The organism is Streptomyces sp. NRRL WC-3605 (assembly GCF_001509795.1).
Taxonomy (GTDB): domain Bacteria; phylum Actinomycetota; class Actinomycetes; order Streptomycetales; family Streptomycetaceae; genus Streptomyces; species Streptomyces viridochromogenes.
Genome location: NZ_LLZN01000050.1, coordinates 56,667 through 170,005 on the forward strand (window position 1 = coordinate 56,667; position 113,339 = coordinate 170,005).

Sequence of the window (113,339 nt, forward strand, 5' to 3'; positions counted from 1 at the left end):
TAGTTGATGTACACGCTCTGGTTGACGTGACCCTGCACGTCGGTCTCGTATCCGCGGACGGTGATCCGGACGGAGAACGGCTCGCTCACTGCTACCCCTTCGACGGTCGATGCCTGTTGCAGCGATCCTGGCACGCCGCTCACGCCCTGCGCGGGGACGCCAGCAGATAACGCGCCCGGGTGCGCGGCTCGGTGTGCTCCCCGACCTGCCAGCCCGCCCCTTCCAGTGTGGCCGCGCAGGCCCGCAGCCGCGCGCCGTCCGGCGCGCGCACGGCGACCGCGTCCGGCTGGGGCGTGGCCCGCACCCGGTAGCCGTCCTCGCCGTCCCCCTCGGCGGGCCGGTGCCCGGCGGCCTCCAGGGCGAGCGCTGCGGCCTGCACGAGATGGCCGCGCTCCCAGGCGCACGGCCGGTCCACCACTCCGTCCGGGTTGGTCATCCGGCGCAGCTCCATCAGGCCCTGCCAGGCGCTGTGCACCTCACGGGCGCGGGCGGGGCCGCCCTCCGGCCGCTCCTCCCCGCCGATCCGCGCGGCGAAGACCCGCCCGCCCCCGGGCGCTTCCGCCTGCCCGGCCCCGGGCGGGGTCGCACCCTCGGCCTCCGCCTGCTCCGGTGTCCGCAGCCGGTGTCCCGCCGGGGTCAGGAAGTGGTCGTGCGGCGGGCGCGGGTGCCGGAAGGCCAGACCTCGCCCCACCAGCGCCGCGAGCTGGGCCGGGGTGCCCCTGAGCCGCCCCGTGACGGGGTCGGCGGAGTCGATGAGCCGCCGCTGGGCGGCGGTCGGCGGTCGTGTCACGGCGTGCTCCTCCCCGGGCGTCCGGCACGGCGCCCGCCCGCGCGGGACGCCGCACCCCTTCGCCCGGAAGGCTACGACCCGGGTCTGACATTCCAGCCGGTGATCACCGGGCGGCCGTGTTCGGTGCCGAGCCGGCACAGCGCCCCGGTGGCCAGCTGGAACAGCGCCCCGTCGCCGGGCGGCAGGCCGAGATAGCGGGCGGTGAGCACCCGCAGGAAGTGCCCGTGGGCCACGAGGACCACACAGCCCTCCGTGTTGGCGAGCGCCGCGTCGACCTTGCCGAGCATCCGGTCGGCGCGCTCCCCGACCTCCTCGGGGCTCTCGCCGGGGTGGTCCGGCGGGCCGGGCGCGACCCCGTCCGTGAACAGGAACCAGCCCGGCCGCTCCCGCTGGATCTCGACGGTCGTCACACCCTCGTAGCCGCCGTAGTCCCACTCGCGCAGGTCGACGTCGACGCGCACGTCGTGCAGCCCGATCAGCTCGGCCGTCTCCCGGGCCCGCTGCGCCGGACTGGCGAACGCGGCCCCGATCCGGTGCGAGCGGACCAGGGGGACCAGCCGGCGGGCCTCCTCGCGGCCGCGCTCGGTCAGCGGCACGTCCGTCGAACCGGTGTGCCGCCCGGACCGCGACCACTCGGTCTCGCCGTGCCGGACCAGAAAGACCTCACCCACCGCGCACCCTTCCCGCTCGCCTGCCTGAACCCTGCCACACGGCGGCCGGGGCCCGCGCAGCGGACTGGGCCGGACGGTCGTCCCGGGCGGACGGGACGACGGGGCTCAGGGCCCGGGAAGGGCCTGCACCGACTCCGCGAGCCGGCCGACCGCCGTGACGAGCGGCGCCACCGGTTCGACGAACGCGGTGAGCCGGTCCAGGGCGCGCCGCAGCACCGACGGCTCCGGTGCCTCCTCCTCCAGCTCCTCCCGCAGGCGCCGCAGTTCCCGGTCGGTGGCGTCGGGGTCGGCCAGCGCCTCCCGGTGCTCGCGCAGCAACCGCTCGACCTGCGCGAGAAGTTCGGCCGTACGGGCCGTCTGAGCGGGGTCCTGGGCCGGGAAGGACACCGAACCGGAGAACGCCTGCGCCCGGTGCCCGACGGCCTGGTTGCCCACGTAGTGGGTGCCGCCGCTGATGACGATGCCGTTGTTGACGGGTGGGTCCTGGGGTCCGTCCTCGTGACGCATGCCGTCGCTCTCCTATTTCTCGGTACCGCCGCCGCTCACGGCGGCCGGGCCGGTCTGCCGCGGGACGGTCTGGGTGGCGCTGGCGCCCGCCCCGACCGCCTGGTTGCCGACGAAGCTCATGCCGCCCTGCTGGATGACGCCCTGGTTGAGGATCGTCTGCTGCTGGGCGCGGAAGTCGGTGATGTCGTAGCCGCGCGAGTCCAGGAACTCCCGCAGCGCGGCGAGCGTGTGACGCTCCACCAGGGCGATGATCCGCGCGGAGTCCACCACCTGGAAGTAGTTGTGGTAGTCGGGGCTGAGGGCCATCTCGCGCACGCTCACCCGGGCGCCGAAGTCGAACACGGGGTCCTGCTCCATGGCCTTCAGCTCGTCCATCGTGCGCCGGTGGTGCCGGGTCTCGAAGCGGGCGTGCCGGACCGCCCGGAACGGGGCCGCGAGGAACGCCGGGCCGGTGCGGGACAGCGCGGTGATCAGCAGGCCGCGCCGGGCGTCGTCGCTCAGTCCGCCGCGCAGCCGGTCCACGACGTGGTAGTCCGCCCGGACGGGCCCGAGGACGTGGTTGTCGCAGTGCAGGTGCAGGGTGCGGCCCGCGGCGGAGAAGTGCAGGAACACGCTCGGCACCACGTCCCCGCCCCACAGCGGCACATGGACGGCCAGATGGTGGCGGACGGCGCCGGCCGGGCGCTCGACGATCCGGTCGACCTCGGGCGGTGACAGCCGGGCGACCGGCGCGAGACCGGTGCCGCTGGTGAACCGCTCGTCGTCGCCGATGGCGGTCCCGCTCACGAGGACGCGGTCCTCGACGTACAGGGAGCGCAGCGTGTCCGCGCCGTCGTCGGCCGCGCCGTCCTCGGTGCCGCGCTCGGCGACCGTGCGCAGCCGTTCCCGCACATGGTCGACGAGGTCGGTGGCGGTGAAGGGCTCCGGCACGGCGGGACGCGCCTTCACGCCTCCGGTGTCGTCGGCGGGCAGCAGCGGCACGGCGATCGACCACTTGGAGCTTGAACCCGCGTAGCCGATGAAGGGCGAGTACCCGCTGTACACCGTGACGTTGCCGCTCTGCGCCTCCCTGATCGCCGTCAGCCGGTCCGCGATCCACTTGTGGCGCGGCACGGTGGGGCGGGGCTGCCGGGGGAACGCCTCCCGGGTCATCGTGGTGCGCAGCAGCCCGTCGACCGCGAGGTCGTGGCGCACGGCCGTGACGCACGCGAACGCGACGGCGGCGAGCGACGCCAGGACGGCGGGCACGCCGCCCCCGTACGCGCCGAGCAGCCAGGCGGCGAGCCCGGACACCGGTGTCGCCGAGACGCCGTAGCCGACGTAGAAGGCGACCAGCACCATGACGGCTGCGGAGACGCCGGTGCCGATCAGCACCCGGCTCCCGGGCTGGTGGTGCCCGCGGGTGGCCAGACTCGGGCGGGCGCCGGTGCGCCGGGCCGTCGACAGCAGCACCAGGGAGAACAGCACCCACAGCGGGGCGAACACGCCGACGAGCGCGAACGCGCCGGAGAGCCGCAGGTCCCGCCGCTGGCGGAGATCCCGCGCGGTCAGGCAGTGGCGGACGACGGCCACGAGGTCGACGTCGGGGGAGGGGGCCACGGCACTGGCCTCGTCCGCCAGCACCTCCTCCACCACCCGGTCGGCGAACTGCTCGTCGACGTAGGCGGCTGTGCACAGATAGCGGGTGACGTCACCGGGTGCGCTGCCGACGGGCATGTGGACCGGACCGGTCTTCATGCCGGTTCCTCCCTCTCTCCTGCGACGGGCCGGCGCCGGCCGGGCACCGGGGAACGGGACGGACGGTCCTGCCGAGAGCAGGGCGAGCAGCACACCGGCCGCGAGACCGAAGAGGAGGCCCTGGCGCAGCAGCTGCCGCAGCGCCTCCGCGGACTGCTCGAACGCGAGGCGCTCGGGCCGGAACAGCCCGGGCAGCGCCCAGACCGGCACCCGCAGGACCAACGACACCAGCACGGCACCCCCGACCCGGCGCAGCCACGCCGGGAACCGGGCGGGCAGCCGGGCCGGGACCAGCACGATCCCGGCGATCAGCAGCAGGGCGTGGAGGTCGTTGGTGATCAGATACGGAACGCCCGCGTACTGGTCGGGGGAGTAGCCCCAGGAGGGCATGAACGCCGAGGCGAGCGGCCAGGGCTGGGAGCCGCCGCTCAGGTAGAGCTCCCAGTAGTACTCGCTCAGCGGTCGCTGCACCCAGGGGCTGCCCACGACCAGCAGAAGCGCGACGAGAAGGAGCGGACGGCCGCGTAAGCCGGACGGTCTCATTCCGGGGTCCCCCATCCCCTGGCCTTCGTGATCGGTGGCGGCACTCTATGGCATCCCCGTTCCCCGCGACCGCGAATCCGCGAACCTTCCCTCCTACTGGCGGTAGCCGCTCAGGAACCGCCCGATCCGCCCGATCGCCGCCTCCAGGTCGTCGGCATAGGGGAGCGTCAGGATGCGGAAGTGGTCGGGGGAAGGCCAGTTGAAGCCGGTGCCCTGGACCACCTGGATCTTCTCGCGCAGCAGCAGGTCCAGGACGAACTTCTCGTCGTCGTGGATGCGGTGCACCTTCGGGTCCAGCCGCGGGAAGGCGTAGAGCGCGCCCTTGGGCTTCACGCAGGAGACGCCGGGGATCTCGTTGAGCTTCTCCCAGGCCACGTCGCGCTGTTCGCGCAGCCGGCCGCCGGGTGCGGTCAGGTCCCGGATGGACTGCCGGCCGCCCAGCGCGGCCTGGATGGCGTACTGCGCGGGCGCGTTGGCGCACAGCCGCATGGAGGCCAGCATGGTCAGGCCCTCCAGGTAGTCCCGGGCGTGCTGCTTCGGGCCCGTGACGACCAGCCAGCCGGAGCGGAAGCCCGCCACCCGGTAGGTCTTCGACAGACCGCAGAAGGTGAGGACCACCAGGTCGGGGGCGAGGGCGGCGGCCGAGTGGTGGACGGCGTCGTCGTAGAGGATCTGGTCGTAGATCTCGTCGGCGAGGACCATCAGGCCGTGCCGGCGGGCCAGATCGAGGATGCCCTCGACGACCTCCTTCGGATACACCGCGCCCGTGGGGTTGTTGGGGTTGATGATGACGACGGCCCTGGTGCGGTCGGTGATCTTGGCGGCCATGTCGTCGAGGTCCGGGTACCAGCCGGACTGCTCGTCGCACAGGTAGTGCACCGCCTTGCCGCCCGCGAGGTTCGTCACCGCGGTCCACAGGGGGAAGTCCGGCGCGGGGATCAGGACCTCGTCGCCGTCCTCCAGGAGGGCCTGTACGGCCATGGAGACGAGTTCGGAGACGCCGTTGCCGAGGAAGACGTCGTCCACGTCGACCTCCAGGCCCAGGGTCTGGTAGCGCTGCGCCACGGCCCGGCGGGCGGACAGGACGCCGCGGGAGTCCGTGTAGCCGTGCGCCTGGGGGAGCATCCGGATCATGTCCTGGAGGATCTCCTCCGGCGCCTCGAACCCGAACAGGGCGGGGTTGCCGGTGTTGAGGCGCAGCACGCTGTGGCCCGCCTCCTCCAGCGCGTTCGCGTGCTCGATCACCGGGCCGCGGATCTCGTAGCAGACCTCGCTCAGCTTGCTCGACTGCCGGAACTCCATGCGCGCTCGCCCCTCCGGATTCGTGTGTTGCTTGGTTTTACCAAGTGCGAGCTTGGAAAGTCCAACAACGTGTCTAGACTGCGTCGCATGTCACCTCGCCGAAGCTACGACCAGTACTGTTCCGCCGCCCGGGCGCTCGACGCCGTCGGCGACCGCTGGACCCTGCTGATCGTCCGGGAGCTGCTGGCCGGTCCGCGGCGCTACACCGACCTGCACGCCGACCTCCCCGGGGTCAGCACGGACGTGCTGGCCTCGCGGCTGAAGGACATGGAGCGCGACGGCCTCAGCACCCGTCGCCGGCTCCCCCCGCCCGGCGCGGCCTACGTCTACGAACTCACCGAGAGGGGAAGGCGGTTGCTGCCGGTGCTGCAGGCGCTGGGGGAGTGGGGCCGGTCCGAGCTGGGCGAGCGCCGGCCCACCGACGCGGTCCGCGCGCACTGGTTCGCGCTGCCGCTGCTGTCGTCCCTGGAGGGCGAGGGGCTGCTCGAAGTACGCCTGGAAGAAGGCGACTTCCACCTCCACGTCGGCGCCGCGGAGGGGCCCGTCTACGGCGAAGGACCCGCCCCCCGCGAGCCCGACGCGCGGCTGGTCCTGGACTCCGCGACCTGCGCGGCCCTGGCGCGCGGCGAGACGAGCCTCACCGACGTCGTACGGGACGGCCGAGCCACCGTCACCGGGGACGGCACCCTGGCCAAGGCGCTCCTCGACCGGTGAACGCCGGGGGGCCCGCCGTACGCGCTGTACGGCGGGCCCCATGACCGGTCATGACGTGCCGTCAGGCCGACGGCGGCACCCTCGGCGGGCGCCCCGCACCGCGCGTCAGCGCGTACCCGCCGATGCCCGCGAGCGCGGCCAGCACACCGCCGAGCCCCGTCCACACCCAGCGGTCGGACCACCAGCCCGACGCCCAGCCGTCATCGGGTTCGAGGCTGGCGAGCAGCGCCTCCTCGCCGGACTCCTCCTCGTCGTCCCGGGTGACCCCGGCGCCCGGCACCAGCGGTTGCGCGAGCGAACCGTCGACCGCCGCCGCCCCGCCGGCGTCCTGCGAGCCGACCCGCACCTCGGCGCTCACCGGCTGCCCCAGCGCGGAGGTCGGCACGTCCACCGCCGTCAGCCGCACGTAGTACGTGCCCGGCAGCGGGTCGCCGTCCCAGGGCTCCGACCAGCCGCGCACGGTCCGCAGCGCGCACGCCAGCTCGACCTGCGCGGCACCGGCCGCCGCGGTGCGCGTCTGCGCCCCGAACCGGCACGCCTGGCGGCGCCGCAGACCGTCGTACACGTCGATCTGCCAGGTCTCGGCGGCATGTTCGGCCGGCAGCTTCACCGTCGCCTCGACCGTCGGCCGTTGACCGGTGTCCGCGGGGAACGACCAGTACAGGTAGTCGCCCGTGGAGGCGTTCGCCGTGGCGGTCTGCCCCTGCTCGATCTCGGTCGCCGTACGGAACGAGGTGCCCGCCCGCGTCGGCGCGTCAGCGTCCCCGGACGCTCCGGGCGACGGCGAGGAGTCCGCCGCGGCGGGCGCCGCCGCCAGTCCCAGGGTCAGCAGGGCCGCGCCCAGCACTCGTGTCATCCGCATCAGTTGGTCCTCCAGACCGCGACGCGCCAGCGCGACAGCCAGCCCCAGACGAGACCGGCGAGGAAGCCGGCGAGGATCAGGGCGCCCAGCAGCCACCAGCCGCGCCCGAGGCCGAAGGAGGCCACGTCCCGCGCGGGCGACGGCCCGTCCACGACGTCGACCGTCAGCTCCAGCGGCAGACCCGGAGCGGTCTTCACCCCGGCGCCCGCGGAGAAGGAGTGCGTCACCTGCAGGCACACGGTCTCCGCCGGGGCGTCCTCGTCGTCGTCCGCCTCCGCCTTCGGATAGCGAAGACCGGCCGACACGACGTCCGTGCGGCCGGTCCCGGCCGCCTCGCCGCGCACGATCTCCCGGCCCTTGACCGTCACGGCCCGCACCAGCACGCCGTACGACGGGTTCACCGCCCGGTCCGCCGCCACGCTCACCGAGGCCCGCAGCTCCTGGCCGGGACGCACGTCGACCCGGTACCAGCGCTGCTGCCCGAACTCCTCGCGGTCGGTGTAGAGACCGGACTTCAGCGCCGGCGCCTTCTCGCAGCGGTCCGCGCCGTCGGTCGCGACCGGCGTCACCACGGGATCGGCCGCCCGGTCCACCAACTGGTTCACCTTGTCGGTGAGTTCCTCGGTGTGCTCGACCGAGGTGAAGGTGCCGCCGGTCGCCTCGGCGATGCAGCTCAGCTGCTGCCGCAGCTTGGTGTTCGGCACCAGGCCGAGCGTGTCGATGGTCAGCCCGATGCCCTTGGCGGCGATCTCCCGCGCCACCTCGCACGGGTCGAGCGGCGCGCAAGTGTCCTCGCCGTCGCTGATGAGCACGATGCGCTTGGAGCCCTCGCCGCCGTCCAGGTCCTCGGCCGCCTTCAGCAGCGCCGGGCCGATCGGCGTCCAGCCGGTCGGCGACAGGGTGGCCACCGCCGCCTTCGCCTCGGTGCGGTCCAGCGGGCCGACCGGGTACAGCTGCGCGGTGTCCTTGCAGCCCGTCCTGCGGTCGTCACCCGGGTAGTTCGCGCCGAGCGTGCGGATGCCGAGCCGCACCTCCTCGGGCGTGGCGTCCAGCACCTCGTTGAACGCCTGTTTCGCCGCGGCCATCCGCGACTGGCCGTCGATGTCCCGCGCCCGCATCGAGCCGCTCACGTCCAGGACGAGATCGACCTTGGGCGCCGTCGCGCTCACCTCGTCGGCGACCGCCCCGGCCGGGAACGCCACCCCGGCCGCGAGCAGGGCGAGCAGGGCGCACGCCCCGGCCGCCAACCGTGTTCGTATGATCATCGGCGGATCCTAGTGACCGGGGACGGCCCGCTCCAAAACGAGGTCAGAACACGTCCGTCCGCAGCGGGTTGGGCAGGGCCGTCCACTGGTCGCCGGCCACCCCGGGCGACAGCCGCATCAGGGTGAGCGCCTTCGTGGGCAGCTCCTCCTCGCGCAGGGCCGCCAGATCAACGGTCACCGGCAGGTCCGGTACGGCCGCCGCGAGGGCCGCGCGCAACGCCGGCCCCGAACCCGCGGTGCCCGCCAGCGCCCCCGCCACCAGGGAGCCGAACAGCTTGCGGCGCAGGGCCGTCACGTCGTCGGTGACGATCCGTCCGGTCAGGTCGGGCACCGGGACGCCGTGCCGCGCCAGCCGGGCCGGGCTGATCCGGATGTCGGCGAGGTCGCGGTAGACCAGACGCACCGGCGACCCGTCCGCGGCCAGCACGACGAGCAGGTTCTGCCCGTGCGCCTCCAGCGCCACGCCCGTCTCCAGCAGCCGCAGCCCCGCCGTCAGCGCCAGCCGTGCGAACGCCGCCAGCCACGCGCCCGACGCGGGGAGGCCGGTACCGGGCAGGGTCGCCACCGGCACCACCCGTTCGCCGGGCCCCGCGTACCGGCCGGGCGGCTCCCGCAGCACCGCCGCCAGATCCGCCGACCCGGCCGCCACGGCCCCCAGCGTGCGCGTGAAGTGCACCAGCCCGTCCAGCCGTTCACCGAGGTCCTCCGCGAACCGGGACAGCGTCGCCGACATCCCCACGGAGTACTCCGAGATGTCCCGCACCGAGGACGTCAGCCGCGCGCTCAGCGCCGTCTTGACATGCGGCCCCCCGGGTACGGCGAGCGTGCGGAGCGCCATCAGCGGATGGGCGTCCACCCAGTCCTCGTACGGCCGCTTCAGCACATGCTCGGCCTGCCACGGGTGCACCGGGACCAGGAGCCGCTCCCCGTCCCGCAGTTCGTCCGGCCACCCGCCCGTCACCAGGCACCCGTCCGCCCGTACGGCAACCCGCGCCAGCGACACGACCGGCCGGTGCTCCGGCCCGTACGCCAGTTGCTCGGCGACCGAGAATCCGGGCCGGGAACGGCAGTTGGGGTGGAACGGATGCCCGTCCACCACCCGCTGCTCCCACTCCCAGTCGTGCTCGGGCCACTCTTCCGGGTGAGATTCCCGCCCGGCCCGCGCGAGGGCCAACGAGGCCACGCTGTGTCCGAGTTCCGAGGTGAACGCCCCTCCGTGCGGTACGGCCAGGTCCGTCAGCAGCCGGACCGGATCGTCGTACACCGTCCCGTCCAGCCGCACCGAGGTGACGTAGGTAGCGGTGGCGTACGGGTCCGCCCGCGGGCCGTCCAGCCGGCGGCCGTCCCCCAGCCGCAGGACGAGCCCGTCCCCGCCGGCGTCCCGGCCGTTCACCCAGGCCAGCGGCTCGTACGCCAGGGCCCGCCAGAGCCGGGTCAGCACCGCGGCCCTGGCCCCCGGCAGCGCGGCCGTGTACCGGGGCAGGAGCGCGGGGCGCACTTCGGCCAGTTCGGCGGCGATCTCGGCCTCGGCGCTGGGGGGACGGTGCACGGGAGGGCTCCTCGGGGTACGGGTGGGGCGTCGGACGGCCGCCGACGGCAGACATACTGATCGTCTCCCGCCTGAACGGACCGTAGGGAACCAGTGGATCGCGTGCACCTCACCCCGCCGACCGCCGCGGACGCGGCGGCCCGCGCCGACGCCCTGGCGATCGCCCCGCTGCTCAACTGCCTGCTCCGCGAGGTGGCCGAGCCGCAGCGCGACGGAACGGCGCGCACGGACGCGCCGGACGACGAACGGCGGGTGCACCGGCTGCGCGGCTCGGGCCGCCTCCTGCGGGTCCGCGGCGTCCGGCGGCCCGCCGAGCCCGAGGTGTTCACCGGCGGCGCCTGGCGCCGCGTCGGCCACGCCGAACTCGTCAAGCTCGTCGCGGACGAGCTGCGCCGCCACACCGGCCAGTCCAACCACGAACTGCCCGCCGAGATGATCGACAGCCGGGACACGCTGGCCGCCCTGCTCGCCGCACGCGCGCGTGCCGTACCGCCCGGCGACCTCTATCTGCGCTCCGAGCAGTCCCTCCTCACCGGCCACCCGTACCACCCCGCGCCGAAGGCACGCGGCGGCGGCCCGGTCGCGGCCTGGCTGCCGTACGCGCCCGAGGCGTACGCCCGCTTCCCGCTGGCGCTGCTCGGGCTGCGCGAGGACCTGGTCGTCGAGGAGGGCGACACGGCCGCCCTGGACGCCCTCGGCGAGGCACCGCCCGGCTACCGGCTGCTGCCCGCGCACCCCTGGCAGCTCGGCCTGGTGGACCTCGCGCCCGCCTTCGCCGACGGGCGGCTGATCCGGCTCGGCACGACCGCCTTCGACGTGTGGCCGACGGCCGCGATCCGCACGCTGTACGCGCCCGGACCCGACCTGTTCCTCAAGTTCAGCCTCGACGTCCGCATCACCAACGACATCCGGCGGCTGTGGCGGCACGACCTGCTGCGGCTGCGCCGGACCGACGCGGCGGCCACGGCGGCCCTCGCCGGTCAGGACGCGGCCTGGCTGAGCGACCGCGGCTACCGCACCGCCTCGTTCGCCTTCGAGGAACTGGCGGTCCTGGTGCGCGACGGGCTGGGCGGCCGGGTCCGGCCCGGGGCGACGCCGCTGCTGGCCGCCTCGCTCGTCGAGGGTTTCGAGGGCAGCCCGCTGGACGCCGCCGGGGACCCGGCCGCCTGGTGGGAGGCGTACCTGGCGCAGGTGGTCCCGCCCGCCCTGACGGCGTTCGACGCGCACGGCGTCGTCCTGGAGGCGCACCTGCAGAACACCCTGGTCGCCGTCGACGCCGGCGGCCTGCCCGTGCAGGCCCTGTTCCGGGACGCCGAGGGCGTGAAGCTGCTCGGGGACGTGTCCCGGGCGGCGGGCTGGGAGCGGCTGGTGTACTGCCTGGTCGTCAACCACCTCGCCGAGGTCGCCGGGGTCCTCGGAGCACGCCGTCGCGGGTACGACCCCTGGCCCGCCGTCCGCCGCGAGCTGGCCCGGCACGACCTCCCGGAGATCCCGGCCCTGCTGTCGGCCCCCACGCTTCCCGGCAAGACCAACCTGCTGCTGCGCTGGACGGGCGCGGACGGCGCCGACGCCCGCTATCTGCCGTTGCCCAACCCGCTGGCCGGAGCCGGCTGAGCGACGGCCCCGGGCTCTTGGCGGTCAGGGCCGCATATGCGCCGATATGGGTACTGGACCCGATGGTCCCGGCCCCCTGTCGCATGTGAGGGTGACAGTGAGCCCCCGGCCTCCCGGTCACCGGAAGGAGGAGGTATGCCGCACCCGACCCGATCCCCGCACCCCCTCGACACACGGCCACGGCACCGCGACCCCCGTTTCACCGGGGGCCCCGAGACCGGCCGCCCACCGCCGGGCGGCCCGCGCGGCAGGCGTGGGGCCTGGGCGCTGCTGGCCGCCTCGGTGGTGATGCTGACCGCCGGCGCGATGCTGCCGCAGGGCCTGCTCCTCGCCTCCGGACTGGTCGCGGCCGGTGTGGCGGTCCAGATGCTCACGCCGCCCGAGAAGCCGGCGCCCGCGCACCCCCGCGCACCCGAACCCGTCCGCTCCGACGAGACGGCCGGCCGCCCCCACGACGACGCATGACGGGACGCGGGCGCGAGACCACGCGCCCGCCTCCCGTCTCCGTCGCCGGTCCCGTCGGCGCGGCCGTCGCCCTGACGATCGCCATGAACGTGATCGCGGGCCTGTTCGCCGCCCGCCTGTACCGCTACGGGCCGGAGCCCACCGCGAACATCGCCACCACGCTCCTCGGCCGCGGGGAGTTCGCGCTGATCCTGGCCGCGATGGCCGCCACCGCCGGACTCGACGGGCGGCTCGCCCCCTTCATCGCCAGCTACGTCCTCGTCCTGGCCGTGCTCGGGCCCGTCCTGGCGGGACGCGCGCATCTGCTCGCCCGCCTCCTGGAGGCCGCGGGGGCCGTTCTGCCGCGCCGCCGCGACCGGCCGCCCGAGACGCCCGAGACGCCGGAACCGCCGGAACCTCCGGACGACGTGGCCGCGGAGCCGTCCGAAGCGGCCGCCGCCCGCTCCGGCACGCGGTGACCGGCGACTATGCTCGGGGCGTACCGCAGGCCGGAAGCAGGGGTCGGATGTTGAGAGAGGTCGTAGCCACCCGCTACATCGAGCCCCTGACGTCCGGCGGCTCCGTTCCCGGCGTCGTCGAGGCCGACGACCTCGGCACCTACGTCGTGAAGTTCACCGGCTCCGCACAGGGCCGCAAGGCCCTCGTCGCCGAGGTGATCGTCGGTGAACTGGCCCGCGCGCTGGGGCTGCGGTTCCCCGAACTGGTCCTGGTGCACTTCGACCCCGCCGTCGCCGACAGCGAGCCGCACCAGGAGGTGCGCGACCTGCACGCCGCCAGCGCCGGCGTGAACCTCGGCATGGACTATCTGCCGGGCGCCCGGGACTTCACCCCCGAGGTCGCGAAGACGTTCCGGGTGGACCCGCTGGAGGCGGGGCGGGTCGTCTGGCTGGACGCGCTGACCGCGAACGTCGACCGGACCGTGCACAGCTCCAACCTGATGGTCTGGCCCACCCTCGGCACCGTCCCGCCCCGGCTGTGGCTCATCGACCACGGCGCGGCCCTCGTCTTCCACCACCGCTGGGACGCCTCCGACCCGGAGCGCGCCTACGACCTGCGCCACCACGCCCTCGGCCAGTACGGCCCCGACGTGCGCGCCGCCGACGCGGAGCTGGCGCCCCGGGTGACCGGGGAACTGCTCCGGGAGGTCGTGGCGGCGGTCCCGGACGCCTGGCTGGCCGCCGAACCCGGCTTCGCCACGCCGCAGGAGGCCCGCGACGCCTACGTCGCGCATCTGCACAGCCGCGTGCGGGCGTCCGCCGCGTGGCTGCCCACCGGCTTCCCGACCCGGGAGGAACTCGCCGCCGAGGATCTCGCGCGGGCGGCGAGGACACAGCGAGGCCGGCCGGACTGGCTCAAGCGGGTCCCCGACCTGCACGGCAAGCCGGCCGTGGAACAGGACGGATCGGTGCACCTGGGATGAGCGGCCGCGTCGAGATCGAGTACTGCACCCAGTGCGGCTGGCTGCCCCGCGCGGCCTGGCTCGCGCAGGAACTGCTCACCACCTTCGAGGCGGAGCTGTCCGAGCTGGCCCTGCGGCCGGGCAAGGGCGGCGTCTTCGTCGTCCGGGTGGACGGCGAGCCGGTCTGGGACCGGCGCGAGCAGGGCTTCCCCGAGCCCACGGCGGTCAAGCGCGCCGTACGCGACCGAGTGGCCCCGGGCAAGCCCCTGGGCCACTCGGACAAGGCCGGTCCGGACGCCGTCAGCCCCTGAGCCGTTCGTACGCCGGCAGGGTCAGGAAGTCGGCGTAGTCGGCGTCCAGGGACACCTCGAGCAGCAGGTCGTGGGCCTCCTGCCAGTGGCCCGCGGCGAAGGCCTCCGCGCCCAGCTCCTGCTCGATGTCCCGCAGCTCCTCGGCGGCGATCCGGCGGGCCAGCTCGGGCGTCGCCTTCTCGCCGTTGTCGAACTCCACGCCCGCGTTGATCCACTGCCAGATCTGGGAGCGGGAGATCTCGGCGGTGGCCGCGTCCTCCATCAGGTTGAAGATGGCGACCGCGCCGAGCCCGCGCAGCCAGGCCTCGATGTACCGGATGCCGACCTGCACGGCGTTGACGAGCCCGTCGTACGTCGGCCTGGCGTCGAGCGAGTCGATCGCGATGAGGTCGGCCGCCTCCACACGCACGTCCTCGCGCAGCCGGTCCTTCTGGTTCGCCTTGTCCCCGAGGACCTTGTCGAAGGACTCCATGGCGATCGGGACCAGGTCGGGATGGGCGACCCAGGAGCCGTCGAAGCCGTCGGCGGCCTCGCGGTCCTTGTCCGCGCGGACCTTCTCGAACGCCACCTTGTTGACCTCGGCGTCCCGGCGGGACGGGATGAACGCCGCCATGCCGCCGATCGCGTGCGCGCCGCGCTTGTGGCAGGTGCGGACCAGGAGTTCGGTGTAGGCCCGCATGAACGGGGCCGTCATCGTGACGGCGTTGCGGTCCGGCAGAACGAACTTCGGCCCGCCGTCCCGGAAGTTCTTGACGATGGAGAACAGGTAGTCCCAGCGGCCGGCGTTCAGCCCGGAGGCGTGGTCGCGCAGCTCGTAGAGGATCTCCTCCATCTCGTAGGCTGCCGTGATCGTCTCGATCAGGACGGTGGCCCGGACGGTGCCCTGCGGGACGCCGAGGTAGTCCTGCGCGAACACGAACACGTCGTTCCACAGGCGGGCCTCGAGGTGCGACTCCGTCTTCGGCAGGTAGAAGTACGGGCCCTTGCCGAGGTCGATCAGACGCCGCGCGTTGTGGAAGAAGTACAGGCCGAAGTCGACAAGGGCGCCGGGCACCGGCTGTCCGTCGAGCCGGAGGTGCCGCTCGTCCAGGTGCCAGCCGCGCGGGCGCATGACGACCGTGGCCAGCTCGTCGGACGGACGCAGGGCGTACGACTTGCCCGAGGCGGCGTCGGTGAAGTCGATGGACCGGCGGTAGGCGTCGATCAGGTTGAGCTGGCCGAGGACGACGTTCTCCCAGGTCGGCGCGGAGGCGTCCTCGAAGTCCGCGAGCCAGATCCGGGCGCCCGAGTTAAGCGCGTTGATCGTCATCTTGCGGTCGGTCGGGCCGGTGATCTCGACGCGGCGGTCCTGGAGGGCGGGCGGGCACGGGGCCACCACCCAGGAGTCGTCGGCGCGGATCGCGGCGGTCTCCGGGAGGAAGTCGAGCGTGGAGGTGCGGGCGATCTCGGCGCGGCGCTCCGCGCGGCGGGCGAGGAGTTCGTCACGGCGGGGTGTGAAGCGGCGGTGCAGCTCGGCCACGAAGGCGAGGGCCGCGTCGGTGAGGACCTCCTCCTGCCGGGGCAGGGGCTCGGCGTCGACGATGGCCAGCGGGGACGGCGCTGGTGCGGACATGAGCTGTCACTTCCTTCAGCGGGCTGGGGCGAGCGGTCGAGCTGTGTGGCACCGGGTGCCAGTCTTCCCGGATGCCGGGGGAAGCGCCCGCCGAACGGCCGGAGCGCTTCTGATCAGTGGATACTAGTTTCCTCATGGTGGAAGTTCAATGGTTTGTTGATGTCGAGATTCCTCATGCCGGGGCGAGGTGGCGCCGGGTGCCACCGCGGTCACTCCAGGTGGGCCAGATCGGCCTCCGTGTCGATGTCGTAGGGCTCCGCCACGTCCCCGCACTCGACGAGCGCGACCGAACCGGCGTGCTCCTCGAGGTACGTGCGCGCCCCCCGGTCGCCGGTGGCGGCCGCGCTCACACCGGCCCAGTGGGCCGCGCCGAACAGCACGGGATGCCCGCGGACGCCGTCGTACGCGGCCGAGACGAGGGACGACTCGTCCCGGTACGCCGCGAGGACCCGCGCCACCGCCTCCGGTCCGATGCCAGGCTGGTCGACCAGCAGGACGAGTGCCGCACGCGCGTTCGTGCCGGCCAGGGAGCCCAGCCCGGCCCGCAGGGAGGACCCCATCCCCTCGGCCCACTCCGGGTTCTCCACCAGGACGCACCCGTCGAGCCCCGCACGCCGGCGTACGTCCGCCGCGCGCGCCCCCAGCACCACGTGCACGCGCGCGCAGCCGCCCGCGCGCAGCACCCCGGCGGCGTGCTCGACCAGGAGCCGGCCGCGATGCGGCAGCAGTGCCTTGGGCCGTCCGCCGAGCCGTCGTCCGCCGCCCGCCGCGAGGAGCAGACCGGCCACCGGGAGGGGTTGTGAGTGCGTCATGCGTCCTGCATACCTGACACCTGCGCGAGGGGCCGACCCGCAGGGCTGAATTTCCGTCCGCGCTGTGGCGGATCGGTACGGGGGTGGCGTTTACTGACCGGCGTCCCCGGCGCCCCGAGGGGCGTTCGGCGAGGGCGCGCGGCTGGTGGCGCACAACGGCGTGCGAGGGGGAGAGCTTTGTTGCGGAGCTTGGGGCAGAGGTCGGTGACGGGCACAGGCGAGGACCCGAGGGTGGCGGAGCTGCGGACGGCCGTGTCCCGTCTGCGCCGCGAACTCGCCGCGCATCCGGCCGAGTTCCCCGACCGGGGGATCGCCGAGGAGGAACTGGCGGCGCTGGCCGCGATGACGGCCGACGGGGCGCCCGAGGCGCCACGGCTGCGCCGGTCCTTACTGCTGATCGCCGGGGCCATCGGCTCGGTGAGCGCGCTGTCGCCCGGCCTCACCCAGGTGCGGGACGCCGTGGAGATGTTCGGGACGCCCCCGCGCGGGCGGGGCTAGGGCGTGTCCGCACAGTCCCGCCTGCCGCCCGGCACGTGCTCTAGGACGCTTCCTCGGGGTCGGCCCGCGACTCTGGACCGATCGGCTCAGCTCGCCAGGCCGTGACGGAACGCGTAGACGACCGCCTGGACACGGTCGCGCACGTCCAGCTTGGTGAGGATGCGGGAGACGAACGTCTTCACCGTCTCCTGGCTGATGACGAGGGCGGCGGCGATCTCGCCGTTGGACAGGCCGTCCGCGATCAGCCGCAGCACCTCCAGTTCGCGGGGGGTGAGCGGAACGTCCTCCGGGGCGCCCTCGGTGGGGCGGATACGGGTCGCGTACCGGCCGACGAGCTGGCGGGTGACCTCGGGGTCGAGGAGCGCCGCGCCCAGGGCGACCGTGCGGATGCCGTGCAGCAGGCGGTCGGGCGGGGCGTCCTTGAGGAGGAAGCCGCTCGCTCCGGCGCGCAGCGCCTCGTAGACGTACTCGTCGAGGTTGAACGTGGTGACGACGAGGACCTTGACGGGGCGGGCGACCCCGGCCCCCGCCAGCAGGCGGGTCGCTTCGAGGCCGTCGAGGACCGGCATGCGGATGTCCATGACCACGACGTCCGGGTCGAGTTCGCGGGCGAGGTCGACTCCCTTCCGGCCGTCACCGCACTCGCCCACCACCTCCATGTCGGGCTGGGCGTCGATGATGGTGACCAGGCCCGTGCGGATCAGCGCCTGGTCGTCGCAGACGAGCACCCGGGTCGGCGCGGCCCCGGAGGGAGGGGGTGTGGTCACGAGCGGACCCCGGCCGGTATCCGCGCCCGGACGACGAAGCCACCGCCCGCGACGGCGCCCGCGCTGAAGTCCCCGCCCAGCACGTCGACCCGCTCGCGCAGACCGGCCAGCCCTCGTCCGCTGCCACCGACGGCGGCGGCCCGTGAGCCGGTGCCTTCCGTGCCGACCTCCACGGTGATCTCCCTCTCGCCGTGCCGCACGACGACCGAAGTGCGGCTGCCGTGAGCGTACTTGAGGGCGTTGGTGAGTGCTTCCTGCACCACCCGGTAGGCCACGAGGTCGGAACTGCCGGTGGACTCCGGCGGGGCGCCCTCCTCGGTGAACTCCACCGGCTGGCCCGCCCGGCGGGTCTGCTCCACAAGGGTCAGGACGCGGCCGACGGCCGGTGTCCTCGGCTCGGCCGCGGCGTCGTCGCCGCTCCGGGTGCCGTGATCGGGATTGAGCAGGTCCAGCAGGTGCCGCAGGTCGGTGATCGCCCGGCGCCCGGTGTCGGAGACGGCGCTCAGGGACTGCTCCAGCCGCTCGGGCGCGGAGGTCAGATAGCGCGCGGCCTCCGCCTGCACCACCATCGCCGTCACGTGGTGGGTCACGACGTCGTGCAACTCCCGCGCTATCCGGGTGCGTTCGGCGTTCCGTGTCTCCACGGCGACCCGCTCGCGGCGTTCGGCCTCCGCCTGCCGGGTGGTGCGCAGCCAGCTTCCGGCGCCCCAGGCCAGGCCCATCGCCAGGTAGAAGGTCGTGTACTCCGCGACGGTCTCGCCCGTGCCGAGGCGGGCGAGGCCGACCGACAGCGCCACGTACGCCACGGTGAGGCCGGCCACGAAGCTCCGGCGGTGCCGCTCCAGGTGCGAGCCGGTGCTCACCAGGGCGACGCCCATCGCCGTGGCTGCGAAGGTGTGGTAGCCGAGGAGCTGGTCGGCGGCGAACCCGCCGGAGACCAGGGCCAGCGAGAGGGCCGGCCACCGCCTGCGCACCGCCAGGGGCAGGGACTCGAGGAGGATCACGACGACGGCCAGCGCGTCGTGCGGGCGGTCGGGGACACCCCCGACGACCGTTCCGTTGCTGCGGAGCGCCGGGAGGAAGGAGCCGATCAGGAGGAGGAGCCCGAACGGAAGGTCCCGGACGACGACGTCCAGCCGGTACCAGATGCCACCGAGTCGCTTCCGGGCGCTGTCCAGACGGTGCCGGATGCCGTCCGCGCGGACTCGGGTCACCGACGGCCGGAGCCGGAGCCCGGCCGGCCGGAGCCCGGCACCGCTCTCGCGGTGTCCGGCTCCGTCCGTCCGGCGCTCCGGCGAACCGGCGGATCGCTGTTCCGTCATCGGGTGAGCGCCGCGAGAGTCTCGGCGCGCTCGACGCGGCGCCGGGGGACGATGTTGCCGCGGCGGTGGGCCACCACCAGGAAGCAGACCGTCAGCAGCGTGCCGAAGAGCACCGCGTAGACGCTCGCCTCGGGACCGAACTCGCCGCCCGTGATCAGGCGGTGGCCCGACAGGGTGGAGTCCAGCAGGCCGTGGGTGTCGCCGTTGCCCGAGACCTGGGTGCTGAAGACACCGGACTCCATGAAGTTCCAGGCGAAGTGCACGCCCATCGGCAGCCACAGGTTGCGGGTGGCGGCGTAGGCAGCGGCGAGCATGGCGCCGGCCTCGATGGCGATGGCCAGCGCGCCGGCGACGGTTGCGTCGTCGTTGAGGAGGTGCATGGCGCCGAACACGAGGCCGGACAGTATCAGTGCGATGTACGTGCCCGTGACGCGTTCCAGCAGCCGGAACAGCAGTCCGCGGAAGATGATCTCCTCCGTCGCGGCGGCGGCCGCCATGAAGCCGATCAGTCCGATGGCCCCGCTCACCGAGTCGATGCCGTGGACCTCGTAGTCGCCGAGGAGGTAGATGTTGCCGATGACGCAGAGGAACATCAGCGTGCCGATGACCAGGCCCCAGAAGGCCGCGCTCGTGGCTTCCTCCGCCCGCAGTTCGGTCACCTCGCGGTTCTCGGTGCGCCGCACGGCCCACCGGTAGACGAAGATGATCACGACCGCGGTGAGCGCGCCCACCAGGAGCGAGAGCCAGGGGTTGTCCTTCACCCCGCTGACGAGACCGCCGCACACCGCGTAGACCGCGAAGACGACGACGACCTGCAGGACTGTCTTCCAGGCTTTCATGACGTGGACTCCCCTTGCCGGTTCCGACTCCGGTTCCTTCTCCGGCCCGCGGCCCGGCGTTCCGCGGTGAGTCGAACACTAGGAATGCGGGGTCGGGGGAGTCGTCACCGTGGGGTGGACACTCGCTTGTGGCTCGCGCGGGGGACAGAGGGGCGGGACGTCCCCCGCAAGGGGCGTGGACCGGTCGCCGAGGGGCGGGCGGAGGGGGCCTGCTCGCCGCAGGGCGCGGCCGGTTCCGTCAGGACTGGTTCTGGCTGGCCAGCGCCTCGGCCAGTTCGCCGGCGATCTGCTGGAGCAGCGGCACGATCCGCTCCGTCGCCGCCTCGGTGACCCGGCCCGCCGGACCCGAGATCGAGATCGCGGCCGGGGTGGGGGAGTCGGGCACGGGGACCGCGAGGCAGCGCACCCCGATCTCCTGCTCGTTGTCGTCGACGGCGTAGCCGGTGCGCCGCACGTCCTCCAGCGCGGCGAGGAAGCCGTCCGGCGTGGTGATGGTCCGGTCCGTGGCGGCCGGCATGCCGGTGCGCGACAGCAGCGCGCGCACCTCCTCGGCCGGGAAGGAGGCCAGCAGGGCCTTGCCGACACCCGTGGAGTGCGGGAGCACGCGCCGGCCCACCTCGGTGAACATGCGCATCGAGTGCTTGGACGGCACCTGGGCCACGTAGACGATCTCGTCGCCGTCGAGCAGGGCCATGTTCGCCGTCTCGCCGGTCTCCTCGACCAGCCGGGCCAGATAGGGGCGGGCCCAGGTCCCCAGCAGGCGGGAGGCGGACTCGCCGAGCCGGATCAGCCGCGGCCCCAGCGCGTACCGGCGGTTGGGCTGCTGACGTACGTATCCGCAGGCCACCAGGGTGCGCATCAGACGGTGGATGGTCGGCAGCGGCAGACCGCTGCTGGCGGACAGCTCGCTCAGGCCCACCTCGCCGCCGGCGTCCGCCATCCGCTCCAGCAGGTCGAAGGCGCGCTCCAGGGACTGGACACCGCCGCTGGACCGGGCGGAGTCGGTGGTGCTGGCGCTGGACGTCGGCACGGCGCGTTCCTTTCGGGACCCGTGGGAAGGGCAGAAGCCTACCCGCCGGTCGGTCGACTCCCCGGGAGGGCGTCTTCACGTTCTGCGTGGCGGAAGTCTAATTTCACTTTGTGGAACTGTCCAGAGGGGCCGATCGGGGCGCACTGTGGAGAAGTGTGCCCTTGACGGCGCCGCGACGGGAGTGAAGACTCCTTCAACAGAACGTTGAAATTCCGGGGTCCGGCCGGGGTGGTCCGGCCGGCTCGCGGAGAAGGCGGCAGAGAGGGGTCCGGGTGTCCGACGTCGAACTGGTGCTGCGCTCGACGCGCGTCATCACCCCGGAGGGGATGCGGGCCGCCTCCGTCGCGGTCGCCGCCGGAAAGATCACGGCAGTCCTCGGGTATAGCTCGGCCGTGCCGTCCGGCGCACGCCTCGAGGACGTCGGCGACGACGTCCTGCTGCCCGGCCTCGTCGACACCCACGTCCACGTCAACGACCCCGGGCGCACCGAGTGGGAGGGTTTCTGGACCGCCACGCGCGCCGCGGCGGCCGGCGGCATCACCACCCTCGTCGACATGCCGCTCAACTCCCTGCCGCCCACCACGACCGTCGACCATCTGCGCGTCAAGCAGAAGACGGCCGCCGACAAGGCGCACGTCGACGTCGGCTTCTGGGGCGGCGCCCTGCCCGGCAACACCGGGGACCTGCGCCCGCTGCACGAGGCCGGGGTCTTCGGCTTCAAGGCGTTCCTGTCGCCGTCCGGCGTGGACGAGTTCCCGCACCTCGGACAGGACGAACTCGCCCGGACCATGGCCGAGATCGCCTCCTTCGACGGGCTGCTGATCGTCCACGCCGAGGACCCGCACCACCTGGCGGCGGCCCCGCAGCACGGCGGCCCCCGCTACGCCGACTTCCTCGCCTCCCGGCCGCGGGACGCCGAGGACACGGCGATCGCCCAGCTGATCGCCCAGGCGAAACGCCTCCACGCGCGTGTGCACGTGCTGCACCTGTCGTCGGCCGACGCGCTGCCGCTGATCGCCGAGGCCCGGCGGGAGGGCGTACGGATCACCGTCGAGACCTGCCCGCACTACCTGACCCTGACCGCCGAGGAGGTCCCGGACGGGGCCAGCGAGTTCAAGTGCTGCCCGCCCATCCGCGAGTCCGCCAACCAGGACCTGCTCTGGCAGGCCCTGGCCGACGGCACGATCGACTGCGTGGTCACCGACCACTCGCCCTCCACGGCCGACCTGAAGACCGACGACTTCGCCACCGCCTGGGGCGGGATCTCCGGCCTCCAGCTGAGCCTGGCCGCCGTCTGGACCGAGGCGCGCCGGCGCGGGCACGGCCTGGAGGACGTGGTCCGCTGGATGTCCGCCCGGACCGCCGGGCTGGCCGGGCTCGGCCACAAGGGGGCCATCGAAGCCGGCCGCGACGCCGACTTCGCGGTGCTCGCCCCCGACGCGGCCTTCACCGTGGACCCGGCCGCCCTCCAGCACCGCAACCGCGTGACGGCGTACGCGGGCCGGACCCTGCACGGAGTCGTGCGGGCCACCTGGCTGCGCGGCGAACGCGTCTTCGACGACGGCGAGTTCACCGAACCGAAGGGACGCCTTCTCACCCGCACCCCCTGACCCCCATCCGACGACGCGAAAGGCAGATCTGATCACCGTGACGGCGATCCCCAGCTTCACCGGCGACGCGAGCCCCTACGGCGGCGGCGACCCGTACGCGGACTACCGCACCGCCGACTTCCCCTTCACCCGGTACGCCGATCTCGCCGACCGGCGCCTCGGTGCCTCCGTCGTCGCCGCCAACGACGAGTTCTTCGCCCAGCGCGAGAACCTCCTGGTGCCCGGGCGCGCCGAGTTCGACCCCGAGCACTTCGGGCACAAGGGCAAGGTCATGGACGGCTGGGAGACCCGGCGGCGCCGCGGCGCCTCGGCCGAGCACCCCTGGCCGACGGCCGAGGACCACGACTGGGCGCTGGTACGCCTCGGCGCCCCCGGCGTGATCCGCGGCATCGTGGTCGACACGGCCCACTTCCGCGGCAACTACCCGCAGGCGGTGTCCGTCGAGGGTGCCTGCGTGCCGGGTTCGCCGTCGCCCGAGGACCTGCTCGGCGACGACGTGAAGTGGACGACGCTCGTCCCGCGCACCCCGGTCGGCGGCCACGCCGCGAACGGCTTCGCCGTACAGGCCGAGCAGTGCTTCACCCACCTGCGGCTCAACCAGCACCCCGACGGCGGCATAGCGCGTCTGCGCGTGTACGGCGAGGTCGTGCCCGACCCCGCGTGGCTCGCCGCGCTCGGCACCTTCGACGTCGTCGCCCTGGAGAACGGCGGCCGGGCCGAGGACGCCTCGAACCTCTTCTACTCGCCCGCCGGCAACACCATCCAGCCGGGCCGCTCCCGCAAGATGGACGACGGCTGGGAGACCCGCCGGCGCCGCGACCAGGGTCACGACTGGATCAGCTACCGGCTGGCGGCCCAGTGCGAGATCCGGGCCGTCGAGATCGACACCGCGTATCTGAAGGGCAACAGCGCGGGCTGGGCGTCGGTCTCCGTGAAGGACGGCGAGAGCGGCACGTGGACGGAGGTCGTCCCGCGCACCCGTCTCCAGCCGGACACCAACCACCGCTTCGTCCTGGAGTCCCCGGCCCTCGGCACGCACGCGCGCGTGGACATCTATCCGGACGGCGGCATCTCCCGGCTGCGCCTGCACGGCTCGCTGACCGAGCAGGGGACGGCGGGTCTGCGCGCCCGCCGGCAGGAGCTGGGCGGGTAACACGCCCCAGGGGACGGTCTCGCCCCGCGGCCGGTGGTGCTGTGGGGGGTCCGCGGGGCGAGCGTCAGTGGTGAGGTCCGGCCTGCCTGCCGGACCTCAGCAGCCGTGGTCGATCAGGTCGAAGGTCGCGTAGTGATCGGCCGTGTAGTAGTCCTCCCGGGGCTCCTCGCCGGTGACGATGCGCCGCGCGCCCCGGGTGTCGGAGCCCGGCGTGATCACCGTGTACTCGTGGTAGTAGCCGGTCGACCGGCCCGGCAGGACGCCCTCCCGGTTCTGGAAGACGGTGCCGTCCTGTTCGAAGGGGAAGGGACCGCCCTGTTCGATCAGGTCCAGGGTGTCGTGCGCCTGAGACGGCAGGTCGCTCTGGCAGATGCTGCCGACCGCGGCCGCCGCCGGGGTGGCGGTGACGGTGCCGCCGACGAGGAGAGCGGACAGCAGGGCCGCCGCGGAGCCGATGCGGGTGAGGTGTGGGGGGAATCTCATGGCCGTATGATGACGCGCGTAGAAGATGGCATGTCAACGTCAACCTCACTGTTCTCCGCCGGATGTCCCCTCAATGTTCACGCCGTTGCCATCGGCGCGCGAGGCGGTCATGGCGACGTCCGGCTCTCGGCGACCGCGAACAGCGCGAACGCCAGCACCAGCAGGGTCACGCTCGCGTAGACCTCGTAGCCGTCCAGGAACCCGACGCGCTGCACCAGACCCCAGTGCCAGTCGGTGAACTCGTGGACCAGGCCCGCGACGCCCTGCACGAGACAGACGAACCCCAGGAACTCCAACAACTGCTTCATGCCCCGAGTCTCGCCCGCCGAGCCCCCCGCGCCCATCGGCCACGAGGCGCGACCGGCGCGGCCGAAGGAAGGCCGTCCGGGCGGTCCGCGCCCACCAAAGTCTGCGGTGCCCCGACTTTGGTCGGTGATGCCGTCGCGGCAGGCCCTCCGGGAGCCGCTCCTGCGTAGATTTGTCGACCGTGAACACCGAACAGCACCCGTCCCCGCCGCAGTTCCTCGCGGAGCGGCGCTGGCTGCTGCCCTCCGCCCTGGCCGCGGAGTTCGAGCCCGATCCCGACCGCCCCGGCCGGCCCCGGCGCACGGCCCGCGACTGGGTGGTCGACTTCGGCTTCTTCCTGGTGGCCGTGCTCCTCGGCCTGCTCTCCGCGGACACGCTGGCGCAGGAGGACATCCCCGGCGGCCTCGTCGCCGCCGACCAGCTGCTCGGCGCCCTCGCGTGCGGCGCGGTGTGGCTCAGGCGCCGCCGGCCGTTCGCACTCGCCGTCGCCATGGTCCCCGTGTGCTTCGTGTCGAACACCGCGGGCGGCGCGGGCGTCGTCGCCCTGTTCACCCTCGCCGTGCACCGGCCCTTCCGGTACGTGGCCTGGGTCGCCGCAGCCTCGCTCGCGCTGACCCCGCTCTTCTTCTGGCTGCGTCCCGACCCCGAGGTCCCCTACGGCTGGGCCGTCTTCTCCGTCGTCCTGCTCACCGGCGCGATGGTCGGCTGGGGCATGTTCGTCCGCTCCAAGCGGCAGCTCATGGTGAGCCTGCGCGACCGCGCGCGGCGCGCCGAGACGGAGGCCCGGCTGCGCGCGGATCAGGCGCAGCGCCTGGCCCGCGAGGCCATCGCCCGCGAGATGCACGACGTCCTCGCGCACCGGCTGACCCTGCTCAGCGTGCACGCCGGAGCCCTGGAGTTCCGGCCGGACGCACCCCGCGACGAGATCCAGCGGGCCGCCGGCGTCATCCGCGAGAGCGCCCACGAGGCGCTGCAGGACCTGCGCGAGATCATCGGCGTGCTGCGCGCCGGCGAGTCCGACGACTCCGGCCGCCCCCAGCCGACCCTCGCCGCGCTGGAGGCCCTGGTCGCCGAGTGCCGCGAGGCCGGCATGAAGGTCACCCTGGACCTGCGCGTCACCGACCAGGCCGCCGTACCGGCCTCCGTGGGCCGCACCGCCTACCGCATCACCCAGGAGGGGCTGACGAACGCCCGCAAGCACGCCCCCGGCACCGAGGCCACGGTGACCGTCACCGGCGCACCGGGCGAGGGCCTGACCGTGGCGGTGCGCAACGGCGCCCCCGAGGGGGACGTGCCGCCCGTGCCCGGCTCCGGGCAGGGGCTCATCGGGCTGCGGGAGCGGGCGACGCTGACGGGCGGCCGGTTCGAGCACGGGCCCGAGGCGGACGGAGGGTTCGGCATCCGGGCGTGGCTGCCGTGGGAGTGACCACGGGTGTCCGGGCGGGGGCCTTCCCGTGGGCGTCCGGGTGAGGACCTTCCCGTGCGGACCCGTCCCCGCGCACCGGACGACCGTGATTACGTGAGGCCCATGACTGCCATCAGACTGCTCCTCGTCGACGACGATCCGCTGGTCCGGGCCGGACTGTCCCTGATGCTGGGCGGCGCCGACGACATCGAGATCGTCGGCGAGGCGGCCGACGGAGCCGACGTGGGACCGCTGGCCGACCGGACCCGGCCGGACGTCGTCCTGATGGACATCCGCATGCCCGGCGTCGACGGCCTGACCGCGACGGAGCGGCTGCGTGCCCGGCAGGACCCGCCGCAGGTCGTGCTGCTGACCACCTTCCACGCCGACGAGCAGGTGCTGCGCGCCCTGCGCGCCGGGGCCGCCGGGTTCGTGCTGAAGGACACCCCGCCCGCCGAGATCGTCGACGCGGTGCGCAAGGTGGCCGCCGGCGACCCGGTCCTGTCGCCCACCGTGACCCGCCAGCTGATGGACCACGCGGCCGGTACGGCCGCCGACACCCGCCGCGCCCACGCGCGCGAGCGGCTGACCGCACTGAACGACCGCGAGCGCGAGGTCGCCGTCGCCGTCGGCCGGGGCCTGTCCAACGCCGAGATCGCCGGGGAGCTCTACATGAGTGTCGCCACCGTGAAGACGCACGTCTCCCGCGTCCTGGCCAAGCTGGACCTCAACAACCGGGTGCAGATCGCGCTCCTGGCGTACGACGCGGGCCTGCTGGAGGAACTCGACGACCGCACGGGGGAGGGGCGCTAGGGCCTTTCGTTTGGATCATGCCGGGCTCGCGGGGTCCAGGGGACCGGAGCGCCCTCAGAGGGCCGCGGTCGTCGTGCCCCCCGGCAGCTCGCCGAGCGCCACCGGTCTTCGCTCGCGCCGCGACAGCTCGCACGCCTCGGAGATCCGCAGCGCCTGCAGGGCCTCCCGCCCGTCGCAGGGGTTCGCCCGCTCGCCGCGCACGACCTCGACGAAGGCGTTCAGCTCGGCCTCGTAGGCCGGCCCGAACCGCTCCAGGAACCCGGTCCACGGCTTGTCCGCCGCGGGCGGCCCGGTCGGCTCGGTGGAGGCGATCGGCGTACGGTCGTCCAGGCCGACCACGACCTGGTCCAGCTCGCCGGCCAGCTCCATGCGCACGTCGTACCCGGCGCCGTTCAGCCGGGTCGCCGTCGCGGTGGCGAGCGTGCCGTCCTCCAGCGTCAGCACCGCCGCCGCGGTGTCCACGTCGCCCGCCTCGCGGAACATCGCGGGCCCGGCGTCCGAACCGGCCGCGTACACGTCCGCGATCTCCCGGCCGGTCACCCAGCGCAACATGTCGAAGTCGTGGATCAGCGTGTCCCGGTAGAGCCCGCCCGACAGCGGCAGCCACGCGGCGGGCGGCGGCGCCTGGTCGCTGGTGAGGGCCCGCACCGTGTGCAGCCGCCCCAGCCGGCCGGACCGCACCGCCTCGCGGGCCCCGGCGTACCCGGCGTCGAACCGGCGCTGGAACCCCATCTGCAGAATCGTCCCGGCCGTTTCCACCTCCGCGATGGCCTGCAGCGTCCCCGGCAGGTCGAGCGCGATGGGCTTCTCGCAGAACACGGGCAGACCGGAGCGGGCCGCCCGCCCGATCAGCTCGGCGTGGGCGGACGTCGCCGTGGTGATCACCACCGCGTCCACGCCCCACCGGAAGATCTCGTCCATGCCGGGCGCCGCCGTCTCGCCGAGCCGGTGCGCCAGCTCCTGGGCCCGCGACGGATTCGCGTCCGTGAGGATCAGCGATCCGACGTCACGATGGCGACTGAGCGTGTTCGCGTGGATGGTGCCGATGCGGCCCGTACCGATGACCCCGATGCGCATGGAAACAAAGTGGGGGTTCGGTGTGGACGCTGTCAATGACAATGTCCGGACAATCGAACTACACAACTTCCCGTCAACAGGCCGTGGGACTACAGTCGGGCCGTGCCGAAACCAGAAATGGACCCGACCGTGGAACTCGAGCTCAGCGTGGACCGGAGCAGTCCGGTGCCCTTGTACTTCCAGCTCTCGCAGCAGCTCGAGGCCGCCATCGAGCACGGAGCGCTCACCCCCGGCAGCCTGCTGGGCAACGAGATCGAACTCGCCGCGCGCCTCGGTCTGTCCCGGCCCACCGTCCGCCAGGCCATCCAGTCTCTGGTCGACAAGGGGCTGCTGGTGCGCCGCCGTGGCGTCGGCACCCAGGTCGTGCACAGCCAGGTCAAACGCCCGCTGGAGCTCAGCAGCCTCTACGACGACCTGGAGTCGGCCGGCCAGCGCCCGGCGACCCGCGTCCTCGTCAACACCGTCGTCCCCGCGTCCGCCGAGGTCGCCGCCGCTCTGGGGGTCACCGAGGGCAGCGACGTCCACCGGATCGAACGGCTGCGCCTCGCGCACGGCGAACCGATGGCCCACCTGTGCAACTTCCTGCCGCCCGGCCTGCTGGACCTCGACACCGGGCAGCTGGAGGCCACCGGCCTGTACCGGCTGATGCGGGCCGCCGGCATCACCCTGCACAGCGCCCGGCAGACCATCGGGGCCCGCGCCGCCACCTCCGCCGAGGCCGAGCGCCTCGCCGAGAAGGAGGGCGCGCCCCTGCTCACCATGCAGCGCGTGACGTTCGACGACACCGGCCGCGCGGTCGAGTACGGCACCCACACCTACCGGCCGAGCCGCTACTCGTTCGAGTTCCAGCTTCTCGTACGGTCCTGAGCGGACCGACCGGTACGTATCAATGTCAGGACAAATGGACGGCCGTTGCGAGGTCATCGGCGCCCGGTTCCCGCGGCACAATCCCTCCCGGAACAGGCCACTCGCGGCAACCGTCCCATTGTTCCCCCGTTCGGCACCCAGCGTGAGCGTGCGGCAGAATCGGGCGGGATGAGCACCTACCGCGACTTCACCGCACCGATCGGCTCCCGGCGGGCCCCCGTGCTGCGCACGGTCGGCTCCAGAGAGCGCCGCTCGCATCTGTCGGCTCCCCGCGTGCCCACGGTGGGCATCGACATCGGCGGCACCAAGGTGATGGCGGGCGTCGTGGACGCGGACGGCAACATCCTGGAGAAGCTCCGCACGGAGACGCCGGACAAGTCCAAGAGTCCGAAGGTCGTCGAGGACACGATCGTCGAACTGGTCCTGGACCTGTCCGACCGCCACGACGTGCACGCCGTCGGCATCGGCGCGGCCGGCTGGGTCGACGCCGACCGCAACCGCGTCCTGTTCGCCCCCCACCTGTCCTGGCGCAACGAACCCCTGCGCGACCGCCTCGCGGGCCGTCTCGCGGTGCCCGTCCTGGTCGACAACGACGCCAACTCCGCCGCCTGGGCCGAGTGGCGCTTCGGCGCCGGACGCGGCGAGGACCACCTCGTCATGATCACGCTCGGGACGGGCATCGGCGGCGCGATCCTGGAGGACGGGCAGGTCAAACGCGGCAAGTACGGCGTCGCCGGCGAGTTCGGCCATATGCAGGTCGTGCCCGGCGGCCACCGCTGCCCGTGCGGCAACCGCGGCTGCTGGGAGCAGTACAGCTCGGGCAACGCGCTCGTGCGCGAGGCCCGCGAGCTGGCCGCCGCCGACTCCCCGGTGGCGTACGGGATCATCGAGCACGTCAAGGGCCAGATCTCCGACATCACCGGCCCGATGATCACCGAGCTCGCCCGCGAGGGCGACGCCATGTGCATCGAACTGCTCCAGGACATCGGCCAGTGGCTCGGCGTCGGCATCGCCAACCTGGCCGCCGCCCTCGACCCGTCCTGCTTCGTCATCGGCGGCGGCGTCTCCGCCGCGGACGACCTGCTCATCGGCCCCGCGCGCGACGCCTTCAAGCGCCAGCTCACCGGCCGCGGCTACCGCCCCGAGGCCCGCATCGCCCGCGCCCAGCTCGGACCCGAGGCCGGCATGGTCGGCGCCGCCGACCTCGCCCGCCTGGTCGCCCGGCGCTTCCGCCGCGCCAACCGGCGCCGTGTCGAGCGCTACGAGCGCTACGCGCGCTTCGCGGAGTCCCGCCGGACCTCCCAGGGGCCGGCGTGACCGTGTCCGTACCCCGTCAGGCCGACTCCCCGGACGAGCCGCAGCAGCCCACCGAGGACCGCCGCCACCGCAACCGCCGCCGGGCGCTCACGCTGCTCATCATCGTGCTGCTCATCGGCGTCCCCGCCGGCTACCTGGTCATCTCCGCCAACCAGAGCCGCGACAGCGGCAAGGACAAGGAGGCCAAGTACTCGGCGACCGGCCTCACCGCCGGCTGGCCCGCGCGCGTCCAGCGTCACATCTACAAGGTCACCATCCCGGTGCCGTCGTACAAGGTCGCCTACTACGAGACCAACAACTGGAAGACCAGCCGGCTCTACGTCCAGTTCGAGACCGTCCCCGGCGGCCTCGACGGGTACCTGAGGACCATGGGGCTCGACCGGAACGACCTGAAGCGGGACGACATCACGATCAGCGCCCGCGACCAGAAGATCACCGGCTGGAAGTTCACCGGCGAGGGCCCCTGGTACGGCGTCGTCGACAAACGGAAGAACCCGGCACCCACCCACGACATCGTGGTGAACCTCGCCGACCCGCAGAAGCCCTTCGTCTTCGTCGTCGCCCGCACCGTCCCCTAGCCGGTGCCCGCCCCGTAGCCGGTGCCCGCCCCGGTGGCCGGGGCCGATTGTCAGACCCCGCCCGTAGAGTCGGAGACACTCGGTCCGACGTCGGGGAGGGAGGTGGCAGGACGTATGAGCAGCGCGGGACGTATGAGCAGCGCACCCGCGGCGACCGCGAGTACGGACGAGCACGTCCCCGCGCGCCTCGCCGCCGTCTTCCTGCCCGCACCGCTCCCACGCGAGGGCCGCATCGCCTTCTGGGACCCGGCCGGCGACCCGCTGCCCGCCCAGGACGGCGACCCGCTGCCCGCAGAGGACGGCGAGCTCACCGTCGTGCGGCCGCACGGATCCACGGTCCGCCGCCGCACCACCGCCGCGCTGACCCTGCCCCTCACCGAAGCCCTACCGCTGCTCGTGCGCGCGCGGCACGACCCGGCCGCCCACCCCGCCACCGCCTGCTGGGGGGCCGCCGCCCTGCACGCCCTGCGGCTCACCGCGCGCGGCCGCCTGCTGCCCGGCCTCACCCCCACCGGCCACGACGCCTGGCGGGCCGGCCCCCTCGACCCCGACGACATCTCCCACCTGCGGGCGATCGCCGCCGCCCTGCCCCCCGAGGGCCACGCCGTCCCGCTGCCCGGCCCCGGCCCGCTGCGGCTGCCCGAACCCGAGGCGCTCCTGCGGTCCTTCCTCGACGCCGTCGCCGACAGCCTGCCCCGCACCCCCGCCGCCCCCCACGCCGCCGGCCGCCCCTTCGCCGCGCGCGAGGCCCAGCCCCTGCCCAACGCCCACGCGTGGGCCGCCGAGGTCGCCGCCGGCATGGACGCCGGGGTGCGCGTCTCGCTCCGCCTGGACCTGTCCGCGCACACCCTCTTCGACGAGGACGCGGCCGGCTCACGCAACGCGGGCGCCGCGATCGTCCAGGTGCACAGCCTCGCCGACCCCACCCTCGTGGCCGACGCAGCCGCCCTGTGGTCCGGCGAGGCGGACACCGCCTTCGGCCCCCGCGCGCGGGTGGACGCCGCGCTCGCGGTCCGGCGCGCCGCCCGGGTGTGGCCGCCGCTCGACCGGCTCTCCGAGCAGGACGTCCCCGACGTCCTCGCCCTGTCCGACGACGAGCTGGGGGACCTGCTCGGCGTCGCCGCGACCCGGCTCGCCGCCGCGGGCGTCGCGGTCCACTGGCCCCGGGACCTGGCGCAGGACCTCAGCGCGGCAGCGGTCGTACGGCCCGCCCCCGGCTCCGCCACCGACGGCACCGGCTTCTTCGAGAGCGAGGAACTGCTCCAGTTCCGCTGGCAGCTCGCCATCGGCGGCGACCCGCTGACCGAGGCCGAGATGGACGCGCTCGCCGAGGCCCACCGCCCCGTCGTCCGGCTCCGGGACCAGTGGGTGCTGGTCGACCCGGCCCTGGTCCGCAAGGCCCGCAAACGCGAACTCGGCCTGCTCGACCCCGTCGACGCGCTGTCCGTCGCGCTCACCGGCAGCGCCGAGGTCGACGGCGAGACCGTCGAGGCGGTGCCGGTCGGCGCGCTCGCCGCCCTGCGCGACCGGCTCACCGCCGGCATCCGCCCCGCCGAACCCCCGGCGGGGCTGCGGGCCACGCTGCGCGACTACCAGCTGCGGGGCCTGGCCTGGCTGGACCTCATGACCTCGCTCGGACTCGGCGGCTGCCTCGCCGACGACATGGGACTCGGCAAGACGATCACCGTCATCGCCCTGCACCTCAAGCGCGCCCGACCGGCCCCCACCCTGGTCGTGTGCCCGGCCTCCCTGCTCGGCAACTGGCAGCGGGAGATCACCCGGTTCGCCCCCGGCGTCCCCGTCCGCCGCTTCCACGGGCCCGACCGCACCCTGGACGGCCTCGACGGCGGATTCGTCCTCACGACGTACGGCACCATGCGCTCGGCCGCGCCCACGCTCGCGGCCGCCCCCTGGGGCATGGTCGTCGCCGACGAGGCCCAGCACGTCAAGAACCCCTACTCGGCGACGGCGAAGGCCCTGCGCACCATCCCGACCCCGGCGCGCGTGGCGCTGACCGGCACCCCCGTCGAGAACAACCTCTCCGAGCTGTGGGCCCTCCTCGACTGGACCACCCCCGGCCTGCTCGGCCCCCTGAAGTCCTTCCGCGCCCGCCACGCGCGCGCCGTGGAGAACGGCGAGGACGACGAGGCGGTCGAGCGCCTGGCCCGCCTGGTCCGGCCGTTCCTGCTGCGCCGCAGGAAGTCCGACCCCGGGATCGTCCCCGAGCTGCCGCCCAAGACGGAGACGGACCACCCGGTGCCGCTCACCCGTGAACAGGCCGCGCTGTACGAGGCGGTGGTCCGCGAGTCGCTCATCGCGATCGAGACGGCCGAGGGCATGGCCCGCCGGGGCCTGGTGCTGAAGCTGCTGACGTCCCTGAAGCAGATCTGCGACCACCCGGCCCTGTACCTCAAGGAGGACCCGTCCGCCGCGGCCGAGCGCCTCGCCGTCCGCTCCGGCAAGCTGACCCTCCTGGACGAACTGCTGGACACCGTGCTCGCCGAGGACGGCTCGGCGCTCGTCTTCACCCAGTACGTGGGGATGGGCCGCCTGATCACCTCCCACCTCGCCGCCCGGGCTGTCCCGGTGGAGATCCTCCACGGAGGCACCCCGGTGCCGGACCGGGAGCGCATGGTGGACCGGTTCCAGAGCGGCGCCACCCCGGTCCTCGTGCTCTCCCTGAAGGCGGCGGGCACCGGGCTGAACCTGACCCGCGCGGGCCATGTCGTCCACTTCGACCGCTGGTGGAACCCGGCCGTCGAGGAGCAGGCCACCGACCGCGCCTACCGCATCGGCCAGACCCAGCCCGTCCAGGTCCACCGGCTCATCACCGAGGGGACCATCGAGGACCGCATCGCCGACATGCTGGCTTCCAAGCGGGCCCTGGCCGACGCGATCCTCGGCGGCGGCGAGTCGGCCCTCACGGAACTCACCGACCGTGAGCTGACCGACCTGGTGTCCCTGAGGAGGGAGTCATGACGGGGGAGGACGAGCGCGCGCAGAGCCCCGCCGAGGCGGCCCGGCAGGCGCTGCGGGCGGCACGGGAGCGGCGCGAGGCGGAGCGGGACGCCGACGGGGACGGCGCATCGGCCGCCGAAGGGGGCGCGCCCGCCGAGGCGCGTCCCGGTGACGCCGCTCGCGCGGCACTGAGACGGGCCGCGTCCACCAGTCCGGACGTGCCTGCGGAATCCCCGGCCGACTCCGGCCCGAGTACCGGGCCCACTCCCGCGCGGCGTGCGGCCGAGGGGGCCCGGGAGGCGCTGCGCGCCGCCCGGGAGGACCGGCGGCGGGCCCAGGCGGAGGCCGAGCGCGAGGGGCGGACCGCGCACCGGCCCCGGCGCGCCGCGGCCACCGGTCAGGTGAGGGAGCGGGTGACCGGGGACGAGGCCCGGGACACCGCCGCCCGGCGCGCCCGCGATGTCCGGCGCCTGGTGGCGGGCGCCTTCCGGATGCCGTCCTGGGACGACACCGACGGCACCCACGACACTGACGACGCCGGCGACCCGGGGTCCGCGCCGGCCCCCGGTGACCGCACCGACGCGGCGATCCGGGCTGCCGGCGACGCGACACCGGCGGAGCCGTCGGAGACCCCCTCGCCGGACCCAGACCCTGCTGCCCCGGATCGTCGTGCCCCGGACCCTGCTGCCCCGGACCGTCGTGCCCCGGACCCTGCTGCCCCGGCCCGTCGTGTCCCGAACTCCGCTTCCCAGGAGCGCTCTTCCTCGGACCCCGCGACCCCGTACGGAACTTCCCCGGCCCCGGCCCCCGTCCCCGCGGCCACCCCCCAGGTGCCCCGTTCCATGGCCGCCCCCGGCCGGGACGGCGAACTGCGGCGCACCTTCCCGGCGTTCGTGCCCCGGCCGCCGGACGACGCCGGGTTCGCCGAGACCTGGTGGGGCAACGCCTGGGTGACCGCCCTGGAGGAGGGCGCCCTGGACGTCAAGCGCCTGGCCCGCGGCCGCGGTTACGCGCGGGAAGGGCACGTCGACGCCATCACGGTGACACCGGGACTGGTCCTGGCGTACGTGCGCGGCAGCCGGCCCAGGCCGTACCGCGTGCAGGTGCGGCTGCGGACACTGGGCGACGCCGACTGGGCACGGTTCCTGGACACCGTGACGGAACGCCCGGCGCACATCGCCGCGCTGCTGGACAAGGAGATGCCGCAGTCGCTCGCCGAGGGCGACGTGCCGCTGCTGCCCGGCCCGGGCGACCTCGATCCCCGGTGCAGCTGCCCCGACCGGGGGCACCCCTGCAAGCACGCCGCGGCCCTCTGCTACCAGACGGCACGGCTGCTGGACGCCGACCCGTTCGTGCTGTTCCTGCTGCGCGGCCGGGGCGAGCGGGAACTGCTCGACGCCCTGTCCCGGCGCAACGCCGCGCGCGCCGCCCGCGCCGCGCAGGAACGGGAACCGGAGCCCCTGGCGGGCGTGCGCGCCACCGAGGCGCTGGCCGCGGAGCGCAGGCTCCCGCCGCTGCCGCCCCCGCTGCCGGCGCCGCCGCACCCCGAGCAGCCCCCGGTGTACCCGGCGGCGCCGGGCGGCCCGGACCCGTTCGCGCTTGACCAGCTGGCCACCGACGCGGCGGCTCGGGCGCACGCCCTCCTCGGGACCGGCCGGGACCCGGTCGGCGGCCTGACGCTGTGGCAGGACGCGGTCCGGCTGGCCGCCGCCCGCCCCGGTTCCGGCCTCACCGCCGGCAGCCGCGCCCTGTACGCCTCCCTCGCGTCGGCCGCCGGCCGTACGACGGCCGACCTCGCTCGGGCCGTCGCCGCCTGGCGGCAGGGCGGCCTGGAGGGCCTGGCCGTCCTCGAGGAGCCCTGGGATCCTCCGGCGGGGCGCTTCGACCGGGCTCGCCCGCTGCTTTTGGCCGCCGACCTCCCGGCCTTCCGGCCCCGGCGCAACCGCCTCACCCACCCGCGCGGCCATGTCCAGCTGCGCCTGGGCCGGGACGGGCTCTGGTACCCGTACGAGTCCGAGCCCGGCCAGGACGACTGGTGGCCCAGAGGTACCCCGGACCTGGACCCGGTCGGCGCCCTCACGGGACTCGGCGGCTCCCAGGACTGACGACACCGTCCCCGCGTCCGGCGTCAGGTCGTTCACCACACCGGCCACGCCGTCGACGCGCCCCGCCGGCCGGAGGGCGAGGGGGATCGCGTCATGCTCGTGTGCGCCGAGCCGTCCCGTCGGCGTGACCGGACTCCGTCACCGGCTGTCGCTGCCGTCCGTCCCCGTCACGGCCGCCCGTCCCGCCTCCAGCCGGGCGACGGGCACCCGGAACGGGGAGCAGGAGACGTAGCCCAGGCCGGCCGCGTGGAAGAAGTGCACCGACTCCGGGTCCCCGCCGTGCTCGCCGCAGACCCCGATCTTCAGGTCGGGCCGGGCGGCGCGGCCCTCGGCGACCGCGATCTCGACCAGCCGGCCCACCCCGTCGCGGTCGATCGTCTCGAACGGGGAGACCTTGAAGACGCCCTTGTCCAGGTAGGCCGAGAAGAAGGCCGCCTCCACGTCGTCCCGGGAGAACCCCCAGGTGGTCTGGGTGAGATCGTTCGTGCCGAAGGAGAAGAACTGGGCCTCTTCGGCGATGAGGCCCGCCGTCAGGGCGGCGCGGGGCAGCTCGATCATCGTGCCGACGGGGCAGTCCACGACGACGCCGGACTCCTCGGACACCTGGGCCAGGACCTGCCGCACCTCCTCGCCGACCAGCCGCAGTTCCTCGACGGTGTCGATCAGCGGCACCATGATCTCCGCGCGCGGATCACCGCCGGCCCGCCTGCGGTCGACGACCGCCTCGGCGACCGCCCGCACCTGCATGGCGACGAGACCGGGCGCGACCAGCCCGAGCCGCACCCCGCGCAGGCCGAGCATCGGGTTCTCCTCGTGCATGCGGTTGACGGCGTCCAGCAGTTCGGTGTCGTGGGCGCTGGGCGCGATGCCCCGGGCCTGCGCGGCGGCGAGCCGGACCGCGAGCTCGGTGCGGTCCGGCAGGAACTCGTGCAGCGGCGGGTCGAGCAGCCGGATCGTGACGGGCAGGCCGTCCATCGCCTCCAGGATGCCGGTGAAGTCCCGGCGCTGTAGCGGCAGCAGCTCCGCGAGGGCCCGCTCGCGTTCGGCGTCGGTACGGGCCAGGATCATCGCCTCGACCAGGGGCCGCCGGTCGCCGAGGAACATGTGCTCGGTGCGGCACAGCCCGATGCCCTCGGCACCGAACCGCCGGGCGCGCGCCGCGTCCTCGGGGGTGTCGGCGTTGGCGCGGACGCCCAGCCGGCGTGCCCCGTCGGCCCGTTCCATGACGCGGGCGACGGCCTCGACCAGCCCCGCCGAGGGCCCCGACCGGTCGCCGGTCTCGAAGTACCGCATCACGGCGGAGTCGACCAGCGGCGCGGCGCCCGCGTACACCGCTCCCGAGGAGCCGTCCACGGACAGGACCGTGCCCTCCTCGACGACGGTGCCGCCCACGGTGAAGCGACGGCCGTGCGGGTCGACGCCGATCTCCTCGGCCCCGCAGACGCACACCTTGCCCATGCCCCGGGCGACCACGGCGGCGTGGCTGGTCTTGCCGCCCCGGCTGGTGAGCACGGCCTGCGCGGCCACCATCCCGGGCAGGTCGTCGGGCGTCGTCTCCTGCCGTACCAGGACGACCTTCTCCCCGGCGTCGGCGCGGCGCACCGCCTCGGCGGAGTCGAACACGGCGGCCCCGACGGCGGCTCCCGGTGAGGCCGGGATGCCCCGCGCCAGCGCCTCGCCGATGCCCGCGGTGTCGAACCGGGGGAACATCAGCCGGGCCAGCCCCTCGCCGCCGACGCGCCGCAGCGCCTCGTCCTCGGTGATCAGACCCTCGTCGACGAGCTCGGCGGCGATGGCGAACGCGGCCTCGGCGGTGCGCTTGCCGACCCGGGTCTGCAGCATCCACAGCCGCCCGCGCTCGATGGTGAACTCGATGTCGCACAGATCCCGGTAGTGCTCCTCCAACGCCCGCATGTGATCACGCAGTCGCGCGTAGGACGTCGGGTCCAGCCGCTCCAGGTCGGCCAGCGGGACGGTGTTGCGGATACCGGCGACGACGTCCTCGCCCTGCGCGTTCGGCAGGTATTCGCCGTACAGGCCGGGCCGGCCGGTGGCCGGGTCGCGGGTGAAGGCGACGCCGCTGCCCGAGTCGGAGCCCAGGTTGCCGAAGACCATCGTCTGCACGTTGACCGCGGTGCCCAGGTCGTCCGGGATGTGCTCGCGGCGCCGGTAGAGCCGGGCGCGCTCGACGTTCCAGGACGAGAAGACCGCCAGGACCGCGCGGCGCAGCTGCTCGGCCGGCGACTGCGGGAAGTCGTCGCCGGTGTGCCGGTGGATCAGCTCCTTGTACGCCTCGACCAGCTCGGCGAGGTCGCCCGCGTCCAGGCCGAGGTCGTCCGCGGCGCCCCGCGCCTGCTTGAGCCGGTTCATGGTGTCCTCGAACAGGGCGCCGTCGACCCCCATGACCGTAGTGCCGAACATCTGCACGAGGCGGCGGTAGGAGTCCCACGCGAAGCGCTCGTTCCCTGAGGACTTGGCGAGACCCTGCACGGACGCGTCGTTCAGACCGACGTCGAGGATCGTCTCCATCATGCCGGGCATGGAGAACCGCGCCCCCGAGCGCACGGACAGCAGCAGCGGGTCGTCGGGCTGCCCGAGCCGCCGCCCGGCCGCCTCCTCGAGCGAGGTCAGGTGGTCGGAGATCTCGCGGGACAGACCGTCCGGCTCCGAGCCGGAGGCGAGGAAGGCACGGCAGGCCTCGGTGGTGACGGTGAACCCCGGCGGCACCGGCAGCCCCATCCGGGTCATCTCGGCGAGGTTGGCGCCCTTCCCTCCGAGCAGAGCGGCCATGTCCCGGCTGCCCTCGGTGAACGCGTACACGTGTCGGACCATGGCGTCGCTCTCCCTTCCGGCCACGCGACCCCGGATCACCCCGGGGCGGGCCCGGCCGGCGTGCGGTACCCCTCCAGCCTCGGCCGGACGGCGGCGGGACGGCAGCCGCTGGACGTCCTCGGAGTGAGGCCGATCGGCCCCATGGCGCAACGCGGCGGCCCGCTCACCCCGTGGGGCACGGCCAGGGACGCGGGCGGGGAGACGGGCAGCGGATGCCGGGGACGCCCCGACGGGTGAAGACTTGACGGAGCGGGGGCGACGACGGCGAGGGAGTCATCGTGAGCGGTCACGTGGTCGTGGGCGTGGACGGATCGGCGTCGAGTCTGGCCGCCGTGGAGGCCGCCGCGATGGAGGCGCGGCTGCGCGACGCCGCCCTGCGCGTCGTCCACGCGTTCGTCTGGCCGGCCATGCACGTGCCGATGGGCCCGTCCCCGCTGGGCCCGCAGGACGGCGGGCTGCGCCAGGAGGTGGACCGGCTGGTGGCGGAGGCGGTCGAACGGGCGCGGACGGCCGCCCCGGGGATCGAGGTCGGCCACGCCGTCGTGAGCGGCGAACCTCTGGCGACCCTGGAGACCGAGTCGCGGACCGCGGAGCTGGTGGTCGTCGGCTCACGGGGGACGGGCGGCTTCGTGGGCCTGCTCGTGGGCTCGACCGCCGTGCACCTCGCGGCCCACGGCCGCTGCCCGGTCCTGGTCGTCCGCGAGGAGCCCCGGACCGACGGCCCGGTGATCCTCGGCGTCGACGGCTCGACCGCCGCCGAGGCGGCGACCGACTTCGCCTTCACCGAAGCCGCCCTGCGCGGCGCGCCGCTCCTCGGCCTGCACGCCTGGACCACGTGGAACGCGCCGCTGCCCACACCGGGAATCGGTCCGTTCGCCGCCGCGCCGGGCGTCCTGGCGCAGGACGAGGAACGGCTGGTGTCCGAGGCGCTCGCCGGGCACCGGGGACGCTTCCCCGACGTGGCCGTCACCACGCAGGCGGTGCAGGGCCCGACGCGGGAGACCCTGATCGAGGCGAGCCGCTCCGCGCAGCTCCTCGTGATCGGCGCACGGGGGCGCGGCGGCTTCGGCGGACTGCTGCTCGGCTCGGTCAGCCAGGCCATGCTCCATCACGCCCACTGTCCGGTGGCCGTCGTCCGGGGAACGTGACAGCGGGCGCCGGTGCCGGCCGCTCCCCGCGTGTTTGGCCGGCCCCGCTGAGGTTAGTCGGTCTGTCCCGCCGCCCGTCCGGACCGCTCACGGAGCGGGCAGCCGGAGGGACGGGCCGGGACACATCAGATCCGCGACGCGACAAGGGGCCGTGATGACCACTCCTGAAGAGAACCGTCCGAAGACCGGCGCGACCGACGAGGTCCTCACCGGGAGGAACGCGTCGAAGGCGGGCACCTCGGACGCCGGGGCCACCGGACGCACGGTCAAGGAGGCTCTCGAGGAGGCGGGCGTGAGCCCCGAGGACTTCGAGGAGAAGTGACCTGACCCGGCGAGGAAGGAAGCCCATGGACACGGCAGTCGACGGCCGCCGGACAGGACGTCTGCACGGACTGCTGCGACGTACCCGCAGGGACTACGCGGCCGGGCACGACCGCCCGCTCGGCGGCTACCTGGCGGCCATGGCCGGGTTCGCCGGCTACACGGCGGCCTGGGCGGCCGCCGTGCGGCTGCGCGGCCGGCCGCTGCCGGACCGGCCCGAGCCCTGGGACGTGGCACTGACCTCGATCGCCACGTTCCGGCTCAGCCGGCTGCTGACCAAGGCGTCCGTCACCAGCCCGCTGCGCGCTCCCTTCACCCGGTACGTCGAACCGCAGGGCCCGGCCGAACTGCACGAGGAGGCCCAGCCCGAGGGCGGCCGGCACACCGCCGGGGAGCTGGCGACCTGCCCGTTCTGCATGAGTGTCTGGGTGGCCTCCACCCTCACCGCCGGCCAGCTGCTCTGGCCGCACGCGACACGCACCGCGATGGGCGCCCTGACCGCCCTCGCCGGGGCGGACGCGCTGCAACTGGCCTACGGTTCGCTGATCGGCAGGACGACCGGCGACTGACTCCCGCGTGCCCGTACGGCACTCACTCGTACCGCAGGCGCAGCGACTCCCGCTCGCCCTCCTCGATCTGCTCCAGGGTGAGGCCGGGCAGGTTCAGCTGGGCCAGGGTCACCTCGGCGCTGCTCGGCTGGGCGTCGGCGGGCAGCCACCGCTCCGGGCGCCACGCGTCGGCGCGCATCAGTGACTTCGGGCAGTGCGGGTACGCCTGCTCGACCCGCACCACCAGCGCGGTGACCGGCGGCTTCCCGACCGGCGTGAGCTGGGCGAGCAGCTCCGGGCGCGCCGACACGCAGGCGCGGCCGTTGACGCGCAGCGTGGTCGGGCGGCCCGGTATGAGGAAGAGCAGCCCGACGCGTCCGGTCTCCAGCACGTTGTGCAGCGTGTCGAGCCGCTTGTTGCCGGTCGCGTCGGGGATCACCAGGGTCCGCTCGTCCAGCACGGAGACGAACCCGGCCGGTCCGCCGCGCGGCGTGACGTCCGCCCGGCCCTCGTGGTCCGTGCTGCCGACGAACACCAGCGAGGAACAGCCGATCAGTGCCCGGGTCTCCTCGGTCAGGTGGTCGATCTCCTTGCGGCGCGCGTTCGGGTTCGGCTGCGGATAGAACTCGCGCAGCTGATCGGGGCTGCCGAGGGCGTCCGCCCGCAGGGAGTCGAAGAGCGAGCCGGAGGCATCGGTGTCGGACGTCATGGGACGACCCTAGAAGACGACCGGCTGCCTCATCGTCGATGATGGCCAACTACCGTTCGCGAGCCCGGCAGCGAGGGACGACACCATGAACGACGTCACGTCCGGCCTCCCCTTCGTCGACGAGCATCGGCTCCGTGTCGCGGCACCCGTGCCGAGGACCTGGGATGCGCTCAACGACTGGATCACCCGGACCCATCTGGGAGTCGACAGCCGATTCGCGCGTCTCGTGGGCGCCGAGCCGCGTGGCGTCTCCGGCACGGTGCCGCAGCAGGGCTCGACCGTTCCCGGGTTCGCGGTGACCGAAAGCGTGCCCGGTGAACGCCTCGTCCTCGCGGGCCGGCACCGCTTCTCGCGCTACGCCTTCGTCTTCTCGCTGGCCGGCCACCCGGACGGAACGCTTCTCAGCGCACGTTCGCACGCCGTCTTCCCGAAGATCCCCGGCGCGCTCTACCGGGGACTGGTCATCGGGTCCGGCGCCCATCGTGTGCTGGTCCGCCGGATGCTGCGGGACATCAGCCGAGCCAGCCGGGAACCGGGCTCCGCGCGGTGACCGTGCGGCAGGCGACACCCGTCGCGATCGGACTCGTCACCGTCGCCGGACACGCGGTCAAGCCCACCGGGTGACCGTCTCGGGGCGGAAGCGGCCCCGGGACGGGGGTCGCCCCGGCCGCCTCCGTCTCCGGGGTCGCAGGAGGGCGTCACCTCGACCGGCACCTTCTCGCCTCCGCGTCCACCTGGGGCCGATGAACGAGTTCCTGCGCATAAGGGCTGGCGGTGTCACGAGCAGAGGCAGACTCGAAGCGGCCACCGAACCGGCCTGCGGCCACAGTTCCGTCACCAACGTCCAGCCGTCCGGGTGGAATGACCTTCCGGAGCAAAGGGCGGCCGCTCAGATGGCGTACTGAACAAAGTTTCCAAGGAGGGCGTGAACACCGTGTCGCCGGGCACAAGGGCTATTGCACCGAGGTCCTGGCATTCGGAGCTGGTCGGGATCTACCCACCAAGGGACGAACTCAGGCCCTTGTGAAGCTCATACGCACACGCGCCTGAGCCGGAATTGACGATGGGGTTCAACATGATCATTCTTGGGCTTATTCTGCTGATCATCGGCCTGCTTGTCGGGATGGGTCTGCTGACGACGATCGGTGGCATCCTCATTCTGGTTGGCGCCATCCTGTGGATCCTGGGTGCGACCGGTCGCGCCGTCGGTGGACGCAAGCACTTCTTCTAAAGTCAGGGCGCCTCACCGACTCTCTGCGACGAGTGACGTGTTCGTGACTCACTCCGTGTCGGAAAGTCCACACCGTGAGGAGCTTCTGGACCACTCGAGGCCGGGCGCCGATCCCGCCCCGTCTCGTTGGCGATGAGTTTGCCCTGAGCCGGGCCCTGCCCTCGGTCGTCGAGCGCAGAGCCTGGCTGCGGGGTGAGGCGCATGCTGCCGCTTTGATACAGGAAGCGACGGGCGTGCTGCATCGGTGCCCAGAGTGCCCACCCGATCAAGCTGAACCCCGTGCGGGGGCGCGGGGTGGAACGGGCTTCCGGACCACGGTGCGCTCGGGTCCGTCCAGGAGGAGCGTGTTGTGTACGACGCCGATGCTGCTCTGCACGCGTCGGGGGTGTGCCCCGGAAAAGCACCCCAGGAGGCGGTTGCGGTGAGATGGCCGACATCGCCCAGGCGTTCCCGGCCCAGGCATTCAACGCAAAGGTGCCGTAGCGGAGTTCGGCCCCTTGTTCGTGAGGCGGACCGCCTCGGCGAGGAACTGGCGCGGGTCACCGGGGGGAGTTTCAACACGGCGAGGACGGGGGCGAAGTGCTCCGTGGTCAGAGCTAGTCCGGGTTCCGCCGCGGCGAGACCTGTGATCAGCGCGGCCTGTTCCGAGCCGTTCGGCGTCGTAGCCGTACGTGTCGAGAGCGTGGGCGCCCCGGTCGTCGCTGCCGGGGTAGTGCGGGGACGGGTGCGTCGGCCAGCGCGGCTCGCGGGCGGGCCAGGAAGCGGTTCTTCCGCGCCCAGTCGGCGCTGACGACGACCGCCTGGCTCGCTACGCAGTTGTAGCCGTTGTGGTGCAGCTTCTGGGTGGCGATGTGCGCGGCCTGGTAGCTCAGGTCCGCCTCGGATCGGCCGCCCGGCAGCACGATCGTGGGGGAGACCCCGCCCAGTTCGCTGGTGGCCGGCTTGTCGAGCAGCGGTCTGCCCGCCTTCTTGCGGCCGGCGCCCTCGCATCGGCGGCCGTCGCCACTGGCAGGACGGGATCGCTAGGGGGTGTCTTGCCGATCAGGCCGGGCTCCCGGCGCCTGGCACCGCGCCTCGCCGCGTTGTCGTCGGTCGCCGATGCGCCGCATCGACTCCCTCCTTCCGCCTTGCGAGGCACGGCACCAGACACCGGGAGCTGACCCGGCCTGATCGACAAGACACCCCTAGCCCCACACGACCACTTCCACGCTGGCGCCCGGTGACGCGCAGTTCCATCCAGCACGGGGCCAGGGGCGTATCTGCGGGCGTTGGTGACGAGTTCGCTGACCACCAGTTGGGTCAGGTCCATTGCGCGAGCGGACACCGGCAGGCCGTGCTCCGGACACGGGTGAGGAAGTCCACCGCCCAGTGGCGTGCCTCAGCGATCACGTGCCCGTCACCTCCAGCGCGACGGGTCGCCGGCGTCCAGGAATCGGTGCTACGGCTCCTTGAGATCGTCGGCCTGGACAAGGCCATGGGCTGCCATCCCACCGTCCACCAGGCCTTGACCGTCTGACCCGCGCCGTTCCCGACCACCGCGTTTCTACCCGGCTTCTGCGTTTGGGGCATCCCGCCGGCGTCACGAAATCGGTGGCCGCATTCTGGAAAGGCGTCTGCAGAGCCCTTGGACGACGATCTGGCACTTCTGGTGACCCAAGTGCGCCGACTTCCCGAAGATGCCACTGCCACCTGGGAGCTGGCCGCCGACCCAGCCTCGTCGCAGGGACACGCCGTCAAGTCGCCGACCGGCTGACCTCCTGGGAGCTGGAACATCTGGTGTTCACCGCAGAGCTGATCGTCAGTGAGCTGGTCACCAACGCCATCCGCTACGGCGGTGCCCCAGGGCCTGCGGCTGATTCGGGATCAACGTCTGATCTGCGAGGTCTCCGATCCCAGCCAGATGCAGCCGCATCTGCGACGGGCCCGGTGGACGGATGAAGGCGGCCGCGGTCTGGTCCTGGTGGCGCAGCTGACCCATCGCTGGGGCAGCCGCTACACCGTTTCGGGCAAAAGTATCTGGACCGAACAACTGGTGGAAGAAGTTCCCTGACCTGTCGGCATACGCGGGAGTACGAACGGTTCATCAAGCACTCCGAGAGCCTGATCACCCGGGCGGCCCATCACCCTCACGACCAGGCGCCTCACCCGCACCGAAGAGGTGGGCTCGCTCAACCGGGACTGGGAACGGCAGCCGCTGCGGCATGGTCGTCCCACAGTCTCGCAGCTGCGTCTCCTGGGCGGCAGCGGCTTTTCCCCAGCCGTCGCGCTGCGTGTCGGTCGGCAACTCTTCCTGAGACGTTGAACTCCGGGTGAATCAATATCTGTTCCCGAGGGATCAGATTTTTGGGGGGGCGTGCGGCGGGATTTTTTGCCGCGAGGAGCAACGTGGAATTATCCAACGCACAAGGGTCGTTCCGGCGTGCTACTGTCGTTCTCAGTTGCAGTTGTGGTTCCCAAAGCTTCAAGTGCCCTCACCAGGCTTCTGCCGGTTGGAGCGCTTTTGTATTTCCGGTCATTTCCGGGCGGGGTAATCATCGCGGCGACACGGCGTCCGCGTGGTGCGGATGCCGATGCACTGCCCCAAAGGAGATATGACATGGCTACTGGCATCGTGAAGTGGTTCAACGCGGAAAAGGGCTTCGGCTTCATCGAGCAGGAGGGTGGCGGCGCCGACGTGTTCGCCCACTACTCGAACATTGCCGCGCAGGGCTTCCGTGAGCTGCTCGAGGGCCAGAAGGTGACCTTCGACATCGCGCAGGGCCAGAAGGGCCCGACGGCCGAGAACATCGTTCCGGCCTGACGCTCACGCACAGACTGCAGCTGGGGCCCGCATCCTTCGGGGTGCGGGCCCCAGCTGCACGCGTATCCCGCAGCGGTTTCACCCGCGGGACGACCCGGAGGAATCCGCAGTATTACCGTAAGCGGTTCCTCCCTCAGGACGCAGGCGCATCCTGAAGCGCTGCACCGCAGCCGGCCCCCGGATCGCAAGGGGCCCATCGCGTCACCCATTTCAGCACCTGTGCCCACGGACGTTTTGCCGGCCAGATCTGCATTCTTTTGCCACCGGTCCATACTTGTAATTCTCCATGCCGTTCATCGCGGCGGGAATTCCTTGATATGTGCCACATCGAGGAAGGTTCCGCATGAACCGCACGTACACGAACGACCGCCCCGCCCGCACCCGTGACGGCCGTACCGACGCCGGAAGGGGCGCCGGCGGCTATGGCTCGCAGGCACCGCGGCGTACCGGCGCCCCCGTCCGCTCCGGCGGTTACGGCCGCCGGCCCGCCGCCGTGCAGGGCGAGTTCGCGCTGCCCAGGACGATCACCCCCGCACTGCCCGCCGTCGAGGGCTTCGCCGACCTCGACATGCCCGAGCAGCTGCTGGCCGAACTCGGCAGGCAGGGGGTGACCGTGCCGTTCCCGATCCAGGGCGCGACGCTGCCGAACTCCCTGGCGGGCCGTGACGTGCTCGGCCGCGGCCGCACCGGCTCCGGCAAGACCCTGGCCTTCGGCCTCGCCCTGCTCGCCCGCACCGCCGGACAGCGTGCCGAGCCCCGTCAGCCCCTGGGGCTGATCCTCGTACCCACGCGTGAGCTGGCGCAGCAGGTGACCGACGCGCTGACCCCGTACGCCCGCTCCGTGCGGTTGCGGCTGGCCACCGTGGTGGGCGGCATGTCGATCGGCCGGCAGGCCGGCGCGCTGCGCGGCGGAGCCGAGGTCGTCGTCGCGACCCCGGGGCGGCTGAAGGACCTCATCGACCGCGGCGACTGTCGGCTGAACCACGTGGGCATCACGGTGCTGGACGAGGCCGACCAGATGGCCGACATGGGCTTCATGCCCCAGGTCACCGCGCTGCTCGACCAGGTGCGCCCGGAGGGGCAGCGGATGCTGTTCTCCGCCACCCTGGACCGCAACGTCGACCTGTTGGTGCGCCGCTATCTGGCCGACCCCGTCGTGCATTCGGTCGACCCGTCGGCCGGTGCGGTCACGACGATGGAGCACCACGTCCTGCACGTCCACGGCGCCGACAAGCACGCCGCCACGACCCAGATCGCCGCCCGGAACGGCCGCGTGATCATGTTCCTGGACACCAAGCACGCCGTCGACCGGCTGACCCAGGACCTGCTCAACAGCGGGGTACGGGCCGCCGCGCTGCACGGTGGCAAGTCGCAGCCGCAACGCACCCGCACGCTGGGGCAGTTCAAGACGGGGCACGTCACCGTGCTGGTGGCGACCAATGTCGCGGCGCGCGGCATCCACGTCGACAACCTCGACCTGGTCGTCAACGTCGATCCGCCGACCGACCACAAGGACTACCTCCACCGCGGCGGCCGTACCGCCCGCGCCGGCGAGTCCGGCAGCGTCGTCACCCTGGTCACGCCGAACCAGCGCCGAGGCATGGTCCGTCTGATGTCGGACGCCGGAATCCGGCCGCAGACCACCCAGATCCGCTCGGGCGACGAGGCCCTGAGCCGGATCACCGGCGCCCAGGCCCCGTCCGGCATCCCGGTCGTCATCACTGCACCGGTGGTCGAACGCTCCAAGCGCAGCGCCACCTCCCGAGGCCGACGCCGCCCCGCCTCGGCGACCAGGCGCACCCCCGTACGCCGGCCCGGCTTCGGCGCGGCGGCCTAGAACTCTTGAAGCGTACCCATCTCTGCAGGAGGCACCTTGTGACGCTGGTTCAGACACAGCTCCGCCCGGCGGACGCCGACTCCGTTAACAGGCCGGCGGTGGAGGTCATGGACGCGGCCGGACCGCACGTCTGTGACGACATGAGCGTCGAGGTGGCGCTGGCCGTCATGGCCGCCGCCCGCACGGTCCGACTCGTCATCTGTGACCAGGACGGCCAGTGCACCGGCCTGGTCACCCGGACCGAACTCGCCGCCGTCCGAGACGGCTCCGACTACACGGACCGTGTCCGCCTGCGCGACGTCCTCGGCGACCACGGCTCGTTCGCCTCACCCGTCACCACGATGGCCGAAGCCGAGCACGCGATGCGCACCCGTCGGCTCGGTGTCCTGCCGGTGGTCGACGAGCAAGGCAGCGCCCTGGGCATCCTCGCCCTCTCCCGCTGAAACGCCTCGTCCCTGACCGGACCGTTCTTTCCTTCTCCCTGTGAGGCCACATGCGCTGCGTCATCGCCCGCTTCCCTTTCGAGCTCACCAGGAGCGGCGTGCTGGAATCGATGACGGGCATCAAGCCCGAACCGGTCACCGGCGAATCGGTGATCATCGGCCGCCGCCGCTACCCCGTCAAGCAGGTCGGCCAGGTCATCACCCGCCAGGACCGCCGTGACTTCAGCGCCGCGGAAGTCCTGCGGGCCATGGCTCAGCTCGGCTTCACCTGCCGCGCCGTCCACGAGGCAGCGCCCCTGGGCATTCTCAGCCCGATGCAGCACGCCTCCGCGATGCTCGGCACCCCTCTCGCGGTCTGACCCGGTAATCAGACACGAGCCGACACCTGATCAGCAGTGTGGGCCCGACCGGTGCGCCGGTCGGGCCCACACTGCGTGCGGCGGGTTCCCGTCACCGTTGCCCTGCAGGATCCGGGCGACATAAAACTGCAGACGCGTGGGCGGCCCGTCCTCCTTCACGGGGGCGTCGAAGACGGCGGGCGAACTCGCCCGAGTGAGCGCAATCCCCCAGCACAGCCGACACCCTCTGCTTCCACAGCGCTTCGGCAGTCGGCCGACCGCTGACGGCAACGCCACCGGTGGCCGCGGCCAGGGACTTCTGGTGGCTCTGGCCGGACTCCACCAGGGCGGAACGTCCCCAGCAACTCGTCGGGCTGCGGTATGAGGCGGACCATATTCGCCGGCCATCCGGCTGCTTGAGCGGTGACGCTACCGAGCAAGGAAGGCGCTCACGATCTTGCCGCCGGTGGCCCGGAGGGTGGGCGCCGTGGCGTGGGCGAGGCCGGTGACCATGGGCCAGCCGAAGCCCCGGTACCGCCGTCCAGGTCAGGGGTGCGCGTGCGCGGCAGATGCCGGCTGGCGTCACGGCTGGAAACGTCCGTGCTGGTCGGTGGTGTCCTCACTAGACGCAGTGTCGGCCGGTGCCGCCGGCGGCAGCCGCGGCGCAGGCGGCGACGTCACGCCAACCCGACATGCCACGCGGCGGTGGGTCACGGTGAGCGCCGGCCAGAGCTTCGCGCTGCTTGAACCATCTATGGGGACCGGTCGAGGCAGACTGGGCGAGGCGGAGTACCGCATCTTCCCGCGCGCGGAAATCTGTACTCGCCGGAGTAGATATTGGTCGGCGATGTGGGTAAGGTTTCTGCGTAGCCGAGATCAAGAGAAGCCCGGCAGAGATGAACTGCCGGGCAGTAGTGCGCAGTTGTAGTTGGCATGACGGTGCGGTGGTGGAGTTCCGAAGCCAGAGTGGTCGAGGACGGCGACGGGACTGACGACCGGACCGGGTGGCCCGCAGTGGTCAGGGGCCGCCACGAGCAGCACCGCAGTGTCAGTAAGCAGTGAAGTCAGTGAGCAGTACCTCGGTGAAGGCGCCGGCTGCGGGCGCGCGCACCGGGAGGTTCGGCAGTGGGGTTCTAAGCCAGAGCAGACGCAGGATGGGCGACGGGACTGGCTGCCGAAGGGTGGCGCTGTTCGAGGCCACCAGCAGTTCGCAGTACAAGTAGTACGGAGTTCCCGTTAGTTAGTAGTTGATCAAGAGGGAAGAACGGAGGAGCCGAGCGCCATCAGGATCGCCCGGGCGGAAGTCTTGGACCCGGGTACCGCAGGACATCGATAGTGAGGTGGTCTCCGGTCAAGCAACCGCGATCCCCGCGCCCCCGACACCATCTCGGTCGGGTCTGCGGAAACACAGGGCCGGTGCAGTATCAGGGCCGGCAGATGGTGTAGGAGTTCCTTCGGGGCCCTGGTGCCAGTACGGCGCCAGGGCCCCTCGAGGTGTCCCAGAGAGAGGTGCAATGACAGCAGACGACACGTTCGGCCGTCTCGATGACGACGACTACCCCGCCTACACCATGGGTCGGGCCGCCTAGATGCTCGGCACCACACAGGGCTTCCTGCGCGCCCTCGGCGAAGCCCGCCTCATCACCCCGCTGCGCTCCGCGGGCGGACACCGCCGCTACTCCCGCTACCAGCTGCGCATCGCCGCCCGCGCCCGGGAACTCGTCGACCACGGCACCCCCATCGAGGCCGCCTGCCGCATCATCATTCTCGAAGACCAGCTGGAGGAAGCCCAGCGCCTCAACGCCGAATACCGCCGCGCCACCGAATCGGCGGACCCGACCGCAGCAGCGTGAGATAAGCGTGCCCGTCCGCGTCGGCGGGGACCGCACGCATGGTCTGCCGTGCGGTGTGATCGTTTCCTGTGGTGACGCGGCGTGTGGGCGTGTAGCGTCTGCGTCAGCTGTCGTGGTTCGGAACTCCCCCTTGCCCACGCCTCCGGCGTGGGCGTTTTGCTGTGCTGTGCCGCAGGGACCAGGGCGATCACCTCCGTCTGCCACACGGAGTGGTAGGCGTTCATCGACTGGAAGGCATCAGACATGGCAACGGGAACTGTGAAGTGGTTCAACGCGGAGAAGGGCTTCGGCTTCATCGCTCAGGACGGCGGTGGTCCGGATGTCTTCGCGCACTACTCCGCGATCAACTCCACCGGCTTCCGGGAGCTCCAGGAGGGCCAGGCCGTGACGTTCGACGTCACCCAGGGCCAGAAGGGTCCGCAGGCCGAGAACATCACCCCGGCCTGACCTCACAGACCCGCCCGAGGGGTCACGCACACTGCGTCCGGTGAGCGCCCCCGGTGGGCTTTGCCGCCCACCGGGTGAAGCGCCTGCTCCCGTGCGGGGCGTGCACAGGATCAGGGGCCGCGCAGCCATCGCTGCGCGGCCCCTGATCTGTTGAGACGGGTGTGACCTCGGCCGAACTCCCTAACCTCAGTTGGTTCGAGCGTCGTCCGGTGCGGGCGTCGCATGCCCTGTTGGGACAGGCGGGCCAGGCGGTAGCGGGTCAGTACGCGGTGCGGGCTGGTCCCCGTCAAGATCCCTCAGCCGAGACCTGGTTCACCTGTCCACAACACAACCTCCCCGGACAGAACACCTGGCAGGCCACGCTGCGTCAGGGGCGCGCGTACACGCTGAGAGGCCCGGACTCGATCGACGAGGCCGTCGGCCGTGCCCGACGAGTCGAGCCACGGATGCATCGAGCCGTGGGCTTCCCCCGGCTGTGTGAGATTTCGTGAGACGTGAGAGGGTCTGGGGCGTGAGTGAGACACCGTCGAACACCCTGCAATACCGCTTTGACGGGCCAGAAGAGGCTCCCGTCCTGATCCTGGGTCCCTCACTGGGCACCACGTGGCACATGTGGGACCGGCAGGTCCCCGAGCTGACCCAGCAGTGGCGTGTCTTCCGCTTCGACCTCCCCGGGCACGGCGGCGCCCCGGCCCACCCGGCCGGCTCCGTCACCGACCTCGCCGAGCGGCTGCTGGCCACCCTCGACGGGCTGGGCGTGCAGCGCTTCGGATACGCCGGGTGCGCGCTCGGCGGCGCGGTCGGCATCGAACTGGCCCTGCGGCACCCCGAGCGCGTCGCGTCGCTCGCCCTGATCGCCGCGTCCCCCCGCTTCGGCACCGCCGACGAGTTCCGGCAGCGGGGCGTGATCGTGCGGTCCAACGGCCTCGACCCCATCGCCCGCACCTCGCCCGACCGCTGGTTCACCTCCGGCTTCGCGGCCGCGCAGCCCGCCATCACCGAGTGGGCCGTGCAGATGGTGCGCACCACCGACCCCGGCTGCTACATCGCCGCCTGCGAGGCCCTCGCCTCCTTCGACGTACGGCCGCAGCTCGCCGGCGTCACCGTGCCCACCCTCGTCCTCGTCGGCTCCGACGACCAGGTCACCGGGCCCGCGGAGGCCCGCACGCTGGTCGCCGGGATACCCGACGCCCGGCTCGCGGTCGTCCCCGGCGCCTCCCACCTCGTGCCCGTCGAGCAGCCCGCCGCCGTCACCGACCTGCTGGTGCGGCACTTCTCCACCGCGTGGCAGCCCGCCTACGACTCCACCACCGGACAGCTGGCCGTGGTCGCCGCGTCCGTCCGGCCGGCCCCGGTCGCGGCGCCCGTGCAGCCCGCGCCCCTCGCGGAGATCGCCCCGGCCGCCGTCGCCCCGACGCCCCCGTCCGGCCGCCCGGACGCGTACGACGCCGGGATCAAGGTCCGGCGCGAGGTCCTCGGCGACGCGCACGTCGACCGGACCCTCGCGCAGGCCGACGAGTTCTCCGGGGACTTCCAGGAGTTCGTCACCCGCTACGCCTGGGGGGAGATCTGGGACCGGCCCGGTCTCGACCGGCGCACCCGCAGCTGCGTCACCCTCACCGCGCTCGTCGCGGGCGGGCACCTGGACGAGCTGGCCGCCCACACGCGGGCCGCCCTGCGCAACGGCCTGACCCCCGGCGAGATCAAGGAAGTGCTGCTCCAGGCGGCCGTCTACTGCGGTGTCCCGGCGGCGAACAGCGCGTTCAAGGTCGCCCAGCAGGTCATCCGCGAGGAGACCACCCCGGAGGGGTGAGCGTCCGCGACCCGCGCGCGTCAGGATGGACCCATGAAGCTCACGAAGAAGTCGCACGCGTGCGTCCGGCTGGAGAAGTCCGGCCGGACGCTCGTCATCGACCCCGGCGGGTTCACGGAGCGGGACGCCACGGCCGGCGCCGAGGCGATCCTCGTCACGCACGAGCACCCCGACCACTTCGACGAGGGACGTCTGCGCGCGGCCCTGGAGGCCGACCCGGCGACCGAGATCTGGACCCTGAGGTCCGTCGCGGAGCAGCTCTCGGCGGCCTTCCCCGGCCGCGTGCACACGGTCGGCCACGGCGACACCTTCACCGCCGCCGGCTTCGACATCGAGGTGCACGGCGAGCTGCACGCCGTCATCCACCCGGACATCCCGCGCATCACCAACGTCGGCTACCTCGTGGACGGCGGCAAGGTCTTCCACCCCGGCGACGCCCTGACCGTGCCCGCCCGGCGCGTGGAGACGCTGATGCTCCCGGTCATGGCCCCGTGGAACAAGATCTCCGAGGTCATCGACTACGTCCGCGAACTGAAGCCGCAACGCGCGTACGACATCCACGACGCCCTCCTCACCGACCTGGCCCGCCCGATCTACGACCGCCAGATCGGCGCCCTCGGCGGCACCGACCACCTGCGGCTCGGCCCGGGGGACTCGGCCGAGGTGTGAGGGGGCGCACCCCGGGCGGGACCGCGTTGTCGGACCCGCCCGGTAGGTTGTGAGGCATGCGTATCGCGACCTGGAACGTGAACTCGATCACCGCCCGCCTGCCCAGGCTCCTCGCCTGGCTGGAGAGCAGCGGCACCGACGTCCTGTGCCTGCAGGAGGCCAAGGTCGCCGAGGAGCAGTTCCCCTTCGACGCGCTGCGCGACCTCGGCTACGAGGCGGCGGTCCACGTCACCGGCCGGTGGAACGGCGTGGCGGTGCTCTCCCGCGTCGGCATCGAGGACGTCGTCAAGGGCCTGCCCGGCGACCCCGGCTACGACGGCTCGGTGGAGCCCCGCGCGATCTCCGCGACCTGCGGCCCGGTCCGCGTCTGGTCGGTCTACGTGCCGAACGGCCGCGAGGTGGACCACCCCCACTACGCGTACAAGCTCCAGTGGTTCGAGGCCCTGAAGGCGGCCGTCGCCGGGGACGCGGCCGGCAGCCGCCCCTTCGCCGTGATGGGCGACTACAACGTGGCGCCGACGGACGACGACGTCTTCGACCGGGCCGCCTTCGAGGGCGCCACGCACGTCACCCCGGCCGAGCGCGCCGCGCTCGCCTCCCTGCGCGAGACGGGCCTGACGGACGTGGTCCCGCGCCCCCTGAAGTACGACCACCCCTTCACGTACTGGGACTACCGCCAGCTCGGCTTCCCGAAGAACCGCGGCATGCGCATCGACCTCGTGTACGGCAACGAGGCGTTCGCGAAGGCCGTCGGCGACTCCTACGTGGACCGCGAGGAGCGCAAGGGCAAGGGCGCCTCCGACCACGCCCCCGTCGTGGTCGACCTGGACGTCTAGAAGGCCCCAGGGCCTCCTCGGGGCACCAGCGAACGCAGGTCCACCGACCCGGCCAGCGCGGCGAGCCCCGCGTCCCCGGGGTGCAGATGGTCGCCGCTGTCGTAGGCCGGCAGCATCCGCGCCGGACGCGCCGGGTCGCGCACCACGGCGTCGAAGTCGAGCACCCCGTCGAAGACGCCCGCCTGGCGGATCCAGTCGTTGATCCTGGTCCGCTCGGCGTCGACGGCCGGGGTGCACCGCGCCTCGCCCTCGCACGGCAGGATCGTCGCCGCCAGCATCCGCAGCCCGTGCGCGTGCCCGCGCTCGGCGAGCACCCGCAGCCCGGCGACGACCTGCTCGGCCGTGGCCTGCCAGCGCACGTCGTTGATCCCCTCGAACACCACGGCACTCCGCACCGACGTCTGCGCCAGGACGTCCCGGTCGAAACGGTGCAGCGCGCTCACCCCGGAGGTGTCGGTGGAGACGCCGTCACCGGGATACCGGTCGGAGACCACGCGGTTGCCGGAGATCCCCTCGTTGAGCACGCCGTAGCGTGGCACCTCGCTCTGCCCGCGCAGCCGGTCCGCCAGCACGTCCGGCCACCGCCGGTCGGCGTCCGGCGTCGACCGGTCGCCGTCGGTGATGGAGTCGCCGAGCAGCACCACGGAACCCGGACCGCCGGACACGTCGACCCCGGTCAGCAGCGGCCAGCTGGTCAGGACGGTCGGGAAGGCCGCCCCCGAGACGTCCCCGGTGTGGTCGCCCGGCTCGCTCACGTACGACCGCTGCTGCGCGAGCCGGTGCACGGGCGCCGCCGGCACGGTCCCGGGCAGATGGAAGCTCACCAGCAGATGCGCGTCCCCGGGCACCCGGAAGCCCAGGGGATCGCTGTACGCCTGGGCGCCCGCCGGGATCCGCACGCCCCGTGCCCCGCCGAAGGAGACGCGCACCGGCGTGCCCGTCGCCTCCGCGCCCGACCGCCGCACGGACACGGTCGTGCTCCCGATCCGCACCGGCCCGGCCGCGAACGTGTTGTCGAACCGCAGCCGCACCCGTGGCCCGCCCACGGAGGTGTGCACCACGAGCCGCAGCGTCCGGTCCGTCCAGGGACCGACGGCCGGGTAGCCCCCGGCGGCGGTCGCCCAGCTGCCCGTCCAGCCGGCCGCGGGGGCGCGCACCGCGAGCGCGAACACATGCATCGCCGGGGCCTGCGGCAGCCGTACCGAGGCGACCTCGCGACCGGCCGCGAGGGGCACCGTCACGACGTACAACCGGGGCCGTTCGGCGAGCTGGCCGCCGGGCGTGTTGAGGTGGGCCAGGGCCACCGCCTTGGTGGCGAGCGGGCCGGTACGCCAGTCGGGGGCGGTGAGGGCGTACGCGGACCGGGTGCCGTCGGCGTAGGTGACGGCACCGGTGCCGGACACGTCGGTGCCGGCCGTGCCCGCAACCAGGAAGGCCAGGGCGTCGCCCCGGCCGCGCAGCCGCACTTCCTGCCCCGCGGCCCGGACGTTGTCCGGGGCACCGCCCCGCCCGGGCCAGGTCAGCCGGGTGCCCTGAACGGTGAGCGCGCGGCCCGGTGTCCAGCCGGCGGCGGCGAGGTCCTGCGCGGACAGCGAGGCGCCCGATCCGTCGAAGTCGGCCTCGGCGGGCCGGGTGTCGTCGCTGACGGCCGTGTTGTCGAAGAGCCGTTCCAGCGGCAGCGGTCCGGGTCCGCGTGCGGTGGCCGCGTGCGCCGGGAGGCCGGGCACCAGCACGCTGAAGAGGGCCAGGACGACGGCGGAACTCCACCTGCGTCGGCGCACCTTCGACTCCTCCCGTTCACGACCGCACATGACTTCGCACGAGTGGTTCCGCTGAGACGCGTGACGCACCGAGAACGTAGGGAGGCAGCGGTGACCCGTCAACGCGCCATGCGCGAACTCGGCGTGAACTCGACCCGAATCGGCGGTCCGCGCGCCTGTGGTGCGTTCGGCCGTGCGAATGACACGCTGGAGGTATGAAGATCCCTTTTCTGGGCGGCCGGCCGGAGAAACGCGCAGCCGTCGACCCCGAGGGCATCGCCGGACTCCTCGCCGAGTGCGAGCTGTTGAGGTCCCTCGCCTCCCGGGCGGGGGTGCGACTCGACGACAGCGCCGAGTCGTTGGAAGCGCTCGACCAGTTGCTGCCGCGCTGGCGGGACGACGCGGACATCCTGGCGTGGCTCGGCAACGACGCGGGGCTCTACCTCGGCACGGTCCTCGTGCGCACGGTGCGGGGGGCCGGCTGGATGATCCGGCCGGACGGCCAGCCGGTCGTACGGCTCGCCTCGGGACGGGAGTTCGACGTGGTGGCCGCCGGGCACGAGTGGGCGGTGAACGGGGTGCCCGAACTGTCCCAGTGGTACGGGGAGGTGGCCGAGACGTAAGGCTTTGACCTGCACTTCCGGATAAGAGCGGTGTAAATACGGCTTATGCCCGAAAAGTGCGTGTCGTGCGTCGAGTCCCTTCCGGCCTGGATAGTTTGCGGCCACCGCATCACAGCTGAAGAGGACTGGGGCTGGGCATGACCGGCGATCCGATGGCCGAACCGCGCGACGACGGCACACACGAAGGGGACCCGCCCGGACGGGAGGGCGGCGCGGGCGTGGCCGAGGGGGTTTTCCCCCACCGCGATCCACGCCCGCCACGACCTCGACTACGATGATTCGTCCGTCCCCTGGGCCATGGAGGTGGCCCCGGCCGCGACCAGGGACGCTGCTGCCGGGTGGGGATCCCCCCACGGCCCCGGGACCACGGGGCGGCAGGGGGCAGCAGTCACAGAGCCATACCCGCCCGGCGCCGGCCGGAGATCACTGCTCGCGCAGGGGGATCGACACGTACGACGGGTCGTCCGCCGGTGAGGAGAAGGTCAGCCGCGCGCCGGACGGGTTGTGCTCGATGTAGAGCGGGTCGACCGTGTCGACCACCAGAGCCAGCCGGTGACCGGCCGGCACGTCCCAGGCCGTGGAGTACAGCTCCAGGTCGAGGCCGAACGGCCGCCCGGGCGTACGCCCGTGGAAGGTGTACGGCGCGTTGCTGACCAGCTTGCCGAGGCCGAGCGGGCCCACGTCGTAGAGATAGGCGACGAGGGTGCCGCTCTCCTCGGTCGGGGTGACGGTCGTGTGCAGCTTCGCCGTCCCCCTGATGTGCTGTGCGGCCGGGTACTTCCCGGACTGCCAGACGGCCGCCCAGCGCCGGGGGAGGAGCGGGATCGAGGCCATCGGCGGCAGATGGGCCACCTGGTCGAGGATGCTGGAGAGGAAGACGATGCCGCCGTCCGCGCCGGAGTCCACGTTGGCCCGGATGGTGGTCGAGCCGCCGAGGGAGATCTTGCGTTCGGTGGCGGCGACGGACTTCCAGTCCGGATAGCTCTCGTAGCCGCCGGAGGAACGGGGCTTGAGCTGGACGGGCGGTTCGCGGTCGATGCCGTTGTCCTCGCCCCGCAGATGCCGGTCGAACCAGCGCTCGGTGTCCTTCCACACGTCGTTGGGGACACCGAGCAGGCCCGTGATCTCCGGGGTGGCGTGGTCGCCGGGGCGCATCTCCAGGCGTTTGGGGCCTGTCAGCTTCTCGTAGAAGTCCGCGTACTGGTTGGGCGGGAAGACGGTGTCGCCCCAGGCGTTGGCCAGCATGACCGCGGCGCCGCTGTCGTTCAGCTGGTCGACGTAGGTCGCGGCCGAACGTCTCTTCCCCCAGTCGATCAGGTCCTGTTCCCGGGACAGGTCGGAGGCGTAGAAGTCGCGGAAGATCCCCTTGAGTTCCTCGCTCCGGCGTCCGGTGATGCGGCCCGCGCCGTCCAGCAGGGCCCCCGCCTGCACGTGCTGGGTGCGGCCGGAGTAGATCGAGCCGATGAGGTCGGCCCAGCCGCTGAGGGCGGCGACCGCCCGGACCCGCTTGTCGTGCGCGGCGGCGAGCAGGCTGATCCCGGCGCCGTACGACACACCCGCCATGCCGATGTGCCGCGGGTCGGCCGGGGTGTTGGCCAGGGCCCAGTCGATGACCTTGGAGGCGTCGGCTATGTCCGGTGGCCCGGCCACTTCTATCTCGCCGCCGGACTGCCAGAAGCCGCGCACGTTGTAACTGACCACGACATAGCCGGAGTCCGCGAGCTTCTGCGCCTGCGCGAAGTACTCGACCTGGGGCAGGCCCCAGCTCGTGGGCAGGACGAGCAGCGGGTGGCGGCTCCCGGCGCGGGCGCCGGACGGCGTGACGACGTTGGCCTTCAGGGTGATGCCGCCGTCGCCGGCGATGTCCACGAAGCGGACGCCGTTCGGGGCCGCCTGGGCCGCCGGGGCGGACCCGAGGACGCCACCGGCGACGAGGGTCGCGGCGACGATGCCCACGGCGGTCGTGCGCGGGGCGGTGCGTTGGAATCCCACGGGTCACTCCTCGCTCGTCTGCGTGCAAAGTGACCCGACGGTAACCGCGATCGTTTACCGTAAGTAACCCGTCGGTAAGTTACGTGCCAGTAAAGATTAATGGAATGTGATGTACCTCAGGAGGCGCGGTGGCTATTGCGCGCGGGCGCGGGTGCGGGCAGTGCCGTCTGCGCCGCCCGCGTCACGTCCGCGACGAGCTCCACCACGTCCGGCCCGTACGCCTGCGAGTTGACTATCTTCAGCAGCAGCACGAACGAGCCGTTGCCGTGCTTGCGGGACAGCCGCTCGTGGTTGCGGGCGAGATATCGGGTGGCCGCCTGGTTGGTGATGGCGGTCTGGCCGCAGAACAGGAAGACGGGCCGCGACCCTTGGCTCTGGCCGACGGTGATCCGCGCGAGCAGCGCGTACTCCTCCTTGCCGGGCTCCACCTGGTAGCGCTCGGAGCCGATCTGGAACAGCCCCCGCTCCGGGCCCGGTTCGGCGTCCGTGTTCACCCGCACCCCCGGCAGCAGCGACGCCAGATGCGCGGCCATACGGCGGTTGGAGGCCGGCCCGCCCACGCAGAACTCGGTGCGCTCCCCGAAGCCCTGGCGCGCCGCGTCGTGCGGGATGATCTGCGCGTGGGCGTGGCAGTCCTTGATGAGGGCGGCGAGTTCCAGCAGGGCGAACACGTCGTAGCGCATCACCGTCAGCTCGGGCCCGCCCGCCCCGCGGTTGACCACGAGCAGCGATTCCGCGTTCTCGGGCAGCCCGAAGAACGCCTGCTTGCGGCGCAGCCTGCGCCTCCACAGATAGGTGCGGGCCAGCCAGCCGAGCGCGGCGCTGATACCGGCCGCGACCACGCCCAGGACGATGTTGCGCACGTCGTCGTTCATGGGCGCGCATGCTAGCGAACCGACGCCTCTGGTACGTACCGGTGTTCGACGCATGGCGTTCGCGTGACAGTCCTCCGAGGGGGTCTGTCGGGACCCCGGGGATGCGGTTACGCTGCGCGGACAGTCCTGACTGGAGGTGCGGATGCGTCGCCGTGTCGCGCGGAAACTGTCGGTCCTGGCGGTCTCGGCCGCCGTGGTCTCGGTGGGGGCGGCGGCGCCGCCCGGCCCCGGGGGAGCACGGCCCGTGGAGAAGGTGCCGGTGGCCGCCGGCTACGGCGGAGCGGTGGCCAGCGTCGACGCCGACGCCACCGCCGCCGGCATCGAGATCCTGCGCAAGGGCGGCAACGCGGTCGACGCCGCCGTCGCCACCGCCGCCGCGCTCGGCGTCACCGAGCCCTACTCGGCCGGTGTCGGCGGGGGCGGCTACTTCGTCCACTACGACGCCAAGTCCCGTTCGGTGCACACCCTCGACGGCCGGGAGACCGCGCCGCTCAGCGCCGACTCCAAGCTGTTCGTGGAGAACGGCTCAGCGATCCCCTTCGCCGACGCCGTCACCAGCGGGCTGAGCGTCGGCACCCCCGGCACGGCCGCCACCTGGCAGAAGGCCCTCGACGCCTGGGGCAGCAAACGCCTCGGCACGGTGCTGAAGCCCGCTGAACGGCTGGCCCGCGACGGCTTCACCGTCGACGAGACGTTCCGTTCGCAGACCGCCTCCAACGAGACGCGGTTCCGCTACTTCCCGGACACCGCGAAGCTGTTCCTGCCGAACGGCCGCCTGCCGGTCGTCGGCTCCACCTTCAAGAACCCCGACCTCGCGCGCACCTACGCCGAACTGGCGCGCAAGGGCGTCGGCGAGCTGTACCGCGGCGACCTCGCGCGGGACATCGTACGGACGGTGAACGAACCGCCCGTGGCCGCCGGTTCGGGATGGAACGCCCGGCCCGGCGACCTCACCGCCAAGGACCTCGCGACCTACCGCGTCCGGGCGCAGGCGCCGACGAAGACGACCTACCGGGGTCTGGGCGTCTACTCCATGGCGCCGTCCTCCTCCGGCGGCACGACCGTCGGCGAGGCCCTCAACATCCTGGAGCGGACCGACCTCTCCCGCGCGAGCGACGTCCGCTATCTGCACCGGTACATCGAGGCCAGCCGGATCGCCTTCGCGGACCGCAGTCGCTGGGTCGGCGACCCCGCATTCGAGGACGTACCGACGAAGGAACTGCTCTCGCAGCGGTACGCCGACTCGCGGGGCTGCCTCATCAAGGACGACGCGGTGCTCACCAGCCCCGTCGCGCCCGGCGACCCCCGCCACCCGGCCGCCTGCGACGCGCGCGGCACGGCCGCCCCCACGACCTACGAGGGCGACAGCACCACCCACCTCACGGTGGCCGACAAGTGGGGCGATGTCGTGTCCTACACGCTCACCATCGAGCAGACCGGCGGCAGCGGCATCACGGTGCCCCGCCGAGGCTTCCTGCTCAACAACGAGCTGACCGACTTCTCCTTCACCCCTGCGAGCCCCGCCGTCCACGACCCGAACCTGCCGGGCCCCGGCAAGCGGCCGCGCTCGTCGATGTCCCCGACGATCGTGCTGGACCGGCACGGCGAGCCCGTCGTGGCGCTCGGATCGCCCGGCGGCGCCACCATCATCACCACGGTGCTGCAGACCCTGACCGGCTTCCTCGACCGGGGGCTGCCGCTCGTCGACGCGATCGCCGCGCCGCGCGCCAGCCAGCGCAACGCCGCCACCACCGAACTGGAACCGGGCCTGTACGACAGCCCGTTGCGAACGCGTCTGGAGGCCATCGGGCACGGCTTCCGGCTCAACCCGGAGATCGGCGCGGCCACCGGTGTGCAGCGGCTGCCGGACGGCCGGTGGCTGGCCGCCGCCGAGAAGGCCCGGCGCGGCGGCGGCTCCGCGATGGTGGTGCGCCCGGCGCGCTGACGCCGGGCGCGACGCTCACAACTCGGGGGCGGGCGGCAGCTCTTCCGTGCGGAAGTCCAGCCGTCCGTCCGCGACGTCCACGGTGACCCGGCCGCCCTCGCCGATCCGGCCGTCGAGCAGCAGCCGGGAGAGCTGGTTGTCGACCTCCCGCTGGATCGTGCGGCGCAGCGGGCGGGCGCCGTACTCGGGCTGGTAGCCGCGCTCGGACAGCCAGTCCACGGCCGCGGCGGTGAAGTCCACGGCGACGCCCTGGGCGTGCAGCATCCGGCGCGTCTTGTCCAGCATCAGGTTGGTGATGCGCTCCAGCTGCTCGGTGGTCAGCTGGCGGAAGACGACGATCTCGTCGATCCGGTTGAGGAACTCGGGCCGGAACTGCTGGCGCAGCGGGCGCAGGATGCGCTCGGTGCGGGCCTCCTCGTCGGACTGCCCGTCGCCCGAGCCGAAGCCGATCCCGGTGCCGCCCCGGGTGATCGCCTCCGAGCCGAGGTTGCTGGTCATCACGATGACCGCGTTGGTGAAGTCCACCGTGCGGCCCTGCGAGTCGGTGAGCCGGCCGTCGTCCAGCACCTGGAGCAGGATGTTGAAGACGTCCGGGTGGGCCTTCTCGATCTCGTCGAGCAGCAGCAGCGAGTACGGGTGCCGCCGTACGACCTCGGTGAGCTGGCCGGCCTCCTCGTGCCCGACGTATCCGGGCGGGGCGCCGATCAGCCGGCTGACGGTGTGCCGTTCCTGGTACTCGCTCATGTCGAGGCGGACCATGCGGTCCTCGCTGCCGAACAGCACCTCGGCGAGCGCCCGGGCCAGCTCGGTCTTGCCGACGCCGGTCGGGCCGAGGAACAGGAAGCTGCCGATGGGCCGGTCGGGGCTCGCGAGGCCGGCCCGTGAGCGCAGCACCGCGTCGGAGACCACGCGCACCGCCTCGTCCTGGCCGACCACCCGCTCGTGCAGATGCTCCTCCAGGCCGAGCAGCCGGTCCTTCTCCTCCTCGGTGAGGCTGCTCACCGGGATGCCGGTCTGCCGGGACACCACCTCGGCGATGTTCTCCGTGGTGACCGTCAGATGCATGCCCTCGTCGACCTCGACGTCACCGCCGGCGTCCGCGATGCGCTGCTTCAACTCGACGATGCGGTCCCGCAGATGGGTCGCCTGCTCGTACTGCTCGTCGGCGACGGCCTGGTCCTTGTCGCGGGTCAGCTGCTCGACCTCGCGCTCCATGGCCCGTACGTCCGTGCCCTTGGTCCGCGTGCGCAGCCGGACCCGGGCGCCGGCCTGGTCGATCAGGTCGATCGCCTTGTCGGGCAGCCGCCGGTCGGTGAGATAGCGGTCGGACAGCTCCACGGCGGCCACCAGCGCCTCGTCGCTGTAGCGGACCTGGTGGTGGGCCTCGTAGCGGTCGCGCAGGCCGCGGAGGATCTCGATGGCGTCCGCGGTGGTCGGCTCGGGGACCAGGATCGGCTGGAAGCGGCGGGAGAGCGCGGCGTCCTTCTCGATCCTGCGGTACTCCTCCAGCGTGGTCGCGCCGACGATGTGCAGCTCGCCGCGGGCCAGCGCCGGCTTGAGGATGTTGCCGGCGTCCATGGCGCCGCCCTCGCCGCCGCCTCCGGCGCCGACGACGGTGTGCAGTTCGTCGATGAACACGATCAGCCGGTCGGAGTTGGCGCGGATCTCGTCCACGATGGTGGTGAGGCGTTCCTCGAAGTCGCCCCGGTAGCGGGTGCCCGCGACGACCCCGGTCAGGTCCATCGCGATGACCCGGCGGCCGCTGAGCACGTCCGGCACGTCCCCGTCGCTGATCCGCTGGGCCAGGCCCTCCACGATCGCGGTCTTGCCGACCCCGGCGTCGCCGATGAGCACGGGGTTGTTCTTGCCGCGCCGGGAGAGCACCTCGACGGTCTGCTCGATCTCCTCGTCGCGCCCGATGACCGGGTCGATCCGGCCCTGCCGGGCGAGGTCGGTCAGATCGCGGCCGTACTTGTCGAGGGTCGGCGTGCCGGTGTCGACGCGTGGCCGCTGGTCGGGTCCGGGCCGGGGCGGCGCCGCTTCCGGGGAGTCGGGGGACATCCGGCCGGACGGCGCGAAACGGACCTCGTTGAGGATGTGCCCGGCGGCCGAGTCGGGGTTCGCGGCGAGGGCGCTGAGGACGTGCTCCGGGCCGATGTAGCCGTGGCCGCGGGTCCGGGCCAGGTCGTGCGCGTCCAGCAGCGCCCGCTTGGCGGCCGGGGTGAGGGAGAGCGACGTGGGCGGCGGGGTCTCGCCCGGCGGATGCTGGACGGGGCCAGAGCGCTCGTCGATCTCGGTGGCGAGGGAGTCGGGGTCCGCGCCCGCCCGGCTGAGCAGACTCCGGGTCGGCTCGGCGGACAGGGCGGCCCGCAGCAGATGCTGGGTGTCCAGGTCCCGGCTGCCGTGCTCGGCCGCGTACTGGGCGGCGCCCCTCACCAGCTCCCTGGCCGGCTGGCTGAGCAGCCGTCCGATGTCGATCTGGCGGGGGCCTGAGCGCGGTCCGCTGAAGAAGCGGGCGAGGAATTCTCCGAAGGGGTCGTAGTCGTCCGGACCACTGAAGCCACTGGTCATGGGCGTTCCCATCCGGCGTCCCTGCGCGGGCAGGGTCGCCCTCGCTGATCGACTGCCGGAGTCGGGTGACCCCGGCGGGCGCCGGTTGCACCTGGCCGCGTTCGTAGAACACCTTCGCACGATCGATGGGCGGGGGCACCTCCAGACAGCGCCGGGGGTCAGCGTGCCGTGAGGATGCGCGGGCCGTCCGCGGTGATCGCGACGGTGTGCTCGGCGTGGGCGGCGCGGGACCCGTCGTTCGTCCGCAGGGTCCAGCCGTCCGGGGCCGCGTGGTAGTCGTCGCGGCCGCCCGCGGTGACCATCGGCTCGATGGCCAGGACGAGGCCGTGCCGCAGCGGCATGCCCCGGCCCGGCCGGCCCTCGTTCGGCACGGACGGGTCCTCGTGCATCCGGCGGCCGATGCCGTGCCCGCCGAAGCCGTCCGGCACGCCGTACCCCGCCGAGCGGCACACCGAGCCGATCGCGTGGGCGATGTCGCCGATGCGGTTGCCGACGACGGCCGCCTCGATGCCCGCCGCGAGAGCCCGCTCCACCGTCTCGATCAGCCGGACGTCGGCGGGGCGCGGGGTGCCGACGACGAAGCTGATCGCCGAGTCACCGGCCCAGCCGCCCAGCTGGGCGCCGCAGTCGATGGAGACCAGGTCCCCGTCGCGCAGCCGGTAGCCGTCCGGGATGCCGTGCACGATCGCGTCGTTGACCGAGGCGCAGATGACCGCGGGGAAGGGCACGGGCGCGAAGGAGGGGCGGTACCCGAGGAACGGCGACGTCGCGCCCGCCTCCCGGAGCACGCCGCGTGCCACCTCGTCCAGTTCCAGCAGGGACACGCCCACGTCGGCGGCCTCGCGCACCGCGGTGAGCGCCCGGCCCACCACCTGCCCCGCCACCCGCATCTCGTCGATCGCCGTGTCCGTCTTCAGTTCCACCATGCCAATTACTATACCGGTATTTGAATGGGATCTGATCCGGTCCGACCAGGGTGGGCGGCGGGGGAGCGGTATTAGAATGGGCGCCATGGTGCGCACCCCTCTCACCCCCGAAGAGCGCGAACGCGGCGAGCGTCTCGGCCGCCTGCTCCGCGAGGCCCGCGGCGACCGCAGCATGCCGGAGATCGCGGCGCGCGCCGGCGTCTCGGCCGAGACCCTTCGGAAGATCGAGACGGGGCGCGCCCCCACTCCCGCCTTCTTCACCGTGGCCGCGCTGGCCACGGCCCTCGGCCTGTCCATGGACGACCTGGTCGGCCGGTGCGCGCCCGAGAGCGGCGCCGAGGCCGCCGCCTGACACGTCCGTCACCTTCCGGAAGGACGGGCGCACTCTGCGTCCCGCCGGAAAACTCCCCGTAGCGCGTTCGTAACACGACTGGTGTTGCCTGACGGACCGGAGTGTTCCGGTCTGGCGGGAGTTGGGCGATGTCGGTGGAACAACTCCCGTCCGAGGTACGGGAGTTCACGAACTGTCTGGACGGCCTTCTGGCACGTCTGAACCAGGGCGGCGGCTGGTGCGGCGTGTTCTGGGAACGCGACCCGGAGGGCATGCGCGCCGCCCTCGACGGACGCGAGGTGCCGCCCTGGGACGTGGTCGAGTCCCTGCTCGGCGACCTCGCCGCCCGGTACGGCACGGACAGTGCGACCCCCTACGCCGAACGGACCCGCGCGCTGCACACCGCCGCGGTCGCCGCCCACGACGCCCGGCCCGGCGGACGCGACGCCCTCGGCGACCGCCTCGACGTCATGCTCCGCGAACTGCGGTACGCCGCCGAGCGCCGCACGGCCCTGGAGCACGCCCTCGCCTCCGCGACGACCCGCGCGGAGGCCGACGCGCTGCGCCTCGACCTCGCCTGGGCCCGCGACGACCACGCGCGCGCGAGTGCCCGCTGCGAGGAACTGCTGCGCCGTATGGCGGCCCTCGACCACCGCGCCCTGCCCCCGCGCGGGCACATCCCGGAGGCGGAACCGGAGGGAGCCGTCTTACAGCGGGACGAGCACACGGGCGAGCGTTCCCCCGACCCCGCGCCTACCGTGCCCAGGCAGCGCAGACGCCGCCGGGGCGGCGCCCGGTTCGCCGGGGCCGTCGAGGAGGACACCGGCCCCGTCGTCGTCCCGCCGGCCGTCGAGGAGCCGCCGCCCGCGCCGGCCGCCGGCGGGCGCGGGTCCCCGAGGGGCGCCCGGTTCGCGGGCGTCGCCGAGGAGGCACCCGAGACCCCGCCCCGGCCGCCCGCCGAGGAGCTCGGAGCGGCCGACCGCGAGGACGTCCTCGCCACGGTCGAGACCCTGCGGCGGCTGCGCGGCGCCGGACGCACCGGCGAGGCGCACGCCCTGCTGGTCGAGATCGCGTACTGGCCCGCCGCCCGCTTCCCGTTGCTCGCCGCCGAGCTCAGGCACGCCGGACTCGCCGCCGACTGGGCGACCCTGCTGTGGGAGGCCGCCTCCCTGCCCGCGGCCCGCCTGGTGGCCGCCGCGGACGCCCTCACGGCCGCCGGGCACTCCGAGGACGGCGAGCGCATCCTGCGGGAGGGTGTCGTGCGGCCCGCGCCCGAGATAGGGCGGGCCGTCATGGGCCTGGCCGGCGAAGGACGGCACCGGGAGGTACGGACGCTGCTCGACGCGTACGTCCGCGTCCGCACCCCGGAGGAGGCCGCGCGCAGCGCCGCCGCCGACCCCGGGACGCTGGTGCCGCTCCTGCTGGACGCGGCCCGGGGCGTCTCCGACGAGCGGTACTGGGACCTGGTCCACGCCCTGCGGGTCGCGGGCTTCACCGCCTGACCAGGGAGGCCGTACACCACTCGCCGCATCCCTCCCACCGGCCCCATCCGTCACCCTCAGGAGTGTGAAACGGGATGGAGTCAGCGGGTTAACGACGATGGTCTTGGCAAGGCTGTTCCAGGGGCTTACTTTCGAGCCTCTACGGCCCCCTCTACGGGCGTAGAGGCTCTGACGTCCCGTCGAAGGAGCAGCTCATGGCCAACGTCGTTCGTGCCGCTCTGGTCCAGGCCACCTGGACCGGCGACACCGAGTCCATGGTGGCGAAACACGAGGAGCACGCCCGGGAGGCGGCCCGGCAGGGCGCGAAGATCATCGGCTTCCAGGAGGTCTTCAACGCTCCGTACTTCTGCCAGGTCCAGGAGCCGGAGCACTACGCCTGGGCCGAGCCGGTCCCCGACGGGCCGACCGTGCGGCGGATGCGGGACCTCGCCCGCGAGACCGGCATGGTGGTCGTCGTGCCCGTCTTCGAGGTCGAGCAGTCCGGCTTCTACTACAACACCGCGGCCGTGATCGACGCCGACGGCACCTTCCTGGGCAAGTACCGCAAGCACCACATCCCCCAGGTCAAGGGCTTCTGGGAGAAGTACTACTTCAAGCCCGGCAACCTCGGCTGGCCGGTCTTCGACACTGCCGTCGGCAAGGTCGGCGTCTACATCTGCTACGACCGGCACTTCCCGGAGGGCTGGCGCCAGCTCGGCCTGAACGGGGCCCAGCTGGTCTACAACCCGTCCGCCACCCACCGGGGCCTGTCCTCCTACCTCTGGCGGCTGGAGCAGCCCGCGGCGGCCGTCGCCAACGAGTACTTCGTCGCCGCGATCAACCGCGTCGGCGTCGAGGAGTACGGCGACAACGACTTCTACGGGACGTCGTACTTCGTCGACCCGCGCGGGCAGTTCGTCGGCGAGGCCGCCGGGGACAAGGCCGAGGAACTCCTCGTCCGCGACCTCGACTTCGACGTCATCGAGGAAGTGCGGCAGCAGTGGGCGTTCTACCGCGACCGCCGTCCCGACGCCTACGAAGGGCTGGTGCAGCCGTGACCAAGGACCTGCTGGGACGCCACCACGCCGTGCTGCCCGACTGGCTCGCCCTCTACTACGAGGAGCCGCTGGAGATCACCCACGGCGAGGGCCGCCACGTCTGGGACGCCGAGGGCAACCGCTACCTCGACTTCTTCGGCGGCATCCTCACCACGATGACCGCGCACGCCCTGCCCGAGGTCACCAAGGCGATCAGCGAGCAGGCCGGCCGCATCCTGCACTCCTCCACCCTCTACCTCAACCGGCCCATGGTGGAACTCGCCGAGCGCATCGCCGAGTTGAGCGGCATCCCGGACGCCCGCGTCTTCTTCACCACCTCGGGCACCGAGGCCAACGACACCGCGCTGCTGCTCGCCACCACCTACCGGCGCAGCAACACCGTCCTGGCGATGCGCAACAGCTACCACGGGCGCTCCTTCAGCGCGGTCGGCATCACCGGCAACCGCGGCTGGTCGCCCACCTCGCTGTCCCCGCTGCAGACGCTCTACGTGCACGGCGGGGTGCGCACCCGAGGCCCGTTCGCGCACCTCGACGACGACGCGTTCATCGCCGCCTGCGTCGCCGACCTCAAGGACGTCCTCGGGCACACCCGCCCGCCGGCCGCGCTGATTGCCGAACCCGTCCAGGGCGTCGGCGGCTTCACCTCCGGACCCGACGGCCTGTACGCCGCGTTCCGCGAGGTGCTCGCCGAACGCGGGGTCCTCTGGATCGCGGACGAGGTGCAGACCGGCTGGGGCCGCACCGGCGACCACTTCTGGGGCTGGCAGGCTCACGCCCGCTCCGGCCCGCCGGACATCCTGACCTTCGCCAAGGGCATCGGCAACGGCATGTCCATCGGCGGGGTCGTCGCCCGCGCCGAGGTCATGAACTGCCTGGACGCCAACAGCATCTCCACCTTCGGCGGCACCCAGATCACCATGGCGGCCGGCCTCGCCAACCTGGCGTACCTGCTGGAGCACGACCTGCAGGGCAACGCCCGGCGGGTCGGCGGGCTGCTGCGGGAGCGGCTGCGGGCCGTCGCCGCCCAGGTGCCCCACGCACGGGAGGTGCGCGGGCGCGGCCTGATGCTGGGCGTCGAACTCACCCGGCCCGGCACCGACGAGGCCGACCCGGCGGCCGCGTCCGCCGTGCTGGAGGCGGCCCGCGACGGCGGTCTCCTCATCGGCAAGGGCGGCGGCCACGACACCAGCGCCCTGCGCATCGCCCCGCCGCTGACGCTCACCGTGGCCGAGGCCGAGGAGGGCGCCGCGATCCTGGAGAACGCCCTGCGGAGCCTGTAGCCGGCACGCCCGGACCCCCGAGCGAGGGAACACCGCCATGACCACCACCCCAGAGCCCTGGGACGCCCTCCAGCCCGCTCTGTCGGTCCGTCAGGTCCTCACGCTGGAGCGGGTGCTGGCCGGCGAGCCCGAGGTGGTGGCCGCGGCCGGCCATCTCGACCGGCCGGTTCGCTGGGTGCACGTCGCCGAGGCCCCGGACGTCGGAGTGATGCTCAGCGGCGGCGAGATGGTGCTGACCACCGGGGTGCTGCTCGCCGGGGACGAGGAGAAGCAGGCCGAGTACGTCCGCTCGCTGCACCGGGCGGAGGCAGCCGCCCTCGTCCTGGGCCTCGGCCGCGCGTTCCCGGCCCCGCCCGACGTGATGCGCCGCGCCGCCGAGCGGTGCGGGCTGCCCATGGTCGTCCTGCACCGGCCCTTCCCGTTCGCCGAGCTGACCGAGGAGGTCCAGTGCCGGCTGGTGCGGCGCAAGTTCGCCGCCGTCAGCCTCTCGGAGTCGGTGCGGACAGCGCTGACCGCGCTCATCACCGGCGGCGCCCCGCTGCAGAGCCTGCTCGACGAGATCGCCTCCCACAGCGCCTGCCCCGTCGTCGTCACCAACCTCGCCCACCGCGTCCTCGCCACCGCGGGGGAGCGGTCCGCCGTGGACGACGTGCTGCGCGACTGGGAGCGCATCGCCCGCCAGGCCGGGGGCAGCGAGGGCGACGGCTGGATCCGCGCCGAACTCGGCGGGCGCGGGGAGCGCTGGGGCCGGCTCGTGCTCTGCGGGTACCGGGGCGACACCGCCACCGGGCGGCTCCTCGCCGACCGCGCCGCCGAGGCGGTCGTCCTGCACCGGATGCTCGGCGGCACCGCCGCGCACAGCTGGGAGGAACAGTCCGCGCAGAGTCTGCTCACCGACCTGGTCAGCGGGGTCGTCCCGGCCCGTCAGCTGCTGCCGCGCGCCCGGGCGGCCGGACTGCCCGTCAACCGGCGGACGTTCGTCCCGCTCGTCGTGCGCGACGGCGAGGCCGCCCGGCTGGAACGGGTGCTGCGCATGCTCGGCCTGTCCGGGATCGTCGCCGAACTCGCCGACGGAGCCACCGCCGTACTGCTCAGCCTCGCCCGCGACCAGGACGCCGGGGTGCTCGCCGCCAACTTCGCGGCCCGGGTGCGCTCCGAGGCGGGGGACGAGCGGACCGTCGTGGCCGCCGCCGACGCCCGGACCGTGTGGGACGAGGTGCCCACCGGACTGCGTGAGGCCCAGCACGTGGCGGACGCCGTCGCCGACTCCACCGCGGCCCTCGACCTGCCCGCCGTGGTCCGGCTGCGGGACGTCCATCTGCGCGGCCTGATCCGGCTGCTCCGGGACGACCCGCAGGTGCAGTCGTTCGCCGAGCGCGAGCTGGACGGGCTGCTCCGCGGCCCCGACGAGGACCTGCTCGCCGTCCTCCGCACCTACCTCGCCACCGGCCGCAACAAGTCCCGCACCGCCCAGCTCCACCACGTCTCGCGGCCCGCGCTGTACCGCCGTCTGGAGGCGATACAGACCCGGCTCGGGGTCGACCTCGACGACTTCGAGCAGGCCGCCTCGGTGCACATCGCACTCCTCGCGCATGACGCGCAACACGGTTGAAACACGCAATGACCTGGGAAAACGGCGGTGAAACATGGGTCCACGACAGGGTGACACCGTGGCACGCCCCACGCCCGCAGACGTGACACGGTGCCACTCAAAGCCGATCGCCGGGCTTCCTACGCTCGCTGCACACCGAGCGACCGGAGGTCCCGATGAGCCCAGTGATCCGCGCCGCCCTCTTCCAGACCGCCTGGACCGGCGACAAGGAGTCGATGATCCAGGTGCACGAACAGGCGGTCCGGGACGCGGCCGCCCAGGGCGCCCAAGTGCTCTGCTTCCAGGAGCTGTTCTACGGCCCGTACTTCTGCCAGGTGCAGGACAAGGCGTTCTACGAGTACGCCGAGCAGGTGCCCGAGGGCCCGATCGTCCGCCGCTTCCAGGACCTCGCCCGCGAGCTGGGCATCGTCCTCATCCTGCCCGTGTACGAGGAGGAGCAGCCCGGCGTCCTCTACAACACGGCAGCCGTGATCGACGCGGACGGCTCGTACCTCGGCAAGTACCGCAAGCACCACATTCCACAAGTGCCGGGCTTCTGGGAGAAGTTCTACTTCCGGCCGGGCAACCTGGGCTGGCCCGTCTTCGACACGGCCGTCGGCCGGATCGGCGTCTACATCTGCTACGACCGGCACTTCCCGGAGGGCTGGCGGGCGCTGGGGCTGGCCGGCGCCGAGATCGTCTTCAACCCGTCGGCGACCTCCCGTGGCCTGTCGCGCTACCTCTGGCAGCTGGAGCAGCCCGCGGCGGCCGTCGCCAACGAGTACTTCGTCGGCGCGATCAACCGGGTCGGCGTCGAGGACCTGGGCGACAACGACTTCTACGGCACCACGTACTTCGTGGACCCCGAGGCGCAGTTCGTGGGCGAGGTCGCGAGCGACAAGGAGACCGAACTCGTCGTGCGCGACCTGGACATGGCGAAGCTCCGCGAGGTCCGCGACCGCTGGCAGTTCTTCCGGGACCGCCGGCCCGACGCCTACGGACCGATCACCGCCCCGTAAGACCACAGTGCCGAGCACGGTAGGAGAGGGAGAATGAGCAGCCGTACCGTCATCCGCGGTGGTCTCGTCATCACCGCGTCCGACGAGATGCACGCCGACGTCCTGATCGAGGACGGCCGGATCGCCGCCCTCGCCGCGAGCGGCACCCCGGCCGCCGGGGCGTGGACCGCCGACCGGACCATCGACGCCACCGGCAAGTACGTCATCCCGGGCGGCGTCGACGTCCACACCCACATGGAGCTGCCGTTCGGCGGCACCTTCGCCTCCGACACCTTCGAGACCGGCACCCGGGCCGCCGCCTGGGGCGGCACCACCACCATCGTGGACTTCGCCGTGCAGAGCGTGGGCCACACCCTGCGCGAGGGCCTGGACGCCTGGCACGCCAAGGCGGAGGGCAACTGCGCGATCGACTACGGGTTCCACATGATCGTCTCCGATGTGAACGAGGAGACGCTCAAGGAGATGGATCTGCTGGTGGAGGAGGGCGTCACCTCCTTCAAGCAGTTCATGGCCTACCCCGGCGTCTTCTACAGCGACGACGGTCAGATCCTGCGCGCCATGCAGCGTTCCGCCGACAACGGCGGGCTGATCATGATGCACGCCGAGAACGGCATCGCCATCGACGTCCTCGTCGAGCAGGCACTCGCCCGCGGCGAGACCGACCCGCGCTACCACGGCGAGGTGCGCAAGGCCCTGCTGGAGGCGGAGGCCACCCACCGCGCCATCAGACTCGCCCAGGTCGCGGGCGCGCCGCTGTACGTCGTGCACGTCTCGGCGACGGAGGCGGTCGCGGAGCTGGCGCGGGCGCGCGACGACGGGCTGAACGTCTTCGGGGAGACCTGCCCGCAGTATCTGTTCCTGTCCACCGACAACCTGGCCGAGCCCGACTTCGAGGGTGCGAAGTACGTGTGCTCGACGCCGCTGCGGCCGAAGGAGCACCAGGCGCAGCTGTGGAAGGGGCTGCGGACCAACGACCTCCAGGTCGTCTCCACCGACCACTGCCCGTTCTGCTTCGTCGGCCAGAAGGAGCTGGGACGCGGGGACTTCTCGAAGATCCCCAACGGCCTGCCTGGCGTCGAGAACCGGATGGACCTGCTGCACCAGGCCGTGGTCGACGGGCGCATCTCGCGCCGCCGCTGGATCGAGATCGCCTGCGCCACACCGGCCCGGATGTTCGGCATGTACCCGAAGAAGGGCACCCTCGCGCCGGGCGCGGACGCGGACGTCGTGATCTACGACCCGCACGCCGAGCAGGTCATGTCCGCCGAGACCCACCACATGAACGTCGACTACTCGGCGTACGAGGGCCGGCGCACCACCGGCCGGGTCGAGACGGTCCTCTCGCGCGGCGAACCCGTCATCACCGAGCGGGAGTACACCGGCCGTGCCGGGCACGGTGTCTACACGCCCCGTTCCACCTGCCAGTACCTGAACTAGGAGCGGAGCACATGGACTTTGGACTCGTCCTGCAGACGGACCCGCCGGCCTCACGGGTCGTCGACCTGATGCGGCGCGCCGAGGACAACGGGTTCACCCACGGCTGGACCTTCGACTCGGCCGTGCTGTGGCAGGAGCCGTTCGTCATCTACAGCCAGATCCTGGCGCGGACCCGGCACCTGAAGGTCGGCCCGATGGTCACCAACCCGGGCACCCGCACCTGGGAGGTGACCGCCTCGACCTTCGCCACGCTGAACGACATGTTCGGCAACCGCACGGTGTGCGGGATCGGCCGCGGCGACTCGGCGATGCGGGTGGCCGGGCGCAAGCCCAACACCCTGGCCCGGATCAGCGACGCCATGAAGGTCATCCGGGCGCTCGGCAGTGGAGGGGAGGCCGACCTCGGCGGCGACACGGTCGTCCGGTTCCCCTGGATCAAGCCGGGTGCCGAACTCCCGGTGTGGATGGCGGCGTACGGCCCGAAGGCACTGAAGATGACCGGTGAGGAGGCCGACGGGTTCATCCTCCAGCTGGCCGACCTCTATCTGACCGAGTACATGGTGAAGGCGGTCAAGGACGCGGCGGCCGCCGCGGGCCGCGACCCGTCCGAGGTCACGATCTGCGTCGCCGCCCCCGCCTACGTCACCGAGGACGACTCGCCCGAGGCGCTGGCCCACGCCCGCGAGCAGTGCCGCTGGTTCGGCGGCATGGTCGGCAACCACGTGGCCGACCTGGTCGCCAAGTACGGCGAGCACTCCTCGGCCGTACCCGAGGAACTGACCGACTACATCAAGGCCCGGCAGGGGTACGACTACTCGCACCACGGGCGGGCCGACAACCCCGACACCGCCTTCGTCCCCGACGAGATCGTGGACCGGTTCTGCCTCGTCGGTCCGGTCGAGCGGCACATCGAGAAGCTGAACGCGCTGCGTGAGCTGGGCGTCGACCAGTTCGCCGTCTACGACATGCACGACGCGCAGGAAGCCGTGATCGACGCGTACGGCTCGTCGGTCATCCCCGCCCTGAACTCCTAGTCCGCACAGGCGCGTTCGCAGTACGGCTGCACCCGACCCCCCACCCCACGTCACCCTCCCCGCCTCCCGGGGAGGGCGCGGGGCCCCCGCACGGCCTCTCCCGTCCCACCCGATTGATTGGCCTGCCCATGACAGACACAGTCCCCACGGGGTCATCCATACCGCAGACCGCCCTCCCCGGCGGCCGCGTCGAACTCGCCCCCGAGGCGTTCCCCTCCGACAGCCCCTTCGCCAACGAGGACCTGCGCCCGGTCCCGGTCGCCGAGCGCAAGTGGACGACGTACAACTTCGCGGCGCTGTGGATCTCCATGGCGCACTGCATCCCCAGCTGGACCCTGGCCTCCGGTCTGGTCGCCCTCGGCATGGACTGGAAGCAGGCCGTCTTCACCATCGCGCTCGCCAACGTCATCGTGCTCCTGCCGATGCTGGCCACCGGGCACGCCGGGCCCAAGTACGGCATCCCCTTCCCCGTGCTCGCGCGCGCCTCCTTCGGGCTGCGCGGCGCCAACATCCCGGCGATGATCCGGGCCGCCGTGGCCTGCGGCTGGTTCGGCATCCAGACCTGGATCGGCGGCAGCGGCATCTTCGCCCTAGGTTCGAAACTCACCGGCGGGCACTGGGAGAACGCGGGGAAGATCGCCGGCAACCCGTGGCCGCTCTGGTTGTGCTTCCTGCTGTTCTGGGCCGTGCAGATCGCCATCATCTACCGCGGCATGGACTTCCTGCGGCACTTCGAGAACTGGGCCGCGCCCTTCGTGATCGTCGGCGCGTTCGTCCTGCTGATCTGGATCGCCGTCAAGGCGGACGGCTTCGGCGCGCTGCTCGACCAGCCCTCCCGGCTCGGCTGGGGCGCCGACTTCTGGCCGGTCTTCTTCCCCTCCCTGATGGGCATGATCGGCTTCTGGGCCACGCTGTCCCTGAACATCCCCGACTTCACCCGCTTCGGTTCCAGCCAGCGCGCCCAGACCTGGGGCCAGTCGCTGGGCCTGCCCACCACGATGACCCTGTTCGCCATCCTCGCCGTCCTGGTCACCTCCGGCTCCGAGGCGGTCTACGGCGAGGCGATCTGGGACCCGGTCGCGCTGGCGGCGAAGACCGACAGCGCCTTCGGCCTGCTGTTCGCGCTGGTCGTCGTCCTCATCGCCACCGTCTCGGTGAACATCGCGGCCAACGTCGTCTCCCCGGCGTACGACCTGGCCAACCTGGCCCCCAAACTCATCAACTTCCGTACCGGCGCGCTGATCACGGGTGTCGTCGGCATCCTGATCTTCCCGTGGAAGCTGATCTCCACGCCCGAGTTCTACATCTTCACCTGGCTCGGCGTGGTCGGCGGTCTGCTCGGCACCGTCGCGGGCATCCTCATCGCCGACTACTGGATCGTGCGCCGCACGGTCCTGCACCTCGCGGACCTGTACACCCCCGGCGGACGCTACTGGTACTCCGCCGGCTGGAACTGGCGGGCCATCGCCGCCTTCCTGGTCGGCGGCGTCCTCGCGGTCGGCGGCTCGTACTCGGGAGTCGGCGCCGACGGCAGCCGGAACGGGCCCTTCCCGGCCGACGGCCTGATCCCGTTCCTCAAGCCGCTCGCCGACTACGGCTGGGCGGTCGGCCTGGCCACGTCGTTCGTGCTGTACGTGGTGCTGATGGGCGGCCGCAGGGAACCCGCCAGGGCCTGACGGGCCCGGCGCCGGAGGACGGTCAGCCCTTGGGGCCGTCCTCCAGCGCGGCGACGGCCTCCTTGGCGGCCTTGATGGCGCCCTTGTTGATCTCGTCGGTGCCCGGCGCCTTCTTCGACTCGAAGTCGCTTCCGCTGTAGGTGACGGAGACCAGCGCGTTGGACGTCCGGACGATCACCACGCCCTCGCGGGTCTGCTGCTTGTCCTCGGTGGTGAGGTTCACGACGGAGTAGCCCGAGTCCCCGACGCCCGGTACCGCGCCACCGCCGCTGCGGTCCGCGATCCGCCCCTTGTACGACTCCGCCGCCGCGTCCTCCGACTCCTGGATCTCGATCGACACGTCCAGCCAGCGGTACTCGAACCCCTTGAGGGCGTTCCAGGAGCAGGTGCGGCGCAGCGTCTTGTCGGTCGACGGTATCTCCTTGCCGGCCGTCTTCGCCCCCGGTACCAGCGCCTTGACCGACTTCGCGGAGAGGCTGCCGCACGGCGCGGGCGCGGCGGTGTACGTCTTGGACGCGGCGGCCGTCGCGGGCGCGTCCGGTGACTCCTCCTCGGTCCGCTGCGCCGCCGTTCGGTCCTCGGGGGCCGGCGTCGCGTCGGGGCCGGACGACAGCGCCCAGCCCGCCGTGGCGAGCACGACGACGGGCGACAGGCGCGCGGTGAGAGCGAGCGGCAAGGGAAGTGAACGCACGGCGCACTTTTCGTGGGGGACGGTGCGGAGGGGGTCCGCACAGCGGACGGGACGCCAGTGTCACACGACTCTCCGTGAGGCGGAAGGGTCAACTCGCTCCGTGCCGACACCATTACGGAACCGGCCCGAACGCCGGGCGTCCTGGGCGAGTTACGGGGCCTCCAGGGTGGTTCGGGCGGAAAGTGAGCTTTCGATGCGGTCCACGGCGAGGAAGGCCCCGTAGGCGATCAGATGCACCAGGCAGTGGTCGGTGTGCTCCGGCCGGCGCCACGCCGCCACGTCCTCCTCGGTGACGCGGTACGGCGCCAGGGCGGCCAGCAGCACCAGCCGCGCCCCCGGCCGCTCGCGCCGGTCCGGGAGGCCGTCCGGGACGAGCGGCGGATGCGCGCCGTCCCAGTCCAGCAGGGCCGCCTCCACGGCGTCGTGGTCGTCGGCGCCGAGCAGCGCAGCGCCCGCCATGGCCGCCCGCAGCAGCGCCGCGTAGGCCACCCCGACCGGAGAGCCGCCCGCCCACGCGGGGGCCTCGCCCGCGTCGACCGTGTCGAGCAGCGCGAGGGACGTGCCCGGCCGGGCGGGCCTGCGGACGGTCCGCGCGAGCGTCCGGCCCACCAGGCTGCGCACCGCGCGGAAGCGCTGCGCGCCGGCCGGGAGCAGGTTCTCGGCGAGCAGGGCGGAGGCGATCCGGTTGACGAAGTGGAAGGTGAGCGCCGTCCCCAGATATCCGGGGGCGTCCTCGCGCGGGAAGGGGTACGGCTCCAGGACGGCGCCCGGCACCCGGGTGCGCCGCCCCCACTCCAGCAGGCGGGCGTGCGTCTCGTCCTCGGGTGCCTCCCCGCGCGCGACCCGCTCGGCGAGCGCGTGGTCGCCCGTGGCGTGCAACAGCACCGTGTGCGCGTCCACGCAGAACGGGCAGCGGTTCGCGAGCGACACCCCGAGCGCCACCAGCTCCTTGCCGGTGCGGCCGCCCGGCCCGGCGATCAGCGACTCGCGCAGCAACGCCCAGGCGGGGACGAGGAGTTCGGGCGCGGAGGACAGCACCACGAAGGTCGCCGGGTCGGCGATGCCGAAGTCGCGGCGCATCTGCGCGTACGCCTCGGCGACGGCGCCGGTGGCCGACCGCGGAGGCAGGGGTTCGGTGTGACGGAAGGCTGAGGTCATGGCCGACAGCCTGCGCCGCCGGGGCCGCGTCCGGCGTCGTCCCGGCGGACACAGTCCCCGCTGCTCCGGCGGGGCGGGCCGGCGCACGGCACTACTGCCCCGGGAGTAGTCCCGGAGCCGTCCACAGGGCGGACGACGACGGCGGCGGCGCCGTCTAGGGTGCGGGACATGGACGGGGGACGCCTCACACGCGAGCGGGTCGCCGACGCGGCCGGCGCGGTCGTGGCCGGCGCGATCACGGTGCTCGCCGCCGTCGCCGACGACCGGGCGGCCGTGCTGGACCTGGCGCTGATCGTGGCCGGTTCGCTCGCCATCGCCGCGCACCGCACCGCCCCGCGCGCGGTCCTCGCCGTCACCACCGGCTGCCTGCTCGCCGCCGTCGTGCACGCCGGACCCGCCGCCACGCTGGCCCTGCCCGTCGCCGGCGCCGTCCACACCGCCTCGCGGGCCGGGCACCGGGCCACGGCCGCGGTGGCCGCCGCCGTCTTCCTCGGCGCCTACGCGGTGACGGGACCGTCGGGATCGGCGCCCGTCCGCGAGACCCTGCTGCTCGCCGGCTGGTTCCTGTGCGCGGTCGTGACGGGCCTCGCCGACCGCAACTGGCAGGCGTATCTGCGCCAGACCGAACAGCGCGCCCTGGAGGCCGAACGCACCCGGGAGGAGGCGGCGCTGCGCCGGGCCGGCGAGGAACGCCTGCGCATCGCACGGGAGTTGCACGACTCCCTCACCCACAGCATCTCGATCGTCAAGCTCCAGGCGGGCGTCGCCGTGCACCTGGCGCGCAAGCGCGGCGAGGAGGTGCCGCCCGCCCTGCTCGCCATCCAGGAGGCCAGCGGCGAGGCCATGCGCGAACTGCGCGCCACCCTGGAGGTGCTGCGCACCGACGAGCCGGCCGGCACCCCCGCGCTGCTCGTGGAGCGGGCCCGGGCCGCCGGTCTCGCGGCCGAGCTGACCGTGTCGGGAGAGGAACGGCCCCTGCCCGCCCCCGTCGGCCGGACGGCGTACCGGATCGTCCAGGAGGCCCTGACCAACGCGGCACGGCACGCCGGCCCCGCGAAGGTCACCGTCCATCTCGCCTACACCGAAGGGCGGTTGACCGTGCGGGTCGAGGACGACGGCGCCGCCGACCCGTCCCGCCCGCCCGTCCCCGGGATCGGCCTGACCGGTATGCGCGAGCGCGTCACCGCCCTCGGTGGCACGCTGGAGGCCGCCCCGCGCGAGGAGGGCGGATTCGCGGTGGTGGCCCGGCTGCCGCTGAGGGAGGCGCGATGACCGACGGGGTGATCCGGGTGGCGCTCGTCGACGACCAGGCGCTGATGCGGGCCGGGTTCCGGGCCCTGCTGGACGCCGAGGACGGCATCGAGGTGGTCGGCGAGGCCGCCGACGGCGCACAGGGACTGGACCTGGTCCGCGCCCAGGTGCCCGACATCGCGCTCGTCGACGTGCAGATGCCGGTGATGAGCGGCATCGAGGCCACCCGTCACATCGCCGCCGACCCGGCGCTCGCGGCGGTCAGAGTCGTCATCCTCACCAACTACGGCCATGACGCCTACGTCTTCGACGCCCTGCGCGCCGGGGCGAGCGGCTTCCTGCTGAAGGACACCGAACCGGCCGACCTGCTCCAGGCGATCGACGTCGTCGCACGCGGCGAGGCACTGCTGTCGCCCTCGGTGACCCGAACCCTCATCGGCGAGTTCGTCTCCCGGCCGCCCGACCGTGCCACCCCGCCGGGCCTGGAGTCCCTGACCCGCCGCGAACGCGAGGTGACGGCGCTGGCGGCGCGCGGCCTGACCAACGAGGAGATCGCCGCGCACATGGTGATCAGCCCGTTCACCGCGAAGACCCACATCAGCCGGGCCATGACCAAGCTGGGCGCCCGCGACCGCGCCCAGCTCGTCGTGTTCGCCTACGAGTCGGGGCTCGTCGCGCCGCGCGGCGCCTCGTGAGGTTCCGTGGCCCCCTCGAACGCCGCGAGGATCCGCTCGGCGGCCAGGGTCGCCGTCAACTCGCCGTCCCTGACCCGCTGTTCCAGCACGGGCGCCAGGGACCGGACCGCCGGGTCCGCGTGCAGGCGGCCCAGCAGCTCGTCGCGGACCATGGTCCACGTCCAGTCGACCTGCTGGTCGCGCCGCTTCGCGGCCAGCCGGCCCGTGGAGTCCAGCAGCGCCCGGTGCTGCTCCAGGCGCTCCCACACGGCGTCCAGACCGATCGACTCACGCCCGCTGCAGTGCAGCACGGGCGGCGTCCAGAACGCGTCCTTGCCGTGCATCAGGCGCAGCGCGCCCGCCAGTTCCCGCGCGGCCGCCCTGGCGTCCCGCTCGTGCGGCCCGTCCGCCTTGTTCACGGCGAGGACGTCGGCCAGCTCCAGCACACCCTTCTTGATGCCCTGCAGCTGGTCACCGGTGCGGGCCAGCGTCAGCAGCAGGAAGGAGTCGACCATGTTCGCCACGGCCGTCTCCGACTGGCCCACGCCGACCGTCTCCACGAGCACCACGTCGTAGCCCGCGGCCTCCATCACGACGACGGACTCCCGCGTGGCCTTGGCGACCCCGCCGAGCGTCCCGGCCGTGGGGGAGGGGCGGATGAAGGCCGCCGGATCGACCGCCAGCCGCTCCATCCGCGTCTTGTCGCCCAGGATCGACCCGCCCGTCCGGCTGGACGACGGGTCGACGGCCAGGACCGCCACCCGGTGCCCGAGCCCCGTCAGCATCGTGCCGAACGCGTCGATGAACGTGGACTTGCCGACGCCCGGCACCCCGCTGACCCCGATCCGCCGCGCCCGCCCGCTGTGCGGCAGCAGCTCGGTCAGCAGCCGCTGGGCCAGCACCCGGTGCTGCGGCCGGGTGGACTCGACGAGGGTGATGGCGCGCGCGACGATCGCCCGCTTCCCGTCGAGCACGCCCTTCACATACGCGTCGACATCGATCACAGCTCGTGCCCGAGTCCGTCCGCCAGCCTCCGCACCAGGTCGTACGCCGCGTCCGGGATGACCGTGCCGGGCGGGAAGACCGCCGCCGCGCCCATCTCGAGCAGCGTCGCGACGTCCTGCGGCGGGATGACCCCGCCGACCACGATCATGATGTCCTCGCGGCCCTCCTCGGCCAGCGCCTCCTTGAGGGCCGGGACGAGGGTGAGGTGCCCGGCCGCCAGCGACGACACCCCGACGATGTGCACGTCCGCCTCGACCGCCTGCCGGGCGACCTCGGCGGGCGTCTGGAACAGCGGGCCGACGTCGACGTCGAAACCGAGGTCGGCGAACGCGGTCGCGATGACCTTCTGGCCGCGGTCGTGGCCGTCCTGGCCCATCTTGGCGACCAGGATGCGCGGGCGGCGGCCCTCCGCCTCCTCGAAGTCGGACACGAGGGTGCGGGTGCGGTCCACGGCGGGCGACTCCCCGGCTTCGTTGCGGTACACGCCGGTGATGGTACGGATCTGGCTCGCGTGCCGCCCGTACACCTTCTCCAGGGCGTCGGAGATCTCACCGACGGTGGCCTTCGCGCGAGCCGCGTCCACCGCCAGCTCCAGCAGGTTGCCCTCGCCGGCGGCGGCCCGGGTGAGCGCGTCCAGCGCGTTCCGGCAGGCCGTCTCGTCGCGTTCCTCGCGCAGCCGCCGCAGCTTGGCGATCTGCTGGGCGCGCACCGAGGAGTTGTCGACCTTCAGCACGTCGATCTGCTCGTCGCTGTCGACGCGGTACTTGTTGACGCCGATGACCGGCTGGCGCCCGGAGTCGATGCGCGCCTGGGTGCGGGCCGCCGCCTCCTCGATGCGCAGCTTCGGGATGCCGGCGTCGATCGCCTTGGCCATGCCGCCGGCCGCCTCGACCTCCTGGATGTGCTGCCAGGCCCGGCGCGCGAGGTCGTACGTCAGCTTCTCCACGTAGGCGCTGCCGCCCCACGGGTCGATGACCCGCGTGGTGCCCGACTCCTGCTGGAGCAGCAGCTGGGTGTTGCGGGCGATGCGCGCGGAGAAGTCGGTCGGCAGGGCCAGCGCCTCGTCGAGCGCGTTGGTGTGCAGCGACTGCGTGTGCCCCTGCGTCGCCGCCATCGCCTCGACGCAGGTGCGCGTCACGTTGTTGAACACGTCCTGCGCGGTCAGCGACCAGCCCGACGTCTGCGAATGCGTGCGCAGCGACAGCGACTTGGAGTTCTTCGGGTCGAACTGCCTCACCAGCTTCGCCCACAGCAGGCGCGCCGCGCGCAGCTTGGCGACCTCCATGAAGAAGTTCATGCCGATCGCCCAGAAGAACGACAGTCGGGGCGCGAACGCGTCGACGTCCAGGCCCGCTTCACGTCCGGCCCGGATGTACTCCACGCCGTCCGCGAGCGTGTACGCCAGCTCCAGGTCGGCCGTCGCCCCGGCCTCCTGGATGTGGTAGCCGGAGATGGAGATCGAGTTGTAGCGGGGCATCCGCTGCGAGGTGTACGCGAAGATGTCGGAGATGATCCGCATCGACGGCTTCGGCGGATAGATGTAGGTGTTGCGGACCATGAACTCCTTCAGAATGTCGTTCTGAATGGTCCCGGCCAGCTTCTCGGGCGGTACGCCCTGCTCCTCCGCCGCCACGATGTACAGCGCGAGCACGGGCAGCACCGCGCCGTTCATCGTCATCGACACGGACATCCTGTCGAGCGGGATCCCGTCGAACAGCTGCCGCATGTCGTAGATCGAGTCGATCGCCACACCCGCCATGCCGACGTCGCCGGTCACGCGCGGGTGGTCGCTGTCGTAGCCGCGGTGCGTCGGCAGGTCGAAGGCGACCGACAGGCCCTTCTGACCGGCCGCCAGATTGCGCCGGTAGAACGCGTTGGACTCCTCGGCGGTTGAGAAGCCCGCGTACTGGCGGATCGTCCAGGGCTGGTTGACGTACATCGTCGGGTACGGGCCGCGCAGATACGGCGCCACACCCGGGTAGGTGCCCAGGAAGTCCAGGCCCTCCAGGTCACGCCCGGTGTACAGCGGCTTGACCGCGATGCCCTCGGGCGTCTCCCACAGCGGCTCGTCCCCGCCGGTGGCCTGCTTGACGGCCGTACGCCACTCGTCGGAGCCGCCCGCCGCGGCCGGGGTCCCCAGTTCGATCCCGGTGAAGTCGGGGATTCCCATCAGGACACTCCCATGCGGTCGAGGGTGGCGGACAGGACGGCGACGGCGTCACAGCCCGCGAAGACATGGCCGTCGACGCCGGGGTGGTCCCCGGGCCGCCCGGCGAGGAACACCTGCTGGGCACCGGCCGCCTTCAGCCGCCCGGCGGCCTCGGCCGCCTGCTCCTCGTACACGGTGTCGCTGGAGCACAGGCACGCCTCGGTGGCGCCGCTCTCCTCGAAGGTGCCCTCGGTGACGGGCTCGATGCCACCGGCCTGGAAGAGGTTCGAGGCGAAGGTCAGGCGCGCGGTGTGCGCGGCGGCCGGGCCGAGCGCGGCCAGGTAGACGCGGGGCCGGGCGCCGGTCGCGGCCAGATGCGCGTCGGACCGGGCGCGCAGCGCCTCGAACGCCTCGTCGCGCCGCACGCGGGGCAGGCCCCCGGACGGCGGCTCGGGCGCGGGCTCGCGCACCACGGGCTGCTCGGCGAGATTCGGGAACTCGCTGACACCGGTGACCGGTTCGCGGCGCTTCGCCAGCCTGCCGGTGCGGGTCTCCCAGGTGGCGGCGAGGTCGTCGCGCAGCTGTCCCGAGCGCAGCGCGGCGGCCTGGCCGCCCGCCCGCTCGATCCGCTGGAAGAACTCCCAGCCCGCGTGGGCCAGTTCGTCGGTCAGCCGCTCCACGTACCAGGAGCCGCCGGCCGGGTCGATGACCCGGGCGAGGTGGGACTCCTCGATGAGGATGGTCGAGGTGTTGCGGGCGATGCGCCGCGCGAACGCGTCGGGCAGGCCCAGCGCGTGGTCGAAGGGCAGCACCGTCACCGAGTCGGCGCCGCCGACACCGGCCGCGAGCGTGGCGACCGTGGTGCGCAGCATGTTCACCCACGGGTCGCGGCGCGTCATCATCACCGGCGACGTCACGGCGTGCTGCACCTGGGCGGCGGGAGCCCCGGACACCTCGGTCACCCGCGCCCACAGGCGGCGCGCCGCCCGCAGCTTGGCGATGGTCAGGAACTGGTCGGCGGTGGCCGCGTAGCGGAACTCCAGCTGGGCGGCGGCCTGTTCGACCGTCAGCCCGGCCTCGGTGAGCTCCCGGAGGTAGGCCACACCGGTCGCGAGGGCGGCGCCGAGCTCCTGCGCGGCCGAGCCGCCGGCCTCGTGATACGGCAGGGCGTCCACGGTCAGGGCCCTGAGGCCCGGGTACTCCTCGGCGCAGCGCCGGGCCAGCGCGGCGGCCGGGGTGAACGGGAGGGACGTGCCGGTGCGGGCCTCGTGGCCGAGCGGGTCGGCGCCGAGGTTGCCGCGCGCCGCGTCCTTGGCGACGCCGCGCTCCTCGTACAGGGCGAGCAGGGCGTGTGCGGCGGCCTCCGTCTCGGCGCCCGCGTCCAGGACGACCGGGGCGAGGTCGAGGTAGACGCCGTCGAGGGCGCTGCCGAGCGAGGACACCGGGACGCCGGCCTCGCCGACGACCAGCCAGAGCGAGGTGACGCCGTTCTCCAGGTCCGCCAGCACCACGCCGTCCGCGGCCGTGGTGTGCCGCTGCCGTACGTCCCAGCCGCCGGCCGTGTTGCCCTCGGGGCGCCCGCCCCGGACGAACGGGGCGAAGCCGGGCAGGCCGGGGTCGGGCGCGGCGTCGCGCGCGGTGTACAGGGGGCGGGAGCGCATCCCGTCCTCGAGTGCGGTGGACAGGGCGTCCTCGGCAGCCGTCCCCGACACGTCCTTGCCCGCCTTGCGCAGCACACCTTCCACCAGGTGTTGCCACTGCTCATGGGTTGCGTCAGGGAACTCGGCGGCCAGCGAGAGCCCGTCGTCAGGCAGGACCGTCATGCTCGGATGCTAGGTCAGATCGTCAAAGGAGCAGCAGGGGGCACGGCTGTGACCTTGCCCTCTTCCAGATTGTGACCTGCGTCTCCGCGTCCCTCCGGGGCCCGCGCGGGCGAGCCGAACGAGCGGCCCCGAGGCCCGACTTGATAGCCTCGCAGGGCTGGTCGCGCCCCTTCTCCGGGGCCAGGGAATCCGGTGCGAATCCGGAACTGACGCGCAGCGGTGAGGGGGACGGGCGGGGCAGGCACGCCACTGGGAGACCGGGAAGGCGCCCCGCCGGGACGAACCCGAGTCCGAAGACCTGCCGGCACCTCCGCGCCCCGGGGCGTGGAGGACGTCCACAGGCCGGCTCCGCGTACGAGCCCCGACCCGAAGGCAGTCATGCCCGTACTCCCGCCCCCGCCGTCGTCCGAGCCGTCGCCCGGTGACCGGCGTCCCCCGGCCGCACCCTGCCGGGTCGTGCTCTGCCGGGACTGCTGCTGCGGCAGTGCGAAGGTGACCGGTGTCGACCATGAGCGTCAGGCCGCCCGGCTGAGGGAGAGCGTGCCGGTGCGCGTCTCGGACTGCCTCGACGTCTGCGACCACGCCAACGTGGTCGTCGTCCAGCCCTCCGCCGCGGCCCGGGCGGCGGGCGCCCGCCCGGTCTGGCTCGGCCTCGTCAACGACCCGGACGCCACCGAGGACGTCATCGCCTGGGTCCGGGCGGGCGGCCCCGGCGTCGCTCCCTGCCCCGAGATCCTCACCCTCCACACCTTCCCCCCGCCCTCGTCCCGCGCCTCCCGCGCCTCGGGGAACGGCTGACCGTCCGCTCGTCGCGGGGAGGGGCTGGGCTCAGGCCCCGCCCTTGCGGCGGCGTGAAACGGCCGAGCGGGGCGGGGTCGCGCGCATGTGGTCGCGTACCGGCCGCAGCAGGCCGGCCAGTGTCCTGACGTCGTCGGGCGAAAGGGGTGCGAACAGCAGCCCGCCGACCACCTCGACATGTCCGGGCAGCACCTTCGCGAGCAACTCGCGCCCGGCGTCGGTGAGGGTGACGGTGATGCTGCGCTCGTCGTCCGGCGAGGGGGCGCGGACCACCAGACCCTCCTTCTCGAGCAGGCCGACCTGGTACGTCAGGCCGCTGCGGCTGTAGACGACGCCGTCGGCCAGGTCGGTCATGCGGTGGCTGCCCGTGGGCGCGTCCCCGAGCCGGGCCAGCAGCTGGAACTGCACATAGCTGAGGCCGCCGCTCTCGCGCAGCTGCTGCTCGACCGCGTGCCGCAGCAGGCTGGTCACCTCGATGAGGTCGAAATAGGTGCCGAGCTGCACGGGGTCGAGTGACGGCGGCGAATCAGGCATGGCGGGAGTCTACTGCGCGCATCCGTTTGCTTCGAATTCGAAGTAGGTGTAGCGTCGACATCAGTTACTTCGAATTCGAAGCAACTTGGATCGCAGCGAAGGTGAGAACCGTGATGAAGGCAGTGCGTTTCCACGAGTACGGCGACCCCGGCGTCCTGCGTCACGAGGACGTGGAGCAGCCCGTCCCGGGCCCCGGTGAGGTCCGCGTCCGCGTCGCCGCCACCTCGTTCAACCCCGTCGACGGCAACATCCGCGCCGGCTTCATGCAGGGGCCCATCCCGGTGGAGCTGCCCCACACCCCCGGCATCGACGTCGCGGGCACCGTCGACGCGCTGGGCGAGGGAGTGGACGGCCTCGCGGTCGGCGACGAGGTCATCGGCCTCCTGCCGATGGACGGCACCGGAGCCGCCGCGGAGTACGTCCTCGCTCCGGCCGGAGTCCTGGCGGCGGCCCCGAAGAGCGTCCCCCTGGCCGACGCCGCCGCGCTGCCGGTGGTGGGACTGACCGCGTACCAGGCCCTGTTCGACCACGGCGGGCTGACGGCCGGGCAACGGGTGCTGATCAACGGGGCCGGCGGCGCGGTCGGCGGCTACGCCGTGCAGCTGGCGAAGAACGCCGGTGCCCACGTCATCGCCACGGCCGGCCCGCGCAGCGGCGAGGCGGTCGCCTCCGCGGGAGCCGACGAGGTCGTCGACCACACCGCCACCAGCGTCACCGCGGCGGTGACCGAACCGGTCGACCTCGCTCTCAACCTCGCACCGGTCGACCCGGCCGAGCTGGCGGCGCTGGTCACCCTGGTCCGTCCCGGCGGGGTCCTCGTGAACACCACCGTGTGGATGCCCGCTCCGAGCGACGAGGAGCGCGACGTGCGGGGCGTCGACCTGTTCGTCCGCAGCGACACCGGCCAACTGGCGCGGCTGGCCGCGATGATCGACCGCGGCGGACTGCGCGTCGACGTCGCCGAGCGGGTGCCGCTGGCCGGGCTGCCGGACCTGCACGCACGGGCCGCCGAGGGCGCGGTGCACGGCAAGGTCGTCGTCACCGCGTGACGCCCGCCGGCCTCCACACCTTCACGTCACCCTCGCGCCATACCCTCCTGGACGGTTGAACATCGAACTGGTGGTCACGGAAGATCGGACGGACCCGTCCGCCCGACCGCGAGGTGACGCCCGCCATGTTCACCACCCGTCCCACCCTTCAGGGCACCTTCGGCATGGTGTCCTCCACCCACTGGCTGGCCTCGCAGTCCGCGATGGCGGTCCTGGAGCGCGGCGGCAACGCCTACGACGCCGCCGTGGCGGGCGCGTTCGTGCTGCACGTCGTCGAACCGCACCTGAACGGGCCGGCAGGCGAGGTGCCGATCCTCCTCGCCCCGGCGGGCGGCGAGGTGCGGGTGCTGTGCGGCCAGGGTGTCGCCCCCGCGGGCGCCACCGTCGCCCACTACCGGGGCCTCGGCCTGGACCTCGTCCCCGGCACCGGACCGCTGGCCGCCGCCGTCCCCGGTGCCTTCGACGCCTGGATGGTCCTGCTCCGCGACCACGGCACCCTGGCACCCGCCGACGTCCTGGAGTACGCGATCGGGTACGCCGAACACGGGCACGCGCCCGTGGAGCGCGTCGGCGAGACCGTCGAGACGGTGCGCGAGCTGTTCGAGACCGAGTGGACCTCCTCCGCCGAGGTGTACCTGCCGGACGGCGAGCCGCCCCGCCCCGGCGCGCTCTTCCGCAACCCGGCGCTCGCCGCCACCTGGAAACGCCTGCTGGACGAGACCGCCGGCGCCGGAGACCGGATCGCGCAGATCGAGGCCGCACGCGCGGTGTGGCGCGGCGGCTTCATCGCCGAGGCACTGGTCCGGCAGGCGAACCGGCCCACCCTCGACACCAGCGGCGAACGCCACACCGGCACCCTCACCGCCGCCGACCTGGCCGGCTGGTCCGCGACCTACGAGGCGCCGGCGACGTACGACTGGAACGGCTGGACCCTGTGCAAGGCCGGCCCCTGGAGCCAGGGCCCGGTGCTCCTCCAGCAGCTCGCCCTGCTCCCCGGCACGCTGCCGCCGTACGGGTCGGCCGAGTACGTCCACCTGCTGATCGAGGGCTGCAAGCTGGCCATGGCCGACCGGGAGGCCTGGTACGGCGACGCGGCCGAGGTGCCGCTCGCCGACCTGCTGTCCGACGCCTACAACGCGGAAAGGCGCGGGCTGGTGGGCGACGCGGCCTCCTTCGAGCTGCGGCCCGGCAGCCCCGGCGGCCGTACGCCCAGGCTCGGTACCCACGCGCGCGGGGCCGCCGTCGCCGCATCCGGTCCGGCGCCCGGCGCCGGGGAGCCCACGGTCGCCAAGTCGCCCCTGTCGCCGGTGCCGGGCGAGCCCGAGGTGGCCGCCGACGGCACCACGCGCGGCGACACCTGCCACCTCGACGTCGTCGACCGGTGGGGCAACATGGTCGCCGCCACCCCGAGCGGGGGCTGGCTGCAGTCCAACCCCGTGGTGCCCGAACTCGGCTTCCCGCTCGGCACGCGGCTGCAGATGACCTGGCTGGAGGAGGGCCTGCCGAACTCCCTGACGCCCGGACGGCGCCCCCGCACCACGCTCACCCCGACGATCGCGCTGCGCGACGGCGTGCCCGTGCTGGCCTTCGGCACGCCCGGCGGGGACCAGCAGGACCAGTGGCAGCTGCACTTCTTCCTCGCCGTCGCCCTGCGCGGCCGGGTCCGCGGCGGCCTCGACCTCCAGGGCGCCATCGACGCCCCCAACTGGCACAACGACAGCTTCCCCGGATCGTTCCACCCGCGCGGCAGCCGGCCCGGGAGCGTCACCGTGGAGGCCCGCACCGACCCCGCGCTGGTGGACGGACTGCGGCGGCGCGGCCACGACGTCACGGTCGGCGACGCCTGGTCGGAGGGCCGCCTGTGCGCGGTCGCCCGCGACCCCGGCACCGGGGTCCTGTCGGCCGCGGCGAACCCGCGCGGCATGCAGGGCTATGCCGTCGGACGCTGAGAATCCCCAGGTGACGCCCGCGCGGCGAGTTCACCGGGAGGCCGTCCGCAGGTCACCGGGCGGGCGGGCGTTGTCAGTGGCGCGTGTTTCCATGGACGGGTGATCGAAGACAACGAAACCATCGAAGAGTTTCTCGCCCAGCACGCCACCGAAGTGGAGGACGCCGTCCGCAAGGCGGCGGCCGCCGAGATCATGCCCCGCTTCCGCCGCCTCGCCGACCACGAGGTCGACCGCAAGAGCGGGCCGCACGACCTGGTGACCGACGCCGACCGGCTCGCCGAGCGCCACCTCACGGACGCCCTCGGCGCCCTCCTGCCCGGCTCGGTCGTCGTCGGCGAGGAGGCGGTGCACGCCGACCCGTCCGTGTACGACGCGATCCGCGGCGAGGCCCCGGTGTGGATCGTCGACCCCGTCGACGGCACCCGCCAGTTCGTGCACGGCGACACCGGCTTCTGCACCCTGGTCGCCCTCGCCCGGCACGGCGAGGTGCTCGCCTCCTGGACGTACGCGCCCGCCCTCGACCGGCTGGCCACCGCCGTCAAGGGCCGCGGCGCCTTCCTCGACGGCGAGCGGCTGCGCGCCGGAGCCCCGGACCCCGCCCGCGACCTGCGCGTCGCCACCTCCCACCCCGACTTCACCACCGACGAGCAGAAGCGCTCCCTCCTCGGCCTGTGGACCGACGGCATCGCCCCTCGCCCGTGCGGATCGGCGGGCCTGGAGTATCTGGCCGTCGCCCGGGGCGATTTGGACTCCGTCGCCTTCGGCTGGGAGGCGGCATGGGATCACGCGGCCGGCCTGCTGCTCGTGCGGGAGGCGGGCGGCGCCGACCTGACGCACACGGGCGCCCCGTTCCGTATCACCGGGGGCAACGACCTGCCGTTCGCGGCGGCCCGCGACGCGGCCACCGCCCGGCGGGTGGCCGGACTCCTGTCCGGCGAAGCGCGCCGCGCGGCGTAAGGGGGTACGGGCCGACCAGGCCGGGAGCCCGGCCTGATCGGCGCGACACCACGGGGAATAGAGTCGGCCGTGGGGGAGCGGAGGTGGGGCGCCGGAGCCCCGGCCTATCCTGATCCCTAGGCCGCCGCCTGACGAAGGGGTCCGAACGTGCCGTCGATGCTCGACGCAGTCGTGGTGGGTGCGGGACCGAACGGCCTGACCGCCGCCGTGGAGCTGGCCCGCCGCGGCTTCTCCGTGGCCGTGTTCGAGGCCCGGGACACCGTCGGCGGCGGGGCCCGCACCGAGGAGCTGACGCTGCCCGGCTTCCGGCACGACCCGTGCTCCGCCGCGCATCCCCTCGGCATCAATTCGCCCGCCTTCCGGGCGATGCCGCTCGACCGCCACGGCCTCGAATGGCTGCACGCGGAGCTGCCGATGGCCCACCCCTTCGCCGACGGTACCGCCGCCGTGCTGTCCCGGTCCGTCGCCGAGACGGCCGCCTCCTTCGGTCCGCGCGACGCGGGGACGTACCGCAGACTGGTCGCCCCGTTCCTGTCCAAGTGGGACACGCTGGCAAGGGACTTCATGTCGCTGCCCCTGACCGCGCTGCCCCGCGACCCGGTGACCCTCGCCCGGTTCGGCCTGACCGGGCTGCCGCCGTCGACCTGGCTGATGCGCCGCTTCCGCGACGAGCGGGCGCGCGCCCTGTTCTCCGGCCTGGTCGCCCATGTGATGGCCCCGCTGAACGGCTTCGCGACCGGCGCCATCGGCCTGGTCTTCGCCCTCGCCGCGCACGCCCGCGGCTGGCCCGTCGCCCGGGGCGGCTCCCAGTCCATCTCCGACGCCCTCACCGCCTACCTCCAGGACCTCGGCGGCTCCGTGCACACCGACTACGAGGTGAAGCGGCTCGACGACCTGCCGCCCGCGCGGGCCTACGTCTTCGACACCTCGCCCACCGCCCTGGCCCGGATCGCCGGATTCGGCGGCTACTACGAGAACTACCGGTACGGCTCCGGCGTCTTCAAGATCGACTACGCGCTGGACGGCCCGGTGCCCTGGACCGCCCCGGAGGCCCGGCGGGCCGGCACCGTGCAGATCGGCGCGGACAGCGCGGAGATCGGGGCCGCGCTGCGGGCCGCGTCACGCGAGGGACGCGCACCCGACCGGCCGTTCCTGATCACCGTGCAGCCCAGCCTCGTCGACCCCACCCGCGCCCCCGAGGGCAAGCACGTCTTCTGGGCGTACGGCCATGTCCCCAACGGCTGGACCGGCGACCTCACGGACGCCCTGGAACGCCAACTGGAGCGCTACGCACCCGGGTTCCGCGACCGGATCCTCGCCCGCGCCACGGCAGGCCCGGCCGAACTCGCCGCCCGCAACGCCAACTACGTCGGCGGCGACATCGGCTCCGGCGCCGCCACCGGACTCCAGCTCCTGCTGCGCCCCAAGCTCTCGCTGTTCCCGTACCGCACCCCGCACCCCGCGATCTACCTCTGCTCGTCCGCGACCCCGCCCGGCCCGGGCGTGCACGGCATGTCCGGGCACAACGCGGCCAAGGCGGTCTGGCGCCGCCTGCGCCAGGAGCCCTGAGCCACGGCCCCGGCGCCTGCGGTGACCGGACCGGCCTGCTAGGAAAGGGCCATGACCACCATCGGACTGGTACAGGGCGACATCACCCGCGAGGCGGCCGACGCGATCGTCAACGCCGCGAACTCCTCCCTGCTCGGCGGAGGCGGCGTGGACGGAGCCATCCACCGTCGCGGCGGCCCCGAGATCCTCGCCGAGTGCCGCGCGCTGCGGGCCTCCCGGTACGGCAGGGGCCTGCCGACCGGGCAGGCGGTCGCCACCACGGCCGGGAAGCTGCCGGCACGCTGGGTGATCCACACGGTCGGCCCGGTCTGGTCGTCCGGCGAGGACCGCTCCGGCCTGCTGGCCTCCTGCTACCGCGAGTCGCTGCGGGTCGCCGACGAACTCGGCGCCCGTTCCGTCGCCTTCCCCGCCATCTCCACGGGCGTCTACGGCTGGCCCATGGACGACGGCGCCCGGATCGCGGTGGAGACCGTCAGGGCGGCGGAGACCGCCGTCGAGGAAGTGCGGTTCGTGCTCTTCGACACGGCCGCGTACGAGGTGTTCGCCCGGCGGGTGGAGGCGTGAACACCGCCCGCGGCTGATCCGTACCCCTTCCCGTGGAGACGCACCAGGCACACCAGGCACCCGTGAGGAACCGAGGAGGCGGCACCAGGGGTGGCGGCGCGCGCAGCCGGGCCGCGATCGCCGCCGGGCTGGCGCCCCTGTTGCTGGCCACCGCGTGCGGCGGTGACGACGCCGGTCCCGCCGCCGCGTCGAGCGGCCCGCCGAGGGTCTCCGCCACCGAGGCGGGGGTGGTGGCACCGGCGAAGGTGGAGGTGATCGCCGGCCTCACCGGGTGCGAGGTGAAGATCAGGACCGAGGCGGACGAGCTGCGCGAGGGCGTCTGCCGGACCAAGCGGGGCGACTACCTCGTCACGACGTTCCCCGAGGAGAAGCTGAAGCGGGACTGGCTGGACGCGGCCGCCGTCTACGGCGGCACGTACCTGGTCGGCACCCGCTGGGTGGTGAGCGCCGAGCCCGCCGTGCTGAAGCGGCTGCGCCCTCAGCTGGGTGGCAGCATCGAGCGCCTGCGCGGCATCGGCCCGAGTCCCCCCGCGTCCCCCTGACCCGCGGGGGCGATCCGCCGCCGCCCAGGCCGGCCGACGTCCATGTCGGATTCTCGCCAGCGTGCGCCCGCCCGCGTCCCCGATGCTGGAGGCATGAACAAGGGGATGCACATCGACGTCGAGCGCTGCGTGCGCGCCGTGCAGTCGAAGGACGCCCGCTTCGACGGGTGGTTCTTCACGGCGGTCGTCACGACCGGGATCTACTGCCGGCCCAGCTGCCCCGCGGTCCCGCCCCGGCCGGCGAACATGCGGTTCCTGCCGAGCGCCGCCGCCTGCCAGCAGGCCGGCTTTCGCGCCTGCAAGAGGTGCCGCCCCGACACCAGCCCCGGCTCGCCCGAGTGGAACCAGCGCGCCGACCTCGTGGCCCGGGCGATGCGGCTGATCGCCGACGGCGTCGTGGACCGCGAGGGCGTCCCCGCACTCGCCGCGCGCCTCGGCTACAGCACCCGGCAGATCGAGCGCCAGCTCCTCGCCGAGCTCGGCGCCGGCCCGCTCGCCCTGGCCCGCGCCCAGCGCGCCCAGACCGCGCGGCTCCTCATCGAGACGACGTCGCTGTCCATGGCGGACATCGCCTTCGCGGCCGGCTTCGCCTCGGTCCGCACCTTCAACGACACCGTCCGCGAGGTCTTCGCCCTCGCCCCGACCGACCTGCGCGCCCGGGCACCCCGCACTGCCCGGGGCGGCACCGCGGGCGCCCTCACCCTGCGTCTGCCGTTCCGTGCCCCGCTCAACCCCGACAACCTCTTCGGGCATCTCGCGGCGACCGCCGTGCCCGGCGTCGAGGAGTGGCGGGACGGCGCGTACCGGCGCACGCTCCGGCTGCCGTACGGGCACGGCATCGTGGCGCTGAGCCCGCGGCCCGACCACATCGCCTGCCGCCTCACCCTCGGCGACCTGCGCGACCTCACCGTCGCCACCAGCCGGTGCCGGCGGATGCTCGACCTGGACGCCGACCCGGTCGCCGTCGACGACCAGTTGCGCACCGATCCGGTGCTCGCGCCACTGGTCGGCAAGGCCCCCGGACGCCGGGTCCCGCGCACGGTCGACGAGGCCGAGTTCGCCGTACGGGCCGTGCTCGGGCAGCAGGTCTCCACGGCGGCCGCCCGCACCCACGCGGCCCGCCTCGTCACCGCGCACGGCGAGCCGGTGGACGACCCGGAGGGCGGCCTCACCCACCTCTTCCCGCACCCCGAGGCCCTGGCCTCGGCGGACCCCGAGGCCCTGGCGATGCCCCGCAGCCGCCGCACCACCCTCACGACACTGGTCCGCCGGCTCGCCGACGGCGACATCCGCCTCGGCCCCGACAGCGACCGGCCCGAGACCCGGGCGAAGCTCCTGTCCCTGCCGGGCTTCGGGCCCTGGACCGTCGACGTCATCGCGATGCGCGCCCTCGGGGACCCCGACGCCTTCCTCCCCACCGACCTCGGCGTCCGCCGCGCCGCCCGGGAGCTGGGCCTGCCGTCCACCCCGGCGGCCCTCACCGCCCGCGCCGCCGCCTGGCGCCCCTGGCGGGCCTACGCCGTGCAGTACCTGTGGGCGACGGACAGTCACCCCATCAACGTCCTCCCCGCGTAAGGAGAAACCCGTGCGACAGCACACCGTCATCGACAGCCCGTACGGCCCGCTCACCCTCGTCGCCGACGACGGCGTCCTGTGCGGGCTCTACATGACCGACCAGCGCCACCGCCCCGCCGAGGAGACCTTCGGCCCGCGCGACGCTGCACCCTTCGCCCAGGCCGAGGAACAGCTCGAGGCCTACTTCGCGGGCACCCTACGGGAGTTCACCCTCCCCCTGCGCCTCGCGGGCACCCCGTTCCAGCGCGGAGTCTGGGACGCCCTGCGCACCATCCCCTACGGCGAGACCCGCACCTACGGCCAACTCGCCGACACCCTCGGCAAGTCGGGTGCCTCGCGCGCCGTCGGCCTCGCCAACGGCAGAAACCCGATCGGCATCATCGTCCCCTGCCACCGCGTCGTCGGCGCGTCCGGCGCCCTCACGGGCTACGGCGGCGGTCTCCCCCGCAAACAGCGCCTCCTGGCCTTCGAAAGCGGGGCGACGCTGTTCTGACGCCCGCCATCCGGGCAATGATCGCCTTGTAGGGTCGCGCCTGACGACGGGCGGCGGGCGCTGGTGCCGACACGAGGGATGAGATGGCGGGGAGCGACGTACAGGTCTGGGCCGGCATAGTCGGGACATTCGCCACCGTCGGTGTCAGCGTGCTGGGCGTACTGAACTTCCAGCGCAAGCGCGACACCTCCGCCGCCGTGGGGGCGGCCTTCAAGGACGTCGTGGAGGCTCTGGCGTCGGACAACACGACCCAGCAGATGGCCGGAGCGATCCTGATGCGGCGCTTCTTCGACAACAACTCGGAGCAGGGCGCTGGTCGCACGCCCTATGCCGACGAGGCGGTCGCGGTGATCGCCGGGCTCCTCCGGGAGAGCAGGTCGGGGCAGGTGCAGAAGGTGCTCGCCGACGGATTACGGTTCGCGCCGTCCCTCGTCCAGGCCGACCTCCAGGGCTGCAACCTGACCCGCGCCTATCTCGGGCGTCGTGCCGGGGACAAGAAGATCGTCGATCTTGAGAACGCCGATCTCTTCGAAGCCGACCTGACCGGCGCGTCCCTGCGGGGCGCCAGAGCGGCCGGCGCGGTCTTCTTCCGCGCCACACTGGTGAACGCCGTCCTGGCCGACACCGTGCTCACCGGGGCCGACTTCCGGGAAGCCCGGTTGACCGGCGCGAACTTCGAAGGCGCCCGTCTCTCCGGCGCGCGGTTCGCCGGAGCGTCCGACATCCCTGATCGCGTGATCCGCCTGCTGGACACCGACGGCGTAGTAGTCAGCGAAGATCACGTATGAACATGAGCCCCACAGGCGAGGCCGAGGTCTTCCTCGGCGCGCCGTCCATCCTGACGGCCCCTCAGCAGACCCGGCTCGAGCAGTGGGTGGCATGGCTCGAGGGCGAGTCCTTCCGGGTCCGCCGGCTGAACAGGGACTGCCACGGCGAGGATCCGTGGCACACCCTGACCGAGGTGCTGTGCCAGGCCGACGGGGTCGTCCTGCTCGGATTCCGCCAGCTCGACGCACGTCGCTCCGTGTGGCGGCCCGGCACCGAGGAGGAGGCGCCTTCCTCGACATGGTGGACGTCCCCGTGGCTTCAGCTCGAGGCCGGGATCGCCGTCGGCCTGTCCCTGCCCGTCCTCGTCGTACCGGAGGACGGGGTCACGGAGGGGGTGTTCGACCCGGCCGGGTGGACGGGTCAGGTGACGGGCACGGCCCTGCACACACCCGGAGCGGGAGCAGGTCCGTGGTCCGACGCCGTCCGCCGGAGTCGGCTCCTTCGCGCCGACGGCGGCACCCGTGAGCGCCGGTCACATGTCGCCGACGGCGGTCAGTGAGCGAAGCAGCTCCGGCAGCGCCGTGCCGATCGGCTCCCGGACGACCTCGTCGGCGAGGTCGTCGTACGGGGTCGGTTCCGCGTTCACGATGATCAGGCGGGCGCCGTGGTCCGCGGCGATGCCGGCCAGGCCCGCCGCCGGCTGGACCTGGAGGCTGGAGCCGGCCGCGATGAAGATCTGGCAGGCCTTGGTGATCGCGACCGCCTGGCCGAGGACCTCCGGGTCGAGGCGTTCGCCGAACATCACCGTCGCGGACTTGAGGACGCCACCGCACTCCAGGCACGGCGGGTCGTCCTCGCCGGCGTCGACGCGGGCCAGGGCGTCCTCCATGGGGGAGCGGGCGTGGCACTTGGTGCACACCACCTGCCGTGCGGTGCCGTGCAGCTCCAGGACCTTGCGGGCCGGGAGCCCGGCGAGCTGGTGCAGGCCGTCCACGTTCTGCGTGATCACCCGCACCGGCACCCCCGAGCGCTCCAGCTCGGCCACCGCCCGGTGCGCCGCGTTGGGCTCGGGGTTCAGCGCGCCGGTCTCCCGCCGCATCAGCCACGACCGGCGCCGGATGTCCGGGTCGGCCATGTAGTACTCGTACGTCACGAGCTTCTCGGCCTCGGGGTCGCGTCGCCACAGGCCGTTCGGCCCGCGGTAGTCAGGGATACCGGAGTCGGTCGAGATGCCGGCGCCGCTGAGCAGGGCCACGAGGGGCTTGGTCATGTCGCCGAGAGTAGGACGGACGGCCGGAACGCGGCGAATGGATATTCGAGCGAGTGCCCCGTCCCGCCCGGCGGCCGGTGCTAGCGTGCCCGCATGGCCAAGGTCACCGTCTCGCTCGATGCCGAACTCGTCGTGGAGGCCATGGTCCTCGCGGGCGTCGGAAGCCCCCAGGACGCCGTCGAACTCGTCCTGCGCGACTACGTCCAGCGCGGCCACCGCACCGAGGCACGGGTCGCCGAGCGCGACGACGCTCTGCGCGACGTGGACGTCCGGCCCCGGGACGTCGAGGGCTGACCTCGCCGGGCCCGGGACCCGGGACGTCGAGGGCTGACTCCAACGAGCCCGCGCCCCGGGACGTCGACGGTCGATCCCGTCCCGGTCCCGGTCAGGCCGCCCGGTGCCCGTTCTCCAGCTCCACCGGTCCCGTGCCGTCCTCCAGGGCGTCCAGCGAAGCCAGGACGCGCCGGCCGAGGGCGCCCGGCAGATGGTCGGGCAGCTCCTCGCGGGGCACCAGCCGCCAGGACAGCAGCTCCTCCTCCTGCAACCGGATCGCCTTCAGCTCGTCCTCGGTGAGCACGCCGCCGTCGTACAGGTACGCCACCAGCGGCGGCCGTCCGGCGCCGTGCACCCAGTCCACCGCGAGCAGCCGGCCCAGCGTACGGTCCAGGCCGATCTCCTCCAGCGTCTCGCGCCGCGCGCCCTGGCGGGGCGTCTCGTCGTCGTCGGACTCGATCGTGCCGCCGGGCAGCGCCCACCCCTCGCGGTAGTTCGGCTCCACGAGCAGCACCCGCCCCCCGGCGTCACGGAAGAGGGCGGCGGCTCCCGCGAGGATGCGGGGCAGACCCGCGATGTAGGCGGCGAAGTCGGGCGTCGAGGTCATCCAGGAAGGGTAACCAGCCCAGCCCCCGCCGAACTCGCCCGCTCACGCGCCCAGCTCCGCCAGCCGCACCGTCCGCTCCGCCAGCTCGCTGATCCGCACCCCGTCGAAACCGAAGACCGCGCTGCGCACCGTGTCCTCCAGCGGCTCCGTCCACTGGCCGGGGATCGCCGCGGCGCCGCTCAGCACCCCGGCGACCGACCCGGCCGTCGCCCCGTTGGAGTCGGTGTCCAGGCCCCCGCGCACGGTCAGAGTGATCGTGCGGGTGAAGTCGCCGTCGCCGTACAGCAGGCCCGCGGTGAGGACGGCCGCGTTCGGGACCGTGTGGATCCAGCCCAGGCCCGCCGTCTCCTCCGTCACCGTGGCCAGCGTGTCCTCCCAGGACATCCGCGTCTCGTGCAGGGTCGCCACCCGGCGCACGGTGCGGGAGAGCCGGCTGCTCGCCGGGATCACGGCCAGCGCCCGGTCGACGGCCTCGCGGATCGTGGACGCCGTGAACGCCGCCGCGATCAGGGCGGCCGCCCACATCGCCCCGTACACCCCGTTCCCGGTGTGCGAGAGCACCGCGTCCCGGCGGGCGAGGGACGCGGCACGCGCGGGGACGCCCGGCGAGGTCCAGCCGTAGACGTCGGCGCGGATCAGGGCGCCGATCCACTCCTGGTGGGGGTTGTCGAAGGTGGCGGTGAGCGGCGGCTTCAGACCGTTCGCGAGATTGCGGTACGCCGCCCGCTCCGCCGTGAACGTCTGCAGATACGGCAGCCGCAGCAGCCACAGGTCGCCGACCTGCTCGGTGCTGAAGCCGAAGCCGTGCCGCTCCAGCAGGTCGAGGCCGAGGATCGCGTAGTCGACGTCGTCGTCCCGGCAGCTGCCGTGGATACGGCCGCGGACGCACTCGCGCCACTCGGGGCGCAGCGACCGCCCGTCCTCCTCGTCGGCCGGCTCGGGCAGATAGTCGGTGAGCGGCAGGGCCGCCGCCCGCCGCAGATAGCGGTCGATCCGGTCGCGCGTCCACAGGTCGCCCTGCTCGACCGGCTTGCCGAGCATGTTGCCCGCGATCCGGCCCAGCCAGCCGCCGAGGACGCGGTCGGCGAGGTCCGGGCCCGTGCCCACAAGGGTCATAGGACCGGTGTACCCGATTCCGGCGGCCCACGCGCCCGCGCACCCCGGGGCCGTCCCACGCCTCGGCCGGGGCATGGCGGGCCCGGGGTGCCGCCGGTTAAGGTCGCAGCGGCGCGACCGGCCCCGACCTGTGCGGGGCCCGAAGAGCAAGGGGATACAGGTGACACAGCGCGTGCTCATCGCCGCGGACAAGTTCAAGGGGTCGCTCACGGCCGTGCAGGTCGCCGAGCGGATCACCGCCGGTCTGCGCCGGGCCGCCCCGGACGTGCGGGTCGAGGCCATGCCGGTCGCCGACGGCGGTGACGGCACCGTCGACGCGGCGGTCGCGGCCGGTTTCGAGCGGCACGAGGTGCGGGTCGCCGGACCGCTCGGCGACGAGGTGACGGCGGCGTTCGCGCTGCGCGGCGACACCGCGGTGGTGGAGATGGCGGAGGCCAGCGGCCTCCAGCGGCTGCCCGCCGGGGTCCTCGCGCCCCTCACGGCGTCCACGTACGGCTCCGGCGAGCTGCTGCGGGCGGCCCTGGACGCCGGTGCCCGCACCGTCGTCTTCGGTGTCGGCGGCAGCGCCACCACGGACGGCGGAGCCGGGATGCTGAGCGCGCTCGGCGCCCGTCTCCTCGACGCGGACGGCGAGCCGGTGGCTCCCGGCGGGGGCGGCCTCGCGGATCTGGCCACCGCCGACCTGTCGGGCCTCGACCCCCGGCTAGCCGAGATCGACCTGGTGCTCGCCAGCGACGTCGACAACCCGCTGACCGGCCCGAAGGGCGCTCCGGCCGTGTACGGCCCGCAGAAGGGCGCGTCCCCGGACGACGTGGCCGCGCTGGACGCGGCCCTCGCGCACTACGCCAAGGTCCTGGAGACCGCCCTCGGCCCCCAGGCCGCCCGGCACGCCTCGGCGCCGGGCGCCGGAGCCGCCGGCGGCATCGGGTACGGCGCCCTCCTGCTCGGCGCCCGCTTCCGGGCGGGCATCGAGGTCATGCTCGACGTCCTGGGCTTCGCGCCCGCCGTGGAGCGCGCCGACCTGGTGATCACCGGCGAGGGCTCCCTGGACGAGCAGACCCTGCACGGCAAGGCCCCGGCCGGGGTCGCGGCGGCGGCCCGCGCCGCGGGCAAGGAGGTGGTCGCCGTGTGCGGGCGCCTCGCGCTCGCGCCGGAGGCGCTGGGCCGGGCCGGCATCCGCAGGGCGTACCCGCTGACGGACGAGGAGCCGGACGTGTCGGTGTGCATCGCGGACGCCGGGCCGATCCTGGAGCGGGTCGCGGAACGCATCGGGCGGGACTTCCTGAGCTGATCGACCCCGGGGCGCGCCCCCGGGCATGCGAAAGGGCCCCGGACCAGTTCGGTCCGGGGCCCTTCCCGTCACAGGAGGCGGATCGCTACGGCAGCTGCGCCGCACGCGCCTCGCGCCGGTTGTCGCGGAAGTTGTTCACCCGGCGGGCCGTGGCGAACAGCGGGATCACCGCGCCGGTCACCAGCTGGAGCGCGCAGCCCGTCTGGAGGAGCAGCTGACCGCTCGGGGCGTCGAACGCCCAGGCGGCGAGCAGACCCATGGACACCACGATCCAGGACAGCATCGCGATCGCGAGACGGCCGCGCGGCTTCGGGTACTCCACCCGGCTCACCATCAGCCAGGCCGTGCCCAGGATCGCCAGCAGGGTCGCCACGAAGGGCAGCTCCAGCAGGACGATCGAGACGACCGTCAGCGCACCGAACGGCGACGGCATCCCCTGGAACATCCCGTTGGGGACGGACACGCAGGAGAAGCGCGCCAGCCGGAGCACGACCGCCAGCAGCACCACGATCGCCCCGACCGCGGCCACTCTCTGGTGCGCGTCGTCGGCGACCATGCCGTAGACCAGGACGAAGTACGCCGGGGCCAGACCGAAGCTGATCAGGTCGGACAGGTTGTCCAGCTCGGCGCCCATCGGGGACGAGCGGAGCTTGCGGGCGACCAGGCCGTCGAACAGGTCGAAGACCGCCGCGCACAGCATCAGGATGACCGCCGTGGCCGCGCTGTGGCGGGCCATGCCGGACTCCTGGCTGCCCGTGAGGTGCGGGATCAGGATGCCGGTGGTGGTGAAGTACACCGCCATGAAGCCGCACGTGGCGTTGCCGAGGGTGAGGGTGTCCGCTATCGACAGGCGGAGGGAGAGCGGCATCTCCTCCTCTTCGTCGACCTCGTCCGCGCCCGGCACCCAGCCCGGCTGTGTCTCTGGATCAATCACGGTCAATGCGAGTCACCCCAGCCACGGTCTTCTGCCCGACCTCGACCGCGACCTCCACGCCCTCCGGCAGGTAGATGTCGACACGGGAGCCGAAGCGGATCAGACCGATGCGGTCGCCCTGCTCGACCTTCGTGCCCTGCGGGATGTAGGGCACGATGCGACGGGCGACGGCGCCGGCGATCTGGATCATCTCGATGTCGCCGAGTTCGGTGTCGAAATGCCAGACTACGCGCTCGTTGTTCTCGCTCTCCTTGTTGAACGCCGGCACGAACCCGCCCGGGATGTGCTCGACGGACGTCACCGTGCCGGAGAGCGGCGCGCGGTTGACGTGGACGTTGAGCGGGCTCATGAAGATCGCGACGCGGGTGCGGCCGTCCTTCCACGGCATGATGCTCTGCACCACACCGTCGGCCGGGGAGATGACCCGGCCCTGGGCGATCTCGCGCTCGGGGTCGCGGAAGAACCACAGCATGCCCGCCGCCAGAGCGGTGGCGGGTACGGCCACGGCCTTGGCGACGCCGGAGCGGCGTGCGCGGGCCAGGCTGAGGGCTGCGGTGGCGACGGTCGGGAGAAGCCACGGCGATGCTCCGCGCGCGAGGCGTACGCCGGCCCGGCTGTCGCGTGGTGCAGAGGTTTGGCTGTGGGGCATGGATGACCTTCGTAGCGGATGATGCCGCGCTTCAACGGGGGACGGCGGCTTTCCGGGGATCGTACCGGTCGCGGCCCACAACTGGGCAAGCCAGGAAGCCGAGTCGGCGGCTGAAGAGTATGTACGGGGTGTGATCTTCTTCTCGAAGAAAACACCCCGAACTCGGACATCTATCCCTGGAACCGATACTCTTCGAGCAACCTGCGACCGATGATCATTTTCTGGATCTCGGCGGTACCTTCACCGATGAGCAGCATCGGGGCCTCACGGTAGAGGCGCTCGATCTCGTACTCCTTGGAGAAGCCGTAGCCGCCGTGGATCCGGAAGGCGTCCTCCACGACTTCCTTGCAGTACTCGGAGGCGAGGTACTTCGCCATCCCTGCTTCGAGGTCGTTTCGCTCGCCGGAGTCCTTTTTGCGTGCCGCGTTCACCATCATGGCATGCGCGGCCTCCACCTTGGTAGCCATCTCGGCCAGCTTGAACTGGATGGCCTGGTGCTGGGCGATCGGCTTGCCGAAAGTGTGACGCTGCTGGGCGTACTGGACGCCCAGTTCGAAGGCACGCTGAGCGACGCCGCAGCCACGCGCGGCCACGTTGACGCGGCCCACCTCGACGCCGTCCATCATTTGGTAAAAACCTCGGCCGGTGACGCCGCCGAGCACCCGATCGGCCGAAATGCGCAGGCCGTCCATGATGAGCTCGGTCGTGTCGACGCCCTTGTAGCCCATCTTGTCGATCTTGCCGGGGATGGTGAGTCCCGGGCGGACCTCGCCGAAGCCGGGCTCCTTCTCCACGAGGAACGTCGTCATCGACTTGTGGGGGGCCGTGCCCTCGGGGTGTCCTTCGTCACTTCGGACCAGAACGGCCACCAGAGAGGACGTCCCGCCGTTCGTCAGCCACATCTTCTGGCCGTTGAGGACGTACTCCTCGCCGTCCTTCACCGCCTTCGACGTGATCGCGGACACATCGGAGCCGAGGGCCGGCTCGGACATCGAGAAGGCGCCGCGGATGTCGCCGGCCGCCATCCGCGGAAGGAAGTGCTCCTTCTGCTCCCGCGTGCCGTGCTGCTTCAGCATGTACGCCACGATGAAGTGCGTGTTGATGATGCCGGACACCGACATCCAGCCGCGGGCGATCTCCTCCACGCACAGCGCGTACGTCAGGAGCGACTCGCCCAGACCCCCGTACTCCTCGGGGATCATCAGGCCGAAGAGGCCGAGCTCCTTCAGACCGTCGACGATCTGCTGGGGGTACTCGTCACGGTGCTCCAGCTCGGTGGCGACCGGGATGATCTCCTTGTCCACGAAGTCGCGGACGGTGGACAGGATCTCCTGCTGGACGTCGGTCAGACCGGCGGTCTGGGCGAGACGGGCCATCGCTTACTTCCCCTGTTCCTTCAGCTCGGGGCGGCCCGGCTGCTCGCCGCCGCGCTCCTTGATGTACGTCTCGGTGGGCACCATCACCTTGCGGCGGAAGACGCACACCAGCGTGCCGTCCTGCTTGTAGCCCTTGGTCTCGACGTACACGATCCCGCGGTCGTTCTTCGACTTCGACGGCCACTTGTCGAGCACGGTCGTCTGGCCGTAGATCGTGTCGCCGTGGAAGGTCGGCGCCACGTGCTTCAGCGACTCGATCTCCAGGTTGGCGATCGCCTTGCCGGAGATGTCCGGGACGGACATGCCGAGCAGCAGGGAGTAGATGTAGTTGCCCACGACGACGTTCTTGCCGAAGTCCGTCGTCTTCTCCGCATAGTTCGTGTCCATGTGGAGCGGGTGGTGGTTCATGGTGAGGAGACAGAACAGGTGGTCGTCGTACTCCGTGACCGTCTTGCCCGGCCAGTGCTTGTACGTCGCCCCGACCTCGAACTCCTCGTAGGTGCGTCCGAACTGCATGGCGGTCAGGCCTCCGGGATCTCGAACTTCGACGTGCGCCGCATACCGGCCGCGCGTCCCTTGCCGGCGATGACCAGGGCCATCTTGCGGCTGGCCTCGTCGATCATCTCGTCGCCGAGCATCGCGGAGCCCTTCTTGCCGCCCGCCTCGGACGTGTAGTAGTCGTACGCGTCCAGGATCAGCTCGGCGTGGTCGTAGTCCTCCTGCGACGGCGAGAAGATCTCGTTGGACGCCTCGACCTGGCCCGGGTGCAGCACCCACTTGCCGTCGAAGCCGAGCGCGGCGGCGCGCTGGGCGACCTCGCGGTAGCCGTCGACGTTGCGGATCTGCAGGTAGGGGCCGTCGATCGCCTGGAGGTCGTTGGCGCGGGCGGCCATCAGGATCTTCATCAGGATGTAGTGGTAGGCGTCCGCCGGGTAGCCGGGCGGCTGCTCGCCCACGACGAGGGACTTCATGTTGATGGACGCCATGAAGTCGGCCGGGCCGAAGATGATGGTCTCCAGGCGCTGGGAGGCCTGGGCGATCTCGTTGACGTTGTTCAGGCCCTGCGCGTTCTCGATCTGGGCCTCGATGCCGATCTTGCCGACCTCGAAGCCCATGGTCTTCTCGATCTGGGTGAGGAGGAGGTCCAGCGCGACGACCTGCTGGGCGGTCTGCACCTTCGGCAGCATGATGCAGTCGAGGTTCTGGCCGGCGCCCTCGACGACCGTCACGACGTCCCGGTACGTCCACTCGGTCGTCCAGTCGTTCACGCGGACGACGCGCGTCTTGCCCGTCCAGTCGCCCTCGTTGAGGAACTTGACGATGGTGTGCCGCGCCTCGGGCTTGGCGAGCGGCGCGCATGCGTCCTCCAGGTCGAGGAAGACCTGGTCCGCCGGGAGGCCCTGCGCCTTCTCCAGGAAGCGGGGGTTGCTTCCCGGCACCGCGAGACAGGAGCGGCGGGGACGCAGACGGTTGACGGTCATGCGGGGACCTCCAGGGGGTCGAGCTTGTTCGCTTTCCGGATCTCGTCGACGATGCGGCCGATGATCCCGGTGATGTCGAAGTCCTTCGGGGTGAAGACGGCGGCCACTCCGGCTTGCTTCAGCTGCTCGGCGTCACCATTCGGGATGATGCCACCGGCGATCACGGGTATATCTGTGGCACCGGCCACACGGAGGCGTTCCAGGACGTCCGGGACGAGCTGCGCGTGCGACCCGGACAGGATCGACAGGCCGACCGCGTGCACGTCCTCGGCGAGGGCCGCGTCCACGATCTGCTCCGGCGTCAGCCGGATGCCCTGGTACACCACCTCGAAGCCGGCGTCCCGGGCGCGCACGGCGATCTGCTCGGCGCCGTTGGAGTGCCCGTCCAGGCCGGGCTTGCCGACCAGGAAGCGCAGCTTGCCCACGCCCAGGTCCTTCGCCGTCAGCTCCACCCTGCGACGCACCTGGGACATGGCCGAGCCCTCCTCGGCGGGGATCGCGACCGGCGCCGAGGAGACCCCGGTCGGGGCGCGGAACTCGCCGAAGACCTCGCGCAGCGCCCCGGCCCACTCGCCGGTCGTGACGCCGGCGCGGGCGCACTCCAGGGTGGCCTCCATGAGGTTGCCCGTGCCCTTCGCGGCCTCCTTCAGCCGCTCCAGCGCCTTGCAGGGGCGCGGGTGGTTGAAGGGCGGCTGGTACCGCGTGTCCCGCCAGTGCTGGAGCGAGGCGATGACGCGGGCCTCGACGGCCGGGTCGACCGTCTGGATCGCGGTGTCCAGGTCGGCGGTGAGCGGGTTCGGCTCGGTCGTCTCGAAGATGTTGACGCCGACGATCTTCTCCTGGCCGGACTCGATCCGGCCGCGGCGCTCGGCGTGCGAGGCGACGAGCTGCGACTTGAGGTAGCCGGACTCGACGGCCGCCATCGCGCCGCCCATCTCCTGGATCCGCTCGATCTCGGCGAGGGACTCCTCGACGAGCGCCGCGACCTTCGCCTCGACGACGTGCGAGCCCTCGAAGATGTCCTCGTACTCCAGCAGGTCGCTCTCGTGCGCGAGGACCTGCTGGATGCGCAGCGACCACTGCTGGTCCCAGGGGCGGGGCAGGCCGAGGGCCTCGTTCCAGGCGGGCAGCTGCACGGCACGCGCGCGGGCGTCCTTCGACAGCGTCACGGCCAGCATCTCCAGCACGATCCGCTGGACGTTGTTCTCCGGCTGCGCCTCGGTCAGCCCGAGGGAGTTGACCTGGACGCCGTAGCGGAAGCGGCGCTGCTTGGGGTTCTCGATGCCGTACCGCTCGCGGGTGATCCGGTCCCAGATGCGCCCGAACGCGCGCATCTTGCACATCTCCTCGACGAAGCGGACGCCCGCGTTCACGAAGAAGGAGATACGGGCCACGACGTCCCCGAACTTCTCCTCGGGGACCTGCCCGGAGGCGCGCACGGCGTCGAGGACGGCGATGGCGGTGGACATCGCGTACGCGATCTCCTGGACCGGCGTGGCGCCCGCCTCCTGCAGGTGGTAGCTGCAGATGTTGATCGGGTTCCACTTCGGGATGTGGGAGACCGTGTACGCGATCATGTCGGTCGTCAGACGGAGCGAGGGCCCCGGCGGGAAGACGTGCGTCCCCCGGGACAGGTACTCCTTGACGATGTCGTTCTGGGTCGTGCCCTGGAGCTTGGTGATGTCAGCGCCCTGCTCCTCGGCGACGACCTGATAGAGCGCCAGCAGCCACATGGCGGTGGCGTTGATCGTCATCGAGGTGTTCATCTGCTCCAGGGGGATGTCCTGGAACAGCCGGCGCATGTCACCGAGGTGCGCGATCGGCACGCCGACCCGGCCGACCTCGCCGCGGGCGAGGATGTGGTCGGAGTCGTACCCGGTCTGCGTGGGCAGGTCGAACGCGACCGACAGACCGGTCTGCCCCTTGGCGAGGTTGCGCCGGTACAGCTCGTTGGACGCCTCGGCCGTCGAGTGGCCGGCATACGTCCGCATGAGCCACGGACGGTCCTTCTGCCTCTGCGGCTCCTGACGCTCTGTCATCCCCCGGCCCTCAGATGTTCCGGAAGCGGTTGATGGAGTCGAGGTGCTTGGCGCGCAGCTCCTGGTCGCGCACGCCCAGGCCCTCCTCGGGGGCCAGGCACAGCACGCCGACCTTGCCCTGGTGCAGGTTGCGGTGCACGTCGTAGGCGGCCTGGCCGGTGTCCTCCAGGGAGTACACCTTCGACAGGGTCGGGTGGATCTTGCCCTTCGCGATGAGGCGGTTGGCCTCCCACGCCTCGCGGTAGTTGGCGAAGTGCGAGCCGATGATCCGCTTCAGCGACATCCACAGGTAGCGGTTGTCGTACTGGTGCATGTAGCCCGAGGTGGAGGCGCAGGTGGTGATGGTGCCGCCCTTGCGGGTGACGTAGACCGAGGCGCCGAAGGTCTCCCGGCCGGGGTGCTCGAAGACGATGTCGATGTCCTCGCCGCCGGTGAGCTCGCGGATGCGCTTGCCGAAGCGCTTCCACTCCTTGGGGTCCTGGGTGTTCTCGTCCTTCCAGAACCTGTAGTCCTCGGCGTTGCGGTCGATGATCGCGTCGGCGCCCATCGAGCGGCAGATCTCCGCCTTCTGCGGGGAGGAGACGACACAGATCGGGTTGGCGCCGCCGGCGAGGGCGAACTGCGTGGCGTACGAGCCGAGTCCACCGCTCGCGCCCCAGATCAGGACGTTGTCGCCCTGCTTCATGCCGGCGCCGTTGCGGGAGACGAGCTGGCGGTAGGCGGTGGAGTTCACCAGGCCGGGGGCCGCTGCCTCCTCCCAGCTCAGGTGGCCGGGCTTGGGCATGAGCTGGTTGGACTTGACGAGGGCGATCTCGGCGAGGCCGCCGAAGTTCGTCTCGAAGCCCCAGATGCGCTGCTCGGGGTCGAGCATCGTGTCGTTGTGCCCGTCGCTGGACTCCAGCTCGACGGAGAGGCAGTGCGCGACGACCTCGTCGCCGGGCTTCCAGGAGTTGACGCCCGGGCCGGTGCGCAGGACGACGCCCGCGAGGTCGGAGCCGATGATGTGGTACGGCAGGTCGTGGCGCTTGGCCAGCTCGCTGGTGCGGCCGTAGCGCTCCAGGAAGCCGAAGGTGGACAGCGGCTCGAAGATCGACGTCCACACCGAGTTGTAGTTCACCGACGAGGCCATGACGGCCACCAGGGCCTCGCCCGGGCCGAGCTCGGGCAGGGGCACGTCGTCGAGGTGGATCGACTTGCGCGGGTCCTTGTCGCGGGTCGTCAGGCCCGCGAACATCTCCGTCTCGTCCTTGTGCACGGTGATCGCGCGGTACGACTCGGGGAGCGGGAGGGCGGCGAAGTCCTCCGACGTGGAGTCGGGCGACTGGATCGCGGCCAGGATGTCCTTCGTGGTCACGGTGTTGCCTCCGGCGGTGAGCGCCCTGAGGGAGGGGCGCTGAGGGTTACGTCGGTGCTGCTGAGGGTTTTTTCGGGGTGCCGTCGGTTCGGCCTGTGGTGCTGTGCGGCGGCGCATGGTGGCGCGGGAGGTTGCCTGTGACGCAGGCGCCGGGCGCGCAGGCCCCGGGAGGGACTTGCGGGGACAGCCGGCGTACGAAAGGTCTCTGCACGCCGGCCGCCCGGACTCCTTCAACGTATGGCACGCCGTGTCATCCGGCAAGGCACTGCGTGCCAGAAGTTGCTCTCAGATGAAATCTTTACGTAACAAATGAGCGATGATCGATCGAACGGGCTCTGGAAGCCGCCAGAAAAGGGCCCCTGACATGCCAAAACGGCCACCCGGGCGGGTGGCCGTCATCACGGCGGGGGAGTGGCCGAACCCACTCCCGTCCGTCGTCTCAGCGTTCCTTGAGGGCCTGCTCGATGGTGCGCATCACCTCGTCCAGCGGCGCGTCGGTCCGCGCCACCGTCACCAGGACCTCGCCCTCGGTGGCCACCGAGGCCGTCGTCGTACGCGGGGCGGTGTCCCGGCCGGCGCCGATCCCCGTACCGAACGTGCGGCGCACGATCGCGAAGGCGTGGTCGAGCTGCGCCTCCACGTCCCCCTGCCCGCCGGCCCGCAGCCAGCGCCGCAGCACGTGGTTGTGGGCGGTGACCACCGCCGACGCCGCGACCTCCGCCAGCAGCGGGTCGTCGTTGGCGTCGTCGTCGTGCGCGTGCTCGTCGAAGTGGCCCAGCAGATAGCGGGTGAACAGGCGCTCGTAGCGGGCCACCGAGGCGATCTCCGCCTCCCGCAGGGTGGGCACCTCGCGGGTCAGCTTGTAGCGGGCGACCGAGATCTCCGGCCGGGCCGCGTACATCCGCATGACCTCCTTGATGCCCCGGCACACCGTGTCGAGCGGGTGCTCGTGCGGCGGGGCGGCGTTGAGCACCGCCTCGGCGCGGACCAGGGTGTCGTCGTGGTCCGGGAAGATCGCCTCTTCCTTGGAGCGGAAGTGGCGGAAGAAGGTGCGGCGGGCGACCCCGGCCGCGGCCGCGATCTCGTCGACCGTGGTCGCCTCGTATCCCTTGGTCGCGAACAGCTCCATGGCCGCGGCCGCCAGTTCGCGGCGCATCTTGAGCCGTTGGGCGGCGGCACGGCCGCCCGCGGCGCTCTCCGGCGCGTCGGGCGCAGCTGGTGTACGTGAGGACTTGGCGGGCTGGGACATGACCCGAACGTACTGCATGTCCGCAGCTCGATGCGCGTGTACGGGGTTTCCCCCGCCCTGGGCGGGCGGGGGTCCTCCGGCCGGATCGAGCAGTCCGCCCCAGTCGCGGTCGCCTCGGAACCAGTCGCCGATGCCGTCAGCGCCGGGCATATTCGCGGAAGCCGCGGCCGGTCTTGCGGCCGAGGCAGCCCGCGGCCACCAGGTGCTCCAGCAGGGGGGCCGGAGCGAGGCCCGGGTCGCGGAACTCGCGGTGCAGGACCTTCTCGATGGCCAGCGAGACGTCCAGTCCGACGACGTCCAGCAGCTCGAACGGGCCCATCGGGTAACCGCCGCCCAGCTTCATCGCGGCGTCGATGTCGTCGAGCGACGCGTAGTGCTCCTGCACCATCTTGATCGCGTTGTTGAGGTACGGGAACAGCAGGGCGTTCACGATGAACCCGGCCCGGTCGCCGCAGTCGACGGCGTGCTTCCTGATCTTCGCGCAGACCTCGCGGACCGTGGCGTGCACGTCGTCGGCGGTCAGGACCGTGCGGACGACCTCGACGAGCTTCATGGCCGGCGCGGGGTTGAAGAAGTGCATGCCGATCACGTCCTGCGGACGCGAGGTGGCCCGGGCGCAGGCGACGACGGGCAGCGAGGAGGTCGTGGTGGCGAGCACCGCGCCCGGCTTGCAGACCTTGTCCAGCGCCGCGAACAGCTGCCGCTTGACGTCCAGGTCCTCGGCGACGGCCTCCACGGCCAGGTCGACGTCGGCGAACGCGTCGTAGCTGCCCGCCGCGGTGATCCGGTCCAGGGTCTGCGCGGCCGCCTCGGCGGTCATCCGGCCCTTGTCCACGGACCGCGACAGCGACTTGCCGATACGGGCCTTCGCAATCTGCGCCTTCTCCTCGCTGCGGGCGGCGAGGACGACGTCGTACCCGGCCTTGGCGAAGACCTCGGCGATGCCGGACGCCATGGTGCCGGAGCCGGCCACGCCGACGGAGCGGACCGTCCGGCCGGGCGTCAGGGAGGCGCCCTCCAGCGGCGTCAGCGCGTCCCGCACGACGGTGGCGCTGCCCGGGGCCTCGTACGTGTAGAAGCCGCGGCCCGACTTACGGCCCGTCAGGCCCGCCTCGCTGAGCTGCTTGAGGATCGGGGCGGGGGCGTGCAGCCGGTCGCGGGACTCGGCGTACATGGCCTCCAGGACCGTGCGGGCGGTGTCGATGCCGATCAGGTCGAGCAGGGCGAGCGGCCCCATGGGCAGCCCGCAGCCCAGCCGCATCGCGGCGTCGATGTCCTCGCGTGAGGCGTACTTCGCCTCGTACATCGCGGCGGCCTGGTTGAGGTAGCCGAACAGCAGGCCGTCGGCGACGAATCCGGGCCGGTCGCCGACGGCGACGGGCTCCTTGCCGAGGTCCAGGGCGAGGTTGGTGACGGCGGAGACGGCGGTCGGCGCGGTCAGCACCGAGGAGACGACCTCGACGAGCCTCATGGCGGGCGCCGGGTTGAAGAAGTGCAGGCCGAGGACGCGCTCGGGGCGGGCGGAGTCGGCCGCGAGCCGGGTCACCGACAGGGCGTTGGTGCCGGTCGCGAGGATCGTCTCCGGGCGGACGATGCCGTCCAGCTCCCGGAAGATCTGGTGCTTGATCTCGTACGACTCCGGGGCGACCTCGATGACCAGGTCCGCGTCGGCCGCGGCCCGCAGGTCGGTGGAGGTGCGGACGCGGGCGAGGGCGTCCGCGCGCTCCTGCTCCGTCAGCCGGCCGCGCTCCACGGCACGGGCGGTGGAGGACTCCAGGGCGGTGACGGCCTGGGCGGCGGCCGCCTCGCTGATGTCGATGCCGACGACCTGGCGGCCGGCCTTGGCGAGGACTTCGGTGATGCCGGTGCCCATCGTGCCGAGGCCGACCACGGCGACGGTCCTGAGCGGGGACAGAGAGGTGTCGGACAGGGGAGTGGCCATCGCGGGACTCCAGGAATGAGGGTGACGACTGGGAACGCGTCCGGACGCGCCGGACGCGGAAGGAGTGCGGGTGTTGCCGGGCTGCGAGCGCACACGCCCGGTGCCGTCGCTGCGGACGTGCACACGTCCGAGGAGCGGTGATGACCGACCGGCCCTGTCCCGTGGCCGAGTCGTACTGCGGTACCTGAAGTACCGAACCGACTGCTCTCGCGAGGGCTGCGTCACCAGGCCGCCGCGAGGGGGTGCGAGTGGGTAACTCGCTCGTCTGAGATTAACTCGCGGGTAACGAGCGCGCCACCCCCCGGGTTTGTGATGTAGGTCCCGCACCCCCGACCGCGCGCCTAGTCTCTTCCCATGAGCGAAGAGTTGCGATCACTCACGGAGCGCTTACGGCAGGAGTCCGGAGCGACACCCGCGTACGACCGCCTCGTGGCCACCGCCGACCTCGACGAACTCGCGGAGGTGCTGACCGCTCCCGGACAGCCGTTGTGGGCCCGGGAGTTGGCCGCGTTCCGGCTCGGCCTCGCCGGGGACCGGCGGGCGTTCGAATCCCTCGTCCTGCTGCTGAACCACCGGGACCCGCAGCGCTGCGCCTCCGCCGCGCACGCCCTCGCCCGGCTCGGCGACCCGCGCACGGCCCGCGCGGCGGCCGCCCTCGCCACCAACGAACTGCGGGTCGCCTACGCGCTGCACCCGGTCCGCCTGCTGGTGGAGCTGCGCGCCCCCGAGGCGGTGCCCGCCCTCATCACCACGCTGGAGCGGCGGCTGCGCCCGCACGACCCCTACCGTCGGGTGGCCCTCGCCTGCGTCGACGGGCTCGGCGTGCTCGGTGACGACCGGGCCCGTCGCGTCCTGAACGAGGCGCTGGCCCACCCGGCCCTGGCGGAGGCGGCGGTGCGGGCCCTGGGCCGGATCCCGCGCCGGCGCTGAGGGTGCGGGCCGGCCGTCAGCCGGACGGGAGCGCGCGGGCGTACCGCACCTCGGGCACCGCCACCCCGCCCACCTCGAAGGGCTCCGCGGCACCGTCCGGCCCGAAGCCCGCCCGCGCGTAGAAGCGACGGGCCCGGGCGTTGTCCCTCAGTACCCACAGCAGCATGCGCCGGTGCCCGGCGAGCGCGCACCGGCGCACCGACTCCGCGAGGAGGGCGCGGCCCGCCCCGGTGCCGATCCGGGCCGGGTCCACGTACAGCGCGTACAGCTCGGCGCCCTCGGTGCGGGTGCCGTCGTGGTCGCGGTAGGGGCCGTGGCAGCCCCAGCCGACGACCCGGTAGCCCTCCTCCGCCACCAGGTTCACCACCGCGCCGCCGGCCGCCGCGAGATGGGCACGGCGCCGCTCGGCCTCCTGGGCCACGTCCATGGCGTCCAGGTAGGTCTGCGGCACGATCCCCCGGTAGGCGGCGCGCCAGCCGCCCACCCGGATCTCGGCGACCCGGTCGCAGTCGTCCGAGGTCATGGGCCGGATGGTGAGGCGCTGATCGTCCATGCCGTGCACTCTAGGCACCGCTCCGCCCGCCGGGCCTCCCATTGACCGGGCACCATCGGCGTCAGGGGCGGAAACCCACCAGGTCGTGGAGTTCCGTGCCGCGGGTCGTCGACTTCGTCGTCTTCGCGGTGGCCGGCTTCGGTGCGGGGGACGCCGCGCAGGTCGCGTCGGCCTCACCGGATCCGCGCGGCAGCGTGCCGTCGGCCAGGTACCGCGCCAGGTGCCGGTCCAGACAGCTGTTGCCGCCGAGGGTGACCGCGTGGTTGCCGCCGCCCTGCTCCACGACCAGCCGGGAGCCGGCCAGCCGCCGGTGGACGGTGACGGCCCCCTGGTACGGGGTGGCCGCGTCGCCGGTCGCCTGGAAGATCAGCACCGGCGGCACCTTCGTGTTGGTCACGTCCACCGGCTTCAGCGCCTTCGTCGGCCAGAACGCGCACGGCGCGTTGTACCAGGCGTTGTTCCAGGTCATGAACGGCGCCTTCGTGTGAGCGGCCCAGTTGTCCGCCCGCCAGCGGTGCCAGTCGCGGGGCCAGGCGGCGTCGCGGCACTGCACGGCCGCGTAGACGCTGTAGCCGTTCCCGGCGGCCTCGTCCGCCGCGCCGAACCGCCGGTACGCCTCGACGAGCGGGCCGTCGTCCCGGTCGTTCGCGTACGCCGCGAACGCCTGGGCGAGCTGCGGCCAGTAGCCGTCGTAGTAGCCCCCGGGCAGGAACGTGTCCTCCAGTTCGGCCGGGCCCACCGTGCCGCCGGCCGGGGTCCGCGCCAGTGCCGTGCGCAGGGCGTACCACCGCTCCTCGACCCGGGCCGGGTCCGTGCCGAGCCGGTACGTCCGGTCGTGCCGGGCGACCCAGGCCAGGAAGGCGCGGTGCCGGTCGTCGAAGGCGATGTCCTGGGCGAGGTTGTCGTCGTACCAGACGCCGGTGGGGTCCACGACGGAGTCCAGGACCGCCCGCCGCACCCGCTGCGGGAAGAGCTTGGCGTACACCGCGCCGAGATAGGTGCCGTACGAGTAGCCGAAGTAGCTGATGCGGGGGGCGCCCAGGGCGGCGCGGATCAGGTCCAGGTCGCGCGCGGCGCCGACCGTGTCGATGTACGGCAGCACGTCGGCGTACTTCTCGCCGCACGCGCGGGCGAACTCCTTGGCGCGCAGCAGGTTGGCCCGCTCCACCCACGGCGTGCTCGGCACGGAGTCCGGGCGCACGGGCGCGAAGTGGGTGGGGCGGCAGTCCAGCGCCGGGCGGCTCCGGCCGACGCCGCGCGGGTCGAAACCGACGACGTCGTACTGCGCGGCCACCGCCTTGGGCAGCGCCGAGGCGACATGACCGGCCAGCGCGAGACCGCTGCCGCCCGGCCCGCCGGGGTTGACCAGGAGCGGGCCCTGGTACGTCTTCGCGGTGTGCGGGACGCGGGACAGGGCCAGCGTGATCGTGCGGCCCTTCGGTGCGGCGTGGTCCAGCGGCACCTTCAGCGAGGCGCACTGGAGCGTCGGGTACTTGGCGGTGCCGCACTTCTTCCAGGTGAGGGGAGCGGCGGGCGGGGCGCTCGCCTCGGCGGGGACGGCGGTCAGGGTCCCGGCCACGACGAGTGCGGCGCCGCACAGTACGGTTGCGCGTCTTCCCAAGGGGTCCTCCCAGGACGAATGCGGCAGCGGGCCGCGCGTGCCACGGCCCGTGCCGCATTCGTCCCGGAACGGACGCCCGGAGGAACGGGTTCCGCCCGGATGTGACCCGATCGGGTCGCGAGATGCCCCCCGATGCCGCCGCGGCGCCCCCTCAGAGCAGCGTGAGCTGGGTGGGCCCGGGCTCCGGCTCGGCGGGGACGGGTTCGGGGATGCGGCGGGGCATCCCCGGGCGGGCGGGCCCGATGCCGTACTCCTGGGCGAGCTCGTGCACCTGACGGGTGATGCGGCGCTGGTACCACTTCGGCGCGTAGGCGCCGTCCGCGTACAGCCGCTCGTAGCGGCGCACCAGATGCGGGTGCTCGCGGCCCAGCCACGCCATGAACCACTCGCGCGCCCCGGG

102 protein-coding genes, 3 pseudogenes and 1 riboswitch (2 of these 106 cut by a window edge) are annotated in these 113,339 nt (G+C 72.8%); of the genes and pseudogenes, 58 read left to right on the forward strand and 47 right to left on the reverse strand.

Annotated features, from left to right (window positions below; all coding sequences use genetic code 11):
- The 6 genes from ADL34_RS13925 to ADL34_RS13950 form a co-directional block, all read right to left on the reverse strand.
- A protein-coding gene (locus ADL34_RS13925) for an acyl-CoA thioesterase (protein WP_062666912.1) crosses the window boundary here: on the reverse strand, positions 1–89 show its 5' portion. 334 nt of this gene lie to the left of the window's left edge; 89 of the gene's 423 nt are visible here — the first part of the coding sequence; the start codon lies at positions 87–89; its stop codon lies off the left edge, out of view.
- 50 nt (positions 90–139) lie between these two features.
- Positions 140–790 (reverse strand): hypothetical protein, encoded by a 651-nt coding sequence (locus ADL34_RS13930; RefSeq protein WP_062666914.1) that lies wholly within the window; start codon positions 788–790, stop codon positions 140–142.
- Positions 791–861: 71 nt separating this feature from the next.
- Positions 862–1,461 (reverse strand): histidine phosphatase family protein, encoded by a 600-nt coding sequence (locus ADL34_RS13935; RefSeq protein ID WP_062666916.1) that lies wholly within the window; start codon positions 1,459–1,461, stop codon positions 862–864.
- A gap of 105 nt (positions 1,462–1,566) precedes the next feature.
- Positions 1,567–1,968, reverse strand: a complete 402-nt coding sequence (locus ADL34_RS13940; RefSeq protein ID WP_062666918.1) for a DUF5955 family protein — start codon at positions 1,966–1,968, stop codon at positions 1,567–1,569.
- Between the two features lie 12 nt (positions 1,969–1,980).
- On the reverse strand, positions 1,981–4,248 hold the full coding sequence (locus tag ADL34_RS13945; protein WP_234375015.1) for a hypothetical protein: 2,268 nt from the start codon (positions 4,246–4,248) through the stop codon (positions 1,981–1,983).
- 93 nt (positions 4,249–4,341) lie between these two features.
- Positions 4,342–5,550 carry a pyridoxal phosphate-dependent aminotransferase gene (locus tag ADL34_RS13950; protein ID WP_062666927.1) on the reverse strand — a complete coding sequence of 403 codons (1,209 nt, stop codon included), beginning with the start codon at positions 5,548–5,550 and terminating at the stop codon, positions 4,342–4,344.
- A gap of 87 nt (positions 5,551–5,637) precedes the next feature.
- On the opposite strand from ADL34_RS13950, the gene ADL34_RS13955 reads away from it, so the two are divergent.
- The gene (locus ADL34_RS13955; protein ID WP_062666929.1) at positions 5,638–6,264 is read left to right on the forward strand and encodes a winged helix-turn-helix transcriptional regulator; all 627 of its coding nucleotides are present in this window, start codon (positions 5,638–5,640) and stop codon (positions 6,262–6,264) included.
- Between the two features lie 61 nt (positions 6,265–6,325).
- On the opposite strand, the gene ADL34_RS13960 is transcribed toward ADL34_RS13955, so the two are convergent.
- Genes ADL34_RS13960 through ADL34_RS13970 form a run of 3 tightly spaced genes read right to left on the reverse strand, consistent with a single transcriptional unit; the run spans position 6,326 to position 9,940 of the window.
- Positions 6,326–7,126 carry a hypothetical protein gene (locus ADL34_RS13960; RefSeq protein WP_062666930.1) on the reverse strand — a complete coding sequence of 267 codons (801 nt, stop codon included), beginning with the start codon at positions 7,124–7,126 and terminating at the stop codon, positions 6,326–6,328.
- The gene (locus ADL34_RS13965; protein ID WP_062666932.1) at positions 7,126–8,391 is read right to left on the reverse strand and encodes a VWA domain-containing protein; all 1,266 of its coding nucleotides are present in this window, start codon (positions 8,389–8,391) and stop codon (positions 7,126–7,128) included. The genes ADL34_RS13960 and ADL34_RS13965 overlap by 1 nt, the downstream gene beginning before the upstream one ends.
- Before the next feature lie 43 nt (positions 8,392–8,434).
- Positions 8,435–9,940 carry an IucA/IucC family protein gene (locus ADL34_RS13970; RefSeq protein WP_062666934.1) on the reverse strand — a complete coding sequence of 502 codons (1,506 nt, stop codon included), beginning with the start codon at positions 9,938–9,940 and terminating at the stop codon, positions 8,435–8,437.
- A gap of 93 nt (positions 9,941–10,033) precedes the next feature.
- Between ADL34_RS13970 and ADL34_RS13975 the strand changes: the two genes are divergently transcribed.
- From ADL34_RS13975 to ADL34_RS13995, 5 genes and pseudogenes are all read left to right on the forward strand, one after another.
- Positions 10,034–11,554 carry an IucA/IucC family protein gene (locus tag ADL34_RS13975; RefSeq protein WP_062666936.1) on the forward strand — a complete coding sequence of 507 codons (1,521 nt, stop codon included), beginning with the start codon at positions 10,034–10,036 and terminating at the stop codon, positions 11,552–11,554.
- A 135-nt stretch (positions 11,555–11,689) separates the two neighbouring features.
- Complete coding sequence (locus ADL34_RS13980; protein ID WP_062666937.1) at positions 11,690–12,019, forward strand: hypothetical protein; 330 nt, start codon at positions 11,690–11,692, stop codon at positions 12,017–12,019.
- A 38-nt stretch (positions 12,020–12,057) separates the two neighbouring features.
- Positions 12,058–12,477 (forward strand): annotated as a pseudogene (locus ADL34_RS34805) (cation:proton antiporter); the annotation flags it as partial.
- 47 nt (positions 12,478–12,524) lie between these two features.
- Positions 12,525–13,439 (forward strand): HipA family kinase, encoded by a 915-nt coding sequence (locus tag ADL34_RS13990; protein ID WP_062666941.1) that lies wholly within the window; start codon positions 12,525–12,527, stop codon positions 13,437–13,439.
- On the forward strand, positions 13,436–13,729 hold the full coding sequence (locus tag ADL34_RS13995) for a SelT/SelW/SelH family protein (protein ID WP_062666950.1): 294 nt from the start codon (positions 13,436–13,438) through the stop codon (positions 13,727–13,729). Before ADL34_RS13990 ends, ADL34_RS13995 begins: the two co-directional genes overlap by 4 nt.
- Here ADL34_RS13995 and aceB read toward each other — a convergent pair.
- Positions 13,719–15,341, reverse strand: coding sequence for a malate synthase A (gene aceB, locus ADL34_RS14000; protein WP_062666951.1), 1,623 nt, complete (start codon positions 15,339–15,341; stop codon positions 13,719–13,721). The genes ADL34_RS13995 and aceB overlap by 11 nt on opposite strands.
- Before the next feature lie 209 nt (positions 15,342–15,550).
- Positions 15,551–16,153: a nucleotidyltransferase family protein gene (locus ADL34_RS14005; protein WP_062666954.1), complete on the reverse strand. Its 603-nt coding sequence runs from the start codon at positions 16,151–16,153 to the stop codon at positions 15,551–15,553.
- A gap of 177 nt (positions 16,154–16,330) precedes the next feature.
- Here ADL34_RS14005 and ADL34_RS14010 point away from each other — a divergent pair, with 177 nt between their 5' ends.
- Positions 16,331–16,651, forward strand: a complete 321-nt coding sequence (locus tag ADL34_RS14010; RefSeq protein ID WP_062666956.1) for a DUF5955 family protein — start codon at positions 16,331–16,333, stop codon at positions 16,649–16,651.
- 86 nt (positions 16,652–16,737) lie between these two features.
- Here the strand turns inward: ADL34_RS14010 and ADL34_RS14015 are convergent, their stop codons facing one another.
- The 4 genes from ADL34_RS14015 to ADL34_RS14030 form a co-directional block, all read right to left on the reverse strand.
- The gene (locus ADL34_RS14015) at positions 16,738–17,418 is read right to left on the reverse strand and encodes a response regulator (protein WP_062666958.1); all 681 of its coding nucleotides are present in this window, start codon (positions 17,416–17,418) and stop codon (positions 16,738–16,740) included.
- A complete protein-coding gene (locus ADL34_RS14020) occupies positions 17,415–18,740 on the reverse strand; it encodes a sensor histidine kinase (RefSeq protein ID WP_079034096.1) in 1,326 nt (441 codons plus the stop codon). The genes ADL34_RS14015 and ADL34_RS14020 overlap by 4 nt, the downstream gene beginning before the upstream one ends.
- Positions 18,737–19,579 carry a CPBP family intramembrane glutamic endopeptidase gene (locus ADL34_RS14025; RefSeq protein ID WP_062666960.1) on the reverse strand — a complete coding sequence of 281 codons (843 nt, stop codon included), beginning with the start codon at positions 19,577–19,579 and terminating at the stop codon, positions 18,737–18,739. Before ADL34_RS14025 ends, ADL34_RS14020 begins: the two co-directional genes overlap by 4 nt.
- Positions 19,580–19,817: 238 nt before the next feature.
- A complete protein-coding gene (locus ADL34_RS14030; protein ID WP_062666962.1) occupies positions 19,818–20,609 on the reverse strand; it encodes an IclR family transcriptional regulator in 792 nt (263 codons plus the stop codon).
- Positions 20,610–20,881: 272 nt separating this feature from the next.
- On the opposite strand from ADL34_RS14030, the gene allB reads away from it, so the two are divergent.
- Both allB and alc read left to right on the forward strand, forming a co-directional pair.
- The gene (gene allB, locus ADL34_RS14035; protein ID WP_062666964.1) at positions 20,882–22,219 is read left to right on the forward strand and encodes an allantoinase AllB; all 1,338 of its coding nucleotides are present in this window, start codon (positions 20,882–20,884) and stop codon (positions 22,217–22,219) included.
- Positions 22,220–22,256: 37 nt separating this feature from the next.
- Positions 22,257–23,372 (forward strand): allantoicase, encoded by a 1,116-nt coding sequence (gene alc / locus ADL34_RS14040; protein ID WP_062666966.1) that lies wholly within the window; start codon positions 22,257–22,259, stop codon positions 23,370–23,372.
- A gap of 96 nt (positions 23,373–23,468) precedes the next feature.
- Here the strand turns inward: alc and ADL34_RS14045 are convergent, their stop codons facing one another.
- Both ADL34_RS14045 and ADL34_RS14050 read right to left on the reverse strand, forming a co-directional pair.
- On the reverse strand, positions 23,469–23,855 hold the full coding sequence (locus tag ADL34_RS14045) for a ribonuclease domain-containing protein (protein ID WP_062666968.1): 387 nt from the start codon (positions 23,853–23,855) through the stop codon (positions 23,469–23,471).
- A 107-nt stretch (positions 23,856–23,962) separates the two neighbouring features.
- The gene (locus tag ADL34_RS14050) at positions 23,963–24,163 is read right to left on the reverse strand and encodes a hypothetical protein (protein ID WP_062667163.1); all 201 of its coding nucleotides are present in this window, start codon (positions 24,161–24,163) and stop codon (positions 23,963–23,965) included.
- Positions 24,164–24,333: 170 nt separating this feature from the next.
- Here ADL34_RS14050 and ADL34_RS14055 point away from each other — a divergent pair, with 170 nt between their 5' ends.
- Complete coding sequence (locus tag ADL34_RS14055) at positions 24,334–25,587, forward strand: sensor histidine kinase (RefSeq protein WP_400092526.1); 1,254 nt, start codon at positions 24,334–24,336, stop codon at positions 25,585–25,587.
- 102 nt (positions 25,588–25,689) lie between these two features.
- Positions 25,690–26,379, forward strand: a complete 690-nt coding sequence (locus ADL34_RS14060; protein ID WP_062666970.1) for a response regulator transcription factor — start codon at positions 25,690–25,692, stop codon at positions 26,377–26,379.
- A gap of 54 nt (positions 26,380–26,433) precedes the next feature.
- On the opposite strand, the gene ADL34_RS14065 is transcribed toward ADL34_RS14060, so the two are convergent.
- Positions 26,434–27,456, reverse strand: coding sequence for a Gfo/Idh/MocA family oxidoreductase (locus tag ADL34_RS14065; protein ID WP_062666972.1), 1,023 nt, complete (start codon positions 27,454–27,456; stop codon positions 26,434–26,436).
- Between the two features lie 129 nt (positions 27,457–27,585).
- Between ADL34_RS14065 and ADL34_RS14070 the strand changes: the two genes are divergently transcribed.
- From ADL34_RS14070 to ADL34_RS14090, 5 genes are all read left to right on the forward strand, one after another.
- Positions 27,586–28,323 carry a GntR family transcriptional regulator gene (locus ADL34_RS14070; RefSeq protein WP_179199452.1) on the forward strand — a complete coding sequence of 246 codons (738 nt, stop codon included), beginning with the start codon at positions 27,586–27,588 and terminating at the stop codon, positions 28,321–28,323.
- 168 nt (positions 28,324–28,491) lie between these two features.
- Entirely contained in the window at positions 28,492–29,640 is a 1,149-nt protein-coding gene (locus ADL34_RS14075; RefSeq protein WP_062666976.1) for an ROK family glucokinase, read from the forward strand.
- On the forward strand, positions 29,637–30,218 hold the full coding sequence (locus tag ADL34_RS14080) for a hypothetical protein (protein WP_062666978.1): 582 nt from the start codon (positions 29,637–29,639) through the stop codon (positions 30,216–30,218). The genes ADL34_RS14075 and ADL34_RS14080 overlap by 4 nt, the downstream gene beginning before the upstream one ends.
- A gap of 132 nt (positions 30,219–30,350) precedes the next feature.
- Positions 30,351–33,197 carry a DEAD/DEAH box helicase gene (locus tag ADL34_RS14085; RefSeq protein ID WP_062666980.1) on the forward strand — a complete coding sequence of 949 codons (2,847 nt, stop codon included), beginning with the start codon at positions 30,351–30,353 and terminating at the stop codon, positions 33,195–33,197.
- Entirely contained in the window at positions 33,194–35,281 is a 2,088-nt protein-coding gene (locus ADL34_RS14090; RefSeq protein ID WP_062739788.1) for an SWIM zinc finger family protein, read from the forward strand. The genes ADL34_RS14085 and ADL34_RS14090 overlap by 4 nt, the downstream gene beginning before the upstream one ends.
- 138 nt (positions 35,282–35,419) lie before the next feature.
- Here the strand turns inward: ADL34_RS14090 and ppdK are convergent, their stop codons facing one another.
- Positions 35,420–38,113: a pyruvate, phosphate dikinase gene (ppdK, locus tag ADL34_RS14095; protein WP_062666985.1), complete on the reverse strand. Its 2,694-nt coding sequence runs from the start codon at positions 38,111–38,113 to the stop codon at positions 35,420–35,422.
- A 278-nt stretch (positions 38,114–38,391) separates the two neighbouring features.
- Here ppdK and ADL34_RS14100 point away from each other — a divergent pair, with 278 nt between their 5' ends.
- The 3 genes from ADL34_RS14100 (at position 38,392) to ADL34_RS14105 (ending at position 40,151) form a co-directional block, all read left to right on the forward strand.
- Positions 38,392–39,261 carry a universal stress protein gene (locus ADL34_RS14100; protein ID WP_079034098.1) on the forward strand — a complete coding sequence of 290 codons (870 nt, stop codon included), beginning with the start codon at positions 38,392–38,394 and terminating at the stop codon, positions 39,259–39,261.
- A 154-nt stretch (positions 39,262–39,415) separates the two neighbouring features.
- On the forward strand, positions 39,416–39,583 hold the full coding sequence (locus ADL34_RS36360; RefSeq protein ID WP_199835569.1) for a hypothetical protein: 168 nt from the start codon (positions 39,416–39,418) through the stop codon (positions 39,581–39,583).
- Positions 39,584–39,608: 25 nt separating this feature from the next.
- Positions 39,609–40,151 (forward strand): DUF1360 domain-containing protein, encoded by a 543-nt coding sequence (locus tag ADL34_RS14105; protein WP_062666987.1) that lies wholly within the window; start codon positions 39,609–39,611, stop codon positions 40,149–40,151.
- Between the two features lie 22 nt (positions 40,152–40,173).
- Here the strand turns inward: ADL34_RS14105 and ADL34_RS14110 are convergent, their stop codons facing one another.
- The gene (locus tag ADL34_RS14110; RefSeq protein WP_062666989.1) at positions 40,174–40,839 is read right to left on the reverse strand and encodes an MSMEG_1061 family FMN-dependent PPOX-type flavoprotein; all 666 of its coding nucleotides are present in this window, start codon (positions 40,837–40,839) and stop codon (positions 40,174–40,176) included.
- An 85-nt stretch (positions 40,840–40,924) separates the two neighbouring features.
- On the opposite strand from ADL34_RS14110, the gene ADL34_RS14115 reads away from it, so the two are divergent.
- Both ADL34_RS14115 and ADL34_RS35635 read left to right on the forward strand, forming a co-directional pair.
- Positions 40,925–41,389: a hypothetical protein gene (locus ADL34_RS14115; protein ID WP_062666991.1), complete on the forward strand. Its 465-nt coding sequence runs from the start codon at positions 40,925–40,927 to the stop codon at positions 41,387–41,389.
- A 513-nt stretch (positions 41,390–41,902) separates the two neighbouring features.
- Positions 41,903–42,070 (forward strand): hypothetical protein, encoded by a 168-nt coding sequence (locus tag ADL34_RS35635; RefSeq protein WP_199835573.1) that lies wholly within the window; start codon positions 41,903–41,905, stop codon positions 42,068–42,070.
- A 629-nt stretch (positions 42,071–42,699) separates the two neighbouring features.
- On the opposite strand, the gene ADL34_RS36365 is transcribed toward ADL34_RS35635, so the two are convergent.
- The gene (locus tag ADL34_RS36365) at positions 42,700–42,972 is read right to left on the reverse strand and encodes a hypothetical protein (protein ID WP_234375016.1); all 273 of its coding nucleotides are present in this window, start codon (positions 42,970–42,972) and stop codon (positions 42,700–42,702) included.
- A 728-nt stretch (positions 42,973–43,700) separates the two neighbouring features.
- Between ADL34_RS36365 and ADL34_RS36660 the strand changes: the two are divergent.
- The 10 genes and pseudogenes from ADL34_RS36660 to ADL34_RS14160 all read left to right on the forward strand — a co-directional run.
- Positions 43,701–44,120 (forward strand): annotated as a pseudogene (locus tag ADL34_RS36660) (ATP-binding protein); the annotation flags it as partial.
- Between the two features lie 546 nt (positions 44,121–44,666).
- A complete protein-coding gene (locus tag ADL34_RS14120; RefSeq protein WP_062666993.1) occupies positions 44,667–44,870 on the forward strand; it encodes a cold-shock protein in 204 nt (67 codons plus the stop codon).
- 343 nt (positions 44,871–45,213) lie between these two features.
- On the forward strand, positions 45,214–46,707 hold the full coding sequence (locus tag ADL34_RS14125; RefSeq protein ID WP_062666995.1) for a DEAD/DEAH box helicase: 1,494 nt from the start codon (positions 45,214–45,216) through the stop codon (positions 46,705–46,707).
- A 38-nt stretch (positions 46,708–46,745) separates the two neighbouring features.
- Positions 46,746–47,150, forward strand: a complete 405-nt coding sequence (locus ADL34_RS14130; RefSeq protein ID WP_062666997.1) for a CBS domain-containing protein — start codon at positions 46,746–46,748, stop codon at positions 47,148–47,150.
- 50 nt (positions 47,151–47,200) lie between these two features.
- On the forward strand, positions 47,201–47,509 hold the full coding sequence (locus ADL34_RS14135) for an SCO5918 family protein (protein WP_062666999.1): 309 nt from the start codon (positions 47,201–47,203) through the stop codon (positions 47,507–47,509).
- A gap of 1,493 nt (positions 47,510–49,002) precedes the next feature.
- Positions 49,003–49,341: pseudogene (locus tag ADL34_RS14140) on the forward strand (MerR family transcriptional regulator).
- A gap of 243 nt (positions 49,342–49,584) precedes the next feature.
- A complete protein-coding gene (locus ADL34_RS14145; protein ID WP_030212004.1) occupies positions 49,585–49,788 on the forward strand; it encodes a cold-shock protein in 204 nt (67 codons plus the stop codon).
- Between the two features lie 511 nt (positions 49,789–50,299).
- Positions 50,300–51,601, forward strand: coding sequence for a 4-carboxymuconolactone decarboxylase (pcaC, locus tag ADL34_RS14150; protein ID WP_062667001.1), 1,302 nt, complete (start codon positions 50,300–50,302; stop codon positions 51,599–51,601).
- A 33-nt stretch (positions 51,602–51,634) separates the two neighbouring features.
- Positions 51,635–52,270, forward strand: coding sequence for an MBL fold metallo-hydrolase (locus ADL34_RS14155; RefSeq protein ID WP_062667003.1), 636 nt, complete (start codon positions 51,635–51,637; stop codon positions 52,268–52,270).
- Between the two features lie 56 nt (positions 52,271–52,326).
- Complete coding sequence (locus tag ADL34_RS14160) at positions 52,327–53,106, forward strand: exodeoxyribonuclease III (protein WP_062667005.1); 780 nt, start codon at positions 52,327–52,329, stop codon at positions 53,104–53,106.
- Here the strand turns inward: ADL34_RS14160 and ADL34_RS14165 are convergent.
- Positions 53,103–54,917, reverse strand: a complete 1,815-nt coding sequence (locus ADL34_RS14165) for an SGNH/GDSL hydrolase family protein (RefSeq protein WP_062667007.1) — start codon at positions 54,915–54,917, stop codon at positions 53,103–53,105. The genes ADL34_RS14160 and ADL34_RS14165 overlap by 4 nt on opposite strands.
- A 164-nt stretch (positions 54,918–55,081) precedes the next feature.
- Between ADL34_RS14165 and ADL34_RS14170 the strand changes: the two genes are divergently transcribed.
- A complete protein-coding gene (locus ADL34_RS14170) occupies positions 55,082–55,489 on the forward strand; it encodes a DUF6278 family protein (RefSeq protein ID WP_062667009.1) in 408 nt (135 codons plus the stop codon).
- A gap of 423 nt (positions 55,490–55,912) precedes the next feature.
- Here ADL34_RS14170 and ADL34_RS14175 read toward each other — a convergent pair whose 3' ends face one another.
- Both ADL34_RS14175 and ADL34_RS14180 read right to left on the reverse strand, forming a co-directional pair.
- A complete protein-coding gene (locus ADL34_RS14175) occupies positions 55,913–57,481 on the reverse strand; it encodes an alpha/beta fold hydrolase (RefSeq protein ID WP_062667011.1) in 1,569 nt (522 codons plus the stop codon).
- A gap of 116 nt (positions 57,482–57,597) precedes the next feature.
- Positions 57,598–58,356 (reverse strand): hypothetical protein, encoded by a 759-nt coding sequence (locus ADL34_RS14180; RefSeq protein ID WP_199835570.1) that lies wholly within the window; start codon positions 58,354–58,356, stop codon positions 57,598–57,600.
- Positions 58,357–58,498: 142 nt separating this feature from the next.
- Between ADL34_RS14180 and ggt the strand changes: the two genes are divergently transcribed.
- The gene (gene ggt / locus ADL34_RS14185) at positions 58,499–60,301 is read left to right on the forward strand and encodes a gamma-glutamyltransferase (protein ID WP_062667012.1); all 1,803 of its coding nucleotides are present in this window, start codon (positions 58,499–58,501) and stop codon (positions 60,299–60,301) included.
- A 15-nt stretch (positions 60,302–60,316) separates the two neighbouring features.
- Here ggt and ADL34_RS14190 read toward each other — a convergent pair whose 3' ends face one another.
- Positions 60,317–62,872, reverse strand: a complete 2,556-nt coding sequence (locus ADL34_RS14190; protein ID WP_062667014.1) for an ATP-dependent Clp protease ATP-binding subunit — start codon at positions 62,870–62,872, stop codon at positions 60,317–60,319.
- A 158-nt stretch (positions 62,873–63,030) separates the two neighbouring features.
- The gene (gene map / locus ADL34_RS14195; protein WP_062667016.1) at positions 63,031–63,798 is read right to left on the reverse strand and encodes a type I methionyl aminopeptidase; all 768 of its coding nucleotides are present in this window, start codon (positions 63,796–63,798) and stop codon (positions 63,031–63,033) included.
- 85 nt (positions 63,799–63,883) lie between these two features.
- Between map and ADL34_RS14200 the strand changes: the two genes are divergently transcribed.
- The 9 genes from ADL34_RS14200 (at position 63,884) to ADL34_RS14240 (ending at position 74,705) form a co-directional block, all read left to right on the forward strand.
- Positions 63,884–64,150, forward strand: a complete 267-nt coding sequence (locus ADL34_RS14200; protein WP_062667170.1) for a helix-turn-helix domain-containing protein — start codon at positions 63,884–63,886, stop codon at positions 64,148–64,150.
- 128 nt (positions 64,151–64,278) lie between these two features.
- Positions 64,279–65,631, forward strand: coding sequence for a hypothetical protein (locus ADL34_RS14205; RefSeq protein ID WP_063892290.1), 1,353 nt, complete (start codon positions 64,279–64,281; stop codon positions 65,629–65,631).
- A gap of 194 nt (positions 65,632–65,825) precedes the next feature.
- Positions 65,826–66,668 carry a nitrilase-related carbon-nitrogen hydrolase gene (locus tag ADL34_RS14210; RefSeq protein WP_062667019.1) on the forward strand — a complete coding sequence of 281 codons (843 nt, stop codon included), beginning with the start codon at positions 65,826–65,828 and terminating at the stop codon, positions 66,666–66,668.
- Complete coding sequence (locus ADL34_RS14215; protein ID WP_062667021.1) at positions 66,665–67,948, forward strand: aspartate aminotransferase family protein; 1,284 nt, start codon at positions 66,665–66,667, stop codon at positions 67,946–67,948. The genes ADL34_RS14210 and ADL34_RS14215 overlap by 4 nt, the downstream gene beginning before the upstream one ends.
- Positions 67,949–67,985: 37 nt before the next feature.
- Positions 67,986–69,560, forward strand: a complete 1,575-nt coding sequence (locus ADL34_RS14220; protein ID WP_062667023.1) for a PucR family transcriptional regulator — start codon at positions 67,986–67,988, stop codon at positions 69,558–69,560.
- 155 nt (positions 69,561–69,715) lie between these two features.
- The gene (locus ADL34_RS14225; RefSeq protein WP_062667024.1) at positions 69,716–70,558 is read left to right on the forward strand and encodes a nitrilase-related carbon-nitrogen hydrolase; all 843 of its coding nucleotides are present in this window, start codon (positions 69,716–69,718) and stop codon (positions 70,556–70,558) included.
- A 33-nt stretch (positions 70,559–70,591) separates the two neighbouring features.
- The gene (gene hydA / locus ADL34_RS14230; protein ID WP_062667025.1) at positions 70,592–71,995 is read left to right on the forward strand and encodes a dihydropyrimidinase; all 1,404 of its coding nucleotides are present in this window, start codon (positions 70,592–70,594) and stop codon (positions 71,993–71,995) included.
- Positions 71,996–72,006: 11 nt separating this feature from the next.
- Positions 72,007–73,029: a TIGR03842 family LLM class F420-dependent oxidoreductase gene (locus tag ADL34_RS14235; RefSeq protein WP_062667026.1), complete on the forward strand. Its 1,023-nt coding sequence runs from the start codon at positions 72,007–72,009 to the stop codon at positions 73,027–73,029.
- Positions 73,030–73,157: 128 nt separating this feature from the next.
- Complete coding sequence (locus ADL34_RS14240) at positions 73,158–74,705, forward strand: NCS1 family nucleobase:cation symporter-1 (protein ID WP_062667027.1); 1,548 nt, start codon at positions 73,158–73,160, stop codon at positions 74,703–74,705.
- A 22-nt stretch (positions 74,706–74,727) separates the two neighbouring features.
- Here the strand turns inward: ADL34_RS14240 and ADL34_RS14245 are convergent, their stop codons facing one another.
- Both ADL34_RS14245 and ADL34_RS14250 read right to left on the reverse strand, forming a co-directional pair.
- Complete coding sequence (locus ADL34_RS14245; RefSeq protein WP_062667028.1) at positions 74,728–75,396, reverse strand: hypothetical protein; 669 nt, start codon at positions 75,394–75,396, stop codon at positions 74,728–74,730.
- Positions 75,397–75,546: 150 nt separating this feature from the next.
- The gene (locus tag ADL34_RS14250; protein ID WP_062667029.1) at positions 75,547–76,554 is read right to left on the reverse strand and encodes a carboxymuconolactone decarboxylase family protein; all 1,008 of its coding nucleotides are present in this window, start codon (positions 76,552–76,554) and stop codon (positions 75,547–75,549) included.
- A 168-nt stretch (positions 76,555–76,722) separates the two neighbouring features.
- Here ADL34_RS14250 and ADL34_RS14255 point away from each other — a divergent pair, with 168 nt between their 5' ends.
- Both ADL34_RS14255 and ADL34_RS14260 read left to right on the forward strand, forming a co-directional pair.
- Entirely contained in the window at positions 76,723–77,826 is a 1,104-nt protein-coding gene (locus ADL34_RS14255) for a sensor histidine kinase (protein WP_062667030.1), read from the forward strand.
- The gene (locus tag ADL34_RS14260; protein ID WP_062667031.1) at positions 77,823–78,500 is read left to right on the forward strand and encodes a response regulator; all 678 of its coding nucleotides are present in this window, start codon (positions 77,823–77,825) and stop codon (positions 78,498–78,500) included. Before ADL34_RS14255 ends, ADL34_RS14260 begins: the two co-directional genes overlap by 4 nt.
- On the opposite strand, the gene meaB is transcribed toward ADL34_RS14260, so the two are convergent.
- The 3 genes from meaB to ADL34_RS14275 are packed head-to-tail and all read right to left on the reverse strand — an operon-like array spanning position 78,461 to position 83,456.
- Positions 78,461–79,483, reverse strand: a complete 1,023-nt coding sequence (gene meaB / locus ADL34_RS14265; protein WP_062667033.1) for a methylmalonyl Co-A mutase-associated GTPase MeaB — start codon at positions 79,481–79,483, stop codon at positions 78,461–78,463. The two genes, ADL34_RS14260 and meaB, sit on opposite strands and share 40 nt — an antisense overlap.
- Positions 79,480–81,654, reverse strand: coding sequence for a methylmalonyl-CoA mutase (scpA, locus tag ADL34_RS14270; RefSeq protein ID WP_062667035.1), 2,175 nt, complete (start codon positions 81,652–81,654; stop codon positions 79,480–79,482). Before scpA ends, meaB begins: the two co-directional genes overlap by 4 nt.
- Entirely contained in the window at positions 81,654–83,456 is a 1,803-nt protein-coding gene (locus ADL34_RS14275) for a methylmalonyl-CoA mutase subunit beta (protein WP_062667037.1), read from the reverse strand. The genes scpA and ADL34_RS14275 overlap by 1 nt, the downstream gene beginning before the upstream one ends.
- A gap of 141 nt (positions 83,457–83,597) precedes the next feature.
- Positions 83,598–83,777, forward strand: a riboswitch (cobalamin riboswitch).
- 57 nt (positions 83,778–83,834) lie between these two features.
- Between ADL34_RS14275 and ADL34_RS14280 the strand changes: the two genes are divergently transcribed.
- Entirely contained in the window at positions 83,835–84,254 is a 420-nt protein-coding gene (locus ADL34_RS14280) for a (2Fe-2S) ferredoxin domain-containing protein (protein WP_199835571.1), read from the forward strand.
- 30 nt (positions 84,255–84,284) lie between these two features.
- Here ADL34_RS14280 and ADL34_RS14285 read toward each other — a convergent pair whose 3' ends face one another.
- Positions 84,285–84,788: a MarR family winged helix-turn-helix transcriptional regulator gene (locus ADL34_RS14285; protein WP_062667041.1), complete on the reverse strand. Its 504-nt coding sequence runs from the start codon at positions 84,786–84,788 to the stop codon at positions 84,285–84,287.
- Positions 84,789–84,901: 113 nt separating this feature from the next.
- Here ADL34_RS14285 and ADL34_RS14290 point away from each other — a divergent pair, with 113 nt between their 5' ends.
- The 10 genes from ADL34_RS14290 (at position 84,902) to ADL34_RS14335 (ending at position 94,813) form a co-directional block, all read left to right on the forward strand.
- Positions 84,902–85,837, forward strand: coding sequence for an NADP-dependent oxidoreductase (locus tag ADL34_RS14290; RefSeq protein WP_062667043.1), 936 nt, complete (start codon positions 84,902–84,904; stop codon positions 85,835–85,837).
- A 125-nt stretch (positions 85,838–85,962) separates the two neighbouring features.
- The gene (locus ADL34_RS14295; protein ID WP_062667044.1) at positions 85,963–87,786 is read left to right on the forward strand and encodes a gamma-glutamyltransferase family protein; all 1,824 of its coding nucleotides are present in this window, start codon (positions 85,963–85,965) and stop codon (positions 87,784–87,786) included.
- 99 nt (positions 87,787–87,885) lie between these two features.
- Positions 87,886–88,743 carry an inositol monophosphatase family protein gene (locus ADL34_RS14300; RefSeq protein ID WP_062667046.1) on the forward strand — a complete coding sequence of 286 codons (858 nt, stop codon included), beginning with the start codon at positions 87,886–87,888 and terminating at the stop codon, positions 88,741–88,743.
- 156 nt (positions 88,744–88,899) lie between these two features.
- On the forward strand, positions 88,900–90,312 hold the full coding sequence (locus ADL34_RS14305) for a phytoene desaturase family protein (protein ID WP_062667174.1): 1,413 nt from the start codon (positions 88,900–88,902) through the stop codon (positions 90,310–90,312).
- 51 nt (positions 90,313–90,363) lie between these two features.
- Complete coding sequence (locus ADL34_RS14310; protein WP_062667048.1) at positions 90,364–90,876, forward strand: O-acetyl-ADP-ribose deacetylase; 513 nt, start codon at positions 90,364–90,366, stop codon at positions 90,874–90,876.
- A gap of 62 nt (positions 90,877–90,938) precedes the next feature.
- Positions 90,939–91,418 (forward strand): hypothetical protein, encoded by a 480-nt coding sequence (locus ADL34_RS14315; protein ID WP_062667176.1) that lies wholly within the window; start codon positions 90,939–90,941, stop codon positions 91,416–91,418.
- Between the two features lie 105 nt (positions 91,419–91,523).
- Positions 91,524–92,993: an AlkA N-terminal domain-containing protein gene (locus ADL34_RS14320; RefSeq protein WP_062667178.1), complete on the forward strand. Its 1,470-nt coding sequence runs from the start codon at positions 91,524–91,526 to the stop codon at positions 92,991–92,993.
- A gap of 10 nt (positions 92,994–93,003) precedes the next feature.
- Positions 93,004–93,486, forward strand: a complete 483-nt coding sequence (locus ADL34_RS14325; RefSeq protein ID WP_062667049.1) for a methylated-DNA--[protein]-cysteine S-methyltransferase — start codon at positions 93,004–93,006, stop codon at positions 93,484–93,486.
- Between the two features lie 83 nt (positions 93,487–93,569).
- The gene (locus ADL34_RS14330) at positions 93,570–94,274 is read left to right on the forward strand and encodes a pentapeptide repeat-containing protein (RefSeq protein WP_062667051.1); all 705 of its coding nucleotides are present in this window, start codon (positions 93,570–93,572) and stop codon (positions 94,272–94,274) included.
- A 2-nt stretch (positions 94,275–94,276) separates the two neighbouring features.
- The gene (locus ADL34_RS14335; RefSeq protein WP_062667053.1) at positions 94,277–94,813 is read left to right on the forward strand and encodes a hypothetical protein; all 537 of its coding nucleotides are present in this window, start codon (positions 94,277–94,279) and stop codon (positions 94,811–94,813) included.
- Here ADL34_RS14335 and ADL34_RS14340 read toward each other — a convergent pair.
- Positions 94,787–95,524: an SIR2 family NAD-dependent protein deacylase gene (locus tag ADL34_RS14340; protein ID WP_062667054.1), complete on the reverse strand. Its 738-nt coding sequence runs from the start codon at positions 95,522–95,524 to the stop codon at positions 94,787–94,789. The two genes, ADL34_RS14335 and ADL34_RS14340, sit on opposite strands and share 27 nt — an antisense overlap.
- A 93-nt stretch (positions 95,525–95,617) precedes the next feature.
- Between ADL34_RS14340 and ADL34_RS14345 the strand changes: the two genes are divergently transcribed.
- Entirely contained in the window at positions 95,618–95,818 is a 201-nt protein-coding gene (locus ADL34_RS14345) for a type II toxin-antitoxin system VapB family antitoxin (protein ID WP_062667056.1), read from the forward strand.
- Between the two features lie 91 nt (positions 95,819–95,909).
- On the opposite strand, the gene ADL34_RS14350 is transcribed toward ADL34_RS14345, so the two are convergent.
- Together ADL34_RS14350 and ADL34_RS14355 are read right to left on the reverse strand one after the other, a co-directional pair.
- Positions 95,910–96,404: an NUDIX domain-containing protein gene (locus ADL34_RS14350; RefSeq protein WP_062667058.1), complete on the reverse strand. Its 495-nt coding sequence runs from the start codon at positions 96,402–96,404 to the stop codon at positions 95,910–95,912.
- 42 nt (positions 96,405–96,446) lie between these two features.
- On the reverse strand, positions 96,447–97,520 hold the full coding sequence (locus ADL34_RS14355) for an ADP-ribosylglycohydrolase family protein (RefSeq protein ID WP_062667060.1): 1,074 nt from the start codon (positions 97,518–97,520) through the stop codon (positions 96,447–96,449).
- 172 nt (positions 97,521–97,692) lie between these two features.
- Here ADL34_RS14355 and ADL34_RS14360 point away from each other — a divergent pair, with 172 nt between their 5' ends.
- Positions 97,693–98,811, forward strand: a complete 1,119-nt coding sequence (locus tag ADL34_RS14360) for a glycerate kinase (RefSeq protein WP_062667062.1) — start codon at positions 97,693–97,695, stop codon at positions 98,809–98,811.
- Between the two features lie 85 nt (positions 98,812–98,896).
- Here the strand turns inward: ADL34_RS14360 and pssA are convergent, their stop codons facing one another.
- The 9 genes from pssA to ADL34_RS14405 all read right to left on the reverse strand — a co-directional run bounded on the left by pssA (position 98,897) and on the right by ADL34_RS14405 (position 109,835).
- The gene (gene pssA / locus ADL34_RS14365; protein WP_062667064.1) at positions 98,897–99,715 is read right to left on the reverse strand and encodes a CDP-diacylglycerol--serine O-phosphatidyltransferase; all 819 of its coding nucleotides are present in this window, start codon (positions 99,713–99,715) and stop codon (positions 98,897–98,899) included.
- Between the two features lie 22 nt (positions 99,716–99,737).
- A complete protein-coding gene (locus tag ADL34_RS14370; protein ID WP_048579466.1) occupies positions 99,738–100,394 on the reverse strand; it encodes a phosphatidylserine decarboxylase in 657 nt (218 codons plus the stop codon).
- Between the two features lie 170 nt (positions 100,395–100,564).
- The gene (locus tag ADL34_RS14375) at positions 100,565–101,770 is read right to left on the reverse strand and encodes an acyl-CoA dehydrogenase family protein (protein ID WP_062667066.1); all 1,206 of its coding nucleotides are present in this window, start codon (positions 101,768–101,770) and stop codon (positions 100,565–100,567) included.
- Between the two features lie 3 nt (positions 101,771–101,773).
- Positions 101,774–102,286, reverse strand: coding sequence for a MaoC family dehydratase (locus ADL34_RS14380; protein WP_062667068.1), 513 nt, complete (start codon positions 102,284–102,286; stop codon positions 101,774–101,776).
- 5 nt (positions 102,287–102,291) lie between these two features.
- Positions 102,292–103,251, reverse strand: coding sequence for an HpcH/HpaI aldolase/citrate lyase family protein (locus ADL34_RS14385; protein WP_062667070.1), 960 nt, complete (start codon positions 103,249–103,251; stop codon positions 102,292–102,294).
- Complete coding sequence (locus tag ADL34_RS14390; RefSeq protein ID WP_062667073.1) at positions 103,248–105,290, reverse strand: protein meaA; 2,043 nt, start codon at positions 105,288–105,290, stop codon at positions 103,248–103,250. Before ADL34_RS14390 ends, ADL34_RS14385 begins: the two co-directional genes overlap by 4 nt.
- A gap of 10 nt (positions 105,291–105,300) precedes the next feature.
- On the reverse strand, positions 105,301–106,644 hold the full coding sequence (ccrA, locus tag ADL34_RS14395; protein WP_062667075.1) for a crotonyl-CoA carboxylase/reductase: 1,344 nt from the start codon (positions 106,642–106,644) through the stop codon (positions 105,301–105,303).
- 439 nt (positions 106,645–107,083) lie between these two features.
- A complete protein-coding gene (locus tag ADL34_RS14400; protein WP_062667180.1) occupies positions 107,084–107,893 on the reverse strand; it encodes a TetR family transcriptional regulator in 810 nt (269 codons plus the stop codon).
- A 136-nt stretch (positions 107,894–108,029) separates the two neighbouring features.
- Positions 108,030–109,835, reverse strand: coding sequence for a 3-hydroxyacyl-CoA dehydrogenase (locus ADL34_RS14405; protein WP_062667076.1), 1,806 nt, complete (start codon positions 109,833–109,835; stop codon positions 108,030–108,032).
- 354 nt (positions 109,836–110,189) lie between these two features.
- Between ADL34_RS14405 and ADL34_RS14410 the strand changes: the two genes are divergently transcribed.
- Positions 110,190–110,765 carry an adenylosuccinate lyase gene (locus tag ADL34_RS14410; RefSeq protein WP_062667078.1) on the forward strand — a complete coding sequence of 192 codons (576 nt, stop codon included), beginning with the start codon at positions 110,190–110,192 and terminating at the stop codon, positions 110,763–110,765.
- A 16-nt stretch (positions 110,766–110,781) separates the two neighbouring features.
- Here the strand turns inward: ADL34_RS14410 and ADL34_RS14415 are convergent, their stop codons facing one another.
- The 3 genes from ADL34_RS14415 to ADL34_RS14425 all read right to left on the reverse strand — a co-directional run.
- A complete protein-coding gene (locus ADL34_RS14415; RefSeq protein WP_062667182.1) occupies positions 110,782–111,318 on the reverse strand; it encodes a GNAT family N-acetyltransferase in 537 nt (178 codons plus the stop codon).
- Between the two features lie 61 nt (positions 111,319–111,379).
- Positions 111,380–112,939 (reverse strand): alpha/beta hydrolase, encoded by a 1,560-nt coding sequence (locus tag ADL34_RS14420; RefSeq protein ID WP_062667080.1) that lies wholly within the window; start codon positions 112,937–112,939, stop codon positions 111,380–111,382.
- A 151-nt stretch (positions 112,940–113,090) separates the two neighbouring features.
- Positions 113,091–113,339, reverse strand: the 3' portion of a protein-coding gene (locus ADL34_RS14425) for an Rv2578c family radical SAM protein (protein WP_062667082.1). 786 nt of this gene lie beyond the right edge of the window; only the last 249 of its 1,035 coding nucleotides appear in the window; its start codon lies off the right edge, out of view; it ends in the stop codon at positions 113,091–113,093.

Coding starts and splice junctions, on each gene's coding strand:
- ADL34_RS14120 (WP_062666993.1), top strand. CDS start 44,667: ATGGCTACTGGCATCGTGAAGTGGTTCAACGCGGAAAAGGGCTTCGGC.
- ADL34_RS14165 (WP_062667007.1), bottom strand. CDS start 54,917: ATGTGCGGTCGTGAACGGGAGGAGTCGAAGGTGCGCCGACGCAGGTGG.
- ADL34_RS35635 (WP_199835573.1), top strand. CDS start 41,903: ATGGGGTTCAACATGATCATTCTTGGGCTTATTCTGCTGATCATCGGC.
- ADL34_RS14345 (WP_062667056.1), top strand. CDS start 95,618: ATGGCCAAGGTCACCGTCTCGCTCGATGCCGAACTCGTCGTGGAGGCC.
- hydA (WP_062667025.1), top strand. CDS start 70,592: ATGAGCAGCCGTACCGTCATCCGCGGTGGTCTCGTCATCACCGCGTCC.
- ADL34_RS14045 (WP_062666968.1), bottom strand. CDS start 23,855: ATGAGATTCCCCCCACACCTCACCCGCATCGGCTCCGCGGCGGCCCTG.
- ADL34_RS14225 (WP_062667024.1), top strand. CDS start 69,716: ATGAGCCCAGTGATCCGCGCCGCCCTCTTCCAGACCGCCTGGACCGGC.
- ADL34_RS14285 (WP_062667041.1), bottom strand. CDS start 84,788: ATGCCTGATTCGCCGCCGTCACTCGACCCCGTGCAGCTCGGCACCTAT.
- ADL34_RS13980 (WP_062666937.1), top strand. CDS start 11,690: ATGCCGCACCCGACCCGATCCCCGCACCCCCTCGACACACGGCCACGG.
- ADL34_RS14250 (WP_062667029.1), bottom strand. CDS start 76,554: ATGACCTCAGCCTTCCGTCACACCGAACCCCTGCCTCCGCGGTCGGCC.
- ADL34_RS14355 (WP_062667060.1), bottom strand. CDS start 97,520: ATGACCCTTGTGGGCACGGGCCCGGACCTCGCCGACCGCGTCCTCGGC.
- ADL34_RS14255 (WP_062667030.1), top strand. CDS start 76,723: ATGGACGGGGGACGCCTCACACGCGAGCGGGTCGCCGACGCGGCCGGC.
- ADL34_RS14310 (WP_062667048.1), top strand. CDS start 90,364: ATGACCACCATCGGACTGGTACAGGGCGACATCACCCGCGAGGCGGCC.
- ADL34_RS14200 (WP_062667170.1), top strand. CDS start 63,884: ATGGTGCGCACCCCTCTCACCCCCGAAGAGCGCGAACGCGGCGAGCGT.
- ADL34_RS13995 (WP_062666950.1), top strand. CDS start 13,436: ATGAGCGGCCGCGTCGAGATCGAGTACTGCACCCAGTGCGGCTGGCTG.
- ADL34_RS14400 (WP_062667180.1), bottom strand. CDS start 107,893: ATGTCCCAGCCCGCCAAGTCCTCACGTACACCAGCTGCGCCCGACGCG.
- ADL34_RS14090 (WP_062739788.1), top strand. CDS start 33,194: ATGACGGGGGAGGACGAGCGCGCGCAGAGCCCCGCCGAGGCGGCCCGG.
- ADL34_RS14025 (WP_062666960.1), bottom strand. CDS start 19,579: ATGAAAGCCTGGAAGACAGTCCTGCAGGTCGTCGTCGTCTTCGCGGTC.
- ADL34_RS14160 (WP_062667005.1), top strand. CDS start 52,327: ATGCGTATCGCGACCTGGAACGTGAACTCGATCACCGCCCGCCTGCCC.
- ADL34_RS14220 (WP_062667023.1), top strand. CDS start 67,986: ATGACCACCACCCCAGAGCCCTGGGACGCCCTCCAGCCCGCTCTGTCG.
- ADL34_RS14060 (WP_062666970.1), top strand. CDS start 25,690: ATGACTGCCATCAGACTGCTCCTCGTCGACGACGATCCGCTGGTCCGG.
- ADL34_RS14110 (WP_062666989.1), bottom strand. CDS start 40,839: ATGACGTCCGACACCGATGCCTCCGGCTCGCTCTTCGACTCCCTGCGG.
- ADL34_RS14235 (WP_062667026.1), top strand. CDS start 72,007: ATGGACTTTGGACTCGTCCTGCAGACGGACCCGCCGGCCTCACGGGTC.
- ADL34_RS14375 (WP_062667066.1), bottom strand. CDS start 101,770: ATGGCCCGTCTCGCCCAGACCGCCGGTCTGACCGACGTCCAGCAGGAG.
- ADL34_RS14290 (WP_062667043.1), top strand. CDS start 84,902: ATGAAGGCAGTGCGTTTCCACGAGTACGGCGACCCCGGCGTCCTGCGT.
- ADL34_RS14135 (WP_062666999.1), top strand. CDS start 47,201: ATGCGCTGCGTCATCGCCCGCTTCCCTTTCGAGCTCACCAGGAGCGGC.
- ADL34_RS14065 (WP_062666972.1), bottom strand. CDS start 27,456: ATGCGCATCGGGGTCATCGGTACGGGCCGCATCGGCACCATCCACGCG.
- ADL34_RS14020 (WP_079034096.1), bottom strand. CDS start 18,740: ATGACGGAACAGCGATCCGCCGGTTCGCCGGAGCGCCGGACGGACGGA.
- ADL34_RS14075 (WP_062666976.1), top strand. CDS start 28,492: ATGAGCACCTACCGCGACTTCACCGCACCGATCGGCTCCCGGCGGGCC.
- ADL34_RS14155 (WP_062667003.1), top strand. CDS start 51,635: ATGAAGCTCACGAAGAAGTCGCACGCGTGCGTCCGGCTGGAGAAGTCC.
- ADL34_RS14350 (WP_062667058.1), bottom strand. CDS start 96,404: ATGACCTCGACGCCCGACTTCGCCGCCTACATCGCGGGTCTGCCCCGC.
- ADL34_RS14105 (WP_062666987.1), top strand. CDS start 39,609: ATGGACACGGCAGTCGACGGCCGCCGGACAGGACGTCTGCACGGACTG.
- ADL34_RS14380 (WP_062667068.1), bottom strand. CDS start 102,286: ATGCAGTTCGGACGCACCTACGAGGAGTTCGAGGTCGGGGCGACGTAC.
- ADL34_RS14320 (WP_062667178.1), top strand. CDS start 91,524: ATGCACATCGACGTCGAGCGCTGCGTGCGCGCCGTGCAGTCGAAGGAC.
- ADL34_RS13990 (WP_062666941.1), top strand. CDS start 12,525: ATGTTGAGAGAGGTCGTAGCCACCCGCTACATCGAGCCCCTGACGTCC.
- ADL34_RS13950 (WP_062666927.1), bottom strand. CDS start 5,550: ATGGAGTTCCGGCAGTCGAGCAAGCTGAGCGAGGTCTGCTACGAGATC.
- ADL34_RS14180 (WP_199835570.1), bottom strand. CDS start 58,356: ATGAACGACGACGTGCGCAACATCGTCCTGGGCGTGGTCGCGGCCGGT.
- ppdK (WP_062666985.1), bottom strand. CDS start 38,113: ATGGTCCGACACGTGTACGCGTTCACCGAGGGCAGCCGGGACATGGCC.
- aceB (WP_062666951.1), bottom strand. CDS start 15,341: ATGTCCGCACCAGCGCCGTCCCCGCTGGCCATCGTCGACGCCGAGCCC.
- ADL34_RS13945 (WP_234375015.1), bottom strand. CDS start 4,248: ATGAGACCGTCCGGCTTACGCGGCCGTCCGCTCCTTCTCGTCGCGCTT.
- scpA (WP_062667035.1), bottom strand. CDS start 81,654: ATGGGAATCCCCGACTTCACCGGGATCGAACTGGGGACCCCGGCCGCG.
- ADL34_RS14330 (WP_062667051.1), top strand. CDS start 93,570: ATGGCGGGGAGCGACGTACAGGTCTGGGCCGGCATAGTCGGGACATTC.
- ADL34_RS14305 (WP_062667174.1), top strand. CDS start 88,900: ATGCTCGACGCAGTCGTGGTGGGTGCGGGACCGAACGGCCTGACCGCC.
- map (WP_062667016.1), bottom strand. CDS start 63,798: ATGGTGGAACTGAAGACGGACACGGCGATCGACGAGATGCGGGTGGCG.
- ADL34_RS14410 (WP_062667078.1), top strand. CDS start 110,190: ATGAGCGAAGAGTTGCGATCACTCACGGAGCGCTTACGGCAGGAGTCC.
- ADL34_RS14405 (WP_062667076.1), bottom strand. CDS start 109,835: ATGGCCACTCCCCTGTCCGACACCTCTCTGTCCCCGCTCAGGACCGTC.
- ADL34_RS14115 (WP_062666991.1), top strand. CDS start 40,925: ATGAACGACGTCACGTCCGGCCTCCCCTTCGTCGACGAGCATCGGCTC.
- ADL34_RS14205 (WP_063892290.1), top strand. CDS start 64,279: ATGTCGGTGGAACAACTCCCGTCCGAGGTACGGGAGTTCACGAACTGT.
- ADL34_RS14190 (WP_062667014.1), bottom strand. CDS start 62,872: ATGACCAGTGGCTTCAGTGGTCCGGACGACTACGACCCCTTCGGAGAA.
- ADL34_RS14005 (WP_062666954.1), bottom strand. CDS start 16,153: ATGACGCACTCACAACCCCTCCCGGTGGCCGGTCTGCTCCTCGCGGCG.
- ADL34_RS14295 (WP_062667044.1), top strand. CDS start 85,963: ATGTTCACCACCCGTCCCACCCTTCAGGGCACCTTCGGCATGGTGTCC.
- ADL34_RS14280 (WP_199835571.1), top strand. CDS start 83,835: ATGCCCGTACTCCCGCCCCCGCCGTCGTCCGAGCCGTCGCCCGGTGAC.
- ADL34_RS14170 (WP_062667009.1), top strand. CDS start 55,082: ATGAAGATCCCTTTTCTGGGCGGCCGGCCGGAGAAACGCGCAGCCGTC.
- ADL34_RS14370 (WP_048579466.1), bottom strand. CDS start 100,394: ATGCCCCACAGCCAAACCTCTGCACCACGCGACAGCCGGGCCGGCGTA.
- ADL34_RS13960 (WP_062666930.1), bottom strand. CDS start 7,126: ATGCGGATGACACGAGTGCTGGGCGCGGCCCTGCTGACCCTGGGACTG.
- ADL34_RS14390 (WP_062667073.1), bottom strand. CDS start 105,290: ATGACAGAGCGTCAGGAGCCGCAGAGGCAGAAGGACCGTCCGTGGCTC.
- ADL34_RS14240 (WP_062667027.1), top strand. CDS start 73,158: ATGACAGACACAGTCCCCACGGGGTCATCCATACCGCAGACCGCCCTC.
- ADL34_RS13955 (WP_062666929.1), top strand. CDS start 5,638: ATGTCACCTCGCCGAAGCTACGACCAGTACTGTTCCGCCGCCCGGGCG.
- ADL34_RS13940 (WP_062666918.1), bottom strand. CDS start 1,968: ATGCGTCACGAGGACGGACCCCAGGACCCACCCGTCAACAACGGCATC.
- ggt (WP_062667012.1), top strand. CDS start 58,499: ATGCGTCGCCGTGTCGCGCGGAAACTGTCGGTCCTGGCGGTCTCGGCC.
- ADL34_RS14050 (WP_062667163.1), bottom strand. CDS start 24,163: ATGAAGCAGTTGTTGGAGTTCCTGGGGTTCGTCTGTCTCGTGCAGGGC.
- ADL34_RS14085 (WP_062666980.1), top strand. CDS start 30,351: ATGAGCAGCGCACCCGCGGCGACCGCGAGTACGGACGAGCACGTCCCC.
- ADL34_RS36360 (WP_199835569.1), top strand. CDS start 39,416: ATGACCACTCCTGAAGAGAACCGTCCGAAGACCGGCGCGACCGACGAG.
- ADL34_RS14275 (WP_062667037.1), bottom strand. CDS start 83,456: ATGACGGTCCTGCCTGACGACGGGCTCTCGCTGGCCGCCGAGTTCCCT.
- ADL34_RS14145 (WP_030212004.1), top strand. CDS start 49,585: ATGGCAACGGGAACTGTGAAGTGGTTCAACGCGGAGAAGGGCTTCGGC.
- ADL34_RS14415 (WP_062667182.1), bottom strand. CDS start 111,318: ATGGACGATCAGCGCCTCACCATCCGGCCCATGACCTCGGACGACTGC.
- ADL34_RS14125 (WP_062666995.1), top strand. CDS start 45,214: ATGAACCGCACGTACACGAACGACCGCCCCGCCCGCACCCGTGACGGC.
- ADL34_RS13965 (WP_062666932.1), bottom strand. CDS start 8,391: ATGATCATACGAACACGGTTGGCGGCCGGGGCGTGCGCCCTGCTCGCC.
- ADL34_RS14260 (WP_062667031.1), top strand. CDS start 77,823: ATGACCGACGGGGTGATCCGGGTGGCGCTCGTCGACGACCAGGCGCTG.
- ADL34_RS14340 (WP_062667054.1), bottom strand. CDS start 95,524: ATGACCAAGCCCCTCGTGGCCCTGCTCAGCGGCGCCGGCATCTCGACC.
- ADL34_RS14210 (WP_062667019.1), top strand. CDS start 65,826: ATGGCCAACGTCGTTCGTGCCGCTCTGGTCCAGGCCACCTGGACCGGC.
- ADL34_RS14335 (WP_062667053.1), top strand. CDS start 94,277: ATGAGCCCCACAGGCGAGGCCGAGGTCTTCCTCGGCGCGCCGTCCATC.
- ADL34_RS14385 (WP_062667070.1), bottom strand. CDS start 103,251: ATGACCGTCAACCGTCTGCGTCCCCGCCGCTCCTGTCTCGCGGTGCCG.